A 115343-nucleotide genomic window follows, 5' to 3' on the forward strand; every position below is an offset into this window, starting at 1 on the left:
TCACGGCGACGGAGGACAGCGGCACGCGGGGCCCCGCGAGCAGCTCGAGGCCGTGCATCTCCGGGTCCGTGAAGTCGGTCCGGCGGATGAGGTTCGTCGCGGCCGCGGGGCCCACGGCGAACCGCACGTCCTCGGCCTCGGCGTCCTGGTCGGCCACGATGACCGAGGCACCGAACGCCGACATCGGGACGACGAGCACGACGTACTCGGTCGCGCGGGTGCGGCGAGCCGCGTCAGACCACCGCTCCCCCTCGGCACCGCGGCGCAGCTCGTCCCACCGCGTGGCGTCGGGCGACAGGCTGAAGGTCACGTGTGCTGACACCGGGGCGCCGTCGGGCGCGGTCGCCTCGGCTCGTGCGGCGCGCGTCGCAGCGGAGCTGACGTCGACGGCCGGCGAGGCCTGGTCAGCCGCGAGCACGGCGCCTTCCGCGACGATCGCCGCGAGGTTGTCGACGTGGGTGGCGTGGTGGGCACGCAGGGCGGCGAAGTCCCGGGGTTCGGGGAGTTCCGGTGCGGATGCGGACCGCAGGGATCCGCCGGCACCGCGGGTCGGCGCCGGGGTCGACCGGAGGTCGGTGGTGATGCGGGTCCGGCGCGGTGCCGGAGCCGTGGGGACCGCCGGCGTCTCGCGCTGGCGGGGGGAGCAGATGTCGCAGAGCTCGGTGGGGAAACCGTGGATGCACTCGTCGGTCACGACTGGTGAGGGTCCTTCCGTGCCCGTGTGGGGGTGGTCGGGCACGGTGACCAACCGTACGTCATCTCCGCGCCCGCGTCGTCACTGGCGGTAGAGCAGGGCGCGGACCTCGGACTCCGCGGCGTGCAAGCGCTGTGGGTCGATCGTCTCCCCGTGCTCGTAGGCGTCGAGGAGCCGCGGGTCGATGTAGCTCTGCCGGCACACCGTCGGGGTGTTCCCGAGCTCCTCGCTCGCGGCCTTGACGGCGTGGGACACGGCTTTCTTCCGCTTCGCCTGGGACGACTCCGGACCGGTCTTCGCCAGGTCGACGGCGGCGGCGACCGTGCCGTGCAGCGTCCGGAAGTCCTTCGCCGTGAACTCGTCGCCCGCCCGCTCCTTCACGTACTCGTTGATGTCCTCGGCGGCGAGCGGCTCCCACTCTGCCCCGCGGCGCTCGCGGAACGAGAGCAGGCGGGCGTTCGCGCCGCGACGCTTCATCCCCGCGATCACCTTCGCGAGGTCGGCGTCGTGGATCGTCGAGGACCACTCCTGGCCGCTCTTGCCCGGGAAGTCCAGCTCGATGTCGTCGCCGGAGACGTGGGCGTGCGCGCAGAGCAGCGTCGACAGTCCGCGACTGCCGTGCTCGGTCGCGTACCGCTCGGAACCCACACGGAGGGAGCCCTGGTCGAGCATGCGGAACGCGGCGGCGAGGGCGCGACGTCGGTCGGGTTCCGGGCGGCGCAGGTCCTGCGTGACCATGCGTCGCGCCGACGGCAGCGACTCCGCGAGGGCAAGTGCGCGGTCGTACTTGATCTTGTCCATCCGCTCGCGCCAGCCCGGGTGGTACATGTACTGCCGGCGCCCGGCGCCGTCGATACCCGTCGCGAGGATGTGGCCGTTCTCGTACGGCGAGATCCAGACCTCGTCCCACGCCGGCGGGATCACCAGCTCCTCGAGCCGCTGCCGCACGGCCGGGTCGGTCACCGTCGCGCCGTCGGGGTCGCGGAACGAGAAGCCGCGGCCACTCCGCACGCGGTGGTAGCCACGGCCGTTGGTCGTCGAGCGTCGGAGACGGGTCACCCGACTGATCCAACCCGACGGGCCCTGTGACGGGTCACGGCAGCGATCCGCCCACCCCCTGGCCTCGATCAACTAGCGGCCAGGGGGTGGGCCGACGGCGATGCCGACGGCACGACGGCACGACGGCAGGAACGACGAAGCGGGGCCGGACCCGAAGGCCCGACCCCGCTGACGCAGTGTCTTCCGGAGAACCGGGAGTTACTTGACGATCTCCTCGACCGTACCGGCGCCGACCGTACGACCACCCTCACGGATGGCGAAACGGAGGCCAGCCTCCATCGCGATCGGCTGGATCAGCTCGACCGACATGGCGACGGTGTCACCGGGCATGACCATCTCGGTGCCCTCGGGCAGCGTGATGACGCCGGTGACGTCCGTGGTGCGGAAGTAGAACTGCGGACGGTAGTTCGCGTAGAACGGGTTGTGACGCCCGCCCTCTTCCTTGGTCAGGATGTACGCGTTCGCCTTGAACTCGGTGTGCGGCGTGACCGAACCCGGCTTCACGACGACCTGGCCGCGCTCCACGTCCTCGCGCTTGAGGCCACGGATGAGCAGACCGGTGTTGTCACCAGCCTCGGCCTTGTCGAGCAGCTTGCGGAACATCTCGATGCCCGTGACCGTGGTCTTCTGCGTCGGGCGGATGCCGACGATCTCGACCTCGGAGTTCAGGTCGAGCGTGCCACGCTCGACACGGCCGGTGACGACCGTGCCACGACCGGTGATCGTGAAGACGTCCTCGATCGGCATGAGGAACGGCTGGTCGGTGGCGCGCACCGGGTCCGGGACGTTCTCGTCGACGGCGGACATGAGGTCCTGGACCGACTTGACCCACTTCTCGTCGCCCTCGAGCGCCTTGAGCGCCGAGACCTGCACGACGGGGGCGTCCTCGTCGAACTCCTGCGAGCCGAGGAGCTCACGGACCTCGAGCTCGACGAGCTCCAGGATCTCCTCGTCGTCGACCATGTCGGACTTGTTCAGCGCGACGACGATGTAGGGGACGCCGACCTGGCGGGCGAGCAGGACGTGCTCGCGCGTCTGGGGCATCGGGCCGTCGGTGGCGGCGACCACGAGGATCGCGCCGTCCATCTGGGCCGCACCGGTGATCATGTTCTTCACGTAGTCGGCGTGACCAGGAGCGTCGACGTGCGCGTAGTGGCGCTTCTCGGTCTGGTACTCGACGTGCGAGATGTTGATCGTGATGCCGCGGTCGCGCTCCTCGGGAGCGCTGTCGATCTGTGCGAAGTCGCGGGCCTCGTTGAGGTCCGGGTACTGGTCGTGCAGAACCTTGGTGATCGCCGCCGTGAGCGTGGTCTTGCCGTGGTCGACGTGACCGATGGTTCCGATGTTGACGTGCGGCTTGGTCCGCTCGAACTTGGCCTTGGCCACTGTGGGTCCTCCTCAGGACTCGGAGAGCATGCCCCCGGTCGCGAGACCGTTGGCGTGCAGGGTGTGTGTCATTACTGTACTTGGTGGCGAGGGGCCCGTCGCCGGGCACCCTCGCCTGTGGAGTGAACGCCGGAGCGTTACTCCCCGGTGTTCTTCGCGATGATCTCCTCGGCGACCTTGGCCGGGACCTGGCTGTAGGTCTCGAAGGTCATCGAGTAGACCGCACGACCAGAGGTCTTCGACCGGAGGTCACCGACGTAGCCGAACATCTCGGACAGCGGAACGCTCGCGCGGACCACCTTGACGCCCGAGGCGTCCTCCATCGAGGCGATCTGGCCACGACGGGAGTTGAGGTCACCGATGACGTCGCCCATGTACTCCTCCGGAGTACGCACCTCGACGGCCATGATCGGCTCGAGGATGGCGGGACCGGCCTTGCGGGCGGCCTCCTTGTAGGCGATGGAACCGGCGATCTTGAACGCCATCTCGGACGAGTCGACGTCGTGCGCCGCGCCGTCCTTGAGGATGGCCTTCACGCCGACGGTCGGGTACCCGGCCAGGATGCCGACCTGCATGGCGTCCTGGATACCGGCGTCGACCGAGGGGATGTACTCACGCGGGACGCGACCACCGGTGACGGCGTTCTCGAACTCGTAGACCTTCTCGGCCGTGACTTCCATCGGCTCGAGGGCGATCTGCACCTTCGCGAACTGGCCGGAACCACCGGTCTGCTTCTTGTGCGTGTAGTCGTAGCGCTCGACGACCTTGGTCAGGGTCTCGCGGTACGCGACCTGCGGCTTGCCGACGCTGGCCTCGACCTTGAACTCGCGCTTCATGCGGTCGACGAGGATGTCGAGGTGGAGCTCGCCCATGCCCTTGATCGTCGTCTGACCGGTCTCGGCGTTGAGCTCGACGCGGAACGTCGGGTCCTCTTCGGCGAGCTTCTGGATGGCCGTGGAGAGCTTCTCCTGGTCAGCCTTCGTGTTCGGCTCGATGGCGACCTCGATGACCGGCTCCGGGAACGTCATCGACTCGAGGACGACCTGGTTGGTCGGGTCGCACAGGGTGTCACCGGTGGTGGTGTCCTTGAGGCCGATGACCGCGTAGATGTGGCCAGCGGTCACGTTGTCGACCGGGTTCTCCTTGTTGGAGTGCATCTGGAAGATCTTGCCGATGCGCTCCTTCTTGCCCTTGGTCGAGTTGATGACCTGGGCACCGGACTCGATCGAGCCGGAGTACACGCGGACGTACGTGAGACGACCGAAGAAGGGGTGCACCGCGACCTTGAACGCCAGGGCCGAGAACGGCTCCGTCGCCTCGGGCTTGCGGATGATCTCCTTCTCCTCGTCCTTGACGTCGTGGCCGATCATCGGCGGCACGTCGAGCGGGGACGGGAGGTAGTCGATGACCGCGTCGAGCATCGGCTGCACGCCACGGTTCTTGAACGCCGAGCCGCAGAGGACGGGGTAGACCTCGGACGCGATGGTCAGCTTGCGGATCGCAGCCTTGATCTCGTCCTTGGTGAGCTCCTCGCCACCGAAGTACTTCTCGAGCAGTGCGTCGTCGGTCTCGGCGACGCGCTCGATGAGCTTCGCGCGGTACTCCTCGGCACGGGCCTGGAGGTCCGCGGGGATCTCCTGGACCTCGTACTGGGCGCCCATGGTGACGTCACCCTTGGCATCGCCCGGCCAGACCTTGGCGTGCATCTCGATGAGGTCGATGACACCGACGAAGTCGTTCTCGGCACCGATCGGGAGCTGGAGCACGAGCGGCTCCGCTCCGAGGCGGTTGATGATGGTGTCGACGGTGAAGTAGAAGTCCGCGCCGAGCTTGTCCATCTTGTTGACGAAGCAGATGCGGGGGACGTCGTACTTGTCGGCCTGACGCCACACGGTCTCGGACTGGGGCTCGACGCCCTCCTTGCCGTCGAAGACGGCGACGGCACCGTCGAGGACGCGGAGCGAGCGCTCCACCTCGACCGTGAAGTCCACGTGACCGGGGGTGTCGATGATGTTGATCTGGTTGTTGTCCCAGAAGCAGGTCGTCGCGGCCGACGTGATCGTGATGCCGCGCTCCTGCTCCTGCGCCATCCAGTCCATCGTCGCGGCGCCGTCGTGGACCTCACCGATCTTGTGCGTGATGCCCGTGTAGAACAGGATGCGCTCGGTCGTCGTGGTCTTGCCGGCATCGATGTGCGCCATGATGCCGATGTTGCGGACCTTGTTCAGGTCGGTGAGCACGTCCTGTGCCACAGGTTCCTCCGGAAGAGTTGTAGGAGAGGTTGGCGGTCGGGTGGGCGTCGGCGGTTCATGACCACCGACACCCACCCGCAGCCGGGACTACCAGCGGTAGTGGGCGAAGGCCTTGTTCGACTCGGCCATCTTGTGCGTGTCCTCGCGGCGCTTGACCGCGGCACCGAGACCGTTCGACGCGTCGAGGATCTCGTTCATGAGACGCTCGGTCATCGTCTTCTCGCGACGTGCCTTGGCGTACGAGGTCAGCCAGCGGAGCGCGAGGGTGTTCGCGCGGTGCGGCTTGACCTCGACCGGGACCTGGTAGGTCGAGCCACCGACGCGGCGGCTGCGGACCTCGAGGGTCGGACGGACGTTGTCGAGCGCCTTCTTGAGCGTCGCGACGGCATCCTGCTGGTTCTTGGCGGTGACACCCTCGAGCGCGTCGTAGACGATGCGCTCGGCGAGGCCCTTCTTGCCGTCCAGGAGGATCTTGTTCACGAGCTGCGAGACGATCGGCGCGCCGTACACCGGGTCGGCGACGACGGGACGCTTCGGGGCGGGACCCTTGCGAGGCATCTAGCTCAACCCTTCTTCGCGCCGTAGCGGCTGCGAGCCTGCTTACGGTTCTTGACTGCCTGGGTGTCCAGGGCGCCACGGATGATCTTGTAGCGCACGCCGGGGAGGTCCTTCACACGACCGCCACGGACGAGCACCATCGAGTGCTCCTGCAGGTTGTGGCCCTCACCGGGGATGTAGGCCGTCACCTCGGTGCCGTTCGAGAGCTTGACACGAGCGACCTTGCGCAGGGCCGAGTTCGGCTTCTTGGGGGTGGTGGTGTAGACGCGGGTGCAGACACCACGCTGCTGGGGGTTCGCCTTCAGTGCCGGCGCCTTGGTCTTGACGACCTTCGGCGTGCGACCCTTGCGAACGAGCTGCTGGATGGTAGGCAACTGTTCTCCTGGTTCTTCGCTCGTGCTCTGGCCGGCGCGTTCCGCCGGCTTCCTCATCACACGCCGATCGCCGCCTGACGGCGGAGGTGGCGAGGGATGGATGATCCCGTCCGGCTCGTGGCGTCAGCCACCGCAGGACCGGGATTTCGGGCGCGCCCGAGGGCGCACACCCAGATGAGACTACCCGCGTGACAGGGTGAGATCAAGCCGGGCGTGTCGCGGTGGGGAGGATGCGCGACGGGGTCGGGGCACGCCTCCCGGCCGCATCCGGACCGCCTGCCGGACGCGAGCTGGACCCACGACCGGACGCGAGGCGGACCCACGACCGGACGCGAGGCGGACCGACGACCCGACCCGCGCCGGACCGACGCCCGCACGCAGCCGGCCCAGTGGACGGACCGCGTCCGGGCTCAGGAACCGGAGTCGCGCGCGCCGTTGCCGACGGCCGACTCGAAGGTCGCACCCTCGTCGGTGAAGCCCGTGATGTAGCCGGTGGCGTTGACGTTCATCGGGCCGGCCGAGGCCGTTCCCGGGCCGTCCGGGCCCGTGAAGTCGGCGGTGTACTTCGCCCGCCCGTACGTGGTGGTGGTCACGAAGAAGCCGCGCGACAACCAGTCGCCCACCGACACCGCGGGGCGGGTCTCGAGCGTCCACTTCTTGTTCGTGTACGTGTACGACGGGTTCGACCCGTAGGCGTAGAAGCTGCACCCGGGCGGCTCGGCCTCGGTCGACGCGATGCAGCCGTCCACCCAGCGGTCGACGGCCTGCTGGGCCGCCTGCTTGCCCGCGTCGGTCAGCGTGACGCGCATGGACACCGGGATCGAGGCCGTGCTCCGGAAGCCCGAGACCACGGCCTCGGTCTTGTCCGCCGTGTACCACTTGCCCCCGTCGACGGCGACGGAGTACTTGCCCGGCAGCGCCTTGAGGCTGACCGCCCCGTCGGTGGAGGTGGTCACGCTCTTGCCGGCGATCTGCAGCCCCGTGTTCGCGGGACCGCGGACCGAGACGTCGACGCGGCCGAGCTGCGGGGCCTCCATCTTCCACACCGGGAAGACGCCGAGGTCGGTTCCCGTGCGGTCGAGCGTGAAGACGGTCGAGACGTCGCGACCGCCCTGTCGCAGGTACGCCCGCACCTGTGCGGTGTCGCCGGACGTGTCGGTCGCCGCGATCCGGTACCCCGTGATCTTCGAGGAGGCCTTCGCGTACGCGGCATCGGTCAGCAGCACGTCGTCCTTGCCGTGCTCGATGCCCGCCGTGTCGAGCGCGTCGTCGACGCGACCGGCGGTCAGGTCGTCGAGGAACGCGCGCACCGGACGGTCGGGGGAGTGCGAGGCCGACTGGACCGAGTAGGTCACGATGCCGGCGACGGCGAGCAGCACGACGGCGGTGCCACCGGCGATGATGCCGATCAGCGCCCCGCGCCGCAGCTTCCTGCGAGGCGGTCGCGGCGGTGCCACGACCCCCTGCGCCGCGGCTTCCTGCGTGCCCCGGATCGTCTCGACGTGCGGTACGGCTGCCCAGCCGTCCGTCTGCTGCTCGGTCATGCGTCCCCCGTCGTGCGTGTTGCCTGCTCCGGGATCCTACCGCCGGGGACCGACGCCGGTCCGGTGTGGTTCCGCGCGGCTGTCAGCGGTGGTCGTGCGTCGCCCGCCGGGCCGCCGCGCGGGTGTCAGCGGTGGTCGCGCGTCGCCTGCCGGGCCGCCGCGCGGCTGTCAGCGGTGGTCGTGCGTCGCCTGCCGGGCCGCCGCGCGGTCCTGGTGGCGCGCCGCGGCGATCCCGCCGACGACGCACACCAAGGCGACGACGACCGAACCGACGACGAACGGGCTCAGTGCGGAGCCCGCCGGGAACACGAGCAGCTCGGTGGCGTCGCCGCGGACGGACGCGTAGCCGACCGATCCGACCGCGAGCATGACGAGGTACGTGCCGGCGGCGGCGACGAGGCCGCTGACGCCCGGGTTGCCCTCGCGGACGCCGGACGCCGTCGCGAGGAACACCACGACCGCGCCGGCGACGACCATCCCGGGGCCGAGGTACGGCGTCGCGTCGGGTTGGGCGATCGCCTCGACGTCGGCGAGCAGGGCCTCGAAGCCGGTCACCGCGACGACGAGCGCCACGAAGAGCACGGACGTCATCGTCGCGACCAACCAGCGGGACATGCGGCGATCGTACCGCCGGGTGGTGTGCGGGGTCGCGGTGGGCCGCGCACGACGGACCGGACGTGGTGCTGGCCCTACTGCTGGACCTGCTCCTGGTCGGTGCGGCCTGCGTGGGCCACCTGCTCGGTGCGGTCGGCACGCTCGGCGCGGTCGGCACGCTCGGCACGGTCGGTGCGATCGGCACGCTCGGTGCGCTCGGCCTGTCCGCGGGCGACGGCGACGAGGGCCAGGGCGATGGTCGCCGTGATCACGGGGACCGACTCGGTGAGCGGCGCAGCCTGCGTGGTCGCCTCGTCCGTCCCGGTGGCGGACCACGCGTGGTCCGCCACCGACGGGAGGCGCGCACCGGCACCGGCGGGCACCGGCACCGCCGGCAGGTCGCCGGCCGGGAGGGGCGTCGCGACCCCCACGGGCTCGGTCGCGGCCGGCGCGTGGTCGTCGGCCGGGAGGGACGCCGACGCTCCGGCGGGTGCCGTCGCCTCCGGCTCGGGGGCGTGGTCGCGGACCGCCGGGCCCACCACCGGGAGGACCGCGGTGGTCGCCGGGGGTTCGACGTGCGCGGTGCCGGTCCCGGTGGCGGCACGGTCGGTGCTGCCGTCGACGTCACCGAGCGTGGTGCTCGTCGACCGGCCCGCGCGGATCCGAGCGGCCGCCATCCGCACGAGGACGACCGCGGCGATGACGGCCCAGATGCCGTTGACGATCGTCGACGGCACGGCGTGGTGTGCTGCGACGTTGACCGCGACCGACACCCCGCCGACGAGGTTCAGCGCCTGGTAGACGGGGCCGTTGGGGATCTTCCCGAGGGAGAAGAGCAGGTAACCTGCCAGGACGGTCACGGCTCCGAACCAGCCGAGGAACTCCACGATTCCGTACAACACGCGCGACTCCGGGCACGACGAGGGACGGCCGTCCGTGGGCGACCGTCCGAGAGGGGATGGGCAGCCGCGAGCGCGGCGCCGGGAGCATCGTACGCACAGCGACGGGTGTCGCGGAAGTGGTCCGGCGTGGCGCGGTGGCCCCGGTTCGCGGGGTGGGCAGCGGAGGGGTCCGCGAGCAGTGCGGGGCGGTCGCCAGCCAGCCGTCGGAGCGGTCGTCGGCCGGCCGCCGGGGCCGTCGTCAGCCCGCCGCCGGGGCCGTCGTCAGCCCGCGGTCCTGGCGGCCGTCGGGCCGCCCGCGAGCACGTAGACCGACCCGCTGAAGGTCCAGGTCGGCGTCTCCGCCGCCCCGTCGTCGGCGCCGGACTCCGCCGCTGCGGACGAGATCGACGTCACGAGGAAGAGCCGCGGGTTCGACTGCACGCCGCGGACGAAGGCGAGCGCCTGCGCGAAGTCGCCCTCGACGGTGACGGTCACGGGGATCACCGAGAAGTTGGCGCTCGTGATGCTGCCGTCGGTCGTGGTCCGCGGTGCGACCGGCGTCGCGGCGGCGGTCGCCTGGGCGGTCGGTGCCGCCGTGGCCGCACCCGGGGTCCCCGTGCCCGTCGACCCTCCGTCGGAACCGGTCGCCGGCGTCGCGGCGGGCGCCACGTACGCCTGCGCATCACCGATGGTGAGCGACGACACCCGGACACCGCTCGTGTCCGCCGTGGCGTCGAGCTGGCTGATGAGTGCGGACGCCTGGGCGTCGGCGGGCACCGACGCCCGCAGCTCTGCGAGTTCGGCCTGCATCCGGGGCATCTCGGCGGCCCGCTCCCGCAGACGGTCGAGCTCGGTCCGTGTCGAGGCGTTGGTGCCCGCGACGCTCCCGCGTTCGGCATCGGCAGCCGCGGCCCGGTCGAGCTGCGGCTGCACCCCGAGGAAGAACCCGCCCGCCAGGATCGCGAGGGACGCGACCGCGGCCAGGAGGAGCATCAGGCGGTTGCGGCTCACGACTTGTCCTTCGTCTCGTACTTGCCGTCGAACGCACGCTCGTCGAGGTGGATCGTCATGTCGACCGTGTAGACGTTCGTCGACGCGTCGAGCGTCACCGAGTCGGCGTTGGCGTCGACGAACGCCGGGATGCCCTTCACCGAGTCGAGCCAGGCGGGCACCGACGGCAGGGTCGTGCTCGACGCGGCGATCGTGAGCGTCGCGATCCGCTGGCCCTGGAGGGGCGTGGTCGCCTGCGCGTACGACTCGAGCGGGGTCGCGGAGTCGATCTGCACGCCGGTGATGGAGACGCCGGCCGGCAGGGAGTCCTGCACACGCTGCAGGGTGGCCTGCCAGTCGACCTCGGTGGACCCGCCGACCCCCTGTGCGGCTCGGAGCAGGTCGGTCTGGCCCTCGACGTCGCGCACGTCGCGGTACTGCCGTTGCTGGAGCAGGAGGGAGTCGGTCTCCTGACGCGCCTGCTCGAGCTCCGACTCGGACTGCATCGCCGCGGCCGACGCGACGACCGTCGCTCCGGCGGCCACCACCGCCACGACGACGACGCCGAACCACGCCCGACGGACCAGGGCCCGCTGTCGTCGGTCGACGTGGACCTCGGTGGGCAGCAGGTCGACACGGGGGACGCCACCGACGACGATCGTGCCGGCTGCCTCACGGCCCTGCCGCTTCGTCCGCTGCGCGGTGTCCGCCACGAGCCGGACCTCGTGGGATCGGGACCCGCGTCTCCGGGGCGGCTCCAGGAGCTTGGTCATGCGGCGACGCTCCCCCGCGCCAGTCCCCACGCGACGGCGACGGCGTGCCCGCGCTCGGCGAGGTCCTCGCTGCGGACGGAGCGGTTCGTCGCGGCGTCGGCGAACGCGTCGCCGATCGCCACGGGCAGTCCGGTCTGCATGCCGAGCGCCCCGGCGAACCCGGGGAGGTGCGCGCCGCCGCCGGCGAGCACGATGCCCGCCATCGTCGTCCCCGGCCGGGTGCTCACGAAGTAGTTCACGGTGTTCCTCAAGCTGGTCAGCAGTTCGGTGCTGAGGTCGCGGATGGTGGCCTCGGCGCGTCGGTCGTCGGCGGTCAGGGCGCGGCCGCCCATGCCGATCCAGCGCTTCACCGGCTCGGCCTGGTCGAGGGGGATGTCGAGGGCAGCACCGAGCGCGCCGGTCAGGTCGTCGCCTCCCGACGGGATCACCCGGACGAACTGCGGGACCCCGTCCGTCGCGATCACGACCGTCGTGGTGTTCGCCCCGACCTCGGCGAGCGCGTGCGTACCGGGGTACCGGGACGCCGGCAGGTAGACGCGGGTGAGCGCGAACGGGATGAGGTCGACGCCGACCGGGTTGAGACCGGCGAGCTGGACCGCGCGGACGTTCGCGAGCACGGAGTCCTTGACGGCCGCGATGAGGAGACCGTGCACGACGGGTCCGTCCACCGTCGTCGACTCGGACACCGGGTAGAAGTCGAGGATCGCGTCACCGACCGGGACCGGGAGCATGTCCTGCACCTGGAACGGCAGCGACTCGCGGATCTGCGCGAGCGGGGCCTTCGGGACGGTCAGGTCGCGCGAGAGCACGCGCTGGTTGCCCATGCCGAGGACGACGTCCTTCGACCGGAACCGTCCGACCCGCCACAGCTCCCTGAGGCTGGCGGCGACGGTGTTCGGCTCGAGGACCTCACCGCGCTTGGTCGAGCCCGGGACGAGCGGGACCTCGGCCACGCGCAGGATGACGGGGTCGGGCTTGTCCGGGTTCGCGACCTCGACCGCGCGGATGGTGTCTCCGCCGATGTCGATCCCGACGAGGGTCTTCGCCATGTGCTGGGTCCTTCCTACGCCAGGCCGGTGATGTGCAGGTACGCGTCGAGCACGGGCTGACCGAGGAACACGCCCAGCCAGGCTCCGCCGAGCATCCAGGGGCCGAACGGGATGCCGGTGCCGCGACGGGCACGACCGGTCGCCAGCAGGCCGATGGCGAAGGTACCGCCGAGGAGGAAGGCGCCGGAAGCTCCCACTGCGAGGGGTCCCCATCCGAGGTACGCGAGCACGAGCCCCAGGACACCGGCGAGCTTGACGTCGCCCAGGCCCATCCCACCGGGGACCGCGACCGCGAGGGCGAGGTAGCCGCCGCCCATCGCGACGAGCCCGATGCCGCCGCGGACGAGCGCGGCCCAGTCGCCGGTGAGCGCGCTGCGGGCGACCAGGAGCACCGCGCAGACCACGTAGGCGGGCAGGACGATCGCGTTCGGCAGCCGGTGCACGTCGAGGTCGATGAGCGCGAGGGCGACCGAGACGGCCATCAGGTAGAGGAGCACGACGAGGCCGACGGTCGCGGCGGCAGCGGCCCGCGGGTCCGTCGCGGCCACGAGTGGCGGTGCGGCGCGGAGGACGACGAGCACGAACAGTGCCGCCGTCGCCGCCTCGACCAGGGGGTAGCGCTTCGGGATCGCGGTGCTGCAGTCACGGCACCGCCCGCGGAGCAGGAGCCACGACACCACGGGCACGTTGTCCCGTCGTCGGATGCCGTGGCCGCAGCGTGGGCAGGCGCTCGGCGGCGCGACGACCGAGATGCCCGCTGGGACACGGTGCACGACGACGTTGAGGAACGAGCCGACGGCCAGGCCGACGACGCCGACGAGCAGGGCGACGAACACGGCCGGGGTCACCGCGGGACCCCTGCCGCGTCGTACGCCGCCGCGACCTCGATCTGCGACGTCACCTTGTAGGTCGTCACGACCGGCTGCGGGAAGAACGGGGGCGTGTAGCTGCCGAGGCTCGTGTCGTAGCCGTACGCCTTGAGGTAGCCGTTCGTGCCCTTGCCCACCGCACCGCGGAACCGCTGTGCGATCGACCCCTTCACGGTGAGCTTCCCCCGACCACCGCCGATGGCGTAGTTCTGCACCGTGAACGTGCCCTGGTTCGACAGCACCGCGGCCGCCACCGTCCGGTCCCCGGCGAGCATCGGGTAGGTCCCGCCGTACGCGTCGACCATGGGGTTCCAGACCAGGACGGCCTCCTGGCCCACGAGACCGAGCACGGTCGACGCCGCCCGGCCCGCCGTGTACTGCAGGTCTCCGGTCACGTAGACGTAGTTCTCGGCGACGAGCGAGATCGACGCGTCGACCTTGCCGGACACGAAGAGGTCTCCGTGGGTGCATCCGTAGGCCGTGCTGAACGGGATCTGCTGCCCCTGCGCGGTCTCGGGGTTCGCCTCGTCCCACGTTCCGCCCAGTCCCGGGACACTGCCGCGACGGGGGAACCCGAGACCGTTGTCCTTGACGGCGACGCTCCGCATGCAGGCAGACGGGGACCTGCTCGGGTCCTTGGTGAAGTTCGGGTTCGTCGAGGACCCGGTCCCGGACGATGCCGGCTCGTCCTGCACGTACACGAGGTTGTCGGCGAGGAGCTTCGTGCTGACGACGGCCCCGGAGCCCTGCAGGTCCGTCAGCCTGCCGCACTTGTCGGGCGCCGACCCGTACTTGCCGGAGCGCTGCAGGTTCGTCGCGAGGGTCAGCGGGGAGCGGATGCGCATGGTGCCGTTCCCGAGGAAGGTGATCTCGGTGGGTCCGGTGTACAGGCAGCCCGTCCCCGGCGCGGTGTCCCTGACGGCCGGGTCGTCGCTGTACATCCGGTCGCGGCCGGCGCTGATCGTCGACGGCGGCGTGTACGAGCTGACGACCTCGGGCTGGTAGCCGGCGTAGTAGTCGAAGGAGGGGGCCTTCGGCGAGGAGCACCGGTAGGTGCTCCACCCGACCGAGGACTGCACCGTGCTCCCGAACCGACCGCCGCAGATGAGCATCACGTCGTTCGACCGGATCGGTCCGTCGAGGGTGTCACCGTCCTGGAACTGGATGCGGTCGCAGGCGTCCTTGCCGCCGCCCGGGCTGACCGAGTACGTCGTGTTCTGGTAGACGTTGCGGCAGTCCTCGCCGGTGATGGCCGGGTCGCCGGACTCGTAGTCGGTCCAGTACAGGTAGTTCGAGAAGCCGTCCGGCCGCACGTTCGCGACCAGGGTGCGAGTGGTCGAACCGGCACGCCCGGTGACCTGGACCCGGACGATGCCCTGTGGGCCGGCGATGCTGTTGTCGACCGCGTACCGGTACGACGTCTCGCCCGCGGCGCCCGTCGACCCGGGTACGGTCACCCAGCTCGTGAACGCGGGGTTCAGCGCAGCCCCGGTGCCGACGCCCTTCGGGAACGTGTCACCGGTGCTGAAGGGCTGGCTCGGATCGCCGTACTTCGTCGCGTACGTGTTGTCGGCGTTGACCCGGCTCTGGTAGTCGGCGAGTCCGGCGTACGCCGCGGCCATCGCGTTGGCGAAGTCGCGGTCGGAGGTCGTCTTCGTCGCACCGGACGTCGCGATGCCGACCATCGTGGCGGCGAGGATCATCACGACCATGCCGATCCCGAGGACGGCGGCGAGGGCGACGCCGCGCTCGTCGTCGTGCGAGCGGATGAGGGCGAGGATGCGGCGCACGGTCAGCTCCCGAACTGGAGGTTGGGCATGCCGACGGTGCTGGTCAGCGAGACGTCGTCACGGGCGGCCGGACGCTGCTGGTCGCGCTCCCCGACGGTGAGGTCGATGCTCACGGAGCGCACGGCCGCGAGGTCCGTCGCGCTCAGCGCACCGTCGGGGCCCGCCGTCATCGCCGTGCCGGCCGCGTTGCGGAACGTGAACAGGGTCGAGGGGACGACGGACTCGGCGAGGACGAGTCGGGACGTCGGTGCGTTCGTCAGCGTCGGGGTGGTCGCGCGGGGGAAGTCGTAGTAGGTGGCCGTGCGGTCGGTGGGCACGCCGTTCCACTTCGTCTCGGTGATCGTGCCCTTCGCCGGGTCGAGGGTGAACTGCACCTCGACGGGCTGCACGTCGACCGCCGAGTTGAGGTTGATGTAGGCGAAGAACCGGACCGACGTCGCCGTGGCGTACTGCACCGCGTACTGCGCGTCGACGCCGCTCGCGACGGGGTTGTTCGAGGCCACCCGGAACATCCGCTGCATCTCGCGCATCGCGGTCGAGGCCACCCGGGTGTTGGAGTCGACGTTCGTCGTGGTGGTCGATGCTCGCGACACCGAGACGAAGAAGGCGCCCGCCATGGTGAGGACGAGGACGCTGATGCTCATCGCGACGATGAGCTCGGCGAGCGAGACGCCGCGGTCGTCCCGGCCGAGGCGGCGGAGGACGCGCATCACGGCGCGCGCCTGGGGTCGAGGAGCACGCGGTCGGCCGTCGGTGCGACGCCCGGTGCTGCCTGGATGCCGGTCACCGTGGTCGGCGTCGTGATGGTGATGATCCCGAGCAGGTTGACCGCGGTCCTGCCGGACTGCAGCGACCACGTGCCGTAGGGCAGGGCGATCGTCACCGGCTGGCCGAGGGGGAGCTTCGTGAACCGGTACTGGGTGCCCTTCGCGCACCCGGGGTCGCCGGAGTTCGGCACCGGCGCGACGGAGTTGGCGAGGACCTCGTTGACGCTGTTCGTCGGGAGGGTGATCGTGACGAGCTGCACCGGCGCCCGCACAGCGTTCGTACCGGCGACCGGCTGCCCCGGGCTCCGCGGAGCGACAGCGGTGCCGCTCGCGGTCGTCCAGTTCTCCGGGTCGGTGCTGGCGCACGTCGCCGGTACGCCGGCGACCGCCTTGTAGCCGTCGGTGAACGGGAAGACCTGCGTCGTCGTGCCGACCGCGAAGGGGCCCTGGTCGGCGGTCTTGCGCCGCAGCGTCACCGTCATCGTGGTCGGCGCGGTGAACGCCGTGGTCGGCGCGGTGGGGTCGCCCCACTGCGGTGCGACCGTGAGGGCGGTGTCGTAGTTCATGTTCGCGGCCGCGGTCTGGTTCGCGCTCACGCGGACGGTCGTCGAGGGTGTCGCCGTCTGGGCGCCGAGCGACCCCGAGGACGTGCCGTCGTCGATGTTGCCCGGCTTCGTCACGGAGACGTCGTACCGGCCGGGCTTCACGTTGAGGGCGTAGCTGCAGCCCGTGGCGTCCGTGGCCGGCACCGTCGAGGTGACCGGGCCGGCGCCGTCGGGGTTCGTGGCCGCGGGGGCGATCGACACCACGGCCCCCTGGTTCCCGCTGCCGTCGACCCGGGACACCGACACGATGATCGTGCCGAGGCCCGCCGCGGTGACCGCGGAGGTCGGGGCGACCATGCTGTTCATCGCGACCGACTGGTCGGCCCCCCGACCGCCGGCGCTCCAGCTGATGGTCATGGCGACGCGCTTGTAGGCGAGGGGGCCGCCCCCACTGCCGCAGGCGTTCGCGGTGCCGGAGGAGGCGACCCACCGTGCGGTCTGCACGACCCGGTAGTCGATGCCCGCGACACGCTGCACCGATGTGCCGTCGACGACGCCGAACAGGTTGGTCGACGTGCGTGCGCGGTCGATGCCGTCCTGCGCGAGGCCGATCGCGACCTCCCGGGAGCGGGACCCGTGCGTGAGGTAGAGCGAGCTCGCGATGCCCATCGCCACACCGGCCGCGATCATCGCGAAGACCGTCATGGCGACGAGGACCTCGACGATGGAGACCCCGTCGTCGTGCTCGCGTGCGTCACGCAGGAGTGCGGTCAGTCGCAGCACGAGGTCACCTCCGGTGGTCGGTGCAGGCAAGGATGAGGGCAGGGCCGACACCACATCGGACCTGCCCTCGTCAGCTCAGGAAGTCGGGCAGGCGTTGTCCTTCGCGCCGCCGTCCTGATCAACGTGGAAGGACTTGCCGGAGTTGCTCTTCACGTCGATGCAGAACGTGCCCGTGGTCGCGTTGGAGGACTTCAGAGCCGGCCCGACCTTGTCGTCGTAGGTTCCACTGGGGCTGTAGCCCGACACGGTCGCGAGCGAGGCCGGGAAGGCGTTGCTGTTGGTGTACGCCGCGATCACAGCGGTCTTGGCGTTCTGGATGTCCGACTTCGCCGAAGCGTCCTTCGCGTTGTTCTGCACGTTCAGGTACACCGGGATCGCGATGGCCGCGAGGATGCCGATGATGATCACGACGACCAGGAGTTCGATGAGCGTGAAGCCCTTCTCCTCGTCCTCGAGGAGACCCTTGCGACGCGCGTCGAGCTTGCCCATGAGAGCGAAGTACATTGTTGTTCCATTCTTCGGGAGTGAATGTCGGGAGGAAGCCTGTGGGGCCTTTCCGGCCGCCTGGGCAAGCGTATTGACGTCATTCCTGGGGCAGCATCCCGAGAACGGGGGCCAGTACGCCTCCCCGCCGACCCCAGTCCCGGGGGTACGCACGACCGCGCCGCCCCCGCACGGGGGTCGCAGCCCCGGGAACACGGGGATGTAGGAAGGTTGCCGAACTACTTGACGAGTGAGGTGATCTGGAAGATCGGCAGGTAGAGCGCGACGATCATGCCGCCGACGACCACGCCCAGGAATGCGATCAACAATGGTTCGATCAACGAGGTGAGGGCCTCGGTGGTCGCCTCGACCTCGGCGTCGTAGAAGACCGATATCTTCTCGAGCATGGTCTCCAGGGATCCCGCGTCCTCACCGACCGCGACCATCTGCGACACCATCGACGGGAAGACCTTCTCGGCCGAGAGCGGGACGTTGATGGAATCCCCCTTGCGCACGGCTTCCGCGACGCGTTGCAGCGCTTTCTCGACGACGAAGTTGTTCGACACTTCTCCGGCGATCTGCAACGCCTGCAGGATCGGCACACCGGCACCGATCATGTTCGACAGGTTGCGCGAGAACCGGGCGATGACGATCTTGCGGTTGAGCTGCCCGAACACCGGGAGCCGCAGCTTGAGCGGGTCGACGACGGCGCGCACCCGGTCGGTGTGCTTGTTCGCCCGCCACCAGATCCACCCGACGACGGCGCCGACGAGCAGCACCGGACCGACGAAGACCATCGCGTGCGAGGCCGCGACGAGCACGAGTGTCGGCAACGGCAGCTGCCCGCCGAGCCCCTCGAACATCTTCTGGAAGATCGGCACGATGAAGATCAGCATGATCATCACCGCGAGGAGCGACATCACGAGCACGACGACCGGGTAGGTCATCGCCGACCGGATGGTGGTGCGGAGCTTGTGCTCCTTCTCGAAGTTCGTCGCGATGGAGTCCATGGCCTGGTCGAGGAACCCGCCGGTCTCCCCCGCCCGGATCATGTTGATCATGATCGGCGGGAAGTCGACCGGGTACTTCGCGACGGCGTCGGAGAACGAGACACCGCGCTCGACGTCGTCCCTCACCTTGCCGAGGATCTCCTTGAGCTTCTTGCTCTCGGTCTGGTCGGCCAGGATCGACAGCGCCCGGAGGAGCGACAACCCCGAGGACAGCATGGTCGAGGCCTGCCGCGACGTGATCGCGAGGTCCTTCAGCCCGACGCCGCGCTCGAACCCGGGGATCTTGATCTCGGTCTGCAGACCGGTGCCGGCGGTCGCCTCGGTGATCGCGATCGGCGAGACGCCCATCCCGCGCAGGCGTTGGACGACCGCACCCTCGGAGGCGGCGTCGAGCCGACCCTTGACGAGCTTGCCGCTGCCGTCGCGGCCGCGGTAGTCGAATGCGAGCGACATCAGTGGCCTCCCGAGTACTTGTCGCCGAAGTCGATCTCCGCCGCGGCGATGGCGGCGGCGGACGACTCGGACGGCGACTCGACGCGCTGCACGAGGCGGTCGAAGCCGTCCTCGTCGTGCACCTTCTCCATCGCCGCGGCGCGCGTGACGGTGCCGACGTTGACGAGTTCGGCGAGGTCCTGGTCCATCGTGTGCATGCCCGCGTCGCGCCCGGCCTGCATGGCCGAGGTGATCTGGTGGGTCTTGCCCTCGCGGACGAGGTTGGCGATCGCCGGGGTGGTCTTCATGATCTCCGTCGCGACGACCCGGCCCGAGCCGTTCGCCTTCGGCACGAGGGTCTGGCAGACGACGCCCTCGAGCGTGGCGGCGAGCTGCGTGCGGATCTGTCCCTGCTGGTGCGGCGGGAACACGTCGATGACGCGGTCGATCGTGCCCGGCGCGCTCTGCGTGTGCAGCGTCGCGAACACCAGGTGGCCGGTCTCGGCGGCGGTGAGGGCGACGGAGATGGTCTCGAGGTCGCGGAGCTCACCGATCAGGATGACGTCGGGGTCCTGGCGGAGCACGTGCTTGAGCGCCGCGGCGAACGAGTGCGTGTCTGCGCCGACCTCGCGCTGGTTGATGATCGCGCGCTTGTGGTCGTGCAGGAACTCGATCGGGTCCTCGACGGTGACGATGTGGTCGGCACGGGTCTCGTTGACGAGGTCGATGAGGGCCGCGAGCGTCGTCGACTTGCCGGACCCGGTGGGCCCGGTCACCAGGACGAGTCCGCGGGACAGCTTCGCGAAGCGCCCGACGTGCTCCGGGATGCCGAGCTGCTTGAGCGTCTTGATCCGCGTCGGGATGATGCGGAAGGCGGCGCCCCAGTTGCCGCGCTGCTGGTAGTAGTTCACGCGGAAGCGGTACTCCGGCGACAGCGAGTACGCGAAGTCGAGTTCCTGCTCGTGGTCGAACTGTCCGGTCTGCTCCGGGGTGAGCAGGGTCTTGAGCGCGGCGATCACCTTGTTGCGTGACCACGGTCCACCGGGCACGGCGGGGCGGAGCGATCCGTCGACGCGGACGGTGGGCGGGGCGTCGGCGGTGACGTGCAGGTCCGAGGCGTCCTGGTAGACCACCTGGGCCAGCGCCGTGACGAGGTCGCCGTCGGCGACCTCACGTGCGTGGCGGGTGAAGCCGATCTCGGGGTGCCCGGTGCTCACGGCGGGCGCCGGCAGCGCACCGCCGACCGGGGCGGTCGGGACGACCGGGAGGACCGTGGTCGCTGCCGCGGGCGCCACCGGCAGGTGCTCGGTCACCGCTCCGGCCGTGTCGGCCCACGCGGTCGGACCCGCGGTCGCCGCTCCGGCCGGGTCGGCCCAGCTCGGCACGCCGGCGGACGCGACCGGTTCGCCGTACCCGTAGGTCGCTGTCGACGCCGGCACGGCAGCCGGCGGCGTCGCGGGCGCGGCGTCGGGCTGTGCGACGGGGCTGGCCAGGGGAGGACCCCCCGCGGGTACGGACCACGCGGCCTGCACGTCGGCGGAGAGGTCGTACACCGACCGGGTCACCGCGGGTGCCTCGGTCGTCACGGCGGCAGCGGCCGCAGCAGCCAGCCGCGCGGCCCGTCGGCTGCCGCCGACCTCGTCGCCGGGTCGCCCGGGGTGCCAGCCGGCGACGGGGGCGTCGCCGGACTCGATGTCGTACACGGATTCGTCCATGGTCCTGGTGTCCCTGCCTGCTACGCGACGACGCGCAGGATCTCGTCGACGCTGGTCCGGCCCAGCAGGACCTTCTGCCAGCCGTCCTGTCGGAGGGTGAGCATCCCCTGCTCGCGGGCGACGCGGCCGATCTCGGCGCTCGAGGCGCGCGCGACGGCGAGGCGTTCGATCTCCTCGGTCACGGTCATCACCTCGTGCAGCGCGATGCGTCCGCGGTACCCGGTGTTCGAGCAGACCGCGCAGCCGACGGGGGCGAAGAACGGCGGGACCACGGCACCGTCGTCGGGCACGAGTCCGAGCGCGACGAGCTGGGCGGTCGGGACCTCGGCCGGCACCTTGCACCGGTCGCAGAGCCGGCGCGCGAGGCGCTGTGCCACGACCGCGTCGAGCGCGGACCCGACGAGGAACGGCTCGATGTCCATCTCGGTCAGGCGGGTGATCGCCGACGGCGCGTCGTTCGTGTGCAGCGTCGAGAGCACGAGGTGCCCGGTGAGCGACGCCTCGATCGCGATCTGCGCGGTCTCGTGGTCGCGGATCTCGCCGAGCAGCACGACGTCGGGGTCCGAGCGCAGGATGGACCGCAGGGCCGAGGCGAACGTCAGCCCGGCCTTGGGGTTGACCTGCACCTGGTTGATGCCCGCCATCCGGTACTCGACCGGGTCCTCGACGGTGATGACGTTGATCTCGGGCCGGGCGACCGCGTTGAGGGTCGTGTACAGCGTCGTCGACTTGCCGGACCCGGTGGGGCCGGTCACGAGGATCATGCCGTACGGCTTCGAGTAGGAGCGTCGGTACGCCTGCGCGTTGTGCTCGAGCAGGTCGAGGTCACCGAGGGACATCGACGTGTTCGTGTTGTCGAGGATCCGCATGACGACCTTCTCGCCCCACACGGTCGGCAGCGTCGCGACCCGGAGGTCGATCTGCCGGCCGCCGTGGCGCACCGACATCCGGCCGTCCTGCGGCTTCCGACGCTCGGCGATGTCGATGTCGCTCATGATCTTGAGCCGACTGATGACGCCGTTCTGGATCGTCTTCGGCGCGGGAGCCATCTCGTGCAGCACGCCGTCGATGCGGTACCGCACCCGCACCTCGTGCTCGCCGGGCTCGATGTGGATGTCCGAGGCGTGGTCCTGGATCGCCTGCGACACGAGCAGGTTCACGAAGCGCACGATCGGGACGTCGTCGAGCGACCCCGCGGCGAGGTCGACGCGCTCGTCCGCACGGGCGGAGGCTTCCTCCTCGAGGGAGGACGTCAGGTCGTTCAGCTCGTCGTCGGCCCGGAGGTAGCGGTCGAGCGCCGAGTGGAGCTCGCGCTCGTCGACCTGCACGGGCTTCACGGTGCGACCGGACGCGGCGCGGGCGTCGTCGATCGCGAGGACGTTCGTCGGGTTCACCATCGCGAGCACGAGGACCTCGCCCTCGAAGCCGATGCCGAGCACCCCGTGGCGGCGACAGAGCGCGGCCGGGAGCATCGACACCGCCGTGCCGTCCACCGGGTAGTCGGTGAGCGGCACCGTGCGCGAGTTCTGCGACGCGGCGCGTGCGGTGATGTACTGCGCCTCGCTCACGACGCCCTGGTCGACGAGGGTCTGGATGGAGCGTTCGTCGACGTCCTCGTCGCCGGTCATGGCGTCGAGGTGTTCGATCGGCAGGGCGCCGTTGAGGATGAGGATCTCGGAGAGCGTGGCCATGTACCCCGGGAACTCCTTCGGGTCGAGTTCGGGTCGGTGTGGTCGGCGCCGCGACGACGCGGCGCCCGTCCACGCTACGGTCGGCGGCACCCGCCCCCGCAGTCCCACAACGAGGGGGCGGCGGGGTGTCCGGTGTCCCCAGTGCTGGGGTACCGGTCGGTGTCCGGGTGGTCGCAGCGCTCCGTCCATGCCGAGAGCGTGCCGCACGCGAGCACGCACGCGGGTCCGCTCCGGCGCTGCTGTGGACGACCGCTGGCCCCGCACTGCCTGTGGAGGAAGGAAGCCCGGATCGACGGCAGACCCTCGACGCGTGCCACCCGCTGGAGACATGATGAGTCATGGACATCACGAGCGTGACCGTGGGGTTGCCCGTCACCGACATCGAGGCGTCCTGCCTCTGGTACGGCGCGGTGTTCGAGCGGCTCGAACCGGACCTCGAGCCCGAGGACGGCGTCGCCGAGTACGAGGTCGGCGGGATCTGGGTGCAGCTCTTCGTCGACCCGGACGCCGAGGACAACCCGGTCAGCCTGCGCTTCGGGATCGACGACGTCCGCGCGCAGCACGACCGGATCGCCGCGCTCGGCATCGACGTCGGCCCGGTCGGGTGCGTCGACGGCGCCGTCGACTGGTTCGACGTGCGCGACCCCGACGGCAACGTGCTCAGCCTGTTCTCGCTCGTCGACGAGACCGGCCGCGGGTCCGGACGCGACCGCGGGTCCGGACGCGCGGCCTGACGCCGCCTCGCGACCGGACGCGGTCCGACGCGACCACCCGACGGACGGGAGGCGCGGTGCCGGCCCGCACCGCGCCTCCCGTCCGCCCCTGGTCACCCCACGGCACCGCGGCGGCCCGCACAGGCGGGCGCCGGTCCGGCGGCGTCCCCGGCGCACGAGCAGGGCCCCACCTCCGTGACGGAGGTGGGGCCCTGCTCGTTCAGCGCGACGTCAGTCGGTGCGACGTCGGTCGGCTGGGGCGGTTCAGTTGTAGGTGCCCGGCGTGAAGTCGTCCGACGAGAAGCTGTCGAAGTCGACGAAGCTCAGGTCGGCGTCCGAGAACGAGGAGTCGTCGGCGAAGATGCGGTTGGGGTACCGCTCCGCCTTGGCTTCCTCGGTCGCGGCGACGTCCACGTCCCGGTACCGGCTGAGGCCCGTCCCCGCGGGGATGAGCTTGCCGATGATGACGTTCTCCTTGAGGCCGACGAGGTGGTCCTGCTTGCCCTCCATGGCCGCCTGCGTCAGGACGCGGGTGGTCTCCTGGAAGGACGCGGCGGACAGCCACGACTCGGTCGCGAGGGACGCCTTCGTGATGCCCATGACCTCCTGGCGGGCCGAGGCGGTCTTGCGACCCTCCTGCAGCGCCACCCGGTTGATCGCGTTGTAGCGCGACCGGTCGACGAGCTCACCCGGCAGCAGGTCGGTGTCGGCGTGGTCGACGACGGTGACCTTGCGGAGCATCTGACGGACGATGACCTCGATGTGCTTGTCGTGGATCGGCACGCCCTGCGAGCCGTACACGTCCTGCACACCGTTGACGAGGTGCTTCTGGACCTCGCGCACACCCTTGACCCGGAGGACCTCCTTCGGGTCGACCGTGCCGGCGATGAACTGCTCGCCGAGCTCGACGTGCTGCCCGTCCTCGATGAGGAGGGTCGCACGCTTGAGCACCGGGTAGATGAACGGCTCGTCGCCGTTGTCCGGCGTCAGGATGATGCGACGGCCCTTGTCCGTGTCCTCGATCGTCGCGCGGCCGGGGGCCTCGGCGATCGGGGACGCGCCCTTGGGGGTACGAGCCTCGAAGAGCTCGGTGACGCGGGGCAGACCCTGGGTGATGTCGTCGGCCGAGGCCGAACCACCCGTGTGGAAGGTACGCATCGTCAGCTGGGTACCGGGCTCACCGATGGACTGGGCGGCGATGATGCCGACCGCCTCGCCGATGTCGACGAGGTTGCCCGTGGCGAGCGACCGGCCGTAGCACTGCGCGCAGACACCGACGGCCGACTCGCAGGTCAGGACCGAGCGCACCTTGATGCTCTCGACACCCGCCTCGAGCAGCGTGTCCAGCAGGACGTCACCGACGTCCGAACCGGCCTCGGCGACGACCGTGCCCTTCGCGTCCACGGCCTCGGAGGCCAGGGTGCGCGAGTAGACGGTGTTCTCGACGCGCGGGTCGCGGACGAGCTTGCCGTCGGAACCCACGGTCGCGATCGGCAGCTCGAGGCCACGCGTCGTCCCGCAGTCGTCCTCACGGATGATGACGTCCTGCGACACGTCGACGAGACGACGGGTCAGGTACCCCGAGTCGGCGGTACGGAGAGCCGTGTCCGCGAGACCCTTGCGGGCACCGTGCGTGGCGATGAAGTACTCCGCCACGGTCAGGCCCTCGCGGTACGAGTTGATGATCGGGCGGGCGATGATCTCGCCCTTCGGGTTGTTCACCAGACCACGCATACCGGCGATGTTGCGCACCTGCAGCCAGTTACCACGAGCACCCGACGACACCATGCGGTTGATGGTGTTGTCGACCGGGAAGTTGTCACGCATCTCCTGCGCGATCTCGTTCGTGGCCTCGGTCCAGATCTTGATCAGGTCGGCGCGGCGCTCCGCGTCGGTGATCAGACCCTTGTCGAACTCGCCCTGGACCTTGGCGGCCTGGATCTCGTAGCCCGCGATGATCTCCTTCTTGCGAGGAGGCGTCACGACGTCGGAGAGCGCGACGGTCACACCGGAGCGCGTGCCCCAGTAGAAGCCCGCGTCCTTGATCCGGTCCAGCGCGGCGGCCGTCTCGGTCTTGGAGTAGCGCTCGGCGAGGTCGTTGACGATCGCGGAGAGCGTGCCCTTGTCGGTGACGCGCTGCACGAACGGGTAGTCCGCCGGCAGGGTCTCGTTGAAGAGCGCACGGCCCAGGGTGGTCTCGAGGAGGATCGACTGACCGACCTCGTAGCCCTCCGGCGCCTCACCCTCGGCGAAGTGGACACCCGTCATGCGGATCTTCACCATCGCGTTGAGGTCCAGCGTGTGCTGGTCCTTCGCCATGATCGCCTCGGCGACCGAGGAGAACGAACGGCCCTCACCGACGGCGCCCTCGCGGACGGTCGTCAGGTGGTGCAGACCGATGATCATGTCCTGTGCGGGCAGGGTCACCGGACGGCCGTCCGACGGCTTGAGGATGTTGTTCGAGGCGAGCATCAGGATGCGGGCCTCGGCCTGGGCCTCGACCGACAGCGGCAGGTGCACGGCCATCTGGTCGCCGTCGAAGTCCGCGTTGAACGCAGCACACACGAGCGGGTGGAGCTGGATGGCCTTGCCCTCGACGAGCTGCGGCTCGAACGCCTGGATGCCCAGACGGTGCAGCGTCGGCGCACGGTTCAGCAGCACGGGGCGCTCGCGGATGATCTCCTCGAGCACGTCCCACACCTGCGGACGCGAACGCTCGACCATGCGCTTGGCCGACTTGATGTTCTGCGCGTGCGACAGGTCGATGAGGCGCTTGATCACGAACGGCTTGAACAGCTCGAGCGCCATCTGCTTCGGCAGACCGCACTGGTGGAGCTTGAGCTGCGGGCCGACGATGATGACCGATCGGCCCGAGTAGTCGACGCGCTTGCCGAGCAGGTTCTGGCGGAAACGACCCTGCTTGCCCTTGAGCATGTCGCTCAGGGACTTCAGGGCGCGGTTGCCGGTACCCGTGACCGGACGACCACGACGACCGTTGTCGAACAGCGCGTCGACCGCTTCCTGCAGCATGCGCTTCTCGTTGTTCACGATGATCTCGGGGGCACCGAGGTCGAGCAGGCGGCGGAGACGGTTGTTGCGGTTGATCACACGACGGTAGAGGTCGTTGAGGTCCGACGTGGCGAAGCGGCCACCGTCGAGCTGCACCATCGGGCGCAGCTCCGGCGGGATGACCGGCACGACGCCGAGCACCATCGCGGCCGGCGAGTTGCCGGTGGCGAGGAAGGAGCTCACGACGCGCAGACGCTTGATCGCACGGATCTTCTTCTGGCCCTTGCCCTCGGCGATCTGCAGGCGCAGCGCCTCGGCCTCGGCGGCCAGGTCGAAGGCCTCCAGGCGCAGCTTGATCGCCTCGGCGCCCATGTAGGCGTCGAAGTAGATCCCGAAGCGGTCCTGGAGCTCGTGGAACACGGCGTCCTCGGGCTTGAGGTCGCCGACCTTGAGGTTGCGGAAGTCCTCCCACACGCGCTCGAGGCGGGTGATGTCCTCGTCGAAGGACTTGCGGACCTGGGACATCTCCTTCTCGGCGGTGTCCTTGGTCCGGCGCTTCACGTCGGCCTTGGCGCCCTCTTCCTCGAGCGCTGCGAGGTCGTCCTCGAGCTTCTTGAGGCGGTCGGCGATGATCGAGTCGCGCTGCCCCTCGAGGGTCTTGATCTCGAGGCGCATCTCGTTCTCGAGGCCGGGCATGTCGGCGTGACGGCCCTCCTCGTCGATGTCGATGATCATGTACGCCGCGAAGTAGATGACCTTCTCGAGGTCCTTCGGTGCCATGTCGAGCAGGTACCCGAGGCGCGACGGGACGCCCTTGAAGTACCAGATGTGCGTGACGGGCGCGGCGAGCTCGATGTGGCCCATGCGCTCACGACGGACCGAGGACTTGGTGACCTCGACGCCGCAGCGCTCGCAGACGATGCCCTTGAAGCGGACTCGCTTGTACTTGCCGCAGGCGCACTCCCAGTCGCGGGACGGACCGAAGATCTGCTCGCCGAACAGACCGTCCTTCTCGGGCTTGAGGGTGCGGTAGTTGATGGTCTCCGGCTTCTTGACCTCGCCGTACGACCACTGACGGATGTCCTCGGCGGTCGCGAGGCCGATCCGGATGGCGTCAAATGACGTTGCTTCGAGCAATGTTCTTCTCTCTTGCTGAGTTCGAAACGTGTTCGGTACGGGCCGGATCAGATGTCGTCGACGGACGACGACTCGAACCGCGAGGAGATGTTGATGCCGAGCTCTTCCGCAGCGCGGAACACCTCGTCGTCGTTGTCGCGCAGGCTGACCGCCTGGCCGTCGGCCGAGAGGACCTCGACGTTCAGGCAGAGCGACTGCATCTCCTTCATGAGGACCTTGAACGACTCCGGGATGCCGGGCTCCTGGATGTTCTCGCCCTTGACGATCGCCTCGTAGACCTTCACGCGGCCGAGGATGTCGTCGGACTTGATCGTCAGGAGCTCCTGGAGGGCGTAGGCGGCGCCGTACGCCTCGAGCGCCCACACCTCCATCTCACCGAAGCGCTGTCCACCGAACTGCGCCTTACCACCCAGCGGCTGCTGCGTGATCATCGAGTACGGACCGGTCGAACGGGCGTGGATCTTGTCGTCGACCAGGTGGTGCAGCTTGAGGATGTACATGTAGCCGACCGAGACGGGCTCCGGGAACGGCTCGCCGGAGCGGCCGTCGAAGAGCTGCGCCTTGCCGGAGGAGCCGATCAGGCGCTCCCCGTCGCGGTTCGGGAGCGTGCTGTCGAGGAGGCCCTCGATCTCGCGCTCGTACGCACCGTCGAACACCGGGGTGGCGACCTTCGTGCCGGGCGCCGCGCTGTGGGCGGCCTCGGGGAGGGCGGACGCCCACTCCTGGATGCCCTCGACGTTCCAGCCCTGCTTCGCGAGCCACCCGAGGTGGATCTCGAGGACCTGGCCGAAGTTCATGCGGCCGGGGACGCCGAGCGGGTTGAGCACGATGTCGACGGGGGTGCCGTCGGCGAGGAACGGCATGTCCTCGACCGGCAGGATCGTCGAGATGACGCCCTTGTTGCCGTGACGACCGGCGAGCTTGTCACCCGCGGTGATCTTGCGCTTCTGGGCGATGTAGACGACCACGCGCTGGTTGACACCGGAGCCGAGCTCGTCGTCACCGTCCTGCGAGTCGAACACCTTGACGCCGATGATCGTGCCCTCTTCACCGTGGGGCACCTTGAGCGAGGTGTCGCGCACCTCGCGCGACTTCTCGTTGAAGATCGCGCGGAGCAGGCGCTCCTCGGCGGAGAGCTCGGTCTCGCCCTTCGGCGTGACCTTGCCGACGAGGATGTCGCCGGGGCGCACCTCGGCACCGATGCGGATGATGCCGCGCTCGTCCAGGTCGGCCAGGAGGTCCGGGCTGACGTTGGGGAGGTCGCGGGTGATCTCCTCCTTGCCGAGCTTGGTGTCGCGGGCGTCGACCTCGTACTCCTCGATGTGGATCGAGGAGAGGGTGTCGTCCTTCACGAGGTTCTGCGACAGGATCATCGCGTCCTCGTAGTTGTAGCCCTCCCACGGCATGAACGCGACGAGCAGGTTCTTGCCGAGCGCGAGCTCGCCGTTCTCGGTCGCGGGACCGTCGGCGATGACCTCGCCCTGCTCCACGCGCTCACCGGCGGAGACGATGACGCGGTGGTTGTAGCTCGTGCCCTGGTTGGAGCGGTCGAACTTGCGCAGGTAGTAGGTCTGCGTCCCACCCTCGTCGAGCTGCAGGGTCACGGCGTCGGCCGAGACCTCGGAGACGACACCGGCCTTGTCGGCGGTGACGACGTCACCGGCGTCGATCGCGGTGTAGCCCTCCATGCCGGTGCCGACGAGCGGCGACTCGGAACGGAGCAGCGGGACGGCCTGACGCTGCATGTTCGCACCCATGAGGGCGCGGTTCGCGTCGTCGTGCTCGAGGAACGGGATGAGCGAGGTCGCGACCGACACCATCTGGCGCGGCGAGACGTCCATGTAGTCGACCTCGTCCTTGCCGACGAGCTCGACCTCGCCGCCCTTCTTCCGCACGAGGACCTTGTCGTCCGCGAAGTGGAAGGAGTCGGTGAGGGGCGCGTTGGCCTGGGCGACGACGAAGTCGTCCTCCTCCGACGCGGTGAGGTAGTCGATGGTCGTGGTGACCTGACCGTCCACGACGCGGCGGTACGGCGTCTCGATGAAGCCGAAGGAGTTGATCCGACCGAACGACGCGAGCGAACCGATCAGGCCGATGTTCGGGCCTTCCGGGGTCTCGATCGGGCACATGCGGCCGTAGTGCGACGGGTGGACGTCACGGACCTCGACGCCGGCACGCTCACGGGACAGACCACCCGGGCCGAGGGCCGACAGGCGACGCTTGTGCGTCAGACCCGCGAGCGGGTTGTTCTGGTCCATGAACTGCGACAGCTGCGAGGTGCCGAAGAACTCCTTGATCGCGGCGACGACGGGTCGCACGTTGATCAGGGTCTGCGGCGTGATCGCCTCGATGTCCTGCGTGGTCATGCGCTCGCGGACGACGCGCTCCATGCGGGAAAGGCCGGTGCGGACCTGGTTCTGGATGAGCTCGCCGACGGCGCGGATGCGACGGTTGCCGAAGTGGTCGATGTCGTCCACGTCGAGGCGCAGCTGGACGGGCTGGCCGTCACGGACGCCGTCGAAGGTCGTCTTCTCGGCGTGCAGCGAGACGAGGTACTTGATCGTGCGGACGATGTCCTGCACGGTCAGGACCGAGTCGCTGAGCTTCGCGTCGATGCCGAGCTTGCGGTTGACCTTGTAGCGACCGACCTTGGCGAGGTCGTAGCGCTTCGGGTTGAAGTAGAAGTTGTCGAGGAGCGCACGCGCTGCCTCGGCCGCGACCTGCTCGCCCGGACGGAGCTTGCGGTAGATGTCCTTGAGCGCCTCTTCCTTCGTCAGGACGGCGTCCTTCTCGAGGGTCGACTCGATCGAGGCGAAGCCCTGGAACTCCTCCATGATCTCTTCGCTCGTCATGCCGAGCGCCTTGAGGAAGACCGTGACCGACTGCTTGCGCTTGCGGTCGATGCGCACGCCCACCTGGTCGCGCTTGTCGATCTCGAACTCGAGCCACGCACCGCGCGACGGGATGATGCGCGCGGAGTAGATGTCCTTGTCGGACGTCTTCTCCTGCTGGCGCTCGAAGTACACGCCCGGCGAGCGGACGAGCTGCGAGACGACGACGCGCTCGGTGCCGTTGATGATGAACGTGCCGCGCTCGGTCATGAGCGGGAAGTCGCCCATGAAGACCGTCTGCGTCTTGATCTCACCGGTCATGTGGTTCATGAACTCGGCGTTGACGTACAGCGGAGCGGCGTAGGTCTTGCCGCGCTCCTTGCAGTCGTCGATGGAGTACTTCGGGTCCTCGAGCTCCGGGGACGTGAACGAGAGCTGCATCGTCTCGCCGAGGTCCTCGATCGGGGAGATCTCCTCGAAGATCTCCTCGAGGCCGGAGTGCAGCGCGAGGTCGGTGCGACCCTGCTCCTGCCCTTCGGCGAGACGTGCCTTCCAGACATCGTTGCCGACGAGCCAGTCGAAGCTCTCCGTCTGGAGTGCGAGCAGATCCGGAACCGTGAGGGTGTCCGTGATCTTGGCGAACGAGAGTCGCGAGTGGTTGCGACCGTTCTTGGGGTTGGTGGATGCGTTGGGCGCAGCAGCCAAGGGTGTGACCTCCGGTAGGCCCCGTCGGGCCGGTACTGACGAGCAGCACGTAGGTGAGTGGATTGATCGCTCGGCGCGACCCCGGGTGACCACCGCCGTACCAGGCAGGACACGTCCGGCCGGTACACGGCCGCACGAGTGGACCTGTGCGATGATCGGTGAGCTGATCCCGCCGCCATATACGGGATGGGCTGACCAGGGCGCGTGTTCGACCGCAATATGACGACACACGGATGCCAGGGAGCGCGAACTGTCATCATAGGTCGCCCCTGTGCGCGCTGTCCAGTCCTGGCTTGACCGGATTCGGCGATGGCGTGTATAAGCCCGCAGACCGCTCGGGTGTTCCCGCCTGTCGCCTGGTCTCAGGCCCCCGGTCGGGCCTCCAGTGCCCGGCGCACGCGCTGCGCGTCGTCGGTCCGGACGAACGTCACGCGACCGCGGTCGTCCGTGATGCGCACCCCCCGGCCCGGCGTCAGCAGGAGCGCGCGGACGCCCCGGCCGAGACGCAGCCCGACACCGCCGAACGTCGTGGCGTCCGCCTCGACGACCGCGACCGCCGCGATGCTGCGGCGGGCGATGTGCCGCGGCGGCAGGGGTCGGAAGCGCAGCACCACCTCGGTGTCGGTCACCGCGATCCCGGTCCGCGCGAGCAGCAGCAGCGCGCCGGCGACGAGCGCGACGACGCCCGGCACGAGGAGCGCGACCTCGGGGGCCTCACCCGGCCAGTCGAGGACGGCCGCGGTCAGCGCTCCGCCGCCGAGGAGCAGGACCGCGCCGACGACGCGCATCCAGCGGGGTGCGGTCTCGCCGTGCGTGCGCACGGCGGCGGGCGTCGGCCGGGAGGCGCGGGTCGCCCGGGTGGGTCGGCCCACGCGGGCGGGTCGGAGCGTGGGCACGCTCAGGGTGTCGGTCATCGGGTCCTCCTGCGGACGGTCCGGGGAGCGTGCCGCCGGTGGGGTCGGCGGGACCGACGGCCGGGTCGGGTCCGTCGGCTCGTCGGGACCGCCGGGTCGGTGGTGGCACGCGTGGTGTCGGTGCCTCGTCGCACGCCGGGCGGCGTGCGACGAGCGCACACCGACGACGGCTGCCCGGGGCGTGCCGCGCGGGGGGAGCACGGGTGCCGGTCGGGCGGCGTCGTGGTCACGGGACGGGCGGGCACGGCGACTGCCGGAGCGCGGTGTGGGGCCGCGGGGCCGGGCGGGGTGCTCGACACCGGTCGGGTGACGACCCCGGGATGCTACGTGTGCCGCCTCGACGTCTGCTGGGCACCGGTCGGACGGGGAACGGGTCCGCTGAGCGCCGACGGCACAGGTCGGCGCGGGTCGGCGCAGGCCGGCGCGGGTCGGCGCGGGTCAGCGCGGGTCAGCGCGGGCCGGCGCGGGTCAGCGCGGGCCAGGCGCCACGCCTCAGCGCAGGACGAGGGCGACGGCCTCCGCGCGGCTCCGGACGCCGGTCTTCGCGAAGACCTGGTTGACGTAGGACTTGACGGTCGGGACGGTGAGGAACAGCTCCCGCGCGATCTCCGGGTTCGTCCGGCCCGCGGCGATCCGGTCGAGCACCTCGGCCTCGCGCGGTGTGAGCTCGGGGAACCGCCGCCGCAGCGCCGCGGGACCGTCGACCCGGCCCTGGTCGTGGTCGTGGACGGGTCCGGGGTCCGGTGCTGGGCCGGCCGTCGGCGAGCCCGCGCCCCCGGTCAGGCGGGCGACGAGCCGGGCTCCGACGCCGGCGTCGAGGGTCGTCTGCCCGGATGCGACCGCCCGCACCGCGGCGGCGAGCTCCACGCGGCCGGCGTCCTTCGTCAGGTACCCCCGGGCGCCGGCGCGCAGGGCGGCGTCGATCGAGTCGTCGTCGGCGTACGTCGTGAGCACGATCACCGCGACGTCCGGGTGCGACGCGGTGATCGTCGCGGTCGCCGTGGGCCCGTCGACACCCGGCATCCGCAGGTCCATGAGCACGACGTCCGGCGGGTCCGCGGCCACGGCGGCCACCGCGGCGGCCCCGTCGGCGGCCTCGCCCACGACCTCGAGGTCGGGCACGAGCGACAGCACCGTCACCAGGCCGTCCCGGACGATCGCCTGGTCGTCCACCACGAGCACCCGGATCGTCACGACGTCACCCCCGGCACCCGCATGGTGACGACGAACGCGCCGTCGAGCGCCCCGGCGTGCAGCGCGGAGCCGTCGCCGAGCTCCGCGAAGCGCTCCCGCATCCCGACGACCCCGTGCCCGTCACCGGTCCGGGCGGGGCCACCGGAGTCCGCGAGGCCGGTTCCCGGGCCGTCCGGGTCCGGGCCGCCGGCGTCCGGGGTGCCCGCACCGGGGCCGAGCGGGTTCGCGACCGTGACCCGGACCGCGTCGCCGTCCCGCTCGACGGACAGCACCACGGGGCGGCCCGCCGCGTGCCTGCGGGCGTTGCTCAGCGCCTCCCGGACCGCCGCCACCACCGCCGCACGGTGGGCCGCGTCGACGGCGGTGAGCGCGACGTCCCCGTGCGTCGTGACGGTGCCGCCGAACGACCGGTGCGCCGCGACCAGGGCGGGCAGGTCGGTCGGCGCGGCCGGGCCGGGCGTCGGCGGGGTGGGGACGTCCTCGCGGAGGGCGTGCACCGCGCGCCGGGCCTCGGCGAGCCCGCTCGCGGCGAGCGTCCGGGCCTCCCCCGCGCGTCGGGTGGCCTCGTCGACGCGGCCGGCCTCGAGCAGGGCCTCGACCGCGTCGAGCTGCAGCACCAGGCCGCCGAGGGAGTGGGCGAGGACGTCGTGCACCTCGCGGGCGGCTCGCGTCCGGTCGGCCAGGAGCTCGGCGCGCTGCCGCTCGACCTCGGCCTGGCGGGTCCGTTCCCCCGCGATGCGCGCCTGCCGCCGGCCCGACCCGACGGCCGCGGCCAGGAGCAGCCCACCCCCGGTGCCGAGCACGACCGTCACCGGTGCACCGGCGACCACGGCGGTGGCGGCGACGAGGACGAGGGCGACGACCGCGGCGACCGGTCCGGCCCAGACCGGTCGTCTCGCCGCGAGGACCACGACGCCGACGAGCGGCACGGCCACCATCAGCGCGCCGGTCGGGACGACGACGGTGGCTCCCGCCAGGACCATGCCCCACGTGGCGACGACGAGCACCCGGTCGGAGCCCGTGAGGACCCGGAGCAGCCAGGCGGCGAGCGCCACCGTCCCCACGGTCCACACCCACGCGGGAGCGGCGTCGGCGAGACCGGTGCGGACGAACCAGTACGAGACGACCGCGATCCCGACCAGGTCGAGCACGCGACTCGTCACGGAGCCGGACCGACCCCGCACGGGATCGGTCCCGACGGGTCCCGGGCCGGTGGTCACCGGACCATCATGCCGGTGGCGGGGCGCGGGATCCGCTGGTCGACGACGAGGGCACGGGCTGCCCGGTTGAGCGCGAGGACGAGCAGGACCGCACCGGTCGAGGTGAGCAGGTGCGCGCCGAGGTGGCCGCCGAGGACGTCGAGCCCGATGCGGACGACGATCAGGACGACCCAGAGCCCGGCGCCCGCCCAGCCCGTGCGGGCCTGCAGCGTCCGGCCCTCGGTGTCCGGGGCCGCGGTGCGGAACCGGGTCATCGCCCCCATGGCCAGGCCGGCGCCGATGCTCACGAGGGCCTCGACGCCGAGGAACAGCACGTCGAGCGTCGTCACCGCGGCGGCGGACTGCGCGAGCACCACGAGCCCGACGGCGCCGAGGACGAGCGGCGCACGCCAGACCCGTGTCGGGTCGACCGACCGCCAGGTCGCCTGTCGGTACGCGAGGTACCCGACGAGGGCCAGGCCGATGACGATGTTCGCGAGGAGCTGGACGGACACGGTGTCCCCTTCCGGTGGGTGTCCGGCGGGGGTCCCCGACCGGTGCCACCAGCCTCGCGAGCGGGCCGGCGCGGGCACACCACCCCAGGGTGGTGGTCCGGGTGGGGATCGCGGGTGGTGTTCCATGGGGGCATGGCAGATGCGAGCGACGGCTTCCGGATCGGTGCGGGCTGGGCCTCGGTCGAACCGGACCGGCACCGCCCCGGGTCCTTCACGCTCGTCGTCGACGGGACGCCGCAGTCGCACGTCGACCTCGAGGACCCGACGCACCTGGCCTTCGAGTACATCCGGCGGATCGGGCACGCGATCGACCTGCTGCCGCCCGGCCCGGTGACGGCGCTGCACCTCGGTGCCGGTGCCCTCACGCTCCCCCGCTACGTCGCGGTGACCCGGCCGGGGTCCCGCCAGCAGGTCGTCGAGCTCGAGCGCGACCTGGTGGACCACGTGCGCGAGGAGCTGCCGTTCCCCCGCGGCGCCTCGATCCGGGTGCGGTACGGCGACGCCCGCGAGGTCCTCGGCAAGCTGCCCGCCGGTCTGCGCGGCACGGTCGACCTGGCCGTCGTCGACGTGTTCGGCGGCTCGCAGATCCCCGCGCACGTGACGAGCGTCGAGTTCTACCGCGAGGTCGCCGCGTTCCTGTCCCCCACCGGCGTCGTGGCGGTGAACGTCGCGGACGGCGCGGGTCTGGCCTTCGCCCGGGGCCAGGCGGCGACCCTGCAGGCGGTGCTGCCCTCGGTCGCGGCCGTCGCCGACACCGGCATGCTCAAGGGCCGGCGCTTCGGCAACATCGTGCTGCTCGGGTCGCCGACCGACCTACCGGTCGCCGAGATGCCCCGGCTGTACTCGTCCGACCCGATGCCCGCCAAGGTCGTGCACGGTGCCGAGCTGCGCGCGTTCACGGCCGGGGCGCCGGTCGTGACCGACCAGACCGCCGTCGCCTCGCCCGAGCCGAACCGCAGCGTCTTCGGCGGCTGACGCGCGCACCCGGGTGACCGGGTGCCGGACGGGAGGCGCGGTGCCGGTCGTGCGCCGCGCCTCCCGTCCGTCCGTGGTCGCGGCAGACCGCCGGACGCACGGTCGGCACCGACGACCCGCCGGACGTGTCCACCACCCGGCTGCCAGGATGGGGGACACGACCGCGCGGCTGCGCGACCGAGCGAGGGAGTCCCCTGATGACGAACGACGACCGGAGCAACGAGGACGGGGCGGGCGACGGCCGCGCCCCGAGCTGGGGCGAGGCACCGCAGCACCGCCCCGAGGACGCACCGCGGTACGGCGAGCACGCCGACCAGCAGGACGCCCCGCGGTGGGCTGCGTCGGAGGCCCGCGACCGCGACGACGAGCCGCGGTACGGCGAGCGCGCACCACAGTACGGCGAGCGTGCCCCGCAGTACGGCGAGCAGGCGCCCCGCTACGGCGAGCACGCGCCGAAGGAGGGTGCGGGCGACCGCCACGACTCCCCCACGTGGGGCGAGCAGCACGGGTCCCACCAGCCGTACGCCGCGTCGGCGGCCCCGGCGTCGGCCGGCGGACCGGCCTGGCACGCCTACGAGGAGCCGAAGCGCAAGAAGAAGACCGTCGGCGTGATCGCCTTCCTGGTCGGGCTGCTGTCGCTCGTCGTCGGCGTGATCGGCGGCGCCATGATCGGCGCGGCGGTCGCGAACAGCGGCATCCTCGACGGGCTCGCGCAGGGCGGCACCGCCCCGAGCCAGCAGGAGCTCCAGCAGCGGCTCATGCAGGACCCGTCCGCGCTGTCGTCGGTCGGGTCGGCCGGTGTCGTCGTCGGCATCGCCGCGATCCTCGGCCTCTGGGCGTTCGTGCAGGGCATCATCGCCGTCGCCACGAAGCGCGGGCGCGGCTGGGGCCTGTTCGCGATCATCCTCGCCGTCGTCGCGACCGTCGCCACCTTCGGCACGTACATCGCGATCGCCGCGTCCGCGGTCGTCGGCAACAGCTGACACCACGACCCGCCCGACGGCCCGTCCCGCGCCGCGGGGCGGGCCGTCGTCGTCCGGGGGCACCGGGGGCGTCGCGGCGTCCTCGTGCCCCCCGTGCGCGTGGCACCGCTCGTTCACGGCGGGCCGCGGTTACGCTCGACCCGATGTCCCTCCCGCCCGACGACAGCCAGCAGCCCGACCGCGACGACCGCGCCCGGGAGCCCCGCCACGCCGCCCCGGTGACCGCCGGTGTCAGCCCGGGGAGCACCTTCGCGCCGATCAGCCTGCGTCCCGCCGTCGACGCCGAGGCCGTGCAGCAGCGCCTCCGCGACCTCGGGCAGAGCCGCAGCACCGACGCCCTCGCCGAACGCGCCGAACTCCTGCGCCTGCTCGGCCGCCTGGACGAGTCGCTCGTCGTGGCCGAGGAGGTCTTCCGCCTGACGATGTTCACGGGCGAACGCTCCGACAAGGTGGCCTCCCGGATCCGACGGGCCCACGTGCTGCACGACCTCGGCCGGTACGAGCGCGCCGCCGCCGAGGCCGCGATGGCCCGCGACACCGCCCGCACCGAGGACTGGCCCGAGCTCGAGGGCGCGGCCGCCGAGCTCGAGGGCTGGTCGCTGTTCGAGCTGTCCCGCTTCGACGAGGCCCGGTCGGCCCTGTCCCGGGCGTACCAGGCGTTCCGCCAGGCCGGCGCCCCGTCCGAGCGCACCGAGGCACTCCGAACCGCGGTCGAGGCCGCGCTCCGGGCCTCCGCGGCGCAGCCGAAGCCCGCCGAGGACCGGCCCCGCACCGCCCGCGAGGTCGCCGCACGCCGGGCCGAGGACGACGAACCGGCCACCACGCGCGTCGCCGAGCCGGTCAAGCAGATCCCGCCCGTCCGCCGTCGCGTGCTCGGGGCCCCGGACGCCGCACGGACCGAGGCCGACGAGCTGTGGGGCCGCATCGCCGCCCGCGCCGCGTCGAAGGGTCAGGCGCCGCGCGACGAGCCCGACCCCGACGCGCCCGACACCGACCCCGGGCTCGGCGGCGCCGGACGCCGGTGACCGCGCCCGACCAGGTCCGGGAGCGCGCCGAGCAGCTCCTCGCCGAGCACCTCGGACCGGGCGACTGGACCTTCGCGTTCGACCACGCGAAGACCCGCGCCGGCCAGTGCGACTTCGGCCGACGCCGCATCACGGTGAGCCGGCACATCGCCGCCCGGGTGTCCGACGAGGACGTCGAGCAGGTCCTGCTCCACGAGGTCGCGCACGCGCTGGCCGGACCGCGTGCCGGCCACGGTCCGACGTGGCGACGGACCGCCGCGGGGATCGGGTACACCGGGTCCCGCCTGTACGACGGCCCCGTCGCCTCCGAGCTCGCGCCGTGGGTCGGCACGTGCCCCGCAGGGCACGAGCACGTCCGGTACCGCACCCCCACGCGCACGCTCGCGTGTGCTGCGTGCTCGCGCCGGTTCGACCCGCGGAACACGATCACCTGGCGCCGTCGCTCGGATACCGCAGGATCGATCCCGAGCGTGGAGGCGCGCCGGTGAGCCGTTAGCCTGGGCGGATGCACACGGGGCAGCACATCCGGACGGACAGCGGGTCGTCGTGGTTCTTCGACGCCGGCCGGATCGCCCTCGACTTCGCGCACACGGGCGGCTTCGCGGACGACCCGGACGGGCGGCGCCCCCGCTCCCGGCTCGGCGAGCTCCTCGTGACCCCGGCCGACCTGGACGAGTGGCTCGGCGACCACACCGAACCGATCGACGTCGGCGCGAGCGCCCGGGAACTCCTCGACGCACGGGCCCTGCGTGCCGCGATCGGACGCCTCGCCGTCGCCGCCGCGCCCGCTCCCGCCGACGACGCCGCCACCCGGACCGCCGTCGCCGCCGGGCTCCGCGCCGGGACCGGACGGACCCGACCGGCACCCGACGACATCGACACCGTGAACCTGTTCGCGGCACTGCCCGACGTGCCGCCGAGCCTGCCCGGCGGACGCCGTCGCGCCGGGGCGAACCGGGTCCGCCTGGCGCAGGCGCTGTCGAGCGTGGCGCGGGACGCGGTGGCCCTGTTCACCGAGGTCGGTTTCGACGACGTCGCCGCCGACGGCCAGCCGACGCGCCTGAGCCGGTGCTCGGCGGAGGACTGCGGGCTCGTCTTCTACGACTCGTCCCGTGGGGGCACCCGCCGTTGGTGCTCGATGCAGCGGTGCGGGAACCGGGCGAAGGTGCGGGCGCACCGGGCCCGGCGCGCGGCGGCCTGAGCGGCGGGCACCGAGCACCGGGCCGTCGGCCGCTCCGTCCGCTCCTTCTGCACCGCGCCGAATCCCTGGATTCGGTCCCCCGAATCCTCTGGCATCCTGGTCGCGTGACCGACACCGCCGCCCCGACGAGCGCACCCACCGGGGACGCTCCGCGCCGTCGCGCCGCCAGCCTCACGTTGCTCGGCCCGGCCTTCGTCGCCGCCATCGCCTACGTCGACCCGGGCAACGTCGCCGCCAACCTCACCGCGGGGGCGACGTACGGCTACCTGCTGCTCTGGGTCCTCGTCGCCGCCAACGCCAGCGCCGTCGTCGTGCAGTACCTGTCCGCGAAGCTCGGGGTCGTCACCGGGAAGTCCCTGCCGGAGCTCCTCGGCATGCGGATGCGTCGAGCGCCGCGCCTGCTGTTCTGGGCCCAGGCCGAGGTCGTCGCCGCCGCGACCGACGTGGCCGAGGTCATCGGCGGGGCGCTCGCCCTGCACCTGCTGTTCGGCGTGCCGCTCGTCGCCGGCGGGGTGATCACGGGCGTGGTGTCGATGGCGATCCTCGTGCTGCAGAACCGGCGGGGCGCCCGCGCGTTCGAGGTCGTCGTCACGGCCATGCTCGCGGTCCTGACGGTCGGGTTCTGCGCGGGACTGCTGTTCGCGCAGGTCTCGCCCGGCGAACTCGTGTCCGGGCTCGTGCCGCGCTTCGAGGGCTCCGGGTCGGTGCTGCTCGCGGCGTCGATGCTCGGCGCGACCGTGATGCCGCACGCCGTGTACCTGCACTCGGCGCTCGCCCGCGACCGGCACGGTGCCACCCCCGCCGGTCCCGAGCGCCGCCGGGTGCTCCACATGACCCGGTGGGACGTCGCACTGGCGCTCGTCGTCGCCGGCGGGGTGAACGTCTGCATGCTCGTGCTCGCGGCGGCGACGCTGCCGGGCGTCGCGGGCACGGACACGATCCCGGGCGCGCAGGCGGCGATCGAGGCGAACGTCGGCCCGGTCGTCGGCGTGCTCTTCGCCGTGGGGCTGCTCGCGTCGGGGCTGGCGTCGACCTCGGTGGGCTGCATGGCCGGCGCGGAGATCATGCACGGGCTGTTGCACGTACGGGTGCCGCTGCTCGCCCGGCGGCTCGTGACCCTGGTGCCGGCGCTCGTGCTGCTCGCGGTGGGGGCGGACGCCACGATGCTGCTCGTGGTGAGCCAGGTGGTGCTGAGCTTCGGGATCGCGTTCGCGATCGTGCCGCTGGTGGCCTACACGTCGCGCCGGAGCGTGATGGGCGACGACGCCAACGCGGTCGCCACCCGGGTGGTCGCGTGGGTGATCGCCACCGTGATCGTCGCGCTCAACGTCGCGCTGGTCGTGCTCACCCTGACCGGGTGAGCACGACCGGGTGAGCACGACCGCGCGAGGTGCGCGGTCGGTCACGCGGGACCGGCCCGCACGCACGACCGCGTGGGGCGCCGGCGTCAGTCGACGACGCGGACGTCCTTCCAGAAGGCGTAGTAGCCCGAGTAGTCCTGGCCGACCCGGTCGAACGACGAGGGGATCGGCGTCGGGTACGACCACGCGCGGTCGGGCAGCGCCTGCCCGTCGACCGTGACCGTGTAGTACTGCGTGTCGCCCTTCCACGGGCAGTGGTACTGGGTGTCGCTCTCGGTGAAGAACTCGGGCTTCACGCTGGACGGCGGGAAGTACCAGTTGCCCTCGATCTGGACGAGGTCCTCCTTCGGGGCCTCCGCGATCACGGTGTCGCCGACGACTGCCTTCATGACGTGTTCCTCCACTCGCGGCGTCGGGGCGACGCCTGCGATCCGGAACGCTACGCGCGCGGCCCCTGTTCCCGCTGCGCACCGGAACGGCCCCGCTGCGTGCCGGGGCGGAGGACGACGAGGTCCGGTCCGGCGGCGAGCGCCGTCCGCACGTCCTCACGGTCGAGACCGGACGCCCCTTCGGCGGCGCTGACGAGGTGGCGCACCGCCTGCCGGAGCCCCGTGTACGCGGCGCAGGCGGCGCAGGCGGCGGCCGCCTCGGGTGCGGTGTGGTCGATGCCGACCGCGACGAGGGCGTCCACGACCGCACCGGCCGCGAGCAGGTCCTCGACGGCGGGGTCCGGGGCCGCTGCGGTGTCGGCGGGCTCGCCCGCCGCCTCGGCGGCGTCCGGGTGCGGCCCCGCGGTCCGGCCCGCGGCGACGACCGCGACGACGCACCGGTCACCACGCTCGGCCTGGAGGCCCGTCACGCGTTCCGCGACCGCACGCGCGTTCCCGAGGTGGCCGAGCACGACCTCCGGCCCCACCGGCACGCGGGCTGCCGCGGCCCGGGCATCGCGGTCACGGTCGGCCGCGGACGTGCCACGTCGCTCGGGCAGGACGTCGACCCAGACCACCAGGTGTGCGTCCGCGGCGACGCGCTCGGCGCCGGCGACGCCCACGCGAACCGGACCTGGTACTGCCCCTGGGTGCGTGCTGCCACGGGGCCACGATACCGAGCGCGACGGCCTGTCCGTCCGCTCAGGAGCCCTGGCCGCGGGCGGCGTCCGGAGGTCGATCGGTCAGCGCGACCGACCGTAGGATCGGTGACCATGGAGCTCGCCCCCGTCCCCACCCTGACCGGCGACCGCGTGACGCTCGAGCCGCTCGACCCCGAGCACGCGGACGACCTGCGGGCGGCGGTCACCGACGGCGACCTCTGGCGCACCTGGTACACCTCGGTCCCGGCGCCCGACGCGGTCGACGGCGAGATCGAGCGCCGGCTCGCGGAGCACGAGGCCGGGCGCATGGTGCCGTTCGCGATCCGCGACCGTCCGACCGGCCGGGTCGTCGGGGCCACGACCTTCGCGAACATCGACGTCCCGAACCGCCGCGTCGAGATCGGGTACACGTTCCTCGCCCGGGCGGCGCAGCGCACCGGGATCAACACCGAGGCCAAGCTCCTGCTGCTGTCGCACGCGTTCGAGACCTGGCAGTGCATCGCGGTCGAGTTCCGGACGCACTGGCACAACCAGCAGTCCCGCGCGGCGATCGCGTCCCTCGGCGCCAAGCAGGACGGGGTGCTCCGCAGCCACGCGATCGGCCGCGACGGAACCCTGCGCGACACGGTGGTCTTCTCGATCACCGCTGCCGAGTGGCCGACCGTCCGGCTGTCGCTCACCGAGCGGCTGCGCAACCGCGACCGGGCCGAGGGCTCCCGCCGCCGGGCCGCACGGCACGCCTGATGCGCGTTCCGCCGACCGCGAGGTGACGCCGGGCCGGCCCGGACGTCCCAGCGTCCGCGGGTAGCGTCCGGCGCATGCACGTCGGACTCCGCATCGTCCTGGACGCGCCGGTCGACACCGTGCGCGACGCCCTGCTGTCCCCGGCCGTGATGGTCGCGGTGACGAAGCCGTTCCTGGTGTACCGGTCGCGGTCCCCCGAGGGCCTGCCCGTGCGGTGGACACCCGGCGAACCGCACCCGATCACCGCGGACGCGTTCGGCGTCGTGCCGAGCGGCGACACCCACGTCGACATCGACCGGTACGAGGTCGACGGCGTCCCCGTGCAGCGCGACGACGGCGGTGGCGTCTCCGGGCTGTTCGGCCGGATGACGATGGCGCACCGGATGGCGACGGTCGACCTCGGCGACGGGCGGACGCTGCTCCTGGACCGGCTGACCTACCGGATGCGGCCCGCGGTCCTCGGGATCGCGCTCTGGCCGGGCATGTGGGTCATCTGGCAGTGGCGCGCCCTGCGGATGCGCCAGCTCGCCCCCACCTGGCGACCGGGGGCCTGACCCGGCGGTCGACCCCGCACGGCGGGTGCGGTGCCGTGACGGGACGATCGCGGCCGGTCGCTGGCACACGCGGAGCGCCCGGGCGTACGCTCGCCGTGTGAGCCAGACGCAGGAGCCGAGGGCCCAGGACCGTGTGCACAGCACGCTCGCGACCGTGGACTGGCGTCGGATGACGTTCGACCTGTACCGCCGGGTCCGCGCGACGCCAGACCCCGAGACCGCCCACGCGATGTGGCGCGAGACGCGGGACGCCATGTTCGGCGAACACCCCGCGAGCCCGCTGCTCGACGAGGACGCCCGCGACTTCGAGGCGCTGCCCGTCCCGGACTACGACCCCGAGTGGCGGTTCCGCGCCCGGGTCGAGACCGCCGAGCCCCTGGCGATGGACGTCGAGACCGGGACCGACGGCACGGTGCACTTCGACCGCCTGGGCGTCGTCCGGCTGCCCGGCATCGGGTCGCTCGACGTGTGGTCGCACGGCGGCTACGCGGGCGGCGTGTTCGTCCCCGTGAAGGACGCCAGCGCGGGCCGGGCCCGGGGCACCTACGGCGGCGGACGGTACCTGCTCGACACGATCAAGGGCGCCGACCTCGGGGGCGACGACGGCGAGCTCGTGCTCGACTTCAACTTCGCCTACAACCCCTCGTGCGCGTACGACCCGGCCTGGGCGTGCCCGCTCGCGCCGCCCGGCAACACGGTCGCGGTGCCGATCCCGGTCGGCGAGCAGTACGACTTCTGACCCTCGACGAGCAGGACAGCACATGGAGCGCATGACCGGACTCGTGGCCCTCGACGCCGGCGGGCGGGTGCCACCCTTCGAGCAGGTGCGGTCGCAGATCGCGGCCCAGATCACGGCGGGGTACCTCGTCGACGGCGAGCGCCTGCCGAGCGTCCGCGCCCTGGCGGAGGAGCTCGGGCTCGCCGCCGGCACCGTCGCGAAGGCCTACCAGCTGCTCGAGGAGGCCGACCTCGTGCACACCGCACGGGGTGCCGGCACGCGGGTCGTCCGACCGGTCGAGGCCCCTGGTCCGGTCACCGAGGCCGCCCGTGCCCTCGTCGCCGCCGCCCGCGAGGCCGGACTCTCCGCCGACCAGGCCGCCGCCGCCGTGCACGAGGCCTGGCCCGCCTGACCACCTGACGGCCACGCCGGCGACCGTCACCGCCTGCCGCGGACCGACCGGACCGACCGCAGCCAGCGGGGCGGACGCGCACCGCGCCTCCCCACCGGCCCCGCACGTCCGACCGCAGCCGGCGGGGCGGACCCGCACCGCGCCTCCCGGCCGGTCCCACCGACCGCCACCAGCGCGACGGACCCGCACCGCGCCTCCCGACCGACGCGACCGCGTCAGCAGTGCTCGGCGACGTACGCCGGGTCGGACGGCACCACGAGGTCCCGGTCCCGCAGGATCGTCATCGCGGGCCGTTCCGCCAGCGCGCACACCTCGGACCACGGCCGCCCGAGGGTGTCCGCGTACTCGACGTCGACCACCTGGTCGCCGTACACGTCGGTGTAGGCCGAGCACTCGTCGTACTGCACGCACTCCTCGGCGACCACGAAGTCGAAGCCCGTCCGCTGCCGTCCCGTCGCACCGAGCTGGGGCGTGTTCTTCTGCCCGACCGCGAGGCCGTGCGCGTGCCCGGTCCGCACCAGGTCGGCGGCGAGCGCGAGGTTGCCCGCCCGGGTCAGCCGCCCGTCGGAGCGCGTCCACGAGTCGAGGTTGTCGAACTCGACCGCCGCGAACCCGCGGTCGGCGCACCGGGCGACCACGGGCGACAGGACGGCGAGGACCTCGGCGCGCGTGGCGGCGGTCCTCGTGTCGAGCAGCACCTCGTCCGGCCAGCCGGGGTCGGACACCGGTTCGCCGTCCTCGTCGCGGAGCACCGCGTCGGGGTGGTGGTCGAGCCAGTCGTCGGTCTCGTCCGGCTGGGTCTGGAAGCCGTTGACGTAGCAGATCGAGTACACGCCCGCGGCGGGTCGGGCGGTGCTGTCCCGCTCGACGACCGTGACGTCCGCGGCGGGGGCGTACGCGCCGCCGAGCTGGTAGTCCGGCACGCCGCCGGTGGGCAGGGCGCGCACCCGTGCGCTGCTCGACGACGGCTCACCGGCGGTCGGGACCGGCGGGGCCTGCCGGGCCGACGCCACGCCGACGGGCGCGGTCGCGGACGGTGCGCCACCGCCCGCGCAGGCGGTGGCGCCGAGCACGAGGAGCACCGCCGTCGAGACCGCGACGAGAGCGGTGCGCGGGGTCGTCCGAGGGGCCACGAGCAGGATCATCGCACGCGCTCGGCGAACGCCCACTGCCCAGCGGGGCCGACGACCGCTATGCTGGGGGTACTCGAGGCGCCGATCGCCTCGTGCGTCGTACGGACGCCCCGAACTCCCGACCGGTCACCGGTCGATGATCACGCACCAGCACATCGGTGCCCAGGCTCTCTGCTGCGGCGACTGCGCCGGCCTCCCCGGCCGCGCAGGATCCCCGCCCGCGCGCCGGACACGAGCGCGCCCACGGCCGGCCCACGCCGGCTGGAAGGGTCATGATGACCGACTCCACCACCCGTTTCTCCGACCTGGGCGTCCCGGCCCCGATCGTCGACGTCCTCGCCCAGCAGGGCAAGGAGACCGCCTTCCCGATCCAGGCGGACACGCTCCCTGACTCGCTGCGCGGCAAGGACGTGCTCGGCCGCGGCCGCACCGGCTCGGGCAAGACCATCGCGTTCGCGATCCCCCTGGTCGCACGGCTCGCCGCCAACCCGAAGCAGCGCCGTGCCGGTCGACCGCGCGCCCTCGTGCTCGCCCCGACCCGTGAGCTCGCGACGCAGATCGACGCGACCCTCGCCCCGCTCGCGAAGGCCATGGGCCTGAACACCACGACCGTCTTCGGCGGCGTGGGCCAGGGCCGTCAGGTCGAGGCGTTCAACCGCGGCGTCGACGTCGTCGTGGCCTGCCCCGGCCGCCTCGCCGACCTCATGCAGCAGGGCCACGTGAAGCTCGACGCGATCGAGGTCACCGTCCTCGACGAGGCCGACCACATGGCCGACATGGGCTTCCTGCCCGGCGTCACGAAGATCATGCAGGCGACGCCCGAGAAGGGGCAGCGCCTGCTGTTCTCGGCCACGCTCGACAACGGCGTGGACAAGCTCGTCAAGAAGTTCCTGCACTCGCCGGTCATGCACTCCGTCGACGACGAGACCAGCCCCGTCGAGGCGATGACGCACCACCTCTTCGAGGCCGCCGACGCCGACGTGAAGAAGGACCTCGTCCGGATGCTCGCCTCGGGCACCGGCCGCCGCATCTTGTTCATGCGCACGAAGCACCACGCGAAGCGCCTGGCCAAGCAGCTCTCGAGCCAGGGCATCCCGGCCGTCGACCTGCAGGGCAACCTGTCGCAGGGCGCGCGCGAGCGGAACCTCGCGAAGTTCTCGTCCGGTGAGGCCCTCGTCCTCGTCGCCACCGACGTCGCCGCCCGTGGCGTGCACGTCGACCACGTCGAGCTCGTCGTGCACGTCGACCCGCCGACCGAGCACAAGGCGTACCTGCACCGTTCGGGCCGCACCGCGCGTGCCGGTTCCTCGGGCGACGTCGTCACGGTCACGCTGCCGGCCGAGCGCCGCGACGTGGCGCAGATGATGCGTGCCGCCGCCATCTCGGTCAAGCCGCAGCAGGTCACGGCGACCTCGCCCGCGGTCACCGCACTCGTCGGCGAGGTCGCTCCGATCCGCCACGTCGAGGAGCAGCCCGCCCAGCAGCAGCAGCGCCAGCGCCAGCCGCGCGTCGCGGACGCCGGTGGTGACGGCGGCGGTCGTCGCCGTGGTCGCGGCGCACGGTCGGGAGGCGCGGCCCAGCCCGCCTCGGCCGGTGCGTCGGTCGCGTCCGGCCGGTCCGGCAACGGGCGCGGCGGTCGTCCGGCGACCGAGGGTGCCGGCACGTCCGGTGGCCGCGGTGCCGGTCGCGGTGCGGCCTCGGGTGCCGCTGCGACGGGCGGTGGGCAGCGTCGTGGTGGCGCCGCCGGCCGTCGTGCGTCGAGCGACGTCGTGCGCGGTGGCTCCAGCGCCGTGTGGTCCTCCGACGGTGGGTACGCCGCCGGCCGCAGCAGCGGTTCGGAGACGGGCGGCCCCCGTCGCCGCTCCGGCTCGCGTCGGGCCACGCGTCCGGCGGGCTCTGCCGACCGCCACTGATCGGGCCCGCACCCCGCCGGCCACGGAGTCGGCCCGGCGGTCGGGTGTCGGCCTCCGGCTGAACCTGGACACCGGGTGCGAACCCGGTCGTCCGGCGGCGTAGGGTCTCCTGCACCGGACGCCGCGCGAGCGGCCGACGGGGAATCGTCCGTCGTTGGAAGGAGACCGTATGGCTGGCAGCGAAGAGAACCACACCGGCGAGAAGCTCGTCGGCAAGGTCAAGGAGGGTCTCGGCAACCTGACCGGCAACGACAAGCTGAAGGCCGAGGGTCAGACCGACCAGGCCAAGGCGTCGGCCAAGCAGGGCGTCGACGACGTCAAGGACGCGGCGCACGGCGTCGCGGACAGCCTCCGCAACGACAAGCACTGAAGCCGGTCTCCAGACCGCGCTGCGAAGCCCCCGGATCCGATCGGATCCGGGGGCTTCGTCGTGCACGGGGCGCCCGCGCGGGCGCGTGGCGCGTCAGTGCAGGGCTGGTGCGTCAGTGCAGGGCGCCGACGGAGGCGAGGCCGGCGCGGAGCAGGGTGCCGCGGCCTCCCTCCATCTCCTCGGCGACGGCGCCGGACGCCGCCTCCATCGGGCTCATCCACGTGAGCTCGAGTGCGTCCTGGCGCGGCTCGCACGTGCCCGTGACCGGGACGACGTAGGCGAGCGAGATCGCGTGCTGTCGCTCGTCGGTGAACACCGAGGCGCCGGGCAGCGGGAAGTACTCGGCCACCGTGAAGGGGGTCGGGCTCGCCGGCAGCTGCGGGAAGGCCATCGGACCGAGGTCCTTCTCGAGGTGCCGGAACAGTGCGGTCCGGATCGACTCGCCGAACATCACGCGGCCGGAGACGAGCGTGCGGGCGATCGACCCGCTCGGCGAGACGCGCAGGAGCACCCCGACCTCGGTCACGACGCCGAGGCCGTCGAGCCGGACGGGCAGGGCCTCGACGTAGCAGATGGGCAGCCGACGGCGGATGTTCGCGAGCTCCTCGTCGGACAGCCAGCCGGAGTCGGGGTCGGGGGTGCGCAGCGAGGCCATGCACCGTGTCTACCAGTCGGCCCGGCGAGTTCGGCGTACGGCGCGGCCTCCGGGGACGGCTAGCGTCGTCCCCGTGATCGATGCAGACCTCGTGCAGTGGACCCGGCCGGCCGAGGAGCGTGCGGGGACGCCGCTGCTCGTGATGCTGCACGGGGTGGGGTCGAACGAGCGCGACCTGCTCGGCCTGGCACCCGCGCTGCCCCTTGCCTGGACGACGGCATCGCTCCGCGCGCCGATGTCCTGGGGGCCGGGGTTCTCCTGGTACCCGCTCGGCACACCGGGCTCCCCAGCGCCGGGTCCCGTGGACGCCGCAGCCGAGGAGGTCCTGGCCTGGATCGACGGCGTCGCCGCCGCCCACCCGCGCATCGGGTTGCTCGGGTTCTCACAGGGGGGATCGATGGCGCTGCAGCTGCTGCGGGCCCGTCCGACGGGGTTCGCGTTCGCGGTGTCGCTGTCCGGCTTCGTCGTGCCCGTGACGGACGCCCGTGACGACGCCGTGGCCGCCGTCCGCCCGCGGGTGTTCCTCGGGCACGGGGACGCCGACCCGGTGATCCCCGCCGAGGCGACCGCACGGACGCAGGCATGGGCGGCGGCGCACGCCGACGTGACGGACCGGACGTACCCGGGCCTGCCGCACGCGGTCTCGGCGGCCGAGCTCGCCGACGTGGCCGGGTTCGTCGACGCCGCCTGACGTCGGCGGGGGTCGCTTGGTGGGCGACGGACGTGGCGGATGGAGCAGGAAACGTCGGGTGCGTGGCGCCGACCCGACGTCGTCTGCTCCGTCCGCGGGTCGCGGGGGCGACCGGTGACGGCCGGGAGGCGCGTGGCGGGCCCGCCACGCGCCTCCCGGCAGTCGTTCGGTCGCGTCGCGACGTGCGCCGCTAGTCGGCGAGGATCTGGAGCAGGTCCCGGCGGAGCTGGTCGACCTCGGCGGTCGCCGCCTTCGTCTGCTCGTCGGTCGCGCTCGTCCGGTAGACGTGCAGCACGCCCGTCACCTTCCGGAACGCCTCGACGAACTCGCGCTGCGTGTCGGGCATGCCGGGTGCGGACGCGAACGCCGCGGCGATCTCGTCCGCCTTCGCCTCGGCCTCGGCCCGGCCCGCGTCGGTGAGCTCGAAGAGCGTCTTGCGACCGTCGCCGGTGGCGACGACGAGGTCCTCGTCGACGAGCTGCTGCAGCGTCGGGTAGACCGAGCCGGGGCTCGGCTTCCAGGCGCCGTCGGTGCGCTCGGCGATCGTCTTGATCACGGCGTAGCCGTTCTGCGGCCCCTCGGCGAGGAGGCCGAGGATCGCCAGGCGGACGTCGCCGCGGCGGCGGCGTTCGCGGCCGGGGCCACCGCCGGGCCCGAAGCCGGGGAAGCCGGGACCGAAGCCCGGGAGGCCGCGTCCGCCGGGGCCGAAGCCGCCGCGTCCGCCGTGGTCGTGGTCACCGCGGTCCCGGCCGGGGAAGCCGTGGCCGTGGTGCTGCCGTGCACCGCCGAAGCGGGGGCCGCGGGGGCCGGAACCGCGCTCGTCGCGTCGGCCGTGCGTGTGGTTCATCTGGTCGTCGTGCATCGGGTGCATGAGGACTCCTTCGTGGTCGTGGGTTCCGATCGGGACCCCTTCAGTCATTGTCGTATCGCGATGCGTCAACGATAGATCGCTAACTATCGTTGTGTCAAGGAGTTGCTTCCTCGGCCCGCTGTCGGTGGCCGCGGGCAGGATGGGACGGACCATGACGGACGTCCTCGAGCGCTTCTCCCCCGCCACCGCCGAGTGGTTCCGCGGCGCGTTCGCGGCACCGACCGCCGCACAGGCCGGCGCGTGGGACGCCGTCTCCACCGGGCAGCACGCCCTGGTGGTCGCCCCGACCGGCTCCGGCAAGACCCTGGCGTCGTTCCTGTGGTCGATCGACCGGCTCATCAGTGCCACCGACCGGCCCCCTGCCAAGCAGCGCACGCGCGTGCTCTACGTCTCCCCGCTGAAGGCGCTCGGCGTCGACGTCGAGCGGAACCTCCGCAGCCCGCTCGTCGGCATCACGCAGACCGCCCGCCGGCTCGGGACGGAGCCGCCCGAGGTCACGGTCGGCGTCCGCAGCGGCGACACCCCCTCGTCCGACCGGCAGCGCCTGCTCCGGCAGCCGCCGGACATCCTCATCACGACGCCCGAGTCGCTGTACCTCATGCTGACCTCGGCGGCGCGGGAGACCCTGGTGAACGTCGACACCGTCATCGTGGACGAGGTGCACGCGGTCGCGTCGTCGAAGCGCGGGGCGCACCTCGCCGTGTCGCTCGAGCGGCTCGACGACCTGCTCGACAAGCCGGTGCAGCGCATCGGGCTGTCCGCGACGGTGCGTCCGGCGGAGGAGGTCGCCCGGTTCCTCGGCGGCCGTGCGCCGGTCACGATCATCGCCCCGCCCGCGCAGAAGACGTTCGACCTGCGGGTCGTCGTGCCCGTCGACGACATGACCGAGCTCGGCGCTCCCCCGGTCGGGGCCGACGCCACCGAGTCGCCGACCAACGGCTCGATCTGGCCGCACGTCGAGGAACGCGTGGTCGACCTCGTCGAGGAGCACCGGTCGACCATCGTGTTCGCGAACTCGCGGCGCCTGGCCGAACGCCTGACCGCCCGGCTCAACGAGATCCACGAGGAACGGGTCCTCGCGGCGCGGGACGACCGCGAACCGGCGACCGTCGGGGCTGTCGGTACCGCCGGGACCGTGGGCCCGGTGACGCAGTCGCCCGGTCGTGCGTCCGCGCACGCCCCGGTCGCGCAGCCGAAGCGGCCGCCGGCGCAGGTGATCGGGCAGTCCGGGCAGACGGACGGCGGTGGCTCCGACCCCGCGGTCCCCGTGCTGGCCCGCGCGCACCACGGTTCGGTGTCCAAGGACCAGCGCGCGATCATCGAGGACGACCTGAAGTCCGGGCGGCTGCGCTGCGTCGTCGCGACGAGCTCGCTCGAACTCGGCATCGACATGGGCGAGGTCGACCTGGTCGTCCAGGTCGAGGCGCCACCCTCGGTCGCGAGCGGTCTGCAGCGCGTCGGGCGTGCGGGACACCAGGTGGGCGAGATCTCGCGGGGCGTGCTGTTCCCGAAGCACCGCGCCGACCTCGTCAACAGCGCGGTGACCGTCGAGCGGATGGTGTCCGGGCAGATCGAGTCGATCTCGGTGCCCGCGAACCCGCTCGACGTGCTCGCCCAGCACACGGTGGCGGCGGGGGCGATCGACACGGTCGACGTCGAGCACTGGTTCGACCTCGTGCGGCGCAGTGCCCCGTTCAGTTCACTGCCGCGCTCCGCGTTCGAGGCGACGCTCGACCTCGTCACCGGGCGGTACCCGAGCGACGAGTTCGCCGAGCTGCGCCCCCGCTTGGTGTGGGACCGCGTGCACGGCACCCTGACCGGTCGCCCCGGCGCACAGCGGCTCGCGGTGACCAGCGGCGGGACGATCCCCGACCGTGGCATGTTCGGCGTCTTCATGGTCGGCGAGAAGGCATCGCGCGTCGGTGAGCTCGACGAGGAGATGGTCTACGAGTCCCGCGTCGGCGACGTGTTCGCCCTCGGGGCGACGAGCTGGCGCATCGAGGAGATCACGCACGACCGCGTCATCGTCAGCCCCGCGTTCGGGCAACCGGGTCGCGTGCCGTTCTGGAAGGGCGACGGCATCGGCCGGCCCGCCGAACTCGGCCGCGCCACCGGGGCCTTCGTGCGCGAGGTCGACGGCGCCTCCGACGAGGACGCCCGCGCCAGGGTCGCCGCTGGCGGACTCGACGAGCGCGCCGTGACGAACCTGCTGACCTTCCTGCGCGACCAGCGCGAGGCGACCGGGCACGTGCCGAACGACACGACGCTGCTCGTCGAGCGGTTCCGCGACGAGCTCGGTGACTGGCGGCTCATCCTGCACTCGCCGTACGGCATGCAGGTGCACGCGCCGTGGGCCCTGGCGGTCGGCGCGCGACTCCGCGAGCGGCACGGCATCGACGGCGACGCGATGGCGGCCGACGACGGCATCGTCGTGCGCATCCCCGAGACCGACGCCGAACCCCCTGGTGCCGACCTGTTCGTGTTCGAGCGCGACGACCTCGAGGCACTCGTGACCGACGAGGTGGGCGGCTCGGCGCTGTTCGCCGCCCGGTTCCGCGAGTGCGCGGCGCGGGCGCTCCTGCTCCCGCGCCGGAACCCGGGGCAGCGGTCCCCGCTCTGGCAGCAACGGCAGCGGGCGTCGCAGCTGCTCGACGTCGCCCGGAAGTACCCGTCGTTCCCGATCGTGCTCGAGACCGTGCGCGAGGTGCTGCAGGACGTGTACGACGTGCCGGCGCTGCTCGGCATCTCCGACCAGATCGCCGAACGGAGCATCCGGCTGGTCGAGCGCGAGACCGAGCAGCCGTCGCCGTTCGCCCGGTCGATCCTGTTCGGCTACGTCGCGGCCTTCATGTACGAGGGCGACTCCCCGCTGGCCGAACGCCGAGCGGCGGCGCTGTCACTCGACTCGACGCTGCTCGGCGAGCTGCTCGGTCGGGCGGAGCTCCGCGAGCTCCTCGACCCGACCGTCATCGACACGGTCGAGCGCGACCTGCAGCGGCTGTCGCCCGACCGCCGCGCGCGGGACGCCGAGGGCGTCGTCGACGTGCTCCGCCTGGTCGGGTCGCTCGACGTCGCCGAGGTGACGGCGCGCAGCTGGCTCGCCGACGAGGCCGACCAGCAGGCCGCGGTCGCGACGGTGCAGACGACCCTCGAGGCCCTGGAGCGCGACCGCCGCGTGCTCTCGTTCAGCCAGGCCGGCACGACGCGGTGGTCGGTCATCGAGGACGCGTCACGCCTCCGGGACGCCATCGGGGTCCCGCTGCCGATCGGCGTCCCCACCGCGTTCGTCGAACCCGTGGCCGACCCGCTCGGCGACCTCGTCGGCCGGTACGCCCGGTCGCACGGGCCGTTCTCGCTGCCCGACGCCGCCGCCCGACTCGGGCTCGGGGTCGCCGTCGTGCAGGACACCCTGCGCCGCCTGGTCGCCGACCGACGCGTCGTCGAGGGTGAGTTCCGTCCCGACCGCCAGGGCGCCGAGTGGTGCGACGCCGAGGTCCTCCGACGCATCCGCACGAAGTCACTCGCGGCACTCCGGCACGAGGTCGAACCGGTCTCCCCGGACACCCTGGCGCGGTTCCTGCCGGCGTGGCAGCACGTGCACACGCCGGGCACCCGTGGCGGGCTGCGCGGGGTCGACGGCGTGCTCCAGGTCATCGACCAGCTCGCCGGGGTCGCCCTGCCGGCCAGCGCGTGGGAGACGCTCGTGCTGCCGTCCCGCGTCACCGACTACTCGACGAGCATGCTCGACGAGCTCACGGCCACGGGCGAGGTGCTGTGGTCCGGCGGCGGCACCCTGCCCGGCAACGACGGCTGGATCCGCCTGCACCTCGCCGACACCGCCGGGACGACCCTCGCCGAACCGGCCGGCGACGAGACGACCGAGCTCCAGCGCGACGTGCTCGGTGCGCTCGCGGGCGGTGGCGCGTACTTCTTCCGGCAGCTCGGCCAGGCCGTCGGCAGCACCGACGACCAGGCCCTGACCACGGCCCTCTGGGACCTCGTCTGGGCCGGCCAGATCACGAACGACACCTTCGCACCGCTCCGGGCGATGCTCGGCGGTCGTGCGAAGAGCACGAGTGCCCCGCGGACCCGCGCCTACCGGGGTCGCCGCCGCCCGACGCTGCCGTCGCAGTCCGGGCCGCCCTCGGTCGGCGGTCGCTGGTCGTTGCTCCCGCTCGCCGAGTCCGACGCCACCGTGCGCGCCGCGGCGACGGCCGAGCAGCTGCTCGAGCGCTACGGCGTCGTGACCCGGGGAGCCGTGCAGGTCGAGGGCGTGCGCGGCGGGTTCGCGGGCGTCTACCGGGTGCTGAGCCGCTTCGAGGAGTCCGGTCGTGCACGGCGCGGGTACTTCGTCGAGGGACTCGGCGCCGCACAGTTCGCGACGGGACCGACGGTCGACCGGATGCGGACGTACGCCCGCGACCTCGACGACGAGGCCCGCCCGGACCGCGACCACGACCGCAGCGCGCTCACCCTCGCCGCGACCGACCCCGCGAACCCGTACGGTGCGGCGTTGCCGTGGCCCTCCGACGACGCCCCGGCGCCGCAGGACGACGCCGACCAGGCCGTCGCCGGTGGTGGGGCGGCTGGCACCTCGCCGAGCACGTCGTCCTCCGGCACGGCTGCGCGCGCGGTGACCGGCTCCTCCGCCGGCGGGACCACCGGCGGGCGCGGACACCGGCCGGGGCGCAAGGCGGGCGCGCTCGTCACGACCGTCGACGGGCGGCTCGCCGTCTACGTCGAGCGCGGCGGGAAGTCGGTGCTGACCTTCACGGACGACCCGGCCGACCTCGCCGCGGCCGCCGCGTCGATCGCCGCCGTGGTGCGCTCCGGGCTGAAGAAGCTCGCGGTCGAGCGGGTGGACGGGGACTTCGTGCTCGAGACCCCCCTCGGGTCGGCGCTGCGCGAGGCGGGGTTCACGGCGACCCCGCAGGGACTGCGGCTCCGTGTCTGAGGCGACGCACGCCGCGCGGGAGCGCCGCGCACACGCGATCGACGCGATCGACGCGATCCGCGCCCTGCGGACGCGCGCTGCGCACGCGACCGACGGGACCGACCCGACCCGCGCCTCCCGGCCGCGCCGCGCGCACGCGACCCGCGGGACCGACCCGACCACCCGCCGTCCCACACCGACCACTCCGGGGGTGCTCCGTGCCCGAGGGTGACACCGTCTTCCGCGCGGCCCGACGCCTGCACACCGCGCTCGCGGGCAAGGTGCTGACGCGCTCCGACTTCCGTGTGCCGGCGTACGCGACGCTCGACCTCGTCGGCCGCACCGTCGACGAGGTGGTCCCCCGCGGCAAGCACCTGCTCCACCGGATCGGCGACCTGACCGTGCACTCGCACCTCAAGATGGAGGGTCGGTGGGACGTCTACGCGCCCGGCGAACGCTGGCGCCGGCCGGCGCACCAGGCGCGCGCGGTCCTCGACGCGGAGGACGTCTCGACCGTCGGCTTCACGCTCGGCGTCCTCGAGGTCGTGCCGCGCGACCAGGAGTCCGAGGTCGTCGGGCACCTCGGGCCGGACCTGCTCGGTCCGGACTGGGACGCCGACGTCGCGCTCGCGAACCTCACGGCCGACCCCGCGCGGCCCGTCGGCCTGGCGTTGCTCGACCAGCGGGTGCTCGCCGGGCTCGGCAACGTCTACCGCAACGAGCTCTGCTTCCTGCGCGGGGTGCTGCCCACGCGACCGGTCGGCCAGGTTCCGGACCCGGCACGGGTCATCGCGTTGGCGAGCCGGCTCATCCTGGCGAACCGGGACCGGAACGCCCGCGTGACGACCGGCGTCGACCGGCCCGGACGACGGTTCTGGGTGTACGGCCGGGCGGGCAAGCCGTGCCTGCGGTGCGGGACGCCGATCCGGCACGGCGAGCTCGGCGACTCCGAGCTGACGCTGCGGGACACCTACTGGTGCCCGCGCTGCCAGACCTGAGGATCACGTCCCGGGACGGCGCGGGCACGGCCGGGAGGCGCGGCACCGGCCCGGCGAACGGGTCGCGTCGGCAGGTCGGTCGCCTCGTCGCGGGCGGACGGTCGGATCAGCGGTCGGCGGCCTCGACGACGCAGCTCTCGACGCGCTTCGCCGCGTCGGAGTCCTCGCTGAAGGAGTCGGGCGCCGGGGAGGCCGAGCGGCTCTCGTCGGCGGTCGCGTCCTTCGCCGCGGAGTTCACCGCGTAGAGCTCCCCGTCGAACCCGTCCTTCGTCGGGTCCTCGGTGGTCGCCCAGACCGTGACCTCGTCGTCGTTCGCGTCCTTGCTGTCGGACGGGACGATGGATGCGCCGAGGTACCAGCCGCCGTCGGCCTTCGTCACGTTCGCGAACTCGGTGGTGTCGTGCGGGCCGACCGCCGTGCCGATCGCGTCGACCGCGGCGCTGGAGGCGACCCCGCAGTCCGACGCCGACTGCGACTTCTCCTCGGAGCCCGGGACCTTGCCGACCGGGTCGATGTTCTGCGCGCCGCCGGGGTCGCACGCCGTGAGCAGCAACGCGATGGTGGCGGCACCGAGCAGCGCCGTGGTGGTCTTCGCTCGCAGGTTCATGGGCCGGACGGTAGGCGCACGGGGGTGTGCGGTGCCGCAGACCGTCCGGGAAGCGAACGCCGCCCGGGCCACCGCAGCCGGGGGAGGCAGCGTCGGCAGGTGCGCGCGGCGGAGTGTCGCCGCTCGCACCCGCCGATGCCGCCGTCCCCGACGCAGGTGGCGCGCTGGGTGCGCGTCGGCACGGGCACCGGGCGTCAGACGGCGGCGGGACGCTCCCCGAGGGGTCGGCGGCGCAGTTCCGGCCGGAGGAGCGCCGGCGGCTCGTACTGCTGGTCGAGCCGACGGACGTCGGTGCCGGGCGGGACGATCGCGTCGATGCGGTCGAGCACCTCGTCGGACAGGACCACGTCGGCCGCGGCGAGCAGGTCGTCGAGCTGTTCAGACGACCGCGGTCCGATGAGGGCGCTGGTCACCCCCGGGTGGGCGATCGCGAACGCCAGGGCGAGGTGGGTCATCGGGATGCCGGTGTCCTCGGAGAGTGCGACGACCTGCTCGACCGCGTCGATCCGCCGCTCGTCCTGGTCGTGGCGGAACATGCCGACGCGAGCGAGGTCGGTCTCCTGTCCACGACGGAACCGGCCCGTGAGCATCCCACCCGCGAGCGGGCTCCAGACGAGCGTGCCCATGCCGTACCGCTGGGCGACCGGCAGGACCTCGCGCTCGATGCCGCGGTTGAGGATCGAGTAGGTGGGCTGTTCGGTGCGGAAGCGCTCGAGGCCGCGACGTTCCGAGGTCCACTGCGCCTCGACCTGCATCGACGCCGGGAAGTCCGAGCTGCCGATCATCCGGACCTTGCCGCTCCGCACGAGGTCGGTGAGGGCGGACAGCGTCTCCTCGAGGTCGACCGTGTCGTCGGGCCGGTGCGCCTGGTACAGGTCGATGTGGTCGGTCTGCAGGCGGCGGAGCGAGTCCTCGACCGCGCGGGTGATCCAGCGACGGGAGTTGCCACGACGGTTCGGGTCGTCGCCCATCGGGCCGTTGAACTTGGTGGCGAGGACCACGTCGTCGCGTCTGCCGGCGAGCGCCTTGCCGAGGAGGACCTCGGATCCGCCCTGGGAGTAGCGGTCGGCGGTGTCGATGAGGTTGATGCCGGCGTCGAGTGCACGGTGGACGATGCGGATCGAGTCCCGTTCGTCGCCGTTGCCGATCCGGCCGTCGGTGCCGAGCATCATGGCCCCGAGGGCGAGCGGGCTCACCTGGACACCGGTCCTGCCGAGGGTGCGGTACTGCACGGGATGCCTCCTGTCCGTGGCGTCCCGAGCTCCGGTGTCCTATCGTGGTCCGAAGTGGAACGCTCTTCCGGAAGCATACGGAACGGCTTTCCGTTTACGCAACCCCCGATCGGAGGACCCGTGCGCGCCGACGCCCGCCGCAATCTCGACGCCCTCGTCGACGCCGCTCGCGAGGTCTTCGCCGAACACGGTGTCGACGCCCCGGCGAAGGTGATCGCGGACCGGGCCGGGGTCGGGGTGGGCACGCTCTACCGGCACTTCCCGTTGCGGTCCGACCTGGTCGTCGCGGTCTTCCGGCAGGCCGTCGAGGACTGCGCGGACGCCGCCGGGACGCTCAGCGCGGAGCACGCACCGGACGAGGCGCTCGCGCTGTGGCTCCGTCGGTTCACGGGGTTCGTCGCGACGAAGCGGGGGCTCGCCGCCGCGCTGCAGTCGGGCGACCCGGCGTTCGAGGGGCTGCACCCCTACTTCATCGATCGCCTCGGCGGCGCGCTGACCGGGCTCCTCGACGCCGCGTCGGCCGCCGGGTCCATCCGCAACGACCTCGACGCCACCCAGCTCCTCCGTGCGGTCGCAGACCTGTGCCACGGAGCGCCCACGACCGAACAGAGCCAGCACCTCGTCGGGCTGCTCGTCGACGGGCTGCGCTGGCGGGCGACCGCCTGACGGCTCGCGCCGGTCCGGCGCCGACCCGGCCGGGGAACAGGACCCGCGCCGCAGTCGAGCGTGGCGGTGGGCCGACCGCTCAGGCGGGCTGGTGCAGGCGCTCGCGGACCGTCGAGCGCACGGCGTCCGTCACGCGCTCGAGCAGCGGCGACGCCAGGTTCCACCGCTGCCACCACAGGGCGACGTCGGCGCGGCGTCCGGGGGTCAGCTCCACGAGCGAGCCGTCCCGCAGGCCCGCGGTGCACTGGGCCTCGGGCAGCAGCCCCCAGCCGAAGCCGAGCACGACCGCACGCGCGAAGTCCGCCGAGGTCGGGACGAAGTGCCGCGGACCCTGCGGCGCGTGGCCGAGCACCCGTCGCAGGTACCCCTGCTGCAAGTCGTCGTCGCGGTCGTAGTCGACGAGCGGCACCCGGTCGAGCCGTGCCGTCATGCGGCGTTCGGTGTCCGCACCCCCGAGGTAGCGGGCGACGAACGCCGGGGAGGCCACGGCCCGGTACCGGTCGACGCCGAGCGGGACCGAGGAACAGCCCTGCACCGGGTCCGCCTCGGCCGTGACCGCCGCCATGACGGTGCCGGCACGGAGGAGCTCCGCCGTCCGGTCCTGGTCGGCGCGGTGCAGGTCGAACACGACCTCGGTGTCGGCCCGGACCAGGGCGAGCGCGTCGAGGAACCACGTCGCGAGGGTGTCCGCGTTCACGGCGAGCGGGATCGACGGGACCCCCTCGGCGTCGGTGCCGCCACCGCCGAGCGCCCGCTCCGTCTCGTCGTCGAGGAGTCGGGCCTGCCGCGCGTGCCGGAGGACGACCTCGCCGTCGGCGGTCGGCGCGACGGGCGTGGTCCGCTGGAGCAGGACCCGGCCGAGCTGCTGCTCCATCGCCTTGATGCGCTGCGACACCGCGGACGGCGTGATCGACAGGGCACGCGCCGCGGCGTCGAGCGTGCCGTGGTCGACGGCGGCGAGCAGGGTCTCGAGGTGGTCGCGGTGCAGCCGGAGCATGCAGCGCAGCTTACGGTGCTGCAGGAACGTGAGCTGGACTGCATTCACGCGCGCTCGTAGCGTCGAGGGCGTGGACATCCTCCTGCCCCTGCTCGCCGGCCTCGGCACCGGTCTCGCCCTCATCGTGGCGATCGGCGTGCAGAACGCGTACCTGCTCCGGCTCGCGGTGAGCACGCCGCTCCGGGTCGTGGTCGCGGCAGTGGCGGTGTGTGCACTCTCGGACGCCGTGCTCATCGTCGCGGGGGTCCTGGGCGTCGGGGTCGTGGTGGAGCGGTTCCCGGTCGCGCTCGTCGTGGTGCGGTTCCTCGGGGCGGCGTTCCTGCTCACGTACGGCGTGCTCGCGGCGCGGCGGGCGCTCCGGCCCTCGGGCGACGCGATGCGGGTCGACCCCGTCGCGGACGACGGGACGCCTGATCTCCCGACCACGGATGACGCGGAGCTGGACGACCGGGGCACGCCCGACGCGGTGCGGGCCGACCGGGCCGCGCCCGACGCGGTGCGGGGCGAGCCGGCCGCGCTGCGGGCCGAGCCGGCCGCGGGCCAGACCGCGGTGGCGCGCGCAGGGGTGGCGGCGACCACCACCGGGACCGCACCGTCGGGGCGGACGCGGGTCGCGCCTCCCGGCCGGACCGTGGCGACCACGCGCACGGCCGTGCCGACGATGCGGACCGCCGTCCTGACCATGCTCGTGTTCACGTGGGCGAACCCGCACGTGTACCTGGACACGCTCGTGTTCCTCGGCTCCGTGGCGAACCAGCAGGGCGTCGACGACCGCTGGTGGTGGACCGTCGGGGCGGTCGCCGCGAGCTGCGTGTGGTTCGGCGCCCTCGGGTTCGGCGGGCGACTGCTCCGGCCGCTGTTCGCGCGTCCGCTGACGTGGCGCGTGTTCGACGGCCTCGTCGCCGTGGTGATGCTGTCGTTCGGCGCGCTCCTGGCCGTCGGGGCGTAGCCGGGCCCTGGCCTGGGCTGGGCTGGGCTGGGCAGGGCAGGGCAGGGCCGTGGCGCGACGTGGCGCGACGTGCTGCCGCACAACAGAAAGCACCTCGCGCCACGGCGATCCGTGGTGCGAGGTGCTTCCCGTTGTGCCCGAGCGCGGCAGGCCGGGCGAACGCGGCCGTCCCGGCGAGCGCGGCAGGCCGGCACGACGGCCGCCCCGGCCGCCCCCTACTGCAGGCCCTTGCCCACCCGGCTGTTCCGGCGGCTGTACCCGAAGTAGATCGCGAAGCCGATGACCAGCCACACGATGAAGCGCAGCCACGTCTCGACCTCGAGGTTGAGCATGAGCCAGAAGCACAGCACCGCCGAGAGGATCGGCAGCACCGGCACCCACGGCACCCGGAAGGCGCGGGGTGCGTCCGGCCGGGTCTTGCGCAGCACGACGATGCCGATCGACACGAGCACGAAGGCCGACAGCGTGCCGATGTTGATCATGCCCTCGAGGCGCTCGACCGCGGTGAACCCGGCGATGAACGCGACGATCACACCGGCGACGACCTGCACGCGCACGGGCGTCTGCGTCTTCGGGTTCGTCTTCGAGAACCAGCGCGGCAGCAGGCCGTCACGGCTCATCGAGAACACGATGCGCGAGAGCCCGAGGAGCAGCACCATGACCACCGTGGTGAGGCCGATGAGCGAGCCGATCGCGATGATGCCCGCGGCCCACGGCAGCCCGACGATGTCGAAGGCCGAGGCGAGCGAGGGGGCGTCCTCCTGCGCGAGCCGCTGGTACGAGACCATGCCGGTGATGACGATGCTGACGCCGATGTAGAGCAGGGTGACGATGCCCAGGCCGATGAAGATGCCGCGCGGCAGGGTCTTCTGCGGGTTCTCGGTCTCCTCGGCGCTCGTCGCGACGACGTCGAACCCGATGAACGCGAAGAAGACGAGCGACGCCGCGGCGAGCAGCCCGAACACGCCGTACTGCGCGGGTGCGGCACCGGTCACGAAGGACACGAGCGACTGCGTGAGGACGCCGCCCTCGGCACCCTTCGTCGGCTCGGCCGGCGGGACGAACGGGGCGAAGTTCGCCGCCTTGACGAAGAACGCGCCGGCGATGATCACGAAGACGACGATCGCGACCTTGATGACCGTGATCACCGCGGACACCCGCGACGACAGCCGTGTGCCGAACGCGAGCAGGAACGTGAACACGCCGACGATCAGGACCGGCCCCCAGGTGAAGCCGATCGGACCGAGCTGGATGGTGTCCGGGACGTCGATGCCGAACACGCCGAACGCGGTGCTCAGGTAGATGCCCCAGTACTTCGCGATCACGGCGCTCGCGGTGAGCGTCTCGAGGATGAGGTCCCACCCGACGATCCACGCGAGCAGCTCGCCCATCGTGGCGTACGTGAAGGTGTACGCGGAGCCGGCGACCGGGATCGTCGACGCGAACTCGGCGTAGCACATGATCGCGAGACCGCACGTGACGGCGGCGAGCAGGAACGAGATGATGACGCTCGGCCCGGCGAAGTTCGCGGCGGCGTTCGCGCCGACCGAGAAGATGCCGGCGCCGACGGCGACCGCGATGCCCATCGCGGCGATGTCGAACGTCTTGAGGGACCGCTTGAGCGAGCGACCCTTCTCCTCGGAGTCGGCGAGGGAGGCCTCGATCGACTTGATGCGGAGCGGTGATGCCATGGGGGTTCCCGTCATCGGCTGGCGGTGGACCCCGTGAGGGTACTGGTGTACCAGCCCGTCACGCAAACGGTGATGTACCGGGGCGGACAGCGGACGGGAGGCGCGGTGCGGCTCGGCGGGCGGGCTGCGGTCCGCCGTCGGGACGGTCCACCGCCGCGGGCTGCGGTCCGCGCCCGGGGCCGCGACCGCGGCCTGTGGGCTACAGGGTCGTGCGGTTCAGGCGCCGCGGCGCCACTCGGCGAGGAAGCGGGCGCCGGCCTCGTCGTGGATGACCCCGGCGGGCGCGGTGAGCACCGGGTACGGCGTCTCCGGGACCCCGTCGGCGGGACGGACATCGACGTGCGCGACGTCGTGGCCGTTCGCGTGCAGCCAGTCCGCCATCGCGTAGTCGCTGCGGGAGTCGCCCATCGTCCGCCAGGTCACGGGGAGCTCGCCGTCCTCGGCCAGCAGCTCGAGGGAGCGCTCGGCGCCCATGTCCTTGCCGGAACGGTCGGACTCCACGTCGGTCGAGATGATCGTCGGGTCCACTCGCCACTGCACGGCACCGGTCGCGTCGGGCCGCACGTCGTCGAGCCGTCGGACACCGAGGCCCCGGCGCTCGAGGGCGGCCATCGCCTTCGCGTCGAACTCGGCCTGGCGGGCGAGGTACGTCGCGTTCGGCACCTCGACGCGCTGCTCGATCGACACCATCGCGCGCTTCGTCTCGTCGAAGAACACCAGGTCGGCGTACTCGTCGCGGACCAGCTCGCGCATCTCGTCGGCGAAGTCCCGCGGGAGGGCGAGGTCCTCGGCGACGGTCAGCTCGCCCGTGCCGCCCTCGTACTGCGGGCCGATCGAGCACCAGACGGCGCCCTTCTCGCACACGGCGTGGACCCGGCCGCCGGCGGCGAGGCCCCCGGCGAGCAGCGGTGCGACGACCTCCTGCCGGATGAAGGCGTCGCTCCGACCGGTGTTGAAGACGATCGGGACGCCCTCGGCGGCGAGCGCGACGAGGTCCGTGACGATCGACTCGATCGCGATGGTCCGGGTCACGGGGCTGGCGAGGGGGCCGTCGACGTCGAGCAGCAGGCCGAGGCGGGGAGCAGTCACGGCCCCATCCTCTCGCAGTCGAGAGGCGATCGGGCGCGGGCAGCGGCTGACGGCCGACGGCAGACGGCCGAGTACGACCGACGCCCACAGGCTCAGCCGGCTGCGCCCACCCCGGCGAACCGGTCGACCAGGTCGGCGAGCACCGCCGGGTCCGGCACGTGGCCCTGCCCGTGGACGACGAGGTGCCGCGACCCGGGCACGGCCTCGGCGAGCGCGGCGGCTGCGGCGCGCATCCAGTCGGGGCTCGCGTCACCCGCAGCGACGAGGACCGGGACCCCGATCGAGGAGGCCACCCGCTCGGGGACGGCCAGGCCGCCGAGCACCCGGACGTCCCGGGCGAGCACGTGCGCGTCGGTCAGGAGCGCCCGCCACAGACCGGACCGCAGCCGCAGCGCGGTGACGTGCCCCATCGGCAGGCCGAGCACCTGACCGAGGAACGCGCGGACCGCCTGCGCCCGTCGGCCCGCGGCGACGTGCTCGTCCAGGGCGTCTGCGAACAGGACGTCGTCGGCGTGCGGGTCGACGGTCGCGCGGTACGGCGGTTCCCAGAGCACGGCACGTCGGATCGGGACACCGGCGGCGAGGGCACGGACGAGGAGTCCGGCACCGACGCACGTGCCCAGCGCGTCGACCGGCCCCTCGACCGAGGCGACGACCGCCGCGACGTCCTCGACCTCGCGCTCGATCGACCACGGCAGGGTGTCGCCGCTCGCGCCGCGCCCACGGCGGTCGACCGTGACGACCCGGTAGCGGTGGCGGAGGGTGTCGACGAGTGCGTCGAGGGCCGGGGTCCCGTGGTGGTCCCACGCCCCGCCGAGGACGAGCAGTGTCGGCCCGGTACCGGACTCCGAGACGGCGAGGACCGTCCCGTCCCGGGAGACGACCGTGCGGTCGAGGGGCCGGTCGACGTGCATGGTGTCCTCGTGGTCGTTCGGTGGTGCTGCTGCGGGGGTCTTCGGGACGACCGTGCGGGTGTCCCCGAAGCATGACAGGCCCCCGCTGTGCCGTCACCACCCGCGTCCAGGGGGAGACCGACCGCACCGTCCGCACCCGCACGGCCCCGGTCAGACCAGCGCCGTGACCCCCACGGACTCCCGCTCGAGCAGCGACCGCTTGACGTCGAGCCCCCACGCGAACCCGCCGAGGCTGCCGTCCGACCGCAGCACCCGGTGGCACGGCACGAACAGCGCCGGGGCGTTCCGCGCGCAGACGCTGGCCGCGGCGCGCACCGCATCGGGTCGGCCCATCGCCGCCGCGAGCTCGGTGTAGGTCAGGACGGTGCCGGCCGGGATCGCCCGGAGCTGACGCCACCCCTCGGTGAACAGCTCGGTGCCGGCCTGCCGCACCGGGACCTGCATCGCGTGCTCGACCTCGCCCGCGTAGAACGCGTCGACCGCCTCGGCAGCGGCGACCCGGCCGTCGGTGATGCGCTCGGGACGGTGCCGTTCGGCGAGCCGACCGACGATGCGCGCGGCGTCGTCGGTCCACCCGGAGGCGAGGACGCGCCCGTCGGCGTCCTCGAGCACGGTGAAGGGGCCGTCGGGGGTGTCCAGCGTCTGGATGGTCGCGTCGTTCATCGGGGGTCCTCCTGCGGGGTCGTCGTCGTGGTCGTCGTGGTCGCACCGGTCGGCACCGCGACCGTCGCCGCGGCCCGCTCGGCGGCGGCACCCGCGCGGTCGACGATCGGTCGCCAGCAGTGCATCGTCAGGTAGCTCCGCCACGGCGCCACCTGCTCCGACCGTAGGGACAGCTCGCGCGTCGCACCGGGCAGCCCGAGTTCCTGTGCACCGTTCCGCACCGCGAGGTCGCTGTGGAGGAAGACGTCCGGGTGGTGGCGGACCCGCAGCGCGACGTAGTCGGCGGTCCACGGCCCGATGCCCTTCACCGCGAGGAGCCCGGACCGCAGCTCGTCGAGGGACTGCCCGGCGTCGACCACGAGCGACCCGTCGGCGAGCGCCGCAGCCACCCGCAGGATCGTCTCCACACGGGCCGTGGGGCCGCGCAGGACCTCGCGACCGCGGGCGGCGATCGTCGCGGCGTCCGGGAACAGCAGCCCGCCGGGCAGGATCTCCTCGGCGACCGGGGTACCGAGCGCCGCGACGAGCCGGGTCTGCGCCGTCCGGGCCGCCGCCACCGACACCTGTTGGCCGATCAGGGTGCGGAACAGCACCTCGTGCGCGTCGACGTGGCCGGGCAGTCGGATCCCGGGCACCCGGTCGACGGCCGCGGACAGCTCCGGCAGGGTGGCGAGCACCGCGTCGACGGCCAGCGGGTCCGCGTCGAGGTCGAACAGCGACCGCACCCGTGCCACGAGCGTCGGGAGGTCGGACAGGGTGGTGAGCCGCACGCGGAGGGCGACCCCGGTGCGCCCCGCGCGCGACCCGGCCCCGTCGGGGACCGCAGCGGAGGCGGTGAAGCGGGCCGGGCCTCCCGGCAGTGCCACCAGCCGTCCGTAGGCGGTGACCCGCCCCGCGGCGTCGCGGTCCACCTGCTCCAGCCCGGGCAGGGCGTGCAGCGCGTGCCAGTCGAGCAGGCCCTGCACGTCGAACGGCGCACGTGCGGGCAGGTGCACGTGCAACCAGCCGTCCGTCGCGGGCTGCAGGACCCGTCCGGCCCGCAGGGCGGTCGGCGTGACGGCGAAGACCTCGCGCACGGTGTCGTTGAACTGCCGCACGCTCGCGAACCCGGCCGCGAAGGCGACGTCGGCGACGGGCAGGTCCGACGAGGTGAGGAGCGTCCGCGCGGTCTGCGCCCGGTGCGCCCGGCTGAGCGCCTTCGGTCCGGCGCCGAGCTCCGCGGTCATGATGCGACCGAGCTGCCGTTCGGAGTAGCCGACGCGTGCCGCGAGGCCGGGGACGCCCTCCCGTTCGACGACGCCGTCGAGGACCAGGCGCATCGCCCGGCCGGCGACGTCCTCGCGCAGGTCCCACTCCGGGCTGCCGGGGGTCGCCTCGGGGAGGCAGCGCTTGCAGGCGCGGAAGCCGGCGAGGTGCGCGGCGGCGCTCGTGCGGTAGAACGTGACGCCCGTCTCGCGCGGGGTGCGGGCGGGGCAGCTCGGTCGGCAGTAGATCCCCGTGGAGTGCACCGCCGTGACGAACTGGCCGTCGAAGCGGGCGTCGCGCGAGGCGACCGCGCGGTACCGCTCGGCGTGCGTGGCGTCCGTCGTGGTGCTCATGCGCTCAGCCTGGCACGGGCCCCCGACGGCCACCGGCGGGAATCGGACACGGCAGCGTGGGCGGGGAGGGCAGGGCGCGACGCCGTCGGCGCGGGCCTGGCGGCCGGGGGCCGTCCCGTCGGCGCGCGTCCCGGGGCGGTCGCCGGGGGACGGACGGGAGGCGCGGCTAGCGTGGACGCGTGACGAGCGTGGACGACGTGGCCGGCCCCGGCGACCTGCCGTGCACGACCGACGTCGAGGTCGCACTGCTGCTGGTGTCGCCCCGGCACCGGTACGCGGGGCGCCCGGCGGACGGTGCGCTGCCTGCGGAGGGACCGGAGCTGGTGGACCGGGTCGTGCTGCGTGCGGGGCTCGGCATCGTGGGCGACCGGTACTTCGCCGCACGGGCGCACGTGCACGCGTCGGTCACGGTCGTCGGGCTCGAGGGCCTCGAGGACGTCGCCCGCGCGGTCGGCGCCCCGGTCGACCCGGCGGCGACCCGGCGCAACGTGTTCCTGCGCGGCGCCGACGTCGAGGCGCTCCGTGGGGAGCCGTTCTCGCTGCAGTGCGCCGGCGAGGACCCCGTGCTGTTCCGCGGGTACCGCGCGGCGAACCCCTGCGCGTGGATGGACCACGAGGTGGCGCCGGGGGCGTTCCGGGCGATGCGCGGGCACGGGGGCGTCCGCTGCGAACCGGGGTCGGACGGCGTGCTGCTGCTCGGCCCGGCGGTGCTGCGGACGGCGCGGCCGGTCGCGCTCGGGTGAGGACGACCGGCCGCGCCGTGTCACGGGGTCAGGCCGTGCGGGCCTGGCAGCGACGCGGGGTCAGGCGGTGAGCGCCTGCTCGATCGCGTCGACGAACGCCGGCAGGTCGTCGGGGTTGCGCGAGGTGATGAGGCCGCCGTCGACCTGCACCTCACGGTCCACCCACTCGGCACCGGCGTTCCGCACGTCGGTCTGCAGCGACGGGAACGAGGTGATCGTCTTCCCCGAGACGACGCCGGCCTCGATGAGGGTCCACGGGCCGTGGCAGATCGCGGCGACGGGCTTGCCCGCCTCGGCGAACGCCTTGACGAGCGCGACCGCGTCGGCGTCCTGGCGGATGGTGTCGGCGTTGATCGTGCCGCCCGGGACGACCAGCGCGTCGTAGTCGCCCGCGCCGCTGACACTCCCGATGGTGGTGTCGACGGAGACCGACTTCCCCGGGTCCTTGTCGCCGACGAGGGTCTCGATCGAGCCGGACTCCTGCGCCGCGACGGTCACGTCCGCGCCGCGCTCGCGCAGCTGGTCGGTGGGGACGACGATCTCGTCCTGCTCCACGCCGTAGTTCGTCGCGATGACGAGGATCTTCTTGCCGTCGAGGGATGCCATGGTCGCTCCTTCCGCGGCCGAGCTCCCGGCCGCACACGCCTGCCGGGGGTTCCGACAGCTGCCGCGCGCCGGGCTCGCCCCGGTCACGCGCGCGGCCGTGGTCCCGGCCGCGGGCTCCACGGTCGTCGGCGTGCCCTGGACGCGTTCGCAGTCCGGAGCCGACGCTCAGCCGCGGACGCGGAAACCGGCCCCCTCGGGCGTGACGGTGAGCCCGTCGTACCCCGTGATGCACTGTCGCCTGTTCCAGTTTGGGGCTGGTCAGAAAATCTCACTCGACCCAAAGGATGCTCAAACTCCATGGTCCACGTCGAATCGCTGCTCGCTCAGATCCACGACGCGCAGGCCACGGCGAACGAGCTCGAGAACGAGACCCTCGACTTCAAACGCGAACAGAAGTCCAAGCAGGACACCGCGCACGACATGGCGGATGCTGCGGCATGCTTCGCGAACGCGACCGGAGGGACGATCGTCCTGGGAGTCGCAGACGACGTCAAGGGGCCCGCCGCGTTCATCGGAACCGACCTCGACCCCACGTACCTCCGTCGACGGATCTACGACGTGACGCGCCCGTCCCTCGACGTGTCGGTGCAGCCGCTGACCCACCACGGCGTGACGTTGCTGGTGATCGAGGTTCGAGAGGGACTCGAGGTCTACTCCTCCCGACAGAAGATGCCGACGAAGCGCGTCGGGGACCGCTGCGAGCCGATGAGCACTGCCGACGTGAGCCGCCTCGACGACGAGAGACGTGGTGGGGACTGGAGCGCCGCTTCCTCCTTGCGACCGCTCGCGGACATCGACGGAGATGCTCTGTCCCTGCTCCGGTCGTACGTCCGTCGTTCCTCCAGCACAGCACTGAGCACACTGGCCGGTTCTGGGACCGAGGACCTGCTCGCAGCTCTCGGTCTCGTCCACAGCCCCGGCATCCTCAACCGAGCTGGCGCGATCCTCCTGAGCGCCCCCCGAGACGGTCGCGAGGTCCTGTCGTACCAGCACCGCATCTCTGTAGGAGGCGAAACAGACCTCGGCCGCCGTTGGCACGGCCCGTTGCTGACTGCTTACGCTGAGCTCGTCGCCCTGCTCGAGGCCAGGATCGGTACGACACCGGTGAACCTCCGGTCCGGCCAACAGGTCCAGATCGAGGACTACCCGTTGACTGCGGTTCGCGAGGCGCTGACCAACGCCGTCATGCACGGGGATCACCGCGACCATCAGCCCATCCAAGTGGAGCACTCGCCCGAAGCCCTGACGATCATGTCGCCCGGAACGCTGGTTCCGGGGATCTCGCCCGAGAACATCCTCACCCATCCACCGAAGTCTCGGTTCCCTGCTCTCGCGGATGCTCTCCGCTCGCTGGGGCTCGCAGAGCGGTGGGGCCAGGGCGTCGATCGCATGTTCCGCGAGATGATCAGGAACGGGAGGTCGGCCCCCACGGTCGGCGTCCGGACGGGCGAGCGGCCTGAGACGATCGTCCAGCTCGCGGGAGGCCCGCCGAACACTCGGATCACGAAGTTCGTCTCTGAGCTGCCCGACCGCGACCAGAACGACACCGACGTTCTTCTTCTCGTCTCGTACCTGACGACCAACAAGACCATCACTGCCGCCAAGCTGGCGACGGTGGTCCAGCGACCCGAAGAAGCCGCTCAGAACCTGTTGACGAGGATCGCCAACGACGAGGAAGGGTTCCTCGAGCCAACGGCTGGCACCAAGAACGCTCGGAAGCCGACCTATCGCTTCCGAGGTTCTTCGATAGCAGCCCTCGGCCCGGCGATCACGTACCAGGCGCGCTCCGACACCGACCGTGCCCGGAAGGTCACGGACCATGTCCGCGAGTACGGAACGGTCAACAACGCCACGGTTCAGCGACTCTTCGACGTGGATGTGTACGCGGCTCGCGATGTGCTGCGCGACCTCGTCGACCAACGGATCCTCGTCCGGGTGAGCGAGCAGAAACGAGGCCCTTCGGTGAAGTACGGCCCGGGCGAATCCTTCCCGGAGAAGGCGTCTCGACGAGCACGATGAGGCTCAGTCGCGGACGCGGAAACCGGCCCCCTCGGGCGTGACGGTGAGCCCGTCGTACCCCGTGATGCGCGGCAGTCCCTCGGTGACCGGGGCGGTGAGGGTGCCGACGACGACGGTCGTGGCCCCGGAGGCCAGCGCGGCCTCGACACCGGCGGGGGCGTCCTCGAACGCCAGGCACTGCTCGGCGGACACCCCGAGCAGGGCGGCCCCGCGGAGGTACCCCTCGGGGTGCGGCTTGCTGCGCTCGGCGTCCTCGGACGGCACGAGGGCCTCCGGCACCGGAACCCCGGCGGCGACCATGCGCTTCACGGCGAGCTCCCGCGGGGCACTCGTCACGAGGGCCACGGGCACGCCGGCGTCGAGCAGGCGCTGCACGAACCCTGCGGCCCCGGGGACCTCGACGATGCCCTCGGTGTAGTCGATCTCCGCGGCGATCATCGTGTCGACGATCGCCCGCTGCTGGGCCGGCGGCAGGTCGGGCAGGAAGCGCTGGACGGTGTCGATCGTCTGGCGGCCGTGGGAGAACCCGAGGATCTCGACCGGGTCGAGGCCGTGCCGCTCGCCGAACCGGGTCCAGGCCGCCTCGACCACGGTGGTCGAGTCGACGAGCGTCCCGTCCATGTCGAACAGGACCCCGGACACCACGACGTCGATCACACGACCGACCCTAGCCGGGTCGACACCGCGGTCGGCAGAGTCGCCGCGCCCGGCGGTCAGGCCAGCGGGCGAGCAGCCGACTAGCGCGCCCGCACCCACCGCGTCAGCAGCACCCCGCCGTCGCCGAGCAGCACGTGCGCCGGACGCATCCGCCGCAGCTCGGGTGACGAGCCGGTCGCGATCCGCGGTCCCGCGCCGCCCTCGAGCGACGGGTCGATCGTCAGCGTCAGCTCGTCCACCGCGTCCGCCGCGACGAGCGCCCCGAGGAACGACGGCCCGCCCTCGCAGTGGACCCGGTCGAGCCCCCGCTCCGCGAGGGCGGCACGCAGCGCACCCACGTCGACGGCCGTGTCGCCGCACTCCACGACGTCCGCCACGCCGGCCAGCGCACGCCCGGAGGACGACGCGGCGCCGGTCCCGGACGTCAGCACGAGCGGCCGCACGGGCGCCTCGGTGAACACCCGCGAGGACGCGTCCACCGACCCCGAGTTCGTCACGATCGCGAACACCGGGTGGTCGGGCATCCCGTGGGCCCGGCGCCACGCGACGTCGGCGTCGTGCAGCACCATCGGGCCGTACTCCTCGTCGCGCACGGTCCCGGCGGCGACGAGCACCACGTCGGCCACCCGGCGGAGCAGGTCGAACACGCGCAGGTCGTCGTCGCCGCCGAGCGCGGCCGTGCGGCCCGAGGCGGACGCCGATCCGTCGAGCGTGGCCACGAAGTTCACCCGCAGCCAGGGCCCGTCCGGCACGTCGGCGGTGTAGCGGGCGAGCAGCTCGTCGTCCGACAGGTCGGCGATCGACGCCGGCAGGGCGGGGGGCAGGTCGCTCACGTGTTGTGCCTCGCTTCCACGGGTTCGCGCCAGCCGAGGACCGCCTCGACCATGCGCATGGCGTCGACGCTCTCGACGACGTCGTGCATCCGGACGATCCGGGCGCCGAGCATCGCGCTCACGGTCGCGGCGGCCAGGGACCCGGACAACCGCTCGCCGCGGGGACGCCCGAGCGACTCCCCCACGAAGTCCTTGTTCGACACCGCGGCGAGCACCGGGTAGCCGAGCGCGACGACCTCGGGCAGACGTCGGGTCAGCTCGAGCGTGTGCACCGTGTTCTTGTTGAGGTCGTGCCCCGGGTCGACGATGATCCGCGACTCGGGGATGCCCGCGGCGAGCGCCCGGTCGACCCGCTCGCGCAGGAAGTCGACGACCTCGCGGCCGATGTCGGCGTAGCGCGGCGGCTCCGGCAGCTGCTGCCGCGGTGGGGCGGTGGAGTGCGTGATGACGATCGTCGCGTCGGAGTCCGCGACGACGGCCGCCATCCGGGGGTCGGACAGGCCGGTCGTGTCGTTGACGACGCTGGCGCCCGCTGCGATCGTCGCGGCGGCGACCTCGGGGCGGAAGGTGTCGACCGAGATCACGACGTCGGACTGCTGTGCGAGCTGGGACACGACGGGCAGCACCCGGTCGATCTCGTCCTCGGCGGAGAGCTCGGGGCCGGGGGCGAACTTCACGCCGCCGATGTCGACCCAGTCCGCGCCCTGCTCGGCGGCGCGCACGGCGGCCTCGACGGCCCGGTCGAGCGCGAAGGTCGCCCCCTTGTCGTGGAACGAGTCCGGGGTGCGGTTCACGATGGCCATCACGGCGACGCGGTGGTCGAAGTCGAAGGTGCGCCGGCCGATGGTCCGGACCGGGTCGCGCAGGTCGGGCACCACCCAGCCGGGTGCGGTGGACCCGGGACGGAGGCCCGTGGTCGGCTGCTCGTGCGTCATGCGTCCGCCTCGTGGTCGGTCCCGGCGCCGGCTCCGGCACCGATCAGTGCGATCGCCTCGGCACGTCCCGCGGCGTCGGCCAGGCTGCCGGTCGCCGCGACGGTCACGGTCGACGAGCCCGACTGCCGTTCGCCACGCGCCGTGACGCACTGGTGCCGGGCGTCGAGCACGACGAGCACCCCCTCGGCGTCGAGGCCCTCGGCGACGGCGGCCGCGACCTGCTCGCCGAGGCGCTCCTGCAGCTGCGGACGCGAGGCGACGGTGTCGAGCACCCGGGACAGCGTCCCGAGGCCGATGAGCTGCTCGCCCGGCGCGTACGCCAGGTGCGCGACCCCGATGAAGGGCAGCAGGTGGTGCTCGCACATCGAGCGGAACCGCACCTCCCGGACGACCACGAGCCGTCCGCGCTCGCCGTCCTCGGAGTGCACGGCGCCGGAGCGGGCGATCGCGGTGGCGTCCACCCCGATGCCGGCGAAGAACTCGGCGTAGGAGTCGGCGACGCGGGCCGGCGTCCGCTCAAGCTCGGGGCGGTCGGGGTCGTCGCCGACGGCGAGGAGGAGCTCACGCACGGCGGCTTCGATGCGCGCGCGGTCCAGACGTTCGTTCACCCGTTCATCCAACACCGCGCCTGGCCGCAGAACGCGACCCGGCACCCGAGGTGCCGTACCCCGTCGAGGCGAGCCGCGCCTCCCGGCCGGTCGTGGTGACCACCGACCAGCGCGACGCGCCGCGCTCCCAGGGTTCTGTAAACTCTCCCGGTGAGCGCCCAGCAGACCGACACCCCGCCCCGGAACCGCTTCGCATCCGGCCTCGACCGCTACTTCTCGATCACGCAGCGCGGGTCGAGCATCCCCCGCGAGGTCCGTGGTGGCCTCGTCTCCTTCGTGACGATGGCGTACATCGTCATCCTCAACCCGCTCATCCTCGGTGGGTTCAGCCAGGACCAGGCGCCGCAGGACGTCCTCGGCGGCTGGCTGCAGAACGCGCAGGTCGCCGCGGCCACCGGCCTCGTCGCCGGTGTCATGACGATCGCCATGGGCCTCGTCGCGAACCTGCCGTTCGGCATCGCCGCGGGGCTCGGGATCAACTCGTTCCTCGCCGTGAGCGTCGTGCACCAGGTGACGTGGGCCGAGGCGATGGGCCTCGTCGTCATCAACGGCGTCGTGATCGTCATCCTGGCGTTGACCGGCATCCGGACGATGATCTTCACGGCCGTGCCCGCGCAGCTCAAGGCCGCGATCACCGTCGGCATCGGCCTGTTCATCGCGTTCATCGGACTCGTCGACTCCGGCTTCGTGCGCACCACGAAGAACGCGTCGCCGCCGCTCCAGCTCGGTGAGGACGGCTCCGTCGCCGCGCTGCCGACCATCGTGTTCCTGATCGGCCTGGTCGTCATCGGCACGCTCATGGCCCGCAAGGTCAAGGGGGCGCTGCTCATCGGCATCGTCGGCACCACGATCGTCGCGATCATCCTGCAGGCGATCTTCCAGGTGCCGACCTCGGTGAGCTCGCCGACCGGCTGGAACCTCAACGCCCCGGGCCTGCCGAACGCGCTGTTCGCCCTGCCCGACCTGTCGCTCGTCGGCCACGCGGACGTCTTCGGTGCCTTCACCCGCATCGGCCCGGTCGCCGCGTCGATGCTCGTCTTCACCCTCGTCTTCACGAACTTCTTCGACGCCATGGGCACGATGACCGGCCTGGCGAAGGCCGCCGGCGTCGCGCACCCGGACGGCACCTTCCCCCGCCTGAAGTCGGCGCTCGTCGTCGAGGGCGTCGGCGCGGTCGCCGGTGGTGGTGCCTCGGTGTCCTCGAACACGGTGTTCATCGACTCCGCGTCGGGCATCGGCGAGGGCGCCCGCACCGGCATGGCCTCGGTCGTCACGGGCCTGCTGTTCCTGGCGTCGATGTTCCTCACGCCGCTGACCCAGGTCGTCCCGCTCGAGGTCGCGGCCGCCGGGCTCGTCGTCGTCGGCGCGCTCATGGTGGCGCAGGTCAAGGACATCGAGTGGACGGACTTCGGTGCTGCGCTGCCGGCGTTCCTGACGATCGTCGTGATGCCGCTGACGTACTCGATCGCGAACGGCATCGGTGCCGGCTTCATCAGCTGGGTGCTCATCAAGCTGCTGTCCGGCCGCGGCCGCGGCCGCGAGGTCTCGTGGCTGCTGTACGTGGTCGCCGCGGGCTTCCTGCTGTACTTCGCGCGGGGGCCGCTCGAGGCGCTGCTCGGGGTGGGCTGAGGCCCGGACCCCGCCGGGTACCGGACGGGCGGTCCCCCGCAGCGCTGTGTCGCTGCGGGGGACCGCCCGTTCTGCGTCCGGTGGGACGGTGCGGTTCCCGCCGGGGCGGTCTGGAGGCGCGGGTTCAGTCGCGCAGGTCGGCCGGCTTGGCCTCGTGGCGGCGTCGGCCGTCGGTGCGCCGGTCCTCCTTCATGCTCGCCTCGTACAGGTGGCGCTTCCCGCCGACGAGCTCGTCGCGAGCGGTCTTCTCGAGCTCCTTGGCGAGGGCGTAGTAGTTGTCGTCGTAGTCCTCGACGATCTGGAACGTCCAGCGCCCGTCGATCACGTTCCGCCCCACCAGCTCGGTGTCGATCCGCTCGGCCAGCTCGGTGTGCCCGGCCTTCCGGAGCTGCTCGACGGCGTCGCCCAGGTTGAGGTCCGCCGTCCCGGTCAGGCGGTGGAACCCGTAGAGCAGGCCGCGGGCGTGCTCGAGCACCTCGACGGCTGCCGACAGCGTGCCGAGGGCCTCGACGGTCGCCTCGGACACCCCCTCCGGCACCACGTGTGCGTCGTCGGGACCCTGGCCGTCGTCGTGTCGCTCGTCAGTCATGCACCACGTCTACCGGAGGGGCGCTCGTGGTGCTCCGAGGGAGTCGGTGCGGCGGGCGGGCGGCGGCGCGGGGTGCTCGCGCACAAGGCAACCCGCGGCGCGGGCGACCCGCGGCGCGGGGTGCTCACGCACAAGAGGAAGCACGTCGCACCACGCGATTCCGTGGTGCGACGTGCCTCCCGTTGTGCGCGCGACAGCGCCGCGCCCCTCACGGCACTGGGACGGGCGGCGACGGGGCCGCCGGCGACGCCGCGGGTCCGCGTTCCATCGCCCGCCACGACCCACCGAGCAGCGGGGTCAGCGTGACGAGGGTGTAGACGACCGCCACCACGCCGAACGTCGCCGTCACCCCGATGCCGTCCGCCGCGATCCCCCCGAAGAGCCCGCCGAGCGGGATGCCCGCCCACGACCCGGCCGACAGCAGGCCGAACACGCGGGCCCGCATCGGTGCCGGGATCCGCTCGAGCTCGACGGCCCCGAGGATCGGGTTGAGCGCCCCGGCAGCGAACCCGGACACCACGCACGCGCCGAGCACCCACGGCAGCCCGAGCCCGAGCGCCGGCACCACGAGCGACGGGCCGCCCGCCAGCACGAAGCAGACCACGAACGTGATCCTGCGCGGGACCCGGTGTGCGACGTACCCGAAGGCGAGCGACCCGAGGAAGGCCGCTCCGCCGAAGGTCCCGCTGACGATGCCGAGGGACTGCGCCCCGTCGAGCACCCGGTCGGCGTAGAGCGGCAGCAGCGCCGTGGAGCGAGCGGCGTCGAGCAGGTTCGTGACGAGCACGAGTGCGATGACGAGGCGGAACAACGGGTCGCGCACGCAGAACCGCAGCCCGGCGGCGAGGTCGCGCCAGTACCCGGCCGACGGTTCCACGGGTGCCGCGTCCGGTGCGGCGCCAGGAGCGGTCGTCGACACTCCGCGGAGCGTCAGCACCGCGAGCACCGCTGCGGCCGCGAACACCACCGCGGTGACCGCCAGCGCCGGCAGCGGCCCGACGGCACCGACGAGGAGCCCCGCCGCCGGCGCACCGAGCAGCACGGAGAACCGCACCGACGCCTCGAAGTGCCCGACGGCCCGTTCGAGCGGGATGCCCGCGGCCGCGGCCAGCCCGGGGAGGAGCACCCGCCGCCCGGACTCCCCCGGGGTGTCGAACAACCCGCCGAGGAACACGAGCACGAGCAGCCCCCACGACGGCAGCCCGACGGTCCAGGCGAGCACCGGGATCGCGGCGAGGGTCAGAGCGCTGACGAGGTCGGACACGACACTCGACCGGACGAAGCCGAACCGCTCGACGAGCACGCCGCCGAACGCCCCACCGAGCACGATCGGGACCGTCGCCGCGAAGGCCGCGATCCCGACGTCGGTCGCCGACCCACCACGCGCGAGCACGACGAACGGCACGGCGATGGTCGTCGCGACGTTGCCCGTGCGCGAGACGACCTGCACCGCGAGGAGCGACCGCAGCCGCCAGTGCGCGTTCACGGCCGGGCCGACCGGTAGCTCTGGACCACTGCCGTCACCCGCTCGGCACCGTCGCCGGCCACGTGCTGATCGCTCACGGCCTCCCACCGGTCGAGCACTGCCTGCAGCTCCGCGCCGAGGTCCCGGAGCTCGTCGACCGTCAGCCGCAGCGCCCGGTCACCGCTGGTGGACGCCGCCACCCACTCGCGCCCCAGCGCCGGCACCGCGTCGATGAAGGCGCGGTACTCGGCGGCGTACGCCTCGGCGACCGTGTGGTCGAGGGCGGAGGCCGCGAGCATCCGCTCGGGGTCGTCGAACGCGTCGGCGAGGTTCCACGACGTGTGCTGCGCGACCGCCCGCCACCAACGCTCGCGCCGGTCGGTGCCGAGCTCCGGGGCCGGTTCGATGAACCCGGCCCCCGCGAGGCGACCGCAGTGGTAGCTGATCGTCCCGGGCGCCTCGTCGACCTGCTCCCCGAGCATCGCGGCGGTCTGCGGCCCGCCGGTACGCAGGAGACCGACGATGCGCAGCCGGGTCGGGTGGGCGAGCGCACGCATGTGCGCTGCGTCGTCGAGTCGTTGGGTGGACATGGCTCGAGCCTAGGTGCACAAGAAACGTTGCGCAATACTTCTTGCGGAACGGACGGGAGGCGCGCCATGCGTCGGTCCCGCACGCTACGGTGCCGACATGGCCAGGTGGGTCGCGCTGCTGCGCGGGGTGAACGTCAACGGGATCACGATCCGGAGCGCCGAGCTCGCGGCGCTGTTCCGGGAGCTCGGGTACACCGACGTCCGGACCGTGCTCGCGTCCGGCAACGTCGTCTTCACGGCAGACGTGGGCGCGGGCGACGCCGGGACGGTCAAGGCGGCCGTCGAGCAGGGGCTCCGCGACCGGTTCGGGTACGACGCGTGGATCGTGCTCGTCCCGCACGACCGGCTCGCGGCGATCGTCGACGGGTTCCCCTTCCCGTCCGGTCCTGATCGGCACGACTACGTCGTGTTCGGCTCGGATGACGCCGCGCTCGACGCGCTGCTCGAGGACCTGACCGTCGACGAGTCGGTCGAGCGGGTGGCCCGCGGCGACGGCGTCGTCTGGTGGTCGTGCCCGAAGGGGTCGAGCACCGACACCGTGTTCGCGAAGCGGGCCGCCGCCGCACGCTTCAAGCGCACGACGACGACCCGCAACACGAACACGCTCCGGAAGCTCCTGTGAGCCCCGGGCGCTCGGTCAGGCCTGGGCGGGCTGCCCGTTGCTCGCCGTGGTCCCACCGTCGACGGGGAGCACCGCGCCGGTGATGTAGCTCGCGGCGTCGCTCGCCAGGAACAGGATCGCGGCGGCGACCTCCTCGGAGCGACCGCCACGGCCGAGGGACACCCGCTCGGCGAAGGCGTGCTGGAGTTCCTCGTCCTCGGCCTGCTGCTGCGTCATGTCGGTCCAGATCAGCCCCGGTGCGACCGCGTTGACCCGCACGCCGAAGTGGCCGTTGTCGAGTGCCGCCGCCTTCGTGAAGTTCGTGACCCCGCCCTTCGCAGCGTTGTACGGGCTCATCCGCCAGTCGGCACCCATGCCGGACACCGACGACGTGTTGACGACGGATCCCTTGGTCTCGCGGAGGAACGGCAGTGCCGCCCGGGTGCCGTAGAAGACGCTCGACAGGTCGGTGTCGATGACGCGCCGCCACTCCTCCGGGGCGATGTCGGTGATGTCCCCCGAGGTGAACGTGCCGGCGTTGTTCACCAGGACGTCGACCCGGTCCCACCGGTCCACGGCGTCGGCGACGATCGTCTCCCACGCTGCCGGATCGGCGACGTCGGCGCGCAACGGCACCGCGCGCCCGGTCGGCAGGCTGTCCGCGACGGCCCGGACCTTGTCCTCGACGCTGTCCACGAGGAGCACGACGGCTCCCTCGTCGACGAACGCCCGTGCCGTGGCCTCACCGATGCCGGAACCGGCTCCCGTGACGATCGCCATCTTGCCCTCGAACCGCTTGTCCATGGTCGTCTCCTCTCGCTGCACGATGCATGCCGCAGGAGTCGCCATCGGCCCGGGGGCACGAGGGACCACGGTGCCCGCCGGCAGCTGGACGCCCGTGGAGGTCGAGCGGACGCCGACCGACGACCGCCCCCGCCGGACGCCACCACGAGCGGAGGCGCGGCGCGGGACCACCCGCACCGCGCCTCCAGGCAGGGCCGTCAGGCCGTCAGGCCGTCAGGCCGTCAGGCCGTCAGGCCGTCGTCTCGTCGACGTCGAACATCCGGTCCAGCGAGATCGTCGGGATCGACGCCGTGATGACGGACCCGTCCGCGCGCAGCGTGCCCTGGATGTCGCTCGTGGTGGGTGCGTGGCCGGACATCCGCGGGCCGTGGTGCGGCAGCGGCACGACGGTCGGCTCCCCCGGCAGCACGTCCCACTGCTGGTTGTGCACCCACGCGGTGAAGCCGTCGCCGGTCTCGACCGTGAACGTCATCGTGGCCTCTTCGAGGTCGACCCGGATGCGCGAACCGTGGATCGTCAGCCGGTAGGTCAGACGCTCCCAGTCCTTCGGCAGCCGCGGGTTGAACGTCATCCGCCCGCCGTGGTCGCGCATGCCCCCGAAGCCGTTGACGAGCGCGCCCCAGATGCCGCCGGTCGAGGCGATGTGCACCCCGTCCGAGGTGTTGCCGTGCAGGTCCGCGAGGTCGACGTACAGCGCCGTGAGGAAGTACTGCGCCGCGAGGTCGTGGTACCCGACCTCGGCCGCCATGATCGACTGCACGACCGCCGACAGCGTCGAGTCCCCGGTGGTCAGGGCGTCGTAGTAGTCGAAGTCGCGGCGCTTCTCGGCGGCGGTGAACTCGTGGCCCTGCAGGAACAGCGCGAGCACGACGTCGGCCTGCTTGAGCACCTGGAACCGGTAGATGACCAGCGGGTGGTAGTGCAGCAGCAGCGGGCGCTTGGACTCCGGCGTGTTCTCGAGGTCCCAGAGCTCCTTGTCGAGGAACTGGGCGTCCTGCGGGTGGATGCCGCGGTGCGGGTCGAAGGGGATCTCCATCGACTCGGCGGCGTGCTCCCACTCGACGACCTCGGACTCCTGGAGCCCGGTCCGCCGGACCATGCGGCCGTACTCCTCGGGGTCGTCGACCGCGAGCTCGTGGCAGGCGTTGACGGCGAACCACAGGTTCGCCCGCGCCATGACGTTCGTGTAGAGGTTGTCGTCGACGACCGTCGTGTACTCATCGGGTCCGGTGACACCGTCGATGTGGAACTTCTTGTCGCCGTTCGACCGCCAGAACCCCAGGTCGGACCACAGTCGCGCGGTCTCGACGAGGATGTCGATCGCGCCGCGCTTGAGGAACTCCCGGTCACCCGAGGCCCGCACGTACTGCATGAGGGCGTGGGCGATGTCCGCATCGATGTGGTACTGCGCGGTACCGGCGGCGTAGTAGGCGCTCGACTCCTCGCCGTTGATCGTCCGCCACGGGAACAGGGCACCGCGTTGGTTCAGCTCACGGGCACGCGACCGCGCGGCGTCGAGCATGTTGTAGCGGAACCGCAGCGCGTTCCGGGCCACGATCGGCGCCGTGTACGACAGGAACGGCAGGACGTAGATCTCCATGTCCCAGAAGTAGTGACCGCCGTACCCGGACCCGGTGACGCCCTTGGCGGCGATGCCGTGCCCGTCGGTCCGGGCGGTCGCCTGCGCGAGCATGTAGAGGTTCCACCGGACGGCCTGCTGGATCTCGGGCTGCCCGGGGATCTCGACGTCGCTCCGGGTCCAGTAGTCGTCCATCCACGCGCGCTGCTTCGCGAACGTCTCGTCGACCGTCTCGGTGCGGGCGCGGTCGAGCGTCCGGTCGCAGCGGTCGGCGAGCTCGCGGGCCGGCACCCCGCGGGACGTGTGGTACACCACGTGCTTCACGAGCCGGGTCGGCACCCCGCGGCGCGCCTGCACCCGGTACACGTGCTTCGCGAGGTCGTCCTCGATCGACGAGGACTCGTCCCAGCTGTTCTCGGTCTCCAGGTGGTGCTCGACACCGACGCAGATCGTCATGCCCGAACTCGCGGCCTGGTAGCCGAGCAGGGAGCGCCCGCCGGTGCTGCGCTTGAGCTTCGGTTCGAGCACGCGCTGCGTGAACGTCTCGGCCTTGCGCGGGTCGAAGGCGTTCGCGGCCGCCCGCATCCCCGCGTGGTACTCGTCCTGGACGTCCTGGCGGTTGAGGATCTGGCTCGAGAGCAGCAGCGATGCGTCACCGTCGAGCACGGTGACCTCGTAGTCGATGACGGCGAGGTGCCGGTCGGTGAAGGACACCAGGCGCTTCGAGCGGATGCAGACCCGCTTGCCGGACGGCGTCGACCACTCGGTCTCGCGGTACAGGTAGCCGCCGCGGAACTCGAGCCGGCGGGTGTGGCGCAGGACGTCGGCCTCGGCGAGGACCAGGGGCTCGTCGTCGACGTACAGCCGGATCACCTTGGCGTCGGGTGCGTTGATGATCGTCTGCCCGGTCTTGGCGAAGCCGAAGGCGTCCTCGGCGTGCCGGATCGGCCAGGTCTCGTGGAACCCGTTGACGTACGTGCCGTACTGCACGCCGCCCCGGCCTTCGTCGAGGTTGCCGCGGAGGCCGAGGTAGCCGTTGCCGACCGCGAAGTTCGTCTCGGCGACGCCCTGCTCGTCGGGCGCGTACTCGGTCTCGACGAGCGCCCACTCGTCGACCGGGTAGCGGACGCGGTCCAGGGGGTCGGAGGTGATGGGGTTCATGCGTGTGTGCTCCGTGGGAGGGAGGTCGTGGGGGTGTCGGGGACGGGAGGCGCGGCGCGCTACCGCCCGGCTGGCTGGTCCGTGCTCGTGGTCGCGTCCGGCAGCTCGCCGAGCAGGTCGGCGAGGTCGGTGACGACGACGTCGGCACCGTGCTCGCGCAGGGCGTCGGCACCGGCACCGCGGTCGACGCCGACGACGAGCCCGAAGGCACCGTTGCGGCCGGCTTCGACCCCGCTCGTGGCGTCCTCGACGACGACGCACTCGGCGGCGGTCAGCCCGAAGCGGCCCGCGGCGTCGAGGTAGGTGTCCGGCGCTGGCTTGCCCGCGAGGCCGTCCTGTCGTGCGACGAGGCCGTCGACCACGACCGGGAAGCGGTCGAGGATCCCCGCGGTCCGCAGCACCTGCGTGGCGTTCGCGGAGCTCGACACGACCGCGACGTGCATGCCGGCGTCGATCGCGGCGGTCAGGAACCGCAACGAGCCGGGGTAGGGCTCGACGCCGTGCTCGGTGAGCTCGGCCGTGAACTCGGCGTTCTTGCGGTTCCCGAGCCCGCACACGGTGTCGGCGTCGGGTGCGTCGTCGGGGGTGCCCTCGGGCAACTCGATGCCGCGCGAGGCGAGCAGCGTGCGCACACCGTCGTAGCGGGGCTTGCCGTCGATCGAGGCGAAGTAGTCCTGCTCGGTGTACGGGGCCACCCCGTGCGCCGCGAGGTACGGCGTGAAGAGCCGGCTCCAGGCGCGCATGTGCACGTCCGCGGTGGGGGTGAGGACGCCGTCCAGGTCGAACAGGAGCGCTCGTGTGTCGGCGAGTCGCGCTGGTGTGCGCCGGTCCGGCGTCGTCATGGCATCCTCCGCGTGCATCGTGCTGTCTCGGTATGACGTCGTCGTCGTGTGCTCAGGCGAGTCTAGGACCGGGCCGGGTCCGCCGTTCCGGTGCCGCACGCACCTGTGGACAGCGTTCACCGGTCCGACGCCTGTGGAGGAACGGACAACCGCCTGCGCCCAGTGGACGTTCCGGGAGCCCGGTGAGGCCCCCTCGGTGACGCTGACCGGGACGGAAGGCACCACCATGACCAGCGACACCGCCGCACGCCCCCAGGGCGAGACCGGCTCGAAGCTCCAGCAGGCGATCACCGGCCCCCTGCTCTACCTGTTCATCCTCGGCGACGTCCTGGGCGCCGGCATCTACGCCCTGATGGGGACGCTCTCGAAGGACGTCGGCGGCGCACTGTGGGCACCGCTCGTCCTCGCGCTGCTCCTCGCCCTGCTCACCGCCGGGTCCTACGCCGAGCTCGTGACGAAGTACCCCAAGGCGGGCGGTGCCGCGGTCTTCGCCGAGCGGGCCTACAAGGTGCCGATCGTGTCGTTCCTGGTCGGCTTCAGCATGCTCGCCGCCGGGGTCACGAGCGCCGCCGGGCTGTCCCTGGCCTTCGCCGGCGACTACCTCGGCACGTTCGTCGACCTGCCGCCGGTGCCGACCGCGATCGTGTTCCTGGCCCTCGTCGCGTGCCTGAACGCCCGCGGCATCTCGGACTCGCTGAAGAGCAACGTCGTCATGACCATCATCGAGGTGTCCGGCCTCGTCATCGTCGTCGTGGTCGTCGCGGTGATGCTCGGCGGTGGCGGCGGTGACGTCTCGCGCGTCGGGGCCTTCCCGGCCGAGGCGAACCCGGCCCTCGCGACCCTGAGCGCCGCGATCGTCGCCTACTACTCGTTCGTGGGCTTCGAGACGTCGGCGAACGTCGCCGAGGAGGTCCGCGAGCCCCGCAAGGTCTACCCGAAGGCCCTGTTCGGCGCCCTCGCGACCGCCGGTGTCGTCTACGTGCTCGTCGGCCTCGCCAGCTCGATCGCCCTGCCCGCGTCGGAGCTCTCCGACTCGAGCGGCCCGCTGCTCGCCGTCGTGTCCGCGTCGGGCGTGCCGATCCCCGACTGGGTGTTCAGCCTGATCGCGCTCGTGGCCGTCGCGAACGGCGCCCTGCTCACGATGATCATGGCGAGCCGCGTGACCTACGGCATGGCCGAGCAGCGGCTGCTGCCGAGCCTGCTCGGCAAGGTCCTGCCGAACCGGAAGACCCCGTGGACCGCCATCGTCGCGACCACCGTCGTCGCGATGCTGCTCACGCTCGTCGGCGACGTCGGCACGCTCGCCGAGACGGTCGTCCTCCTGCTGCTGATCGTGTTCATCAGCACGAACGTCGCGGTGCTCGTGCTGCGGAAGGACAAGGTCGAGCACGACCACTTCCGGGTCTGGACCGCCGTGCCGGTGCTCGGTGTGGCCTCGTGCATCCTGCTGCTCACGCAGCAGAGCGGGCAGGTCTGGCTGTACGCCGCGGTGCTGCTGCTCGTGGGCGTGGTCCTGTACGTGGTGGCGCGCCTCACGCGCCGCCGCGAGCGCACCGCGGCGTAGGGACGCGGACGGGAGGCGCATGACGGGCCGGTCACGCGCCTCCCGTCCGGTGCGTGTCGGCCTGGAGGCGCAGTGCGGGCCGGTCACGCGCCTCCGGCCGCGTTCGTGGCGGACGGGAGGCACGGGGCGGACCCGCTCCGTGCCTCCCGTCCGTCGTCCGGTCGCGTCAGCCGTCCGGACGTGTCAGCCGAGGGTGCGGACCCAGTCCTCGATCGCCGCGGCGATCTCGCTGCGCGCCTGCGCGCGCGGGATCGTCGCCGTCCCGTCACCGGGCTGGTCGCCGTAGGCGCCGAAGTCCGCGTGGTTCGCGCCGACGACCTCGACCGTCCGCACGTCCGCCGGCAGCTTCCCGCGCGCAGCGGCGACCTTCGCCGGGGTCGACAACCCGTCGCGTGACCCGGAGACGCTCAGCACGTCGAGGTCGGTGTCCGACAGGTCGTCCGCGCAGTAGCTGCCGAGGAGCAGGAGCCCGCCGGCCTCTCGGGCGAGCTGGCACGCACGGACCCCGCCGAGGGAGTGCCCGCCGACGGCCCACGTGGTGACCCGCGGTGCGTGCGCCTCGAACGTCGACAGCGGACGCGTGTCGAAGAACGCCAGGTTGAGCGTCGGCTTCGTGATGACGACCGTCGTCCCCGCGGCGACCACCTGCCGGAACGTCGCCATGTAGGCGTACGGGTCGACCTTCGCGCCGGGGACGAACACGATCCCCTTCCCGTCCGCGGTGCCGGTGGGGGTCATCACGACGGCGTCGCCGGCGTCCCGGACGGCCACGCGGTCGTCCCGCCAGACCTGCAGCGCTGCGCTGCGGGTGCCCGGCATCACGATGTGCGCGTACACGAGGAACGCCACCACGAGCAGGACGACGACGGTCAGGACCCAGGCGGTCCCTCGCAGGGCACGGTGCACGGTCAGTCCTCCTCCGGCCGGTGGGCCGTGACGGTCAGCCAGCGCTCGTCGGCGCCGGGACGGGTGGTCTCGCGGACGTGCACGCCGTGCCAGCCGGCTGCGGACACGACGGCGGCGAGGGCGTCCTCGGTCCAGTAGGTGAACCAGCGCGGGTCGTCGAGCTTGCGGTCGCTCCAGCCGGCACCGTCGCCGCGCTTGACCGTGGCGGCGAGGACCCCGCCCGGGCGGACCGCGCGGCGGGCACGTTCGAGGACGGGGCCGGTGGCGTCCCGGTCCACGTGCAGCAGGACGGCGTTCGCGAACACGGCGTCGTAGGGTCCGCCCCAGCCTGCGGCGGTGCCGGGCCGGGCGTCGTCGTCGGGCCGGGCGTCGTCGGGCCGGGCGCCTTCGTCCGGTCCGACGTCGTCGCGCCGGACGCCTTCGTCCGGTCCGACGTCGTCGCGCCGGACGCCTTCGTCCGGTCCGACGTCGTCGCGCCGGACGTCGAGCAGGCGGGCGTCGTGTCCGGCCGCGCGGAGCCGGTCGACGAACGCCGCGGCGCCGTCGGTCCGGTCGACCCGCAGTCCGGCGGCCTCGAGCGCGTCGGCGTCGCGACCGGGACCGGAGCCGAGCTCGAGGACGTGCGACCCGGCGGGCACGAGGGCGAGCAGGTCGTCGACGAGGCCCGAACGGTGGTCGTCGGTGCGGTCGGCGTACCGGTCGGCCCCGCGTTCGTAGGCGAGCAGGGTGCGCTCCGCCGCGAGGTCGCGGGACATCACGAGCTCGTGTCGGCCGTCGGGCAGCACGTCACCGAGGGTGTCGGTGCGGGCGAACCCGGCGCGCTCGTAGCTGCGGCGGGCGCGGTCGTTGTCGGGCATCACGGAGAGCTCGAGGTGCTCGGCGCCGTGCTCGGCCATCGCGCGGGCGACGGCGTCGATGAGCTGCCGGGCGACGCCGCTGCCGCGGGCCTCCGGGGCGACCCACATCGAGATGAGCTCGGCCCGGCGGGGGTCGTCGACGTCGGGCACACCGGTGGCCATGCCGATGACGTGGTCGTGGTCGTGGCGTGCGTGGTCGTGCTCGTGCTCGTGCTCGTGCTCGTGCTCGGTGTCGACCGCGAGCAGGTCCACCGCGTCCGGCAGCGACAGACGGGTGCGCCAGCGGCCCTCGGGGGCGTCCTGCCAGTCGGCGAGGGTCGAGCCGAACGCGTCGGGCGCCTCGGCGAGCGCCGCCAACCGGACCGTCCGCCACTCCTGCCAGTCGTCCGCCGTCACCCGGCGCAGCGCGATCGTCACGGCTCGACGGTACCGTCCGGCGTCGTCCGGTCGCGTCGATGGAGCAGACGATGTCGGGTGGGGCGGCCGCACCCGACATCGTCTGCTCCATCCGCGGAAGGGAGCGGGACAGTACGGGACGGAGCGGGACCGAGGCAGGCGAGCGGGTGCCGGGCGTCAGGAGCCGGGGCGTTGCGTCACCGCGTCGCTGCCTCGTCCAGCTCGGCGAACGTGGCCGCGTACCGCTCCCGCACGGCGGCCCACCCGTGCGCACCGACGAGGTCCGCGACGTCCACCGCGCGGAAGATCCCCGCCTGGTGCAGCGGCTCGGACGTCCCGGGCAGCCGGAGCTCCTGGCGGAAGCTGCCGTCCTGCCGGTCGAAGCGCAGGGTGTGCCGGGCGACGTCGTCGTCCCAGTCCGCCGACGGCCACGAGATGAAGTCGACCTCGACCGGGCCCGAGCGGACGTCGGCGGTGGCGACGTAGCTGCCGTGGTGGTCCTCGCCGGGCGACAGGATCGTGTACGACCCGTTCGCCCGGTAGACCAGGACGGCCTCGGCGAAGGGCTTGCCGTCGAACAGCCGGGTGTAGCGCAGGGCCTGCGCGTGGACGGGGGCAGCGAGGGGGACCGACACGGCCCCGGACGGTGACTCGGTCATGCCGACACGGTAGCGAGCGGCACGCCGCGGGCGGAAGGGCCCGCGGCGCGGGGTCAGCCGCCGGTCGGGTCGAACCGGTACCCCATCCCCGACTCGGTCACCAGGTACCGCGGGTGCGACGGCTCCGGCTCGAGCTTCCGCCGCAGCTGCGCCATGTACAGCCGCAGGTACCCGGAGTCGTTGCCGTGCGTCGGGCCCCACACCTCGGTGAGGAGCATCTCGCGGGTCATCAGCCGCCCGGGGTTCGTCACGAGCACCTCGAGCAGCCGCCACTCGGTCGGGGTGAGCCGGATCGCGGGCCCCGTCGGCGGCGTGACCTGCTTCGCGACGAGGTCGACCACGAGGTCGCCGACCGCCACGGTGGGGGTCGCCCCGGCGGTCGCCGCTGCCGTGGCCTGCCGTCGGCCGAGGGCGCGGAGCCGGGCGAGCAGCTCGTCCATCTGGAACGGTTTCGTCACGTAGTCGTCCGCGCCGGCGTCGAGCGCGTCCACCTTGTCGGACGAGTCGGTCCGGCCGGAGAGCACCAGCACGGGGACCTGCGACCAGGCGCGGATGCCCTCGAGCACCCCGATGCCGTCGAGCCGGGGCATCCCCAGGTCGAGCAGGACGATGTCCGGGCGCTCGGTGATCACGGCGTCGATCGCGGCGCGGCCGTCCCGCGCGGTGGCGACCTCGTACCCGCGGGCGGCGAGGGTGACGGCGAGCGCCCGGACGAGCTGGGCGTCGTCGTCGGCGATCAGGACCTTCATGCTCGGACCTCCACGCCCACGTGCCCCGCGATCGGCAGCCGCACGACGACGGTGAGTCCGCCGCCGGGGGTGTCGTCCACCTCGATCGTGCCGCCCATCCCCTCGGTGAACCCCCGCGCCAGGGCGAGCCCCAGCCCGAGCCCGGTCTCGTTGTCGGTGTCGCCGAGCCGCTGGAACGGCTGGAACACCTCGTCGCGCCGGTCCTCGGGGATGCCCGGCCCGTGGTCGGCCACGCGCAGTTCGACGCCGCCGCCGAAGGCGCTCGCCGCGATCCGGACGCGCGTGCCCTCGGGGGCGTAGCGCGAGGCGTTGGCGAGCAGGTTCACGACGACGCGCTGCAGCAGGACCGGGTCAGCCAGGACCGGCGGCAGCTCGCCCGGCAGGTCGAGGTCGACGTCGTCCGGGCCGAGCTCGAGTTCGTCGAGAGCGGGGGCGACGACCGTCTCGAGGGCGGTTGGCAGCGGGGTCACGGCGAGCACCCCGGCCTGCACGCGACTGACGTCCAACAGGTCGGCCAACAGCACCGCGAGCTGGCGCAGGCTCTCGTCGGCGGTCGTGAGCAGCGCCTCCCGGTCGGTGTCGGTGAGCTCGATGTCGGAGGCGCTCAGCGTCTGCACGGCGGCCGAGGCCGCCGCGATCGGGCGACGGACGTCGTGGCCGACGGCCGCCAGGAGGGCGCTGCGGACGCGGTCCGCGGCCGCGATGCGCTCCGCGTCGACCGCGGTGCGCGTGAGCCGGCGGTGTTCCACCGCGGCGTCGAGCTGCTGCTCGACGACCCGCAGCAGCCGTCGTTGGGTCGGGTCGTCGGGTGCGCCCGCGAACTCCAGGACGGCGCCGGACGGGAGGCTCGTGGTCGCGTCCGGCGTGCCCTCGAACGTCCCGGACGTGGCCGGGACCTCGTCGCCCTGCCGGATCCGCACGCCGGTGAAGCCGAACGCCTCGCGCGTGCGGTCGAGCAGCGCCTGCAGGGCGTCGTCGCCACGGAGGACGCTGCCGGCGATGCCGACGAGGAGCCCGGACTCGGCTGCCGCACGGCGTGCCTCGCGGCTCCGCCGGGCCGACCGGTCGACCACGAAGCTGACGAGCACGGCGCTGATCACGTACATCACGAGGGCCACGAGGTGCCACGGCTGCTGGACGGTGACCTGGTAGAGGGGTTGCACGAAGAAGAAGTCGAGGCTCAGCCCGGACAGCACCGCGGCGAACACGGCGGGCCACATCCCGCCCACCAGGGCCACGACGAGCACGAGCAGCTGGTACGCGAGCACGTCGACCGTGATCGAGTCCGGGTCGTCCGTGCGCGACAGGAGCCAGGTGAGCAGCGGCCCGACGGTGAGCGACAGGACGAACGCCGCGGCGATCCGGGCGCGGGACAGGCTGCCGCCGAGCTTCGGCAGGGCGAACCCGCCGCCGGCGCGCTCGTGCGTCACGACGTGCACGTCGATGTCGCCGGACTCCTGGATGACCGTGTTGCCGATGCCCGGTCCGGTGATGGCGGCGGCCAGACGCGAGCGACGGCTGACCCCGATGACGATCTGCGTCGCGTCGACCGACCGGGCGAACCGGACGAGGGTGGACGGCACGTCGTCGCCGACGACCTGGTGGTACGTCCCGCCGAGCTGCTCGAGCAGGGCGCGCTGCTTGCCGAGCGCACCGGGGTGGCGGACCCGGAGGCCGTCGTTCGTCGTGACGTGCACGGCGGCGAGCTCTCCGCCGGCGCTCCGGGCGGCGATGCGGGCGCCGCGGCGCAGGAGCGTCTCGCCCTCGGGGCCGCCGGTCAGTGCGACGAGCACGCGTTCGCGGGTCTCCCAGCGGTGGTCGATGCCGTGCTCGGCGCGGTAGGCCTTGAGCGCGTCGTCGACCTCGTCGGCGAGCCAGAGCAGGGCGATCTCGCGCAGGGCGGTGAGGTTGCCGAGCCGGAAGTAGTTGGACAGCGCGGCGTCGATCCGGGCGGCCGGGTACACCAGCCCGTCGGAGAGCCGCTCGCGCAGGGAGGCCGGGGCGAGGTCGACGACCTCGATCTGGTCGGCCGCGCGGACCACGGCGTCGGGGACGGTCTCGCGCTGCACCGTGCCGGTGATCTCGCGGACGACGTCGCCGAGGGACTGCATGTGCTGGATGTTCACCGTCGAGATGACGCTGATGCCCGCGGCGAGGAGCGCCTGGACGTCCTGCCAGCGCTTCTCGTTCCGGCTGCCGGGCGCGTTCGTGTGCGCGAGTTCGTCGACGAGGGCGACGTCGGGGGCGCGGGCGATCACCGCGTCGAGGTCCATGTCGTCGAGGGCGACCCCGCGGTGCTCGACGACCCGGCGGGGGACGACCTCGAGCCCGTCGACCAGGGCGGCGGTGGCGGCACGCTCGTGGGTCTCGACGACGGCGACCACCACGTCGCGGCCCTCGGCCTGCATGCGGTGCCCTTCCTCGAGCATCGTGAACGTCTTGCCGACGCCGGGGGCCGCGCCGAGCAGGACCCGCAGTTTGCCTCGCTTCACGGGCTCATCCTCTCGCTGTTCGGTCGGTGGTGGGGTGGCGGTGGCGGCTGGCGCGGGGTGGTGGCGCGGGGCGGTGGTGGCGCGGCGCGGGGTGGTGGCAGCTGGCGCGGGGTGGTTCGACGTGCGTCTGCACAACCGGGAGCACGTCGCGCCACGAGATTCCGTGGTGCGAGGTGCTTCCGGTTGTGCGGGCCGCAGCAGCGCGGGGCGCGACCACGGCCGCAACCACGGCCGCGCCCCGCCCCCGCGTCAGCGCGTCGCCGCGAGCGCCAGGTTCAGCTCGAGCACGTTGACGACCGGCTCCCCGAGGAACCCGAGCTGCCGGGCCTCGGTGTGCTCGTCGACGAGCGTGCGGACGGCGTCCTCGGACAGCCCGCGGGCCGAGGCCACCCGGGACACCTGCTGGAGCGCGTACTCCGGGCTGATGTCCGGGTCGAGGCCCGAGCCCGAGGCGGTGACCGCGTCGGCCGGCACCTCGGCGGCGCTGACCCCGTCGGCCTTCGCCACGGCGGCGCGGCGCTCCTCGACCGCCTTGAGCAGGTCGGGGTTCGACGGGCCGAGGTTCGAGCCGGACGAGGCGTTCGCGTCGTAGCCCTCCTCGCCCGCGGCGCTCGGGCGCGACTGGAACCAGCGGTCGGCGCCCTTGCCGTCGAACGACTGCCCGATGAGGGACGAGCCGACGACCTTGCCGGAGGAGTCGGTGACCATCGACCCGTTCGCCTGGTCGCGGAAGGCGGCCTGGCCGACGCCCCACACCGCGAGCGGGTAGACGACACCGAGGACGACGGTGGACAGGAGGGTGAGGCGGATCGCCACACCGGTGGAGCGGAAGGTGGACCGTACAGATGCCATTGGACTAGAACCCCGGGATGAGACCGACGACGAGGTCGATCAGCTTGATGCCGACGAAGGGGACGATGACGCCGCCGAGCCCGTAGACGAGCAGGTTGCGTCCGAGGACGGACGACGCAGAGGCCGCCCGGTAGCGCACGCCCCGCAGGGAGAGCGGGATGAGCGCCACGATGACGAGGGCGTTGAAGACGACCGCGGACAGGATCGCGGACGACGGGCTGTGCAGTCCCATGACGTTGAGCGCCGCGAGGCCGGGGAACGCCGCCTGGAACATGGCCGGGATGATCGCGAAGTACTTCGCGACGTCGTTGGCGATCGAGAAGGTCGTCAGCGCACCGCGGGTGATGAGCAGCTGCTTGCCGATCCGGACGACGTCGATGAGCTTCGTCGGGTCGGAGTCGAGGTCGACCATGTTGCCGGCCTCCTTCGCAGCGGTGGTGCCGGTGTTCATCGCCACGCCGACGTCCGCCTGTGCCAGGGCCGGGGCGTCGTTCGTGCCGTCGCCGGTCATGGCGACGAGGTTGCCGCCCTCCTGCTCCCGCTTGATGAGCGCGAGCTTGTCCTCCGGGGTGGCCTCGGCGAGGTAGTCGTCCACCCCGGCCTCGGCGGCGATCGCCTTGGCGGTGCGCGGGTTGTCGCCGGTGATCATCACCGTGCGGATGCCCATGCTGCGGAGCTCGGCGAACCGGGCGGCCATGCCCTCCTTGACGACGTCCTTCAGGTGCACGACGCCGAGCAGCGCCACGGTCCCGGAGGCGTCGCGCCGTCCGACGACGAGCGGCGTCCCGCCCTGGTCGGAGACCTCGGCGACGGTGGCGTCCACCGAGGCGACGACCGCGGCGTCCGCGGACCCGGCCCAGGCGAGCACGGCGGCCGCGGCGCCCTTGCGGATCTGCGAGCCGTCGGCCAGGTCGAGGCCGGACATGCGGGTCTGCGCCGTGAACGGCACCTCGACCGCGCCGGCGGGCGTCCCGGGTGCGACCCCGTCTGCTGCCGCGAGCGTGACGATGGACCGTCCCTCGGGGGTGCTGTCGGCGGCGCTCGACAGCGCTGCCGCCTCCATGAGCGTCGTGACGGTCACGCCGGGCACCGGGACGACGCGGGACGCCTGGCGGTTGCCGTAGGTGATCGTGCCGGTCTTGTCGAGCAGCAGCGTGGTGATGTCACCGGCGGCCTCGACCGCGCGGCCCGACATCGCCAGGACGTTGTGCTGCACGAGCCGGTCCATGCCGGCGATGCCGATCGCGGAGAGCAGCGCGCCGATGGTGGTCGGGATGAGGCAGACGAGCAGGGCGATGAGCACGGGCACGCTGACCGTGGCGCCGACGAGGCCCGCGATGGGCTGCATCGTGAGGCAGACGATCACGAACACGATCGACAGCGACGCGAGCAGGATGTTCAGCGCGATCTCGTTCGGCGTCTTCTGGCGGGCGGCACCCTCGACGAGCCGGATCATCCGGTCGATGAAGGTCTCGCCGGGCGTGGACGTGATGCGCACCACGATCCGGTCGGACAGCACCCGGGTGCCGCCGGTCACCGCGCTGCGGTCACCGCCCGACTCCCGGATGACGGGCGCGGACTCGCCGGTGACGGCCGACTCGTCGACGCTCGCGATGCCGTCGATGACGTCGCCGTCGCCCGGGACCACCTCACCGGCGACGACGACCACGACGTCGCCCTTGGCGAGGTCGACGGAGGCCAGCTCCTCGGTCTCGGCCCGCAGGGCGGCCGGGTCGCCGGCCGCGTCGTACCCGCGGACGCGCCGTGCGCTCGTGGTGGAGCGGGTCTTGCGGAGGGTGTCGGCCTGCGCCTTGCCGCGGCCCTCGGCCACGGCCTCGGCCAGGTTGGCGAAGACCACCGTCAGCCAGAGCCACACCGCGATCGCGGTGGTGAACGCGGACGGCTCGACGAAGGCGGTCACCGTGGTGAGCGCGGCACCGACCTCGACGATGAACATGACGGGGTTGCGCCACATCAGGCGCGGGTCGAGCTTGCGCAGGGCGCCCGGGAGGCCCGCCGCCAGTTGGCGGGGCCCGAAGGCGGACGAGGTGGTCGGCCGGGAGGCGGTGGTCGCCTCCGGCGCGTCGGTCACGGTGGTCATTGCAGTGTCCTCGGACATCGGCTGGGCGTTCATCGGGCGAGTGCTTCCGCGAGCGGTCCGAGAGCGAGGACCGGGAAGTAGGTGAGGGCGGTGACGATCACGGCGACCGCACCGAGCAGGCCGATGAACAGCGGCCGGTGCGTGGGCAGCGTGCCGCTGGTCGCGGGCACCTTGTCCTGGGCGGCGAGCGACCCGGCGAGCGCCAGGACGAGCGCGATCGGGATGAACCGACCGAGCAGCATCACGACGCCGAGCGCGGAGTTCATCCACGTGGTGTTCGCGGTGAGCCCACCGAACGCCGACCCGTTGTTGTTCGCGCCCGAGGTGAAGGCGTACAGCAACTCGGAGAGCCCGTGGTTGCCCGGGTTGAACAGGCTCGTGCCGAGGACCTGCTCACGGACGCCCGGGATCACCAGGGACAGTCCGGTGCCGAGCAGCACCAGGGTCGGCGTGACCAGGATGTACAGCGCGGCGAAGGTCATCTCGCGGGCGCGGATCTTCTTGCCGAGGTACTCCGGGGTGCGACCGACGAGGAGCCCGCCGATGAACACCGTGATGACCGCGAGCACGAGCATCCCGTACAGGCCGGAGCCGACACCGCCGGGGCTGATCTCGCCGAGCATCATGTTGAGGAGCGCCATCATGCCGCCGATCGGCGTGAAGCTGTCGAACATGCCGTTCACGGCGCCCGTGGACGTCGCGGTCGAGGTCGTGCCGAAGAGGGTCGTGCCGAGGATGCCGAACCGCATCTCCTTGCCCTCCATCGCCGCGCCCGCCGCCTGGGTGGCGCTGCCGCCGCCGGCGAGTTCGGCGATCGACATCACCGAGAGCGACACGAGGAAGATCGCGCCCATCACGGCGAGGATCGCGGTGCCCTGGCGGCCGTCGCCGACGAGCCGCCCGAAGGTGCGCGGGAGCGAGAACGGGATGACGAGCATGAGGAAGACCTCGACGAGGTTCGTCCACGCCTGCGGGTTCTCGAACGGGTGCGCCGAGTTCGCGTTGAAGTAGCCGCCACCGTTCGTGCCGAGCTCCTTGATCGCCTCCTGCGACGCGACGAAGCCGTCCGGGATGTGCTGCGTCCCGCCGGCGAGGGTGGTGACGTCGATCCCGGCGCCCCAGGACTGCACGACGCCCCCGGCGACGAGCACGAGCGCGAACACGAACGCGCCGGGCAGGAGCAGGCGACCCGTGCCGCGCACGACGTCGACCCAGACGTTGCCGAGCGTGCCCGACTTCCGGCGGGCGAACCCGCGGACCAGGGCGACGGCGACGGCGAGGCCGACCGCGGCGGACAGGAAGTTCTGCACCGCGAGGCCCGCCATCTGCACGGTGTAGCCGACGGTGGCCTCGGGCGAGTAGGACTGCCAGTTCGTGTTCGCGACGAACGACGCCGCCGTGTTGAACGCGAGCGACGGCCCGACGTCCGGCAACCCGAGGTTCCCCGGCAGCACCACCTGGATGCGCTGCAGCAGGTAGACGACGAGGAGCCCGACGACGCTGAACAGCAGCACGCCCCGCAGGTACGCGGGCCAGGACTGCTCGGCGTCGGGGTCGACCCCGATCACCCGGTACACGCCGCGCTCGATGCGGGCGTGCTTCGTCGGCGTGTAGACGTGCGCCATCCAGTCCCCGACCGGGCGGTAGGAGACGACGAGGAGCAGGACGAGCGTCGCGACCTGGGCGATGCCGGCCCAGGTGTCGGCGGCGGAGCCGGCCATCAGAAGCGCTCCGGGTGGACCAGGGCCCACACCAGGTAGACGACTGAGGCGATGCCGAGGACGGCGGCGGCGATGGTGACGACGATCACAGTCGCTCCACCCCCTTGGCGATGAGTGCCACCACACCGAACACGGCGAGGACACCGGCGACGACGAAGACGTCGAACACGAGGGACTCCAGGGTTGCTGCGTGGTCCGCGTCGGGTGACGCTGACCGCACCACGTGTGGTGCGGAACCGATGCTGGATCCGGCACCGCGCCTCCAGGCCGGTCCTAACGGGTTCCTGACGGCCTGCTGTCGGACGCATGCGCCGCCCTAACGACCGACGCGGCGCGAGCCGCGGATGCTCAGCCTCGTTGCCGAGGCCGGGGCGACGCTGGTACCCTTGCAGCATCACGATCGGCCCGCTCGCCTGACGGCTCGGGCCGATTTTCTTGTCCCGGGGGGAGACGAGGTGCCCTACACGAAGCCGTGGCTGTCGATCGACGACCAGATCGGGATCCTTCGCCGCCGAGGACTCGTCATCCCGGACGTCGAACGCGCGGCGGCCGTGCTGCACGAGGTGGGGTACTACCGGCTCACCGGCTACCTCTACCCGCTCCGGCAGTCCCACACGGTGATCGATGAGCGCGGACGAGCGTCGGTCGTCGTCGAGGAGCAGTACCGCGTCACTGCCCGGTTCGACCACGCCTGCGAACTGATCGCCTTCGATCGAGCGCTGCGCTTGCTGGTCCTCGAGGCCGTGGAACGGGTCGAAGTCGCTATCCGCACCAGGCTCGCGCACGTCCTCGGTCGGCTGTCGCCGTTCGCCCACGAGGATCCAGCAGCATTCAGTGCGGCCTTCACCGCCTCGGGATCGGACCCCGACCGGCGCAGCGAACACCAGCGGTGGCTGGGCCGGCTCGAGGACCGGAAGGGCCGTTCGGATGAGTCGTTCGTGACGCACTTCCGCGATCGGTACGACGGACACATGCCCGTCTGGGTCGTCGTCGAGTTGCTCGAACTCGGGCAGGTGTCGCGGCTGTACGGCGGGCTCCGGAACGATCTCGCCACCGAAGTCGCCGCGGCGTTCTCGGTTCCGACGAAACAGTTGATGCGGAGCTGGCTCGCGTCCGTCAACTACGTGCGCAACGTCGCTGCCCACCACTCGCGGTTGTTCAACCGCAAGCTTGTCGTCGCTCCCAAGCGCCCGACCGCGGCGCAGGTCCCGGCGCTCGCACACCTCGGTTCCGGATCGGCACCGAAGCGTTTCGGCGTCTACGAGGTCTTGGCAGTCCTGGCGCATCTGCTCGATGCCGTGCCTTCCGACGAGGACTGGCAGGTGCGGACGGCGGCACTCCTGTCGTCCTTCCCGGACATCGACGGGATCGACGTCGGCTCGACCGGTGCAGATCCGGCATGGCTCCAAGAGCCGCTCTGGAACCCCCGGCAGACCCGCGCCGTCTGATCAGCCACGACCGGCGTCGAGCAACCGTGCCGCGAGCGCCTCCACCGCGACCCGCAGCTCCTCCGGCCCCTCGACCGTGAACGGCACCGTCGTCCCGGCGAGCACCCCAGCGAGTCCGTCCCACGACCACGACCCGAGCGTCACCCGCCGGCGACCCTCCCCCGTGGGCTCGACGACGGCGTCCTCCGGCAGGAACGGTGCGATCCGCTCGGCGTCCGCGGCCGTCATGAGTACCGACCCGGTGCACGGCCACACGTCCTCGGTCGACGAGCCCCGGAACCGTGCCGAGACGAACGCCGTGACGTCGCCACCCGGGACCGGTCGCGGGGTGAACGCCAGCCGGGTGGGCATCCGCGGCACGATCCGGTCGACGCGGTAGGTGCGCCAGTCGTCGTGCTCGGGGTCCCACGCGAGCAGGTACCAGCGGCCGTTCCGCGCGACGACCGCGTGCGGCTCGACGCGGTGCGGGGTGTCCCGCTCGCCGTAGCCGAAGCGCAGGACCTCGTGGCGGCGGACGGCCTCACCGACGGCGACGAGCACCTCGGGGTCGACGCGGGTCCGCCCCGGCGCGGCCACGGCGTCCACCAGGTCGACCCGGTTCCGCAGCCGTTCGGGCATCACCTGGCGCACGGTGGCGAGCGCCCGGGTCGCGGCCTCGGCGATGTCGGCGCCCGAGGCCGGGGCGACCGCGAGGGCGAGGGCGATCGCGACGGCCTGCTCGTCGTCGAAGAGCAGCGGCGGCAGGTCCGAACCGGCGGCGAGCCGGTAGCCGCCCGCGGGTCCGCGCACCGACTCCACGCGGTACCCGAGGTCCCGGAGCCGGTCGACGTCGCGGCGGAGCGTGCGCGGGCTGACGGCCAACCGGGTCGCGAGTTCGTCGCCGGCCCAGTCGCGGTGCACCTGCAGCAGGGAGAGCAGCGACAGCATGCGCGAGGACGGTCCGGACATGCCTCCATCCTCGTCCGGGTTGCGGTCACGATCTGACCGCAACGCCCGACACACTCCTGCCATGAGCATCGAGACGACCACACACCTCAACTTCGACGGCCAGGCCCGCGCGGCCCTGGACCACTACGCGACGGTCTTCGGCGGGACCGTGACCGCCGCGACCTACGGCCAGATGGGCGCATCGCAGGACCCCGCATGGACCGACCGCATCGTGTTCGGCCAGGTCACCACCGAGGCCGGTCTCCGGATCATGGCGTTCGACGTCTGGCCGGACCAGCCCTACGACCAGGGCACGAACGCCTTCTACGTCTTCGTGCACGGTGACGACGCGGACGAGGTCACGCGCTACTGGGAGGCCCTGTCCGACGGCGCCGAGGTGCGCCAGCCCCTCGCACCGACGCCGTGGGCGCCGCTCGCGGGACAGCTGCGCGACCGGTTCGGCGTCGTCTGGCAGCTCGACGTCGCGGCACCGCAGGCCTGACGTTCGGCCACGGATGGAGCAGACGACGTCGGGTACCGAGCGCGGACCCGACGTCGTCTGCTCCGTCGACGTGGAGGCCCGCACTCCGCCGGCGTGTGCAGGCCCGCAAGCCGTCGGCGCGGAGGCCCTCAGCCCGCGGGCGTCCAGGTGCTGACCGTCACGGCGGCGGTGACGGTCGTGGGCGCGAAGGCCTGGTCCGGGTCGACGTGGTGGTGGCTCGGCCCCATGTGCACGACGTCGTGCACGTCCTCGGCGGTCAGGTCCATCGTCCACGTCAGGTCGTCCGAGCTCCGCAGCGCGAACGACGGCGTCAGCGAGTCGTGCAGCCGTCGCTCCTTCTCCGGGTCCACGGCGATCGTCGCCTCGGCGAGCTCCGCCAGGTGGCCGGGCCGCGGGGTCACCACCGCCAGGACCCCCGCCGGGTGCAGCACGCGGGCGTACTCCCGCTGGTTGCGCGGCGCGAACACGTCCAGCACGACGGCGGCTGCGTCGTCGACGACCGGGAGGCGCTCGGTCACGTCCCCGACGACGGCTCCCGCCCGCGCGTGCACCCGTGCGGCGCGACGGATCGCCACCGCGGACAGGTCCAGCGCGACCCCGAGGCGGGCCGCGACGGCCCCTGCCGGGGCCGGGCCGCGCCTCCCGTCCGGGTCCGGCGCGTCAGCACCGCCGGCCGCGTCGTCGGCGACCGCGTCGAGCGCGTGGGCGAGGTAGGTCCCGGGACCGGACCCGACGTCGAGCACGACGCCCGGGGCGGTGGCGTCGGCGACGACCGCGGCGAGCGCCCGCTCGACGGGCCGGTAGTGCCCGCGGCCGAGGAACCGCACGCGGGCGTCGACCATCGCGGGGGTGTCCGCCGTGAGCGCGCGGCGCTTCGCGGGGAGGAGCGTGAGGTGGCCCTGCTTCGCCTCGTCGTACCGGTGACCCGTCGCGCACCCGACCGATCCGTCCGCGACGCGGGCGAGCGGCTCGGCGCAGACGGGGCAGGCGAGCACGGGGAGGAGGTCGTCGCGCACCCCCACAGCGTACGCAGCGTGTGGACGGCGGGCCGTCACGCCAGCGTGAGCGGTCCTCGGTAGCGTCGGGACATGGCCGTCATCCACCACGCAACCCTCCGACCGACCAAGGCCGAGGCCCTCGCAGCCTGGCTGCCCGCGCAGCCGTGGAGCGGGCTGTCCGCCGGGGAGTCCGTCGAGGTCGTGACGCGCTTCCGGTTCGACGACCCTGCGGGCGAGGTCGGCGTCGAGGTGATCGTCGTGCGGACCCCGGACGGCCGACTGCTGCACACGCCGTTGACGTACCGCGGTGCGCCGCTCGAGGGTGCCGGCGCGCACCTCGTGACCGAGATGGACCACTCGGTGCTCGGTCGCCGGTGGGTGTACGACGCGGTGGGCGACCCGGTCTACGCCGACGTCGTGCGCCGGGCGATCGTCACGGGCGGCCACGAGGCCGACCTCGAGCGCGCGGACGGCTCCGGGACGTTCGACAAGGAGGCGACGGCGGTGGGCAGCGGCTCGGCGTCGGACTCCCCCACCGTGACCCGGGTCGAGGCGCACACCGACGGCACCGAGACCACGGTGCGGACCGACCACGGCGACCTTGTCGTGCTGCGGGTGGTCGGGCTGCCGGTGCCGGACGGCCAGACCCTCACCGCGTCGTGGGCGGACGACCACGCGGTCGTCGCGGTGCTGCCCGCCTGAGACCCGCGTGGCGCCCCGATCGGGTGCGCCGCGCTCCGGCACGGTCGCCGTCGCCGTCGCCGCCGCCGTCGCCGCCGCCGTCGCCGTCGCCGTCGCCGTCGCCGTCGCCGTCCATGCTCCTGAGCGTGTGCCCGACCCCGCCCCGGGACGTGCCCCGTCCGGGGGACTCCGAGGGAACCGGCGTCTGATTGCAATGTGCAACTTCGACGACGTGACCCCTGGGCGGCGCTCCTGCCCGCCTCGGTGGTCGTCGTCGCCACGACCCACGACCTCGACGGTCCGCTGACCGACGACGAGCGCACGGCGGTCGCCACGGCACTGCCGGCCCGTCGCGCGGAGTTCACGACCGGTCGTGTGCTCGCCCGCCGTGCCTGCGCGGCCACGGGGATCGACGCGCCGTCCATCCCCGTCGCACGGAGCGGCGCACCCGTGTGGCCCGACGGTGTCGTCGGCGCGATCACGCACTGCGCCGGACTCCGCGCGTGCGCCGTCGGTCGGTCCGTCGAACACGCCGGGATCGGCATCGACGCGACCCCCGCCCGACCGCTGCCCGCGGGGGTGCTCGAGCGCATCGCGGACCTCGACAGCACGCCCGTCCGGGCCGGTCTCGACGCCCTCCGCCGATCCGGTGGTGAGAGTCCGGACAGTGTGCTGTTCGCCGCGTCCGAGGCGGTCGCGAAGGCACGGACGACGGCCCACGGCGGCTGGTTCGGGATCGACGGCGCACGCGTGGTGCTGCGTCCGGACGGCACCTTCGTGGCGACCGCCCGACGGGGCCCGGCGTTCACAGCCACGGGCGGGTGGGCGGTGGACCGGGGGACGGTGCTGGCGGGGACGGTGCTGGCCCGGGACGTGCCGGGCGGGGACGTGCCGGACGGGGGTGTGCCGGGCTGGGACGCACCGGACGGGGGCGGGGACGGCGCTCGCTGAGCGCCGGGACGGGTGCGCAGGGGCGCGCTCGACGGAACGACGAAGGGACGAACGATGGAGCAGCCAGTGCAGGCACACGACGTGCAGGGACGGGGCGAGCAGGGGCTCGTGGACACCTCGGTCGAGGCGGTGTTCGCACAGCACGCCGACCGACCCGCCCTGCGGCACCGGGACGGCGCGACCGTCACGGACACGAGCTACCGGGAGCTGTGGGAGCGGGCGGGCGCGGTGGCGGCGGCCCTCGGTGAGACCGTCACGCCCGGGGACCGGATCGCGGTGCTCGGCGCCCCGACCGCCGACCTCCTGACGCTCGACCTGGCCGCGTGGATCCTCGGCGCGGTGAGCGTGCCGCTGCAGGCGAGCGCACCCGTCGGGGCGCTCCGCGCGATCGTCGACGAGACCGAGCCCGTGTGGCTCGGCGTCACGGCGGAGCACGCGGCGACGGCCCGGGCGGTGACCGAGGAGACGGACGCCGACGTGCGGACGGTGCTGCTCGACGGCACCGGCAGCGAGGACGGTGACGGTGACGGCAGCGGAGACAGCGCCGGCAGCGCGGACGGCGACGGCAGCGACACCGCTGCCGCCCCCGCGACCCTGGAGGCGCTCGTGCGCCGCGGTGCCGGGCGCCCCCGTCCGACCCCGTGGCAGCCCGCGCCGGGCGAGGACCCGCTCGCGCTCCTGCTCTACACGTCGGGCAGCACCGGCACCCCGAAGGGTGCGATGTACACCCGCGCCATGGTCGAGCGGCTGTGGCACGCGCTGCGCCCCGACCCCGCGGCCCCCGACGCGACGACCGCCCCGGCCGAGGCCGCCCCGGCCGCCGATGTCGTCGGCTACGCCTACCTGCCGATGAGCCACCTGACCGGCCGCGCCGCCGTGCTCGCGACCCTCGGCCGGGGCGGGACGGTGGCCCTCGCGACCTCGACCGACCTGTCGACCCTGTTCGACGACCTGCGCGTGTACACCCCGACCGAGCTGGTCCTCGTGCCGCGCGTGGCCGAGATGATCCGGCAGGAGGGCGAGCGCGAGGAGCAGCGACGGACGGCCGCGGCCGGTGCCGACTCCGACCCCGCGGCAGTCCGCGCCGCCGTGCAGGCCGACCTGCGGGTCCGTGCCCTCGGCGGTCGGGTGCGCCAGGCGATCTGCGCGAGCGCCCCGCTCACCCCCGAGCTGCGCGCGTACATCGAGGGGTGCCTCGGCACGACCCTGCACGACCTGTACGGCTCGACCGAGGCCGGCAGCATCCTCCGCGACGGCGTCGTCCAGCAGCCGCCCGTCACCGAGCACAAGCTCGTCGACGTCCCCGAGCTCGGCTACCGGGTCACCGACCGGCCGCACCCCCGCGGCGAGCTGCTCGTGAAGAGCACGGCCGTGATCCCCGGCTACTTCCGCCGCCCGGACGTCACCGCCGCGGTGTTCGACGAGGACGGCTTCTACCGGACCGGCGACGTCATGGCGCAGACCGGACCGGACACCTACGAGTACCTCGACCGCCGGAACAACGTCATCAAGCTGTCGCAGGGCGAGTTCGTCGCCGTCGCTGCGCTCGAGGCGGTGTACGGCGGCACGCCCGAGGTCCGCCAGGTCGCCCTGCACGGCGACAGCCGGCACGCGTTCCTGCTCGCCGTGGTCGTCCCCGAGGACCCGGCTGCGACCGAGCACGACGTCCTCGCCGCCCTGCAGCGCACCGCGCGCGAGAACGGTCTCGCCCCGTACGAGGTCCCCCGCGGCGTGATCGTCGAGCCGGACCCCTTCACGGTCGAGAACGGCATGCTCTCCGACGCCCGGAAGCTCCTCCGCCCGCGCTTCACCGAGCGGTACGGCGAGCGCTTCGCCGCCGTGTACGACGCCGTCGCCGAGCAGCAGAGCGGCATCCTCGTCGCCGCGCTCCGGGAACACGTGGCGGACGAGCCGACGGTCGACACCGTGGTCCGGGCCGCTCGCGAGTTCCTCGGCGCCGAGGTGTCCACCGAGACCGCCGCGGCCGCACGCTTCTCGGACCTCGGCGGGGACTCGCTGTCCGCGCTGACGTTCTCGGGGATCCTCGAGGACGTGTTCGAGGCCGAGGTCCCCGTCGGCGTCATCACCGACCCGACGAACGACCTCGCCGCCGTGGCCGCGTACGTCGAGCGCACCGCCGCCGAGGACCGACCGACCGTGACGCGCGTGCACGGTGCCGACCCGACCGTGCTGCGCGCGGAGGACCTGCGCCTCGACCGCCTGCTCGGCACGGTGCCCGAACCGGTCACCCGGGCCACGAGCGAAGGACAGGGCCCCACCAGCACCAGCACCAGCACCGACCCAGACACCAGCGCGGGCACCGGCGCCGGCACCACGCCCCGCACGGTCCTGCTCACCGGCGCGAACGGCTACCTCGGCCGCTTCACCGCGATCGACTGGCTGGAGCGGCTGGCCCCCGTCGGCGGCACCCTCGTCTGCCTGGTCCGCGGTGCCGACGACGCCGACGCCCGCCGCCGACTCGAGGCCGCGTTCACCGCCGACCCCGCCTTCGCCGCGCGCTTCGCGGAGCTCGGCGGGGCGCTCGAGGTCGTCGCCGGCGACGTCAGCGAGCACCTGCTCGGACTCGACGAGGGCCGGTGGCACGACCTCGCGGCGCGGGTGGACCTCGTCGCGCACGTCGCCGCGCTCGTGAACCACGTGCTGCCCTACACGGCGCTGTTCGGCCCGAACGTCGTCGGCACCGCCGAGGTCCTGCGCCTCGCGATCGCCGCCGGGAGCGTACCCGTGACGTTCGTGTCGAGCGTCGCGGTCGCCGGTGGTGCCCGCCCGAGCGCCACCGAGGACGTCGCACCCGACGTCCCCGCGGCGCTGCTCGAACGCGCCGACGTCCGGACGACGATCCCGACGTGGACGATCGCCGACGAGTACGCGAACGGCTACGGCGCGAGCAAGTGGGCGAGCGAGGTGCTGCTCCACGACGCGCACGAGCGGTACGGCGTGCCGGTCGCGGTGTTCCGCTCGGACATGGTCCTGGCGCACCCGCGGTGGCGCGGCCAGGTGAACCTGCCCGACGTGTTCACCCGGCTGGTCTGGAGCGTGCTGGCGACCGGGCTCGCCCCGGCGTCGTTCGTGCAGCCCGCCCCGGACGGCGGTCGGCAGCGCTCGCACTACGACGGGCTGCCGGCGGACTTCACGGCCGCCGCGATCGACGCGATCGGCGCCGCGGTCACCGAGGGGTACCGGACGTTCAACGTCGTGAACCCGCACGACGACGGCGTCTCGCTCGACACCTTCGTCGACTGGCTCGTCGAGGACGGGCACCCGGTCGAGCGGGTCGCCGACCACGCCGAGTGGGTCACGCGGTTCCGGGACGCCCTCACGGCACTGCCGGAGGAGGACCGTGCACGCTCGGTCCTGCCGCTCCTGCACGCGTTCGCCGCACCGGAGGCGCCGCACGCCGACTCGTCGATCCCCGCCGACGACTTCGCCGCCGCGGTCCGCGACGTCCGGCCGCTCGGCTCGCCGGAGATCCCGCCGCTCGACCACGCGCTCATCAGCAAGGTCGCGGACGACCTGACGTACCTGGGCCTGCTCGCCCCGGCGCACGTCGGGGCGCGCTGACGGACCGCTGACGCGTCGGACGGGAGGCGCAGTGCCCGGCCGCCACGCGCCTCCCGTCCGCCCCTGGCCACCCGTCGGACGGGAGGCGCGGTGCCCGACCGCCACGCGCCTGCCGTCCGCCCCCGGTCGCGCCGGTGCGCCCGGTGTCCCCGCGACGTCGGTGGCACCGACAGGGCCTGCCTGGTCCGGTGCGCCCCTGGCAGGATCGGGCGCGTGAAGACACTGGAGTTGCCACAGACCGACCTCACCGCGTCCGACGTCGTCGTCGGGCTCATGCGGATCACCGACATGAGCGACGAGGAGATCCGGTCGCTCTACGCCGCCTCCCGGGACGCCGGCGTCACGATGTTCGACCACGCCGCGATCTACGGCGGCTGGCACGGCTGCGAGGCCCGCTTCGGCGAGGCCGTCACGCTGTCGTCCTCCGAGCGCGAGGCGATCCAGCTGCAGACCAAGGTCGGCATCCGGCAGGGGTACTTCGACTTCTCGTACGAGCACATCGTCGAGTCGGTGCACGACTCGCTCGAGGCCCTGCGCACGGACTACGTCGACGTCCTGCTCCTGCACCGCCCCGACGCCCTGGTCGAGCCGGAGGAGGTCGCCCGCGCGTTCGACGAGCTGCACGCCGCCGGCAAGGTGCACCACTTCGGCGTCTCGAACCACACCCCCGGCCAGGTCGAGCTGCTGAAGCAGTCGGTCCGGCAGCCGCTCGCGTTCAACCAGGTGCAGCTGAGCATCACGCACGCGAACGTCATCGCGCAGGGCGTCGCCGCGAACATGGGCGGGCTCGACCAGTCCGTCGACCGGGACAACGACGTCCTCAACCACGCGCGGATGAACGGGATCACGCTGCAGGCCTGGTCGCCGTTCCAGAAGGGCTTCTTCGACGGGGTGTTCCTGGGCGACCGGGAGCAGTACGCCGAGCTGAACGACGTGCTCGACGAGGTCGCCGCGGCCCACGGGGTGACCCCGACCGGCATCGCGGTGGCGTGGATCACCCGGCACCCCGCGCACTTCCAGGTGGTGCTCGGCACGACGAACCCCCAGCGCGTCCGGGAGGCCGCGGCCGGGTCGGACGTCGTGCTGTCGCGCGAGGAGTGGTACCGGATCTTCACGGCGGCGGGGCACACCGTCCCCTGAGCCGCTGAGCTCCCCGAGGCGCTCGGTGGGGCGCCGGTCGGGGTGGCCGGCGTCGCCTGCTCAGTCCTCGGTGGGCGCGCTCGGCACGTCGACGTCCACCGGGGACACCCGGGTCGGGTCCGCCGTGGCGCCGCCGACGACGTCGAACGAGATCCCCAGCGCGGCCGCGGTGTCCGCGTCGAGCTCGAGGCCGTCCTCCGTCACCTCGTCCTCCGGGATCGCGCGGCCACCGGACGGGTCGAAGGAGTTCGCGAACGACATGCGGACGAGCATGCCCGCGGTCGCTTGGTGGACGCCGGGAGGTCGCCGTCGCGGAGCGTCTCAGCCGATGGCGGGCGCGGTCGACGGCACCGCGGCGCTGTCCGTCCCGGTGACGGTTCCGGAGTCGGTGCCCGTCCGTGCGCGCTTGTCGCTCGTGGTGTCCACGGCACCCGCGCCCTTGTCCTTGCCCTTGCCGCCGGTCGCCCCGGGTCCGCCGCTGCCGGGTCCGGTCCCGGTGCCGCCCTGCGGTGCCTGCACGGGGTTCGACGCCGGACCGCCGGGCTGCGGGCCCACGGTCGGGTCGTCGGCGGGCTGGCTCGGCTCCTGCTGCGCGGGCTCGCTCGGTTCCTGCTGCGCCGGCTCGCTGGGCTGCTCCTCGGGCTCGCTCGGCTGCTGCTCGGCGGGCTCGCTCGGCTCGTCGTCGGTGCCGCTCGTGGGCTCCGAGGACGGGCTGGCGGGCTGGCTCGACTCCGTCGGGGCCGGGGTGCTGCCGTCACGACCCGACGCGAACAGGGCGATCCCGATGCCCGCGAGCACGAGGAGCCCGACCACGACGGCCGCGATCACGAGACCACGTCGGCGGCCCGAGCCGTCCGCGTCCCGACCCGCGCCGCCCGCACCCGAGCCGCGTCCCCCGGCAGCACCGCCCGCGGCACCGGCACCGGCACCGGCACCCGCACCCGCGCCCGCACCGCCCCGAGCTCCCTGCGTCCCGAGGATCGTCGTGGCGACGTCGTCCTGCCCGCCCGAGCCCGCACCGGCCGGACGACCGGCACCGCTCTGCCCGAGCACCGCCGTGCGGTCGTACGCGCGCGTCGCGGTGTCCGGCGCACCGGGCGTCGCCATCGCCTGGGTCGCCGCGTCGCCGTGGGCGGGGTCTGCGCCGAATCCGAGTGCGGCACCGGCAGCACCGGCAGCGGCACCGGCGGCTCCGGCGGCGGCGCGCGTCATGGTCCCGGGTCCGCCGGGCAGCAGCTGCGTCGCCGGAGCGGCGTCGTCACGGCCGAGGGCACGGAGCCGCTGGGCCGCCTCGGCCGCGGTGGGCCGCTCGGCGGGGTCCTGCGCCGTCATCACGTGCAGCAGCGTGCGCCACGCGGTCGGCAGGTGCTGGTCGATCTCCGGCCCGCGGGTCAGCCGTGCGGTCGCCGACTCCACCGCGCTGCCCGGGAAGGGCCGCTCCCCGGTCAGGCACTGGAGCAGCACGAGGCCGAGGGCGTACACGTCGGCCTTGCCGGTGACCTCGCGGCCCGTGACCTGCTCGGGCGAGATGTAGGCGGCCGTGCCGATCACGGTGCCGGTGCCGGTGACCCGGGCGGCGTCGCGGAGCAGGGCGATGCCGAAGTCGGCGAGCTTGACGTGCTCCCCGTCGCTCTCGAGCAGCACGTTCGCGGGCTTCACGTCGCGGTGGACGATGCCCTGCGCGTGCACCGCCGCCAGGCCGTCGGCCACCTGGGCCCCGACGCGGGCGGTCGTCCCCGGGTCGAGCGGCCCCTCGCGCAGGCGGGTGTCGAGGTCGCTGCCGGGGACGAGCTCCATCACCAGGTACGAGTCGCCGTCGACGTCGTCGAGCGCGGCGTCGTACAGGGTCACGAGCGCGGGGCTGCGGAGCGCGGCGAGGGTGTGCATCTCGGCCTCGGCACGGGCACGCTCGCCGTGGTCCACCGCGCCGATGCGGAACACCTTGACGGCGACCTCGCGTCCGAGCTGCTCGTCGACGGCCCGGTACACCGATGCCATGCCCCCGTGTCCGAGGGTTCCCGTGACGCGGTACCTGCCGCCGAAGAGCCGATCTGCCATGCCTCGGAACCTACCGTGGCCGCCTGACCACGCTCAGCGGCGGACCGGGTCCGCGCCGCGGTGCAGGGCGGTCAGGTAGAGCCGGTGCGCGGTCACCACGAGGGCCAGCCAGGCGAGGCCGAGTGCCCACGCCGCCAGGACGTCGGTGGTCCAGTGGTGCCCGAGGAACACCCGCGAGACGCCGACGGACAGCACGAACAGGGTGCCGACGACGATCGTCCACACCCGGGTCACGGTGCGGGACTGGCGCAGGATGAGCAGGTAGACGATCGTGCCGACCACCACGGTGGCGTTGAGCGTGTGCCCGGACGGGAACGACGGCGAGTGCTCGTACGGCGGCACGGCGTCGGACAGCGGGGGACGTGCCCGCCCGACGAGGTCCTTGCCGGCGATCGTCATGAGGAGCGACCCTCCGCTCGCGGCGACGAGCAGCACGAACGGCGTCCAGGCGCGGCGCTGCACGGTGAACCCGACGAGGAAGCCGACGGCGACGATCGGCATCCCGATCGTCCCCGCGATGTCGGTCCACCACGTGACCGCGCGGTCGGCGAACGGGGAGCGCAGCGTGAGCATCCAGTCGAGCACCGGCCGGTCGAGCACGGCGACGTCGTCGGAGGCGCGGACGGCGTCGTAGACCTCGGAGGCCGCCCACGTCGCGGTCACGGCGACGCCGATCCCGACGAGCAGCGTCAGCACGAGCACCGGGAGCGCGCCGTAGCGGCGTCCGGCAGCGGCCCAGGCCTCGGCGGTGGCGTGCCCGGCGCGGGACCGCCAGGACGTCAGGTCGACCGTGCCGACGTGCCGGTCGACGTCCACCGAGGCCCGCTCCGCCTGCTCGGCCTGCCGGGCGACCGCGCGGACGGGCCGGTCCGGCTCCTCGTGCTCCGCTCGCTGCATCGCCCCACCCTGCACGCACACACCTGCGAGCGCTCGGGCACGACGCACCCGCGAGCGCACGGGCACGACCCGCCGTCCGCAACCGCGATCGCTCGGACCGGCCGTCAGTCCTTGGCCGAGCCGTAGTCCCGCACGGTCGACACCGACAGCGGGAACACGATCGGGAAGTCCCGGAACAGCAGCCGCCCGGCCTCCTCCGCCGCGGCCCGGACCTGCTCGGCCACCCACGCGGCGTGCTCGACCGGCGTGTGCACCACGATCTCGTCGTGCACGAAGAACACCAGGTGCGGCCCGGCCGTCACCGGCCCGGGGAACCGCGCGGCGAGCCGTGCCCGCAGCGACCCCATCCACGCGAGCGCCCACTCCGCCGCCGTGCCCTGCACCACGAAGTTGCGGGTGAACCGGCCCCAGCTCCGCGACCGCGACTCGACGGCCCGCTGCTGCGCCGTGGTGCCCTCGACCGACCACGCCCGGTTGCGCGCGGCGAACCAGGCCTCGTCGGGGACGGGCGACGTCCGGCCGAGCAGCGTCGTCACGGGCTCGCCGCGCTCCCCCGCCCGGGCCGCACGGTCGACCAGGCCGAGCGCCGCCGGGAACGCCCGGGCCAGGCGGGGCACGAGCCGTCCTGCGTCGCCCTGCGTCGCGCCGTACATCGCGCCGAGCATCGCCCCCTTGGCCTGCTGCCGCGTCTCGACGGCCCCCGAGGCGACGACGCCGTCGTACAGGTCGCGCCCGTCCCCCGCGGTCGCCATCGCCCGGTCGCCGGCCATCGCGGCGAGGACGCGCGGTTCGAGCTGGGCGGCGTCGGCGACGACGAACGCCCAGCCCTCGTCGGCGACCACGGCGGCGCGGACGGTCCGCGGCAGCTGCATCGCTCCGCCACCGTCCGCCGCCCAGCGCCCGGTGACGACCCCGCCGACGACGTACCGCGGGTGGAACCGACCGTCCTGGACCCACTCGTCGAGCCACGCCCACCCGTTGGCGGTCAGCAGGCGGGACAGACGCTTGTACTCGAGCAGCGGGGCGATCACCGGGTGGTCGAGCTCCTGCAGCTCCCACTTGCGCGTGCTCGTCACCGCGAGCCCGGCCGCCCGCAGCGCCCGGAGCACGTCGGTGGGCGAGTCCGGGTTGAGCGCGGGGTCGCCCAGGGCTTCCCGCAGCTCGACCGCGAGCTCCTCGAGCCGACGCGGCCGCACCCCGGGCGGCACCCGCGGTCCGAGCGCGTCCTCGAGCAGCCGCTCGTGCACGTCCCGCCGCCACGGCAGGCCGGCGTGCAGCACCTCGGCGGCGACGAGCGCGCCCGCGGACTCCGCCGTCGTGAGCAGCCGGAGCGCTCCGGGCGTCGTCGACGCGGCCACCGCGTCGAGCTGCGCGCGCAGCTCGACGACCGGATCGGCGTCGTCGTCCGGGGGCGCGACGGTGAAGAGCGCGTCGTCGAACAGCCGGGCCTGCGTCGGGCGGGTGACCCGCGCCTCCAGACCGGGTCCGTCCCAGGTGTCCGCGGGGGCCGCGACGAGCGCCGTGCCCCGCGTCGCGAGCGCGTGCCGCAGGATGCGGCGGGTCAGCCGCAGGTCGGTGCAGCGGCCGACGCGGCCGCCGGCCGCGAGGACGGCCGGGTACCAGCGCGCGGTGTCGTCCCAGACCCAGCGCACGTCCGGTCCGTCGTGGGCCGCGACGAAGGCCGGGAGGCGCGGCTCGTCCAGGCGGGTCGGCGCACCGGCCGACTCCCCCGCGTCGGTCAGGGGCGTCGCGGTGACGCCGCCGTCGACGCGGTGGAGGACGAGGTGCACCCGACGATCATGCCGTGCGCCACCGTCCCCGGCGTGCGGGGGCCGATCGGTGACGTGTCGTCGAGCGCGAGGTTAGGTTAGCCTCTCCTTCGTGCTCCACGTGCTCCGGTCCCGCGCTGCCCGCCCACCACTCGTCGCCGGCGTCGTCGCCCTCGCGCTCCTCGCGCTCACCGGCTGCGGTGCCTCCGAGGCGGTCCCGCAGGCGACCGGCACCGCGACGGCCGGCGAGGGCACCACGTCCTACCCGCTCACGATCGAGGACTGCGGCCGGCGGGTCACCGTCGAGTCCGCCCCGCAGCGCATCGTGTCGCTCGACCAGAACTCCACCGAGATCCTGCTGTCCCTCGGCCTCGCGGACCGGATGGTGGGCACCGCCTCGTGGACCGACCCGGTCCTGCCGAGCCTGGCCGCCGCGAACGAGCGGGTCCCCCGGCTGTCCGACAACGCCCCCACCTACGAGGTGCTGCTCGACGCACGGCCCGACTTCGTGACCGCGTCGTTCGGCCGCCACTACGGGCAGGGCGGTGTCGCGAGCCGTGCGCGCCTCGCCGAGACCGGCATCGGCTCGTACCTGTCCCCGACCGACTGCGAGGGCGACGTCAGCATCAACGGCGGCGGCAAGCGCACACAGGCCCTCACCACCGCGCAGCTCTACCGCGAGATCCACGACCTCGCCGAGGTGTTCGACGTGCAGCGCCGCGGCGACGCCCTGGTGGCCGAGCTGCGCGCCCGCGCCGAGGCCGCCACCGCGCGCACCGACCTCGACGGCCAGCGGGCGTTCTTCTGGTTCGCCGACACGAAGACGCCCTACGTCGCGGGCGGTCTCGGGTCGGGGCAGCTCCTGGCCGACGAGACCGGACTCGACAACGTGTTCCGGTCGTCGCGCGACGACTGGCCCGCGGTCGGGTGGGAGCAGGTGGTCGCCGCCGACCCGCAGGTGATCGTGCTCGGAGACCTCCAGCGCGACCGGTTCCCCGGCGACCGGCTCGACGACAAGATCGCCTTCCTCGAGCACGACCCGCTGACGAAGGACCTCGACGCGGTCCGGAACCACCGGTTCGTCGCGCTGCACGGCGCCGAGCTCAACCCGTCCATCCGGTTCGTCGACGGCCTCGAGAAGATCGCGCGCTGGTCCGCCGAGCACGGGGACGACCGGTGAGCACGGCGCTCCGACGCGGTGTCGGGTGGCGGCCGTCGCCCCTGGCCCGCTCGCTGGTCGTGACGGGCGCGGTGCTGGTCGGCGTCGTCGCGGTCGCGCTGTCCGTCGGCGCCGCGGCGACGCTCGGGCCGGCCGACGTGTCGCTCGTCAACGTGCGCGACGTGCTGCTCAACCACCTCGGGTCCGCGCAGATCCCGGTCACCGTGACCGACGACGCGATCGTCTGGCAGGAGCGACTGCCCCGGGCACTCGTCGCGGCCGCCAGCGGAGCCGGGCTCGGTCTGTGCGGTGTCGTCCTGCAGGCACTGCTCCGGAACCCGCTCGCGGACCCGTTCGTCCTCGGCGTCTCGTCCGGGGCGTCGACCGGTGCGGTGCTGATCGGCGTCCTCGGGGTCGGTGGCGGGGCGCTCGGGCTGTCGTCGGGCGCCTTCGTCGGGGCGCTGCTCGCGTTCGGACTCGTCCTGCTGCTCGCGCGGTACACCTCGAACGGCTCGCAGGGCATCGTCCTCGCCGGGGTCGCCGGGACGCACCTGTTCTCGGCGGTGACCTCGTTCGTGGTGTTCGCCTTCGCGGACGCCGACGCCACCCGGGGCGTGATGTTCTGGCTGCTCGGCTCGCTCGAGGGCATGCGGTGGCCGCAGGTCTGGCTCGCGGTCGGCACGGTCACGGTGGGCGCCGTCGTCACCCTCGTCGCGGCGCGCAGCCTCGACGCGTTCGCGTTCGGCGACGACGTCGCGGCCTCGCTCGGCGTGCACGTGCAGCGCACCCGCGTGCTGCTGCTCGTCGCGACCGCCCTGCTCACCGCGGTCCTGGTCAGCATCGCCGGGGCGATCGGCTTCGTCGGGCTCGTCCTGCCGCACGCCGCCCGCCTGCTCGTCGGGGAACGGCACCGACGCGTGGTCCCCGTCACGATCCTGCTCGGCGCGCTCTTCATGACCTGGGTCGACACCGTGTCCCGCGTGGCGTTCCAGCCGACCGCGCTGCCGGTCGGGGTCGGCACCGCGCTCGTGGGCGTCCCGGCCTTCGTCGCCCTGCTCGTGCACCGGCGGTCGCGCTCGTGACCGTCACCGCGCGCGAGGTCGTCTGGAGCCGCGGCGGCCGCATCGTCGTCGACGGCGTCTCCCTGCACCCCGAGCCGGGCACGACGGTCGGGCTGCTCGGCCCGAACGGCTCCGGCAAGTCCTCGCTCATCCGCCTGCTCCAGGGGGCCGCTCGACCCGACGCCGGGCAGGTCGAGCTCGACGGTGCACCGGTCACCGGTCGCTCCCGCCGCGACGTCGCCCGGCGCATCGCCACCGTCACGCAGCACGCCGAGACCGACGCCGCGCTCACGGTCCGCGACGTCGTCGAGCTCGGGCGCATCCCGCACCGGACGGTCCTCGGCGGGGACCGCGCACGGGACGCCACCGCGGTGGACGCCGCCCTCCGTCAGGTCGGGTTGGCCGACCGCGCCGACGCGTCGTGGCACCGGCTGTCCGGCGGGGAACGCCAGCGCGCCCAGATCGCCCGGGCGCTCGCGCAGGAGCCGACCGAGCTGCTCATGGACGAGCCGACGAACCACCTGGACGTCCGGCACCAACTCGACCTGCTGCGGTTGGTCGCCGACCTGCCGGTGACGACCGTGGTGGCCCTGCACGACCTCAACCTCGCCGCCGCGCACTGCGACGCGGTCGTGGTGCTCGCGGCCGGTCGCGCGGTCGCTGCCGGCACCCCTGAGGACGTGCTCACCGAGGAGCTCGTCGCCGAGGTCTACGGCGTGCGCGCGATCCGGGTGCGGCGGCCCGACACCGGTCGACTGGCGCTCCTGTTCGACACGCTCTGACCGACGGGCGCCGGCGGGCACCGACTGGCCGGGGTCAGTGCCGGTGCGTCGTGTCCTGCTGCTCGTCGGTCCGCGGGTCGCTCGCGGTCGCGTCGCCCGGGCGGACCGCCGCGGTGTCGGCGACGTCGATCCGCACGGTGCCGCCCTGCCCCTCGGAGACCTCGACGCGGGGGTCGGCGTCGTGCGCGTCCGAGCCGGACATGCGCCGCAGGGTGTCCTGCCGTCGCTCGTCGAAGGTCATGTCGACACCGTCGTCGAGGTGGTCGCGGTCGGGCTCGCTCATGGGCCGGACGCTACCCGCGGGCGTCCGGGAGCGTCCGCGGCGACGGGTGAGCGGGCCTCGCCGATTCGGTGCGCGAAGTGGACATCCCGCATGATGGGCGGATGGAAACCGAACTCACACGTCCCGCACGCTGGCGTCCGGTCACCACCGACGACGTCCCGATGCACGCCGTGGTGCGGTTCCACGACCGCGGGCTGCTCGTCGAGGGCACGGCCGTCGACGTCCTCGACGGCAACGGCCGACCGCTCCTGGTGGTCCGGGCCGAGGACGGTCAGCACCACGTCGCGCCGGAGTCCTGCTCGCTGGAGATGCAGGAGGGCTGACCCGCCGTCCGCTCGTCAGCAGAGCGGGACGTTCACCGCCAGACCGCCCATCGCGGTCTCCTTGTACTTCGTCGACATGTCGGCGCCGGTCTGCCGCATCGTCTCGACGACCTGGTCGAGCGACACGTGGTGGACGCCGTCGCCGCGCAGGGCCATCCGCGCCGCGTTGATCGCCTTGTTCGCCGCGATCGCGTTCCGCTCGATGCACGGGATCTGCACGAGGCCGCCGATCGGGTCGCAGGTCAGCCCGAGGTTGTGCTCCATCGCGATCTCGGCGGCGTTCTCGACCTGCTCGGGGGTGCCACCGAGGACCTCGGCGAGCCCGGCCGCGGCCATCGACGCCGCGGAGCCGACCTCGCCCTGGCAGCCGACCTCGGCCCCGGAGATCGAGGCGCGCTCCTTGTAGATCGACCCGACGGCACCGGCGGTGAGCAGGAACCGCACCACGGCGTCGTCCCGCTCGTCCGGGGCGACCTCGGACGCGTAGGTCAGGGCGTAGGACAGCACCGCGGGGATGATCCCGGCGGCACCGTTCGTCGGCGCGGTGACGACCCGGCCGCCCGAGGCGTTCTCCTCGTTCACGGCCATCGCCGTCAGGTTCACCCACTCCATCGCGAACAGCGGGTCGTGGTGCGGGTCGTCCCGGAGCAGCTGCTCGTACCAGTTCGCCGCCCGGCGCCGGACCTCGAGCCCGCCGGGCAGGGTGCCGGTGCGCCGGATGCTGCGCTCGACGCTCTCGCGCATCACGTCGTGCACGTGCAGCAGGCCGGCGCGGACCTCGTCGGCGGTGCGCGTGACGGTCTCGTTCGCCAGGGCCACCCCGCTCACCGGCAGGCCGGACGCGGCACACGCGGCGAGCAGCTCGGCGCCGCTCGAGAACGGGTACGGGACGGCGTCGTCCACCGGGATCGCGGCCTCCGCGACGGCAGCCGAGGACGCCGGTGCCGCGGACGCCGGCACCGCTGCTGCGGCGGACGCGCGGTCGTGCGCGGCGTCGGTGGCCGCGGCGTCGCCGTCGCTCGTCACGAACCCGCCGCCGATCGAGTAGTACGTCTCCTCGTCCAGCACGGTCCCGGCGGCGTCGCGCGCGACGAGGCGCATCGCGTTCGGGTGCCGCGGCAGCATGGTCAGCGGGTGGAGGACGATGTCGGCCTGCCGCAACGGCACGACCGTGCCACCGGCCAGCCGGAGCTGCCCCGTCCGCTCGGTCTCGGCGAGCGCCGCGGCCATCTCGTCCGGGTCGACCGTCTCCGGGTCGGACCCCGTCAGCCCCGCGAGGACCGCACCGAGCGTGCCGTGCCCGTGCCCCGTCGACGCGAGGGACCCGTACAGGTGCACGTCCACCGCGGCCACCGGCGCTCCGGCGACCCGTGCGGCGAACGACGCACCGGCACGCATCGGCCCGACGGTGTGGGAGCTCGACGGGCCGATCCCGACGCTGAACAGGTCGAACACGGAGACGGGCATCCCGTCACACTAACCCGTCCGGACGGGACGCCGGTCAGCGGTCGACGTGCACGCTCGACGACGCGGATGGTGGACCGCTCCATCGGCACGGGAGCGGGGGACGCCCGGACGTGCGAGACTCTCCGGCATGCCCATCCTGAACAAGGACATGCAGGTCAGCATCTCGCTCGCCGCACGCCCGAGCAACATCGGCACCCGCTTCCACAACTTCCTGTACGACGAGCTCGGCATCAACGCCGTCTACAAGGCGTTCACGACGACCGACCTCCCCGGCGCGGTCGCCGGCGTGCGGGCCCTCGGCATCCGCGGCTGCTCGGTGTCGATGCCCTTCAAGGAGGCGATCATCCCCCTCGTCGACGTCGTGGAGGACTCCGCCGCGGCGATCCGGTCGGTCAACACGGTCGTGAACGACGACGGCGTGCTCACCGCGTCGAACACCGACTACGAGGCCGTCGCCGCCCTGCTCGCCTCGCACGGCGTGGACACGGCGTCGCGGGTCCTGCTGCGCGGCTCCGGCGGCATGGCGAAGGCCGTCACCGCGGCGTTCCGCGGCGCCGGCTTCGACCACCTGACCGTCGTCGCGCGGAACGACCGGACCGGGCCCGCCCTGGCCGAGCAGTACGGCTACGGGTGGGTCGCCACCGAGGACGCCGCCGGCGACGCCGACGTCCTCGTCAACGTCACGCCGCTCGGCATGGACGGCGACCAGGCCGACACCCTCGCGTTCGACCAGGAGCGCATCGACGCCGCGCACACGGTCTTCGACGTCGTCGCGTTCCCCTCCGAGACCCCGCTCGTGCGCGCCGGACGGGCCGCCGGCACGCACGTGGTCACGGGGGCGGAGGTCATCGCCCTCCAGGCCGCGCGCCAGTTCGAGCGGTACACGGGCGTCGCCCTGACCGACGACCAGGTCGCGCGCGCGAGCGCGTTCAGCCGGGAGCAGTAGCCGGTCCGACCGGCGGACGGGAGGCGCGTGGCGGCGCCGCCACGGGCCTCCCGTCCGCCGTGTCGGCGACCCGGCGCCGGGGGCGACGCGGCCCGCCTGGCGACCGCAGCCGTCAGCGGCTCTGCGCGCGACCCGTCGCGACCCAGCCGAGCCGGCGGACGCTCTCGTGGTTCCGGATCCAGATGCCCGGCTGCGCGATGAACCCGGGGACGAGCGTGCCCGGCCCCGCGACAGGGTTCTCGCGCATCGTCACCCGGCAACCGCGGGGGTGCTCGGCGACCTCGATCTCGACGCGGGCCTCCCCCACCGGCCAGCCGCGCGCCTGGATGACCATCAGACGGGGCTCGTCGTACTCGAGCACCGTCGTGGTGTCGTCGATCACGAACGGCCAGACGCCGAACGAGTGGTGGATCTTCGTGCCGACCGCCGGCCAACCGCGTTCCTCACCGCGCATCCGCGACGCACCGACCACCCACGTGGGGTAGAGCCAGCCGTCGCGGAGCACGTCGAACACGTCCTCCGGGGTGCAGCGCAGGTTGCGGACGTTCTTCGCCATGGTCATTCCTCCGGTGCGAGATCGACGTCGTCGGGGAGCCCGAACGTGTGGCGCAGGGCGCTCTTCGCGGCGTGCCAGCCCGCCATGCCGTGCACGCCGGGCCCCGGGGCGGACGCCTCGGAGCACAGGTACATGCCGCCGCCCATCCGCCACGGGTCGCTCGACAGCACCGGTCGCTTCACCAGCTGCCAGAAGCTCGCGGCACCCGCGGCGATGTCCCCGCCCTCGTAGTTCGGGTTGTACTCGGCCATCTGCACCGCGGTGCGGCTGGCCGACTGCAGGACGGTGTCGCGGAAGCCCGGCGCGAAGCGCTCGATCTGCCGCACGACCGCCTCGGTCGGGTCGACGTCCGAGCCAGCGGGCACG

Annotated in this window: 104 protein-coding genes (2 of these 104 cut by a window edge); 34 read left to right on the forward strand and 70 right to left on the reverse strand. The window is 72.9% G+C overall.

What is annotated here, in order from left to right; all coding sequences use genetic code 11:
- From QOL15_RS15695 to QOL15_RS15790, 20 genes are all read right to left on the reverse strand, one after another.
- On the reverse strand, positions 1-694 hold the 5' portion of the coding sequence (locus QOL15_RS15695; protein WP_071246065.1) for a DarT ssDNA thymidine ADP-ribosyltransferase family protein. Its footprint begins 122 nt before the window's first position; 694 of the gene's 816 nt are visible here — the first part of the coding sequence; its start codon is at positions 692-694; its stop codon lies off the left edge, out of view.
- An 81-nt stretch (positions 695-775) separates the two neighbouring features.
- Positions 776-1753, reverse strand: a complete 978-nt coding sequence (locus tag QOL15_RS15700) for a DNA topoisomerase IB (RefSeq protein ID WP_065960040.1) — start codon at positions 1751-1753, stop codon at positions 776-778.
- A 198-nt stretch (positions 1754-1951) separates the two neighbouring features.
- A complete protein-coding gene (gene tuf / locus QOL15_RS15705; protein ID WP_065960042.1) occupies positions 1952-3139 on the reverse strand; it encodes an elongation factor Tu in 1188 nt (395 codons plus the stop codon).
- 137 nt (positions 3140-3276) lie between these two features.
- Positions 3277-5391, reverse strand: coding sequence for an elongation factor G (gene fusA / locus QOL15_RS15710; protein ID WP_065960046.1), 2115 nt, complete (start codon positions 5389-5391; stop codon positions 3277-3279).
- 87 nt (positions 5392-5478) lie between these two features.
- Positions 5479-5949, reverse strand: a complete 471-nt coding sequence (gene rpsG, locus QOL15_RS15715) for a 30S ribosomal protein S7 (protein WP_058742332.1) — start codon at positions 5947-5949, stop codon at positions 5479-5481.
- A 5-nt stretch (positions 5950-5954) separates the two neighbouring features.
- Positions 5955-6323, reverse strand: coding sequence for a 30S ribosomal protein S12 (gene rpsL / locus QOL15_RS15720; RefSeq protein WP_058728453.1), 369 nt, complete (start codon positions 6321-6323; stop codon positions 5955-5957).
- Positions 6324-6733: 410 nt separating this feature from the next.
- Entirely contained in the window at positions 6734-7867 is a 1134-nt protein-coding gene (locus tag QOL15_RS15725) for a hypothetical protein (protein ID WP_065960050.1), read from the reverse strand.
- A gap of 168 nt (positions 7868-8035) precedes the next feature.
- Positions 8036-8482, reverse strand: a complete 447-nt coding sequence (locus QOL15_RS15730) for a DUF6121 family protein (RefSeq protein WP_065960052.1) — start codon at positions 8480-8482, stop codon at positions 8036-8038.
- A 74-nt stretch (positions 8483-8556) separates the two neighbouring features.
- Positions 8557-9363, reverse strand: coding sequence for a hypothetical protein (locus tag QOL15_RS15735; RefSeq protein ID WP_175473801.1), 807 nt, complete (start codon positions 9361-9363; stop codon positions 8557-8559).
- A gap of 261 nt (positions 9364-9624) precedes the next feature.
- The gene (locus tag QOL15_RS15740; protein ID WP_065960058.1) at positions 9625-10353 is read right to left on the reverse strand and encodes a hypothetical protein; all 729 of its coding nucleotides are present in this window, start codon (positions 10351-10353) and stop codon (positions 9625-9627) included.
- Complete coding sequence (locus QOL15_RS15745; RefSeq protein WP_083395169.1) at positions 10350-11105, reverse strand: hypothetical protein; 756 nt, start codon at positions 11103-11105, stop codon at positions 10350-10352. Before QOL15_RS15745 ends, QOL15_RS15740 begins: the two co-directional genes overlap by 4 nt.
- On the reverse strand, positions 11102-12154 hold the full coding sequence (pilM, locus tag QOL15_RS15750) for a type IV pilus assembly protein PilM (RefSeq protein ID WP_065960061.1): 1053 nt from the start codon (positions 12152-12154) through the stop codon (positions 11102-11104). The genes QOL15_RS15745 and pilM overlap by 4 nt, the downstream gene beginning before the upstream one ends.
- A gap of 14 nt (positions 12155-12168) precedes the next feature.
- Positions 12169-13002 (reverse strand): A24 family peptidase, encoded by an 834-nt coding sequence (locus tag QOL15_RS15755; protein ID WP_065960063.1) that lies wholly within the window; start codon positions 13000-13002, stop codon positions 12169-12171.
- The gene (locus tag QOL15_RS15760; protein WP_065960065.1) at positions 12999-14813 is read right to left on the reverse strand and encodes a hypothetical protein; all 1815 of its coding nucleotides are present in this window, start codon (positions 14811-14813) and stop codon (positions 12999-13001) included. The genes QOL15_RS15755 and QOL15_RS15760 overlap by 4 nt, the downstream gene beginning before the upstream one ends.
- Before the next feature lie 2 nt (positions 14814-14815).
- On the reverse strand, positions 14816-15526 hold the full coding sequence (locus tag QOL15_RS15765; RefSeq protein ID WP_139197341.1) for a PilW family protein: 711 nt from the start codon (positions 15524-15526) through the stop codon (positions 14816-14818).
- A complete protein-coding gene (locus QOL15_RS15770; protein ID WP_071246061.1) occupies positions 15523-16908 on the reverse strand; it encodes a hypothetical protein in 1386 nt (461 codons plus the stop codon). Before QOL15_RS15770 ends, QOL15_RS15765 begins: the two co-directional genes overlap by 4 nt.
- Before the next feature lie 75 nt (positions 16909-16983).
- Positions 16984-17412 carry a prepilin-type N-terminal cleavage/methylation domain-containing protein gene (locus tag QOL15_RS16690; RefSeq protein ID WP_071246059.1) on the reverse strand — a complete coding sequence of 143 codons (429 nt, stop codon included), beginning with the start codon at positions 17410-17412 and terminating at the stop codon, positions 16984-16986.
- Between the two features lie 218 nt (positions 17413-17630).
- The gene (locus tag QOL15_RS15780) at positions 17631-18854 is read right to left on the reverse strand and encodes a type II secretion system F family protein (RefSeq protein ID WP_083393875.1); all 1224 of its coding nucleotides are present in this window, start codon (positions 18852-18854) and stop codon (positions 17631-17633) included.
- Positions 18854-20548 carry a type IV pilus twitching motility protein PilT gene (locus QOL15_RS15785; RefSeq protein WP_083393874.1) on the reverse strand — a complete coding sequence of 565 codons (1695 nt, stop codon included), beginning with the start codon at positions 20546-20548 and terminating at the stop codon, positions 18854-18856. Before QOL15_RS15785 ends, QOL15_RS15780 begins: the two co-directional genes overlap by 1 nt.
- Before the next feature lie 20 nt (positions 20549-20568).
- Positions 20569-22239: a GspE/PulE family protein gene (locus QOL15_RS15790; protein ID WP_065960074.1), complete on the reverse strand. Its 1671-nt coding sequence runs from the start codon at positions 22237-22239 to the stop codon at positions 20569-20571.
- Positions 22240-22577: 338 nt separating this feature from the next.
- On the opposite strand from QOL15_RS15790, the gene QOL15_RS15795 reads away from it, so the two are divergent.
- The gene (locus QOL15_RS15795; RefSeq protein WP_065960076.1) at positions 22578-22973 is read left to right on the forward strand and encodes a VOC family protein; all 396 of its coding nucleotides are present in this window, start codon (positions 22578-22580) and stop codon (positions 22971-22973) included.
- 243 nt (positions 22974-23216) lie between these two features.
- Here the strand turns inward: QOL15_RS15795 and QOL15_RS15800 are convergent, their stop codons facing one another.
- The 6 genes from QOL15_RS15800 to QOL15_RS15825 form a co-directional block, all read right to left on the reverse strand.
- Positions 23217-27098: a DNA-directed RNA polymerase subunit beta' gene (locus QOL15_RS15800; RefSeq protein ID WP_071246057.1), complete on the reverse strand. Its 3882-nt coding sequence runs from the start codon at positions 27096-27098 to the stop codon at positions 23217-23219.
- Between the two features lie 47 nt (positions 27099-27145).
- Positions 27146-30634, reverse strand: coding sequence for a DNA-directed RNA polymerase subunit beta (gene rpoB, locus QOL15_RS15805; RefSeq protein ID WP_071246055.1), 3489 nt, complete (start codon positions 30632-30634; stop codon positions 27146-27148).
- Positions 30635-30996: 362 nt separating this feature from the next.
- Positions 30997-31548, reverse strand: coding sequence for a hypothetical protein (locus tag QOL15_RS15810; RefSeq protein ID WP_139197339.1), 552 nt, complete (start codon positions 31546-31548; stop codon positions 30997-30999).
- Positions 31549-32040: 492 nt separating this feature from the next.
- The gene (locus tag QOL15_RS15815; RefSeq protein ID WP_071246049.1) at positions 32041-32742 is read right to left on the reverse strand and encodes a response regulator transcription factor; all 702 of its coding nucleotides are present in this window, start codon (positions 32740-32742) and stop codon (positions 32041-32043) included.
- The gene (locus QOL15_RS15820) at positions 32739-33962 is read right to left on the reverse strand and encodes a sensor histidine kinase (RefSeq protein WP_083393873.1); all 1224 of its coding nucleotides are present in this window, start codon (positions 33960-33962) and stop codon (positions 32739-32741) included. Before QOL15_RS15820 ends, QOL15_RS15815 begins: the two co-directional genes overlap by 4 nt.
- Positions 33959-34456 carry a hypothetical protein gene (locus QOL15_RS15825; RefSeq protein ID WP_071246047.1) on the reverse strand — a complete coding sequence of 166 codons (498 nt, stop codon included), beginning with the start codon at positions 34454-34456 and terminating at the stop codon, positions 33959-33961. The genes QOL15_RS15820 and QOL15_RS15825 overlap by 4 nt, the downstream gene beginning before the upstream one ends.
- Before the next feature lie 132 nt (positions 34457-34588).
- Between QOL15_RS15825 and QOL15_RS15830 the strand changes: the two genes are divergently transcribed.
- The 6 genes from QOL15_RS15830 (at position 34589) to QOL15_RS15855 (ending at position 40001) form a co-directional block, all read left to right on the forward strand.
- Positions 34589-35431, forward strand: coding sequence for a spermidine synthase (locus QOL15_RS15830; protein WP_071246045.1), 843 nt, complete (start codon positions 34589-34591; stop codon positions 35429-35431).
- A gap of 197 nt (positions 35432-35628) precedes the next feature.
- Positions 35629-36414, forward strand: coding sequence for a DUF4064 domain-containing protein (locus tag QOL15_RS15835; protein ID WP_071246043.1), 786 nt, complete (start codon positions 35629-35631; stop codon positions 36412-36414).
- A 143-nt stretch (positions 36415-36557) separates the two neighbouring features.
- Positions 36558-37439: a hypothetical protein gene (locus QOL15_RS15840; RefSeq protein ID WP_071246042.1), complete on the forward strand. Its 882-nt coding sequence runs from the start codon at positions 36558-36560 to the stop codon at positions 37437-37439.
- Entirely contained in the window at positions 37436-37927 is a 492-nt protein-coding gene (locus QOL15_RS15845; RefSeq protein ID WP_071246041.1) for a SprT-like domain-containing protein, read from the forward strand. Before QOL15_RS15840 ends, QOL15_RS15845 begins: the two co-directional genes overlap by 4 nt.
- Before the next feature lie 17 nt (positions 37928-37944).
- Entirely contained in the window at positions 37945-38640 is a 696-nt protein-coding gene (locus tag QOL15_RS15850; protein ID WP_065962084.1) for a CGNR zinc finger domain-containing protein, read from the forward strand.
- A gap of 104 nt (positions 38641-38744) precedes the next feature.
- Positions 38745-40001: an Nramp family divalent metal transporter gene (locus tag QOL15_RS15855; RefSeq protein WP_065962082.1), complete on the forward strand. Its 1257-nt coding sequence runs from the start codon at positions 38745-38747 to the stop codon at positions 39999-40001.
- An 86-nt stretch (positions 40002-40087) separates the two neighbouring features.
- Here the strand turns inward: QOL15_RS15855 and QOL15_RS15860 are convergent, their stop codons facing one another.
- Both QOL15_RS15860 and QOL15_RS15865 read right to left on the reverse strand, forming a co-directional pair.
- Positions 40088-40390 carry a DUF427 domain-containing protein gene (locus QOL15_RS15860; protein WP_065962111.1) on the reverse strand — a complete coding sequence of 101 codons (303 nt, stop codon included), beginning with the start codon at positions 40388-40390 and terminating at the stop codon, positions 40088-40090.
- A gap of 50 nt (positions 40391-40440) precedes the next feature.
- Complete coding sequence (locus QOL15_RS15865; RefSeq protein ID WP_139197337.1) at positions 40441-41052, reverse strand: hypothetical protein; 612 nt, start codon at positions 41050-41052, stop codon at positions 40441-40443.
- Positions 41053-41202: 150 nt separating this feature from the next.
- On the opposite strand from QOL15_RS15865, the gene QOL15_RS15870 reads away from it, so the two are divergent.
- From QOL15_RS15870 to QOL15_RS15885, 4 genes are all read left to right on the forward strand, one after another.
- Entirely contained in the window at positions 41203-41835 is a 633-nt protein-coding gene (locus QOL15_RS15870; RefSeq protein WP_065962079.1) for a GNAT family N-acetyltransferase, read from the forward strand.
- Between the two features lie 74 nt (positions 41836-41909).
- A complete protein-coding gene (locus QOL15_RS15875) occupies positions 41910-42389 on the forward strand; it encodes a hypothetical protein (RefSeq protein ID WP_071246040.1) in 480 nt (159 codons plus the stop codon).
- A gap of 97 nt (positions 42390-42486) precedes the next feature.
- Positions 42487-43128: a DUF1684 domain-containing protein gene (locus QOL15_RS15880; protein ID WP_370692412.1), complete on the forward strand. Its 642-nt coding sequence runs from the start codon at positions 42487-42489 to the stop codon at positions 43126-43128.
- A gap of 22 nt (positions 43129-43150) precedes the next feature.
- Positions 43151-43519, forward strand: coding sequence for a GntR family transcriptional regulator (locus tag QOL15_RS15885; protein ID WP_083393872.1), 369 nt, complete (start codon positions 43151-43153; stop codon positions 43517-43519).
- A 215-nt stretch (positions 43520-43734) separates the two neighbouring features.
- Here QOL15_RS15885 and QOL15_RS15890 read toward each other — a convergent pair whose 3' ends face one another.
- On the reverse strand, positions 43735-44652 hold the full coding sequence (locus tag QOL15_RS15890) for an endo alpha-1,4 polygalactosaminidase (RefSeq protein WP_254784081.1): 918 nt from the start codon (positions 44650-44652) through the stop codon (positions 43735-43737).
- Between the two features lie 275 nt (positions 44653-44927).
- On the opposite strand from QOL15_RS15890, the gene QOL15_RS15895 reads away from it, so the two are divergent.
- The gene (locus QOL15_RS15895; RefSeq protein WP_065962105.1) at positions 44928-46565 is read left to right on the forward strand and encodes a DEAD/DEAH box helicase; all 1638 of its coding nucleotides are present in this window, start codon (positions 44928-44930) and stop codon (positions 46563-46565) included.
- Between the two features lie 169 nt (positions 46566-46734).
- Complete coding sequence (locus tag QOL15_RS15900) at positions 46735-46935, forward strand: CsbD family protein (RefSeq protein ID WP_065962075.1); 201 nt, start codon at positions 46735-46737, stop codon at positions 46933-46935.
- A gap of 112 nt (positions 46936-47047) precedes the next feature.
- On the opposite strand, the gene QOL15_RS15905 is transcribed toward QOL15_RS15900, so the two are convergent.
- Positions 47048-47590, reverse strand: a complete 543-nt coding sequence (locus QOL15_RS15905) for an NUDIX hydrolase family protein (RefSeq protein WP_071246038.1) — start codon at positions 47588-47590, stop codon at positions 47048-47050.
- Positions 47591-47663: 73 nt separating this feature from the next.
- Between QOL15_RS15905 and QOL15_RS15910 the strand changes: the two genes are divergently transcribed.
- The gene (locus QOL15_RS15910; protein WP_071246036.1) at positions 47664-48281 is read left to right on the forward strand and encodes an alpha/beta hydrolase; all 618 of its coding nucleotides are present in this window, start codon (positions 47664-47666) and stop codon (positions 48279-48281) included.
- 190 nt (positions 48282-48471) lie between these two features.
- Here QOL15_RS15910 and QOL15_RS15915 read toward each other — a convergent pair whose 3' ends face one another.
- The gene (locus QOL15_RS15915; RefSeq protein ID WP_370692493.1) at positions 48472-49128 is read right to left on the reverse strand and encodes a PadR family transcriptional regulator; all 657 of its coding nucleotides are present in this window, start codon (positions 49126-49128) and stop codon (positions 48472-48474) included.
- Between the two features lie 175 nt (positions 49129-49303).
- On the opposite strand from QOL15_RS15915, the gene QOL15_RS15920 reads away from it, so the two are divergent.
- On the forward strand, positions 49304-54106 hold the full coding sequence (locus QOL15_RS15920; RefSeq protein ID WP_071246032.1) for an ATP-dependent helicase: 4803 nt from the start codon (positions 49304-49306) through the stop codon (positions 54104-54106).
- Positions 54107-54303: 197 nt separating this feature from the next.
- Positions 54304-55083, forward strand: coding sequence for an Fpg/Nei family DNA glycosylase (locus QOL15_RS15925; RefSeq protein WP_071246028.1), 780 nt, complete (start codon positions 54304-54306; stop codon positions 55081-55083).
- A 106-nt stretch (positions 55084-55189) separates the two neighbouring features.
- On the opposite strand, the gene QOL15_RS15930 is transcribed toward QOL15_RS15925, so the two are convergent.
- Both QOL15_RS15930 and QOL15_RS15935 read right to left on the reverse strand, forming a co-directional pair.
- The gene (locus QOL15_RS15930) at positions 55190-55690 is read right to left on the reverse strand and encodes a hypothetical protein (protein ID WP_065962064.1); all 501 of its coding nucleotides are present in this window, start codon (positions 55688-55690) and stop codon (positions 55190-55192) included.
- 194 nt (positions 55691-55884) lie between these two features.
- A complete protein-coding gene (locus QOL15_RS15935; RefSeq protein WP_065962063.1) occupies positions 55885-56922 on the reverse strand; it encodes an aldo/keto reductase in 1038 nt (345 codons plus the stop codon).
- A gap of 120 nt (positions 56923-57042) precedes the next feature.
- Between QOL15_RS15935 and QOL15_RS15940 the strand changes: the two genes are divergently transcribed.
- Entirely contained in the window at positions 57043-57588 is a 546-nt protein-coding gene (locus QOL15_RS15940) for a TetR/AcrR family transcriptional regulator (RefSeq protein ID WP_071246023.1), read from the forward strand.
- Between the two features lie 79 nt (positions 57589-57667).
- Here the strand turns inward: QOL15_RS15940 and QOL15_RS15945 are convergent, their stop codons facing one another.
- Positions 57668-58633: a LysR family transcriptional regulator ArgP gene (locus QOL15_RS15945; protein ID WP_370692413.1), complete on the reverse strand. Its 966-nt coding sequence runs from the start codon at positions 58631-58633 to the stop codon at positions 57668-57670.
- A 22-nt stretch (positions 58634-58655) separates the two neighbouring features.
- On the opposite strand from QOL15_RS15945, the gene QOL15_RS15950 reads away from it, so the two are divergent.
- Complete coding sequence (locus QOL15_RS15950; protein ID WP_139197335.1) at positions 58656-59534, forward strand: LysE/ArgO family amino acid transporter; 879 nt, start codon at positions 58656-58658, stop codon at positions 59532-59534.
- Between the two features lie 215 nt (positions 59535-59749).
- On the opposite strand, the gene QOL15_RS15955 is transcribed toward QOL15_RS15950, so the two are convergent.
- From QOL15_RS15955 to QOL15_RS15975, 5 genes are all read right to left on the reverse strand, one after another.
- The gene (locus tag QOL15_RS15955) at positions 59750-61225 is read right to left on the reverse strand and encodes an APC family permease (protein WP_065962057.1); all 1476 of its coding nucleotides are present in this window, start codon (positions 61223-61225) and stop codon (positions 59750-59752) included.
- Between the two features lie 216 nt (positions 61226-61441).
- Complete coding sequence (locus QOL15_RS15960) at positions 61442-62314, reverse strand: hypothetical protein (RefSeq protein WP_083393869.1); 873 nt, start codon at positions 62312-62314, stop codon at positions 61442-61444.
- Positions 62315-62406: 92 nt separating this feature from the next.
- Positions 62407-63228 (reverse strand): alpha/beta fold hydrolase, encoded by an 822-nt coding sequence (locus QOL15_RS15965; protein WP_071246019.1) that lies wholly within the window; start codon positions 63226-63228, stop codon positions 62407-62409.
- 150 nt (positions 63229-63378) lie between these two features.
- On the reverse strand, positions 63379-63891 hold the full coding sequence (locus tag QOL15_RS15970) for a methylated-DNA--[protein]-cysteine S-methyltransferase (RefSeq protein WP_071246017.1): 513 nt from the start codon (positions 63889-63891) through the stop codon (positions 63379-63381).
- Positions 63888-65489: an Ada metal-binding domain-containing protein gene (locus QOL15_RS15975; RefSeq protein WP_071246015.1), complete on the reverse strand. Its 1602-nt coding sequence runs from the start codon at positions 65487-65489 to the stop codon at positions 63888-63890. The genes QOL15_RS15970 and QOL15_RS15975 overlap by 4 nt, the downstream gene beginning before the upstream one ends.
- Before the next feature lie 179 nt (positions 65490-65668).
- On the opposite strand from QOL15_RS15975, the gene QOL15_RS15980 reads away from it, so the two are divergent.
- Positions 65669-66232, forward strand: a complete 564-nt coding sequence (locus QOL15_RS15980; RefSeq protein ID WP_254784080.1) for a molybdenum cofactor biosysynthesis protein — start codon at positions 65669-65671, stop codon at positions 66230-66232.
- 60 nt (positions 66233-66292) lie between these two features.
- On the opposite strand, the gene QOL15_RS15985 is transcribed toward QOL15_RS15980, so the two are convergent.
- Positions 66293-66838 carry a type 1 glutamine amidotransferase domain-containing protein gene (locus tag QOL15_RS15985; RefSeq protein ID WP_065962051.1) on the reverse strand — a complete coding sequence of 182 codons (546 nt, stop codon included), beginning with the start codon at positions 66836-66838 and terminating at the stop codon, positions 66293-66295.
- A gap of 297 nt (positions 66839-67135) precedes the next feature.
- Here QOL15_RS15985 and QOL15_RS15990 point away from each other — a divergent pair, with 297 nt between their 5' ends.
- The gene (locus tag QOL15_RS15990; RefSeq protein ID WP_071246013.1) at positions 67136-68857 is read left to right on the forward strand and encodes an RNA-binding domain-containing protein; all 1722 of its coding nucleotides are present in this window, start codon (positions 67136-67138) and stop codon (positions 68855-68857) included.
- Between the two features lie 3 nt (positions 68858-68860).
- Here the strand turns inward: QOL15_RS15990 and QOL15_RS15995 are convergent, their stop codons facing one another.
- The 4 genes from QOL15_RS15995 to folE all read right to left on the reverse strand — a co-directional run bounded on the left by QOL15_RS15995 (position 68861) and on the right by folE (position 71890).
- A complete protein-coding gene (locus QOL15_RS15995) occupies positions 68861-69514 on the reverse strand; it encodes an HAD-IA family hydrolase (protein ID WP_083230201.1) in 654 nt (217 codons plus the stop codon).
- Between the two features lie 80 nt (positions 69515-69594).
- The gene (locus tag QOL15_RS16000; protein ID WP_071246011.1) at positions 69595-70347 is read right to left on the reverse strand and encodes a pyrimidine reductase family protein; all 753 of its coding nucleotides are present in this window, start codon (positions 70345-70347) and stop codon (positions 69595-69597) included.
- The gene (gene folP, locus QOL15_RS16005) at positions 70344-71282 is read right to left on the reverse strand and encodes a dihydropteroate synthase (protein ID WP_071246010.1); all 939 of its coding nucleotides are present in this window, start codon (positions 71280-71282) and stop codon (positions 70344-70346) included. The genes QOL15_RS16000 and folP overlap by 4 nt, the downstream gene beginning before the upstream one ends.
- Positions 71279-71890 carry a GTP cyclohydrolase I gene (gene folE, locus QOL15_RS16010; RefSeq protein WP_253181628.1) on the reverse strand — a complete coding sequence of 204 codons (612 nt, stop codon included), beginning with the start codon at positions 71888-71890 and terminating at the stop codon, positions 71279-71281. Before folE ends, folP begins: the two co-directional genes overlap by 4 nt.
- Before the next feature lie 150 nt (positions 71891-72040).
- Between folE and QOL15_RS16015 the strand changes: the two genes are divergently transcribed.
- Entirely contained in the window at positions 72041-73519 is a 1479-nt protein-coding gene (locus QOL15_RS16015) for an NCS2 family permease (protein WP_071246008.1), read from the forward strand.
- 124 nt (positions 73520-73643) lie between these two features.
- Here the strand turns inward: QOL15_RS16015 and QOL15_RS16020 are convergent, their stop codons facing one another.
- From QOL15_RS16020 to QOL15_RS16030, 3 genes are all read right to left on the reverse strand, one after another.
- Positions 73644-74108 carry a hypothetical protein gene (locus QOL15_RS16020; RefSeq protein WP_065962042.1) on the reverse strand — a complete coding sequence of 155 codons (465 nt, stop codon included), beginning with the start codon at positions 74106-74108 and terminating at the stop codon, positions 73644-73646.
- A 208-nt stretch (positions 74109-74316) separates the two neighbouring features.
- Positions 74317-75594, reverse strand: coding sequence for an MFS transporter (locus tag QOL15_RS16025; protein ID WP_071246007.1), 1278 nt, complete (start codon positions 75592-75594; stop codon positions 74317-74319).
- Positions 75591-76163, reverse strand: a complete 573-nt coding sequence (locus tag QOL15_RS16030; protein ID WP_071246006.1) for a transcriptional regulator — start codon at positions 76161-76163, stop codon at positions 75591-75593. The genes QOL15_RS16025 and QOL15_RS16030 overlap by 4 nt, the downstream gene beginning before the upstream one ends.
- Before the next feature lie 97 nt (positions 76164-76260).
- Between QOL15_RS16030 and QOL15_RS16035 the strand changes: the two genes are divergently transcribed.
- Positions 76261-76785, forward strand: coding sequence for a DUF1697 domain-containing protein (locus QOL15_RS16035; protein ID WP_065964301.1), 525 nt, complete (start codon positions 76261-76263; stop codon positions 76783-76785).
- Positions 76786-76800: 15 nt separating this feature from the next.
- On the opposite strand, the gene QOL15_RS16040 is transcribed toward QOL15_RS16035, so the two are convergent.
- The 3 genes from QOL15_RS16040 to QOL15_RS16050 form a co-directional block, all read right to left on the reverse strand.
- The gene (locus QOL15_RS16040) at positions 76801-77568 is read right to left on the reverse strand and encodes an SDR family NAD(P)-dependent oxidoreductase (RefSeq protein ID WP_083393886.1); all 768 of its coding nucleotides are present in this window, start codon (positions 77566-77568) and stop codon (positions 76801-76803) included.
- A 229-nt stretch (positions 77569-77797) separates the two neighbouring features.
- Positions 77798-80308, reverse strand: a complete 2511-nt coding sequence (locus tag QOL15_RS16045; protein ID WP_065964303.1) for a glycoside hydrolase family 65 protein — start codon at positions 80306-80308, stop codon at positions 77798-77800.
- Positions 80309-80367: 59 nt separating this feature from the next.
- Complete coding sequence (locus QOL15_RS16050) at positions 80368-81150, reverse strand: HAD family phosphatase (RefSeq protein WP_071246221.1); 783 nt, start codon at positions 81148-81150, stop codon at positions 80368-80370.
- Between the two features lie 226 nt (positions 81151-81376).
- On the opposite strand from QOL15_RS16050, the gene QOL15_RS16055 reads away from it, so the two are divergent.
- Positions 81377-82714 carry an APC family permease gene (locus QOL15_RS16055; protein ID WP_071246219.1) on the forward strand — a complete coding sequence of 446 codons (1338 nt, stop codon included), beginning with the start codon at positions 81377-81379 and terminating at the stop codon, positions 82712-82714.
- Between the two features lie 183 nt (positions 82715-82897).
- Here the strand turns inward: QOL15_RS16055 and QOL15_RS16060 are convergent, their stop codons facing one another.
- The 10 genes from QOL15_RS16060 to QOL15_RS16105 form a co-directional block, all read right to left on the reverse strand.
- The gene (locus QOL15_RS16060; protein WP_071246004.1) at positions 82898-83620 is read right to left on the reverse strand and encodes an alpha/beta hydrolase; all 723 of its coding nucleotides are present in this window, start codon (positions 83618-83620) and stop codon (positions 82898-82900) included.
- Between the two features lie 2 nt (positions 83621-83622).
- The gene (locus QOL15_RS16065) at positions 83623-84894 is read right to left on the reverse strand and encodes a GNAT family N-acetyltransferase (RefSeq protein WP_305404875.1); all 1272 of its coding nucleotides are present in this window, start codon (positions 84892-84894) and stop codon (positions 83623-83625) included.
- 176 nt (positions 84895-85070) lie between these two features.
- Entirely contained in the window at positions 85071-85532 is a 462-nt protein-coding gene (locus QOL15_RS16070) for a hypothetical protein (protein ID WP_071245995.1), read from the reverse strand.
- Between the two features lie 53 nt (positions 85533-85585).
- Positions 85586-86281 carry a response regulator transcription factor gene (locus QOL15_RS16075; protein WP_071245993.1) on the reverse strand — a complete coding sequence of 232 codons (696 nt, stop codon included), beginning with the start codon at positions 86279-86281 and terminating at the stop codon, positions 85586-85588.
- Positions 86278-88773, reverse strand: coding sequence for an ATP-binding protein (locus QOL15_RS16080; protein WP_065964315.1), 2496 nt, complete (start codon positions 88771-88773; stop codon positions 86278-86280). The genes QOL15_RS16075 and QOL15_RS16080 overlap by 4 nt, the downstream gene beginning before the upstream one ends.
- A 249-nt stretch (positions 88774-89022) precedes the next feature.
- Positions 89023-89625, reverse strand: a complete 603-nt coding sequence (gene kdpC / locus QOL15_RS16085; RefSeq protein WP_071245991.1) for a potassium-transporting ATPase subunit KdpC — start codon at positions 89623-89625, stop codon at positions 89023-89025.
- Between the two features lie 4 nt (positions 89626-89629).
- Positions 89630-91726, reverse strand: coding sequence for a potassium-transporting ATPase subunit KdpB (gene kdpB, locus QOL15_RS16090; protein ID WP_065964710.1), 2097 nt, complete (start codon positions 91724-91726; stop codon positions 89630-89632).
- Positions 91727-91755: 29 nt separating this feature from the next.
- Complete coding sequence (gene kdpA, locus QOL15_RS16095) at positions 91756-93447, reverse strand: potassium-transporting ATPase subunit KdpA (protein WP_071245989.1); 1692 nt, start codon at positions 93445-93447, stop codon at positions 91756-91758.
- On the reverse strand, positions 93447-93536 hold the full coding sequence (locus tag QOL15_RS16100; RefSeq protein WP_058729515.1) for a potassium-transporting ATPase subunit F: 90 nt from the start codon (positions 93534-93536) through the stop codon (positions 93447-93449). Before QOL15_RS16100 ends, kdpA begins: the two co-directional genes overlap by 1 nt.
- A complete protein-coding gene (locus QOL15_RS16105; protein WP_171898837.1) occupies positions 93533-93670 on the reverse strand; it encodes a hypothetical protein in 138 nt (45 codons plus the stop codon). Before QOL15_RS16105 ends, QOL15_RS16100 begins: the two co-directional genes overlap by 4 nt.
- A 121-nt stretch (positions 93671-93791) precedes the next feature.
- Between QOL15_RS16105 and QOL15_RS16110 the strand changes: the two genes are divergently transcribed.
- Positions 93792-94895, forward strand: coding sequence for an Abi family protein (locus tag QOL15_RS16110; RefSeq protein ID WP_253181720.1), 1104 nt, complete (start codon positions 93792-93794; stop codon positions 94893-94895).
- Here the strand turns inward: QOL15_RS16110 and QOL15_RS16115 are convergent, their stop codons facing one another.
- The gene (locus tag QOL15_RS16115; protein WP_071245988.1) at positions 94896-95843 is read right to left on the reverse strand and encodes a YafY family protein; all 948 of its coding nucleotides are present in this window, start codon (positions 95841-95843) and stop codon (positions 94896-94898) included.
- Positions 95844-95904: 61 nt separating this feature from the next.
- Between QOL15_RS16115 and QOL15_RS16120 the strand changes: the two genes are divergently transcribed.
- Positions 95905-96324 (forward strand): VOC family protein, encoded by a 420-nt coding sequence (locus QOL15_RS16120; RefSeq protein WP_065964700.1) that lies wholly within the window; start codon positions 95905-95907, stop codon positions 96322-96324.
- A 128-nt stretch (positions 96325-96452) separates the two neighbouring features.
- Here QOL15_RS16120 and QOL15_RS16125 read toward each other — a convergent pair whose 3' ends face one another.
- Positions 96453-97340 carry a putative RNA methyltransferase gene (locus tag QOL15_RS16125; protein ID WP_083393884.1) on the reverse strand — a complete coding sequence of 296 codons (888 nt, stop codon included), beginning with the start codon at positions 97338-97340 and terminating at the stop codon, positions 96453-96455.
- Between the two features lie 72 nt (positions 97341-97412).
- Here QOL15_RS16125 and QOL15_RS16130 point away from each other — a divergent pair, with 72 nt between their 5' ends.
- From QOL15_RS16130 to QOL15_RS16145, 4 genes are all read left to right on the forward strand, one after another.
- A complete protein-coding gene (locus tag QOL15_RS16130) occupies positions 97413-98024 on the forward strand; it encodes a hypothetical protein (protein WP_071245984.1) in 612 nt (203 codons plus the stop codon).
- A 195-nt stretch (positions 98025-98219) separates the two neighbouring features.
- Entirely contained in the window at positions 98220-98954 is a 735-nt protein-coding gene (locus tag QOL15_RS16135) for a 4'-phosphopantetheinyl transferase (protein ID WP_175473799.1), read from the forward strand.
- Positions 98955-99008: 54 nt separating this feature from the next.
- Positions 99009-102536, forward strand: coding sequence for a carboxylic acid reductase (gene car / locus QOL15_RS16140; RefSeq protein ID WP_071245982.1), 3528 nt, complete (start codon positions 99009-99011; stop codon positions 102534-102536).
- Positions 102537-102749: 213 nt separating this feature from the next.
- Positions 102750-103676 (forward strand): aldo/keto reductase family oxidoreductase, encoded by a 927-nt coding sequence (locus QOL15_RS16145; protein ID WP_139197333.1) that lies wholly within the window; start codon positions 102750-102752, stop codon positions 103674-103676.
- A 60-nt stretch (positions 103677-103736) separates the two neighbouring features.
- Here QOL15_RS16145 and QOL15_RS16150 read toward each other — a convergent pair whose 3' ends face one another.
- The 4 genes from QOL15_RS16150 to QOL15_RS16165 all read right to left on the reverse strand — a co-directional run bounded on the left by QOL15_RS16150 (position 103737) and on the right by QOL15_RS16165 (position 108421).
- Positions 103737-103937, reverse strand: a complete 201-nt coding sequence (locus QOL15_RS16150) for a hypothetical protein (RefSeq protein WP_139197331.1) — start codon at positions 103935-103937, stop codon at positions 103737-103739.
- Positions 103938-103997: 60 nt separating this feature from the next.
- Complete coding sequence (locus QOL15_RS16155) at positions 103998-105734, reverse strand: serine/threonine-protein kinase (protein WP_083393868.1); 1737 nt, start codon at positions 105732-105734, stop codon at positions 103998-104000.
- A gap of 33 nt (positions 105735-105767) precedes the next feature.
- Entirely contained in the window at positions 105768-106631 is an 864-nt protein-coding gene (locus tag QOL15_RS16160; RefSeq protein WP_071246215.1) for a phosphatase PAP2 family protein, read from the reverse strand.
- A 104-nt stretch (positions 106632-106735) separates the two neighbouring features.
- On the reverse strand, positions 106736-108421 hold the full coding sequence (locus QOL15_RS16165; RefSeq protein WP_071245975.1) for a bifunctional 3'-5' exonuclease/DNA polymerase: 1686 nt from the start codon (positions 108419-108421) through the stop codon (positions 106736-106738).
- Between the two features lie 91 nt (positions 108422-108512).
- Here QOL15_RS16165 and QOL15_RS16170 point away from each other — a divergent pair, with 91 nt between their 5' ends.
- The 3 genes from QOL15_RS16170 to QOL15_RS16180 are packed head-to-tail and all read left to right on the forward strand — an operon-like array spanning position 108513 to position 111402.
- Complete coding sequence (locus QOL15_RS16170) at positions 108513-109580, forward strand: ABC transporter substrate-binding protein (RefSeq protein WP_370692415.1); 1068 nt, start codon at positions 108513-108515, stop codon at positions 109578-109580.
- Between the two features lie 41 nt (positions 109581-109621).
- A complete protein-coding gene (locus QOL15_RS16175) occupies positions 109622-110641 on the forward strand; it encodes an iron ABC transporter permease (RefSeq protein WP_071246211.1) in 1020 nt (339 codons plus the stop codon).
- Positions 110638-111402 (forward strand): ABC transporter ATP-binding protein, encoded by a 765-nt coding sequence (locus QOL15_RS16180; protein ID WP_065962570.1) that lies wholly within the window; start codon positions 110638-110640, stop codon positions 111400-111402. The genes QOL15_RS16175 and QOL15_RS16180 overlap by 4 nt, the downstream gene beginning before the upstream one ends.
- Positions 111403-111436: 34 nt before the next feature.
- Here QOL15_RS16180 and QOL15_RS16185 read toward each other — a convergent pair whose 3' ends face one another.
- Complete coding sequence (locus QOL15_RS16185; protein ID WP_071245974.1) at positions 111437-111685, reverse strand: hypothetical protein; 249 nt, start codon at positions 111683-111685, stop codon at positions 111437-111439.
- Positions 111686-111786: 101 nt separating this feature from the next.
- On the opposite strand from QOL15_RS16185, the gene QOL15_RS16190 reads away from it, so the two are divergent.
- Positions 111787-112008, forward strand: a complete 222-nt coding sequence (locus QOL15_RS16190; protein WP_071245972.1) for a hypothetical protein — start codon at positions 111787-111789, stop codon at positions 112006-112008.
- Positions 112009-112023: 15 nt separating this feature from the next.
- On the opposite strand, the gene QOL15_RS16195 is transcribed toward QOL15_RS16190, so the two are convergent.
- Positions 112024-113475: an L-serine ammonia-lyase gene (locus tag QOL15_RS16195; protein WP_071245970.1), complete on the reverse strand. Its 1452-nt coding sequence runs from the start codon at positions 113473-113475 to the stop codon at positions 112024-112026.
- A gap of 127 nt (positions 113476-113602) precedes the next feature.
- On the opposite strand from QOL15_RS16195, the gene QOL15_RS16200 reads away from it, so the two are divergent.
- Positions 113603-114421, forward strand: coding sequence for a shikimate 5-dehydrogenase (locus QOL15_RS16200; RefSeq protein WP_071245968.1), 819 nt, complete (start codon positions 113603-113605; stop codon positions 114419-114421).
- A 112-nt stretch (positions 114422-114533) separates the two neighbouring features.
- On the opposite strand, the gene QOL15_RS16205 is transcribed toward QOL15_RS16200, so the two are convergent.
- Positions 114534-114977, reverse strand: a complete 444-nt coding sequence (locus QOL15_RS16205; protein WP_071245966.1) for an SRPBCC family protein — start codon at positions 114975-114977, stop codon at positions 114534-114536.
- Positions 114978-114979: 2 nt separating this feature from the next.
- Positions 114980-115343: the 3' end of an NAD(P)/FAD-dependent oxidoreductase gene (locus QOL15_RS16210; protein ID WP_071245964.1), read on the reverse strand. The gene runs 1082 nt beyond the window's last position; 364 of the gene's 1446 nt are visible here — the last part of the coding sequence; its start codon lies off the right edge, out of view; the stop codon is at positions 114980-114982.

It is taken from the genome of Curtobacterium sp. MCBA15_012 (genome assembly GCF_001864935.2).
Lineage (GTDB): Bacteria > Actinomycetota > Actinomycetes > Actinomycetales > Microbacteriaceae > Curtobacterium.

What these genes read in the sequence shown, in the direction of transcription:
- rpsG (WP_058742332.1), bottom strand. Translation starts at nt 5,949, where the DNA reads ATGCCTCGCAAGGGTCCCGCCCCGAAGCGTCCCGTCGTCGCCGACCCG.
- QOL15_RS15725 (WP_065960050.1), bottom strand. Translation starts at nt 7,867, where the DNA reads ATGACCGAGCAGCAGACGGACGGCTGGGCAGCCGTACCGCACGTCGAG.
- QOL15_RS15730 (WP_065960052.1), bottom strand. Translation starts at nt 8,482, where the DNA reads ATGTCCCGCTGGTTGGTCGCGACGATGACGTCCGTGCTCTTCGTGGCG.
- QOL15_RS15745 (WP_083395169.1), bottom strand. Translation starts at nt 11,105, where the DNA reads ATGACCAAGCTCCTGGAGCCGCCCCGGAGACGCGGGTCCCGATCCCAC.
- pilM (WP_065960061.1), bottom strand. Translation starts at nt 12,154, where the DNA reads ATGGCGAAGACCCTCGTCGGGATCGACATCGGCGGAGACACCATCCGC.
- QOL15_RS16690 (WP_071246059.1), bottom strand. Translation starts at nt 17,412, where the DNA reads ATGTACTTCGCTCTCATGGGCAAGCTCGACGCGCGTCGCAAGGGTCTC.
- QOL15_RS15780 (WP_083393875.1), bottom strand. Translation starts at nt 18,854, where the DNA reads ATGTCGCTCGCATTCGACTACCGCGGCCGCGACGGCAGCGGCAAGCTC.
- QOL15_RS15785 (WP_083393874.1), bottom strand. Translation starts at nt 20,548, where the DNA reads ATGGACGAATCCGTGTACGACATCGAGTCCGGCGACGCCCCCGTCGCC.
- QOL15_RS15790 (WP_065960074.1), bottom strand. Translation starts at nt 22,239, where the DNA reads ATGGCCACGCTCTCCGAGATCCTCATCCTCAACGGCGCCCTGCCGATC.
- QOL15_RS15795 (WP_065960076.1), top strand. Translation starts at nt 22,578, where the DNA reads ATGGACATCACGAGCGTGACCGTGGGGTTGCCCGTCACCGACATCGAG.
- QOL15_RS15810 (WP_139197339.1), bottom strand. Translation starts at nt 31,548, where the DNA reads ATGACCGACACCCTGAGCGTGCCCACGCTCCGACCCGCCCGCGTGGGC.
- QOL15_RS15830 (WP_071246045.1), top strand. Translation starts at nt 34,589, where the DNA reads ATGGCAGATGCGAGCGACGGCTTCCGGATCGGTGCGGGCTGGGCCTCG.
- QOL15_RS15835 (WP_071246043.1), top strand. Translation starts at nt 35,629, where the DNA reads ATGACGAACGACGACCGGAGCAACGAGGACGGGGCGGGCGACGGCCGC.
- QOL15_RS15840 (WP_071246042.1), top strand. Translation starts at nt 36,558, where the DNA reads ATGTCCCTCCCGCCCGACGACAGCCAGCAGCCCGACCGCGACGACCGC.
- QOL15_RS15850 (WP_065962084.1), top strand. Translation starts at nt 37,945, where the DNA reads ATGCACACGGGGCAGCACATCCGGACGGACAGCGGGTCGTCGTGGTTC.
- QOL15_RS15860 (WP_065962111.1), bottom strand. Translation starts at nt 40,390, where the DNA reads ATGAAGGCAGTCGTCGGCGACACCGTGATCGCGGAGGCCCCGAAGGAG.
- QOL15_RS15870 (WP_065962079.1), top strand. Translation starts at nt 41,203, where the DNA reads ATGGAGCTCGCCCCCGTCCCCACCCTGACCGGCGACCGCGTGACGCTC.
- QOL15_RS15875 (WP_071246040.1), top strand. Translation starts at nt 41,910, where the DNA reads ATGCACGTCGGACTCCGCATCGTCCTGGACGCGCCGGTCGACACCGTG.
- QOL15_RS15885 (WP_083393872.1), top strand. Translation starts at nt 43,151, where the DNA reads ATGGAGCGCATGACCGGACTCGTGGCCCTCGACGCCGGCGGGCGGGTG.
- QOL15_RS15895 (WP_065962105.1), top strand. Translation starts at nt 44,928, where the DNA reads ATGACCGACTCCACCACCCGTTTCTCCGACCTGGGCGTCCCGGCCCCG.
- QOL15_RS15900 (WP_065962075.1), top strand. Translation starts at nt 46,735, where the DNA reads ATGGCTGGCAGCGAAGAGAACCACACCGGCGAGAAGCTCGTCGGCAAG.
- QOL15_RS15905 (WP_071246038.1), bottom strand. Translation starts at nt 47,590, where the DNA reads ATGGCCTCGCTGCGCACCCCCGACCCCGACTCCGGCTGGCTGTCCGAC.
- QOL15_RS15915 (WP_370692493.1), bottom strand. Translation starts at nt 49,128, where the DNA reads ATGAACCACACGCACGGCCGACGCGACGAGCGCGGTTCCGGCCCCCGC.
- QOL15_RS15920 (WP_071246032.1), top strand. Translation starts at nt 49,304, where the DNA reads ATGACGGACGTCCTCGAGCGCTTCTCCCCCGCCACCGCCGAGTGGTTC.
- QOL15_RS15930 (WP_065962064.1), bottom strand. Translation starts at nt 55,690, where the DNA reads ATGAACCTGCGAGCGAAGACCACCACGGCGCTGCTCGGTGCCGCCACC.
- QOL15_RS15955 (WP_065962057.1), bottom strand. Translation starts at nt 61,225, where the DNA reads ATGGCATCACCGCTCCGCATCAAGTCGATCGAGGCCTCCCTCGCCGAC.
- QOL15_RS15965 (WP_071246019.1), bottom strand. Translation starts at nt 63,228, where the DNA reads ATGCACGTCGACCGGCCCCTCGACCGCACGGTCGTCTCCCGGGACGGG.
- QOL15_RS15970 (WP_071246017.1), bottom strand. Translation starts at nt 63,891, where the DNA reads ATGAACGACGCGACCATCCAGACGCTGGACACCCCCGACGGCCCCTTC.
- QOL15_RS15975 (WP_071246015.1), bottom strand. Translation starts at nt 65,489, where the DNA reads ATGAGCACCACGACGGACGCCACGCACGCCGAGCGGTACCGCGCGGTC.
- QOL15_RS15985 (WP_065962051.1), bottom strand. Translation starts at nt 66,838, where the DNA reads ATGGCATCCCTCGACGGCAAGAAGATCCTCGTCATCGCGACGAACTAC.
- QOL15_RS15990 (WP_071246013.1), top strand. Translation starts at nt 67,136, where the DNA reads ATGGTCCACGTCGAATCGCTGCTCGCTCAGATCCACGACGCGCAGGCC.
- folP (WP_071246010.1), bottom strand. Translation starts at nt 71,282, where the DNA reads ATGACGCACGAGCAGCCGACCACGGGCCTCCGTCCCGGGTCCACCGCA.
- QOL15_RS16020 (WP_065962042.1), bottom strand. Translation starts at nt 74,108, where the DNA reads ATGACTGACGAGCGACACGACGACGGCCAGGGTCCCGACGACGCACAC.
- QOL15_RS16030 (WP_071246006.1), bottom strand. Translation starts at nt 76,163, where the DNA reads ATGTCCACCCAACGACTCGACGACGCAGCGCACATGCGTGCGCTCGCC.
- QOL15_RS16035 (WP_065964301.1), top strand. Translation starts at nt 76,261, where the DNA reads ATGGCCAGGTGGGTCGCGCTGCTGCGCGGGGTGAACGTCAACGGGATC.
- QOL15_RS16040 (WP_083393886.1), bottom strand. Translation starts at nt 77,568, where the DNA reads ATGGACAAGCGGTTCGAGGGCAAGATGGCGATCGTCACGGGAGCCGGT.
- QOL15_RS16045 (WP_065964303.1), bottom strand. Translation starts at nt 80,308, where the DNA reads ATGAACCCCATCACCTCCGACCCCCTGGACCGCGTCCGCTACCCGGTC.
- QOL15_RS16050 (WP_071246221.1), bottom strand. Translation starts at nt 81,150, where the DNA reads ATGACGACGCCGGACCGGCGCACACCAGCGCGACTCGCCGACACACGA.
- QOL15_RS16055 (WP_071246219.1), top strand. Translation starts at nt 81,377, where the DNA reads ATGACCAGCGACACCGCCGCACGCCCCCAGGGCGAGACCGGCTCGAAG.
- QOL15_RS16070 (WP_071245995.1), bottom strand. Translation starts at nt 85,532, where the DNA reads ATGACCGAGTCACCGTCCGGGGCCGTGTCGGTCCCCCTCGCTGCCCCC.
- QOL15_RS16075 (WP_071245993.1), bottom strand. Translation starts at nt 86,281, where the DNA reads ATGAAGGTCCTGATCGCCGACGACGACGCCCAGCTCGTCCGGGCGCTC.
- kdpC (WP_071245991.1), bottom strand. Translation starts at nt 89,625, where the DNA reads ATGGCATCTGTACGGTCCACCTTCCGCTCCACCGGTGTGGCGATCCGC.
- kdpB (WP_065964710.1), bottom strand. Translation starts at nt 91,726, where the DNA reads ATGACCACCGTGACCGACGCGCCGGAGGCGACCACCGCCTCCCGGCCG.
- kdpA (WP_071245989.1), bottom strand. Translation starts at nt 93,447, where the DNA reads ATGGCCGGCTCCGCCGCCGACACCTGGGCCGGCATCGCCCAGGTCGCG.
- QOL15_RS16110 (WP_253181720.1), top strand. Translation starts at nt 93,792, where the DNA reads ATGCTCAGCCTCGTTGCCGAGGCCGGGGCGACGCTGGTACCCTTGCAG.
- QOL15_RS16115 (WP_071245988.1), bottom strand. Translation starts at nt 95,843, where the DNA reads ATGTCCGGACCGTCCTCGCGCATGCTGTCGCTGCTCTCCCTGCTGCAG.
- QOL15_RS16120 (WP_065964700.1), top strand. Translation starts at nt 95,905, where the DNA reads ATGAGCATCGAGACGACCACACACCTCAACTTCGACGGCCAGGCCCGC.
- QOL15_RS16130 (WP_071245984.1), top strand. Translation starts at nt 97,413, where the DNA reads ATGGCCGTCATCCACCACGCAACCCTCCGACCGACCAAGGCCGAGGCC.
- car (WP_071245982.1), top strand. Translation starts at nt 99,009, where the DNA reads ATGGAGCAGCCAGTGCAGGCACACGACGTGCAGGGACGGGGCGAGCAG.
- QOL15_RS16150 (WP_139197331.1), bottom strand. Translation starts at nt 103,937, where the DNA reads ATGTCGTTCGCGAACTCCTTCGACCCGTCCGGTGGCCGCGCGATCCCG.
- QOL15_RS16155 (WP_083393868.1), bottom strand. Translation starts at nt 105,734, where the DNA reads ATGGCAGATCGGCTCTTCGGCGGCAGGTACCGCGTCACGGGAACCCTC.
- QOL15_RS16160 (WP_071246215.1), bottom strand. Translation starts at nt 106,631, where the DNA reads ATGCAGCGAGCGGAGCACGAGGAGCCGGACCGGCCCGTCCGCGCGGTC.
- QOL15_RS16185 (WP_071245974.1), bottom strand. Translation starts at nt 111,685, where the DNA reads ATGAGCGAGCCCGACCGCGACCACCTCGACGACGGTGTCGACATGACC.
- QOL15_RS16190 (WP_071245972.1), top strand. Translation starts at nt 111,787, where the DNA reads ATGGAAACCGAACTCACACGTCCCGCACGCTGGCGTCCGGTCACCACC.
- QOL15_RS16195 (WP_071245970.1), bottom strand. Translation starts at nt 113,475, where the DNA reads ATGCCCGTCTCCGTGTTCGACCTGTTCAGCGTCGGGATCGGCCCGTCG.
- QOL15_RS16200 (WP_071245968.1), top strand. Translation starts at nt 113,603, where the DNA reads ATGCCCATCCTGAACAAGGACATGCAGGTCAGCATCTCGCTCGCCGCA.
- QOL15_RS16205 (WP_071245966.1), bottom strand. Translation starts at nt 114,977, where the DNA reads ATGGCGAAGAACGTCCGCAACCTGCGCTGCACCCCGGAGGACGTGTTC.